Below are 92,447 nucleotides of genomic sequence, written 5' to 3'. Positions count from 1 at the left end.
AATTTAAAACTTTAAAATATAAACTATAACTTTGCTATAATTATATTTTGTATTTTAGAGGTATAAATGAATAAAATTTTATTATTAGCTGATGGAGTTTATGCGAAAGATTTTTTGAAGAAAATTCATAGTAATAAAACCTTCAAAGAATCTTTGAGTGTTGTTTATTATAATGATGAAAGTGTGGATTTAAGTTTAGAGAATGAACAAATTTCTTTTTATAAGTTCGATCCTACAAGTTTGGTTAAGTTAGAAAATTTGCTAAAGGAAAATTTCCATCAAGCTATTATTTATATGCAAGATGAGGCTGATATGCTAGCTTGCTATAAAAATTTAAGAAAATTACATTCAAGATTAAATATAGTTATTATGGATTTATGGAATAGCCATATTGATGATAATTTTTGCGAAGTGATTAACATCTATGATACTTTAAGCACAAGGCTAACAGGTTGTATGGATAATATGCCATCAACTGCTCAATTTATAGGACTTGGGCAAGGTGAGATTATGGAGGTTAGAATTCCTGCAGGATCAAGCTTTGCTTATAGACATATAAGCTCTATTAGTCAAAAGCGCTTTAAAATTGTAATGGTTTATAGAAATAATGAATTTATCCTAGCTAGACCTGGGCTTATTTTGATGCCAAATGATAGTATTTTGATCGTAGGCGATCCTAAAGTTTTGCAAAGTGTTTTTACTAATGTTAAAACAAGCTTGGGACGTTTTCCATCGCCTTTTGGAGACAATATACTTTGTATTATAGATATGAAAAAAATGAGTGAATTTGCTATAGAAAAACTTATTTTTGCAAGCTTGCTTTTGCATATAAGGATTAATAGTAAAAAGCTTTATTTTAAAGTGATTAATCCTACTTTAAATCCTATGTATTACAAGCTTAAAGCTTTGCATAAAAATAGTATTGAAGTAATATTTGATTTTATAAATACCAATATAAAAAATACTAAACCTTTTGTGGAAAATACTAGTATAGGCTTGATGATAGTTGAAGATTATCTTTTTGAAAAAGAAAAAAACTTTCTTTTTACTTTGAAAATTCCAATACTTAAAGCTGGTAGAGGTGATTTTGCAGATTTAAAATCTTCGGTAGTTTTAAGTTCAAATTTTGAAGATGTGGAAGGTATTGCATCAATTATGCTTGATTTTAATAAACAAATTCAATTAGGACTTTCTTTATACTATTATGCTTTAAAATTAAATAAAGCAGAAATTTTTGAATATCGCCAATACTTCGAAAGTCTTTCAAAACTTCATGATGAAAAATTACTTTTAATAGAAGAAAATGAACATAATCCTATTAATAACTTTTCTTATAAGCAAAATATATTGCATTTTGTACCATTTAATGAAAAAATTTTAGGTAGTAATTTCAATAAAATTTTAAAAACAGATTTAAATACGATATATTATAAGATGAATAAAAATTATCAATTATTTATACCATCACTGTGAGAAAATAATGCAAGTTAAGGTAAATTTAGATAAAAATACGAGTTATAATGTCTATATAAATGAGTTAGAAAAGTTGAATTTTGATACTAAAGTAGTGATTTTGACTAATGAATTAGTAGCAAAATTACATTTAGGTATGCTTTTAGAAAAAATTAAAGCTAAAGAACTTTTTATCATAAAAATTAAAGATGGTGAAGAGTATAAAAATTTACAAACTATAGAATATATCTTAGATCAGATGTGTGCATATAAACTAGATAGAAAAAGCTTGCTTATAAGCTTTGGTGGAGGGGTGATCTCTGATATGGGTGGTTTTGTAGCAAGCATATACCAAAGAGGGATAGAATTTATCAATATCCCTACAACTTTACTAGCTTGCGTGGATGCAAGTGTGGGTGGTAAAACCGGAGTGAATAATAAATTTGGCAAAAACTTAATAGGTACTTTTTATCAACCAAAAGCAGTGTATTGCGAGAGTAAGTTTTTAAAAACTTTACCTTCGAGAGAACTAGCTGCGGGTATGGCTGAATTTATTAAAATGGCTGTGGTTTTTGATAAGGAAATTTTACCTTTTTTGGAAAGTTTAGACGAGGATAAATTTTTAAATACTAAATTAGATGATATTATTTTAGCTCAAATCATCCAAAAAAGTATAGAACTTAAAGCTAATGTGGTTTCACAAGATGAAAAAGAAAGTGGTTTAAGAATGCTTTTGAACTATGGTCATACTTTTGCTCATGTTATAGAAAATCAAACAGGATATAAAAAGTACTTACATGGTGAAGCTGTGGCTATAGGTATGAACATGGCAAATATTTTAGCATTAAATTTGGGGTTATTAAGTGAGCAAGAATGCCAAAGAGTGCAAAATTTACTTATGAAATTTAAATTACCTATATCTTATAAAATTCCAAATATAGAAGAATTTTATAATGCCTTTTTTTTAGATAAAAAAACACATTTTGAAAAGATTAATTTCATTTTAGCTTGTGGTCTGGGAAAAGCTTGTATAAAAAACGATATAATCAAAGAAGATATTTTACGCACTTTAGAGGTGTTTGCATGAAAAAGATTTTTTTGCTTTTATTTTTATCTTTTATAGTGCTTTTAGCACAAGATGATGTAAAACATTTAGAGCAAAAATTAAATGAATTGCATAATAATTTAGCATACAATACCTGGGTGATTAAATATAATAATTTTAATATTTATAAAAAAACCCAAGATGAAATTTTAGCTTTAGAAAAAGAAAGTTTAAAGGCTAATGAGCGCAATAAAAGTATTATAGAAAGACAAATTTTGATTTTAAAAGAAAGATTAGAGCTTTTAAGTGAGTATAAGAGTGCTAATTTTTCTAAAATGGTTTTAGCGCCTGAAGAAGTTGACAAAATAGATAAACTTACCAATCCTTTAGCTATCATTTCAGCGTATTCACATATAAAAAAACTAAGACGTGACAAGGAAGAATATATCAATATTTTAAATAGTTTCAAGCAAACTTTAGATGAGCTTATAAAAGAAAATGTTTTGGTAACTGAGATAGCTAAATTAGCTCCTAGTAAAGAATATGATGAGTACTTAAAAGCTTCTAATCAAATGGTAAGGGATTTTTCACAGACCTTGCGTTTTGGAGAAATTTCTTATTCTGTATATGAGAAAAAAATTCAAGAAGAAATTGAAAAAACAACTGCTTCTATTAAAATTCAAGGCGTGAGAGCTTTTAATATAGTTTTGGCTATTATTATAGTTATAGCTATAGCGTTTTTACTTAAATTTATAGCTAGAAAATATATAGGTGATAATGATCGCTTTTATACGGCAAATAAAATTATCAATTTTATTAATATTAATGTAATTGTTTTAATTTTGCTTTTTGGATATATTGAAAATATTAGTTATTTAGTGACCGTGCTTGGTTTTGCTTCTGCTGGTTTGGCTATTGCTATGAAAGATATGTTTATGTCTATGCTTGGTTGGTGCGTGATAGTTTTTGGTGGGAGTTTTAGAGTAGGTGATAGAGTTAGAGTTTTTCAAAATAACACGCATTATATTGGTGATATAATTGATATTTCATTTTTAAGAATAACTTTATATGAAGATATTTCTTTGCTAACTTATACAGATAATAGAAGAAGTGGTAGAATAATTTTTATCCCAAATAATTTCATTTTTACTAATCTTATATCAAATTATACTCATCATGGTATGAAGACAGTTTGGGATGGACTTGATATTACTTTGACTTTTGATTCAAACCACCAAAAAGCTTTAGAGATAGTAGAAGAAATTATCACAAAAGCTTCTAAAGGCTATACAAAATTAGCAAAAGAATCTATGAGTAAATTAAGAAATGAATATAGTATTAGAAATCCTAAGGTTGAGCCTAGGTTTTTTACATTTTTAGAAGGTTATGGTATGAGAATTTCTGCTTGGTATATGACAAATTCTTATGCGGCCTTGGTTTTAAGAAGTAATATAAGTAAAGAGATTATCAATGAATTTAACAAACATGATGATATAAAAATAGCTTATCCATCGCAAAATTTATATATGGCAAAACATGAATTTATAGAAAACAAGGAAGATGTTTGAAAAAAAAGGTATATTTTAAAACTTTTGGTTGTAGAACTAATATTTATGATACGCAATTATTAAAAACTTATATTAAAGACCATGATATTACACAAAACGAGCAAGAAGCTGATGTAATAGTGATAAATTCTTGTACGGTTACAAATGGTGCTGATAGTGGGCTTAGAAGTTATATTAATGGTGTAAAAAAAAATGGAGTTAAGGTTATACTTACAGGTTGTGGTGCTGTGAGTAAGGGAAAGGATTTTTTTGATAAGAAAGAAATTTTTGGAGTTTTAGGAGCTTCTAATAAAGATAAAATTAATGAGTTAATCTCGCAAGATAAAGCTTTTTATGAGCTTGGAAATTTGCACTTTATCGATACAAAAATCGTAAGTAATTATGAAAATCACACTAAAGCTTTTGTGAAAATTCAAGAAGGATGTGACTTTGCTTGTAGTTATTGTATAATCCCAAGTGTTAGGGGTAAATCAAGAAGCGTGCTAAGTGAGGAAATAATAAAACAAATCAAACTTTTGGCTCAAAATGGCTATAGTGAAGTAGTTTTAACGGGTACTAATATAGGAAGTTATGGTTTAAAAGATAAAACTACGCTTGGAAAATTATTACAAGAAATAGGTAAGATTAGTGGTATAAAAAGAGTAAGGCTTGGGAGTTTGGAGCCTGCTCAAATTGATGAGAGTTTTAAAGAAATTTTAGATGAACCTTGGCTTGAAAAGCATTTGCATATTGCCCTGCAGCACACTCATGAAAAAATGCTACGCATAATGCGTAGAAGATCACATACACAAAATGATTTAGCATTGTTTAATGAGTTAAGTCAAAAAGGTTTTGCTTTAGGGACAGACTTTATCGTAGCACACCCTGGAGAAAGTGAGTTAATATGGCAAGAAGCTTTAGAAAATTTCAAACAGTTTAAACTTACGCATATTCATGCTTTTATTTTCTCACCACGTGATGGAACACATTCTGCTTCTATGAGTGAGCGAATTAATGGTGAAATAGCCAAAGAAAGATTAAATATTTTAAAAGATATAGTCGCACAAAATAATTATGAGTTTAGAAAAAATCAAAAAGATACTTTAGAAATTTTAGTAGAAAGTAAAAAAGATGGTTTTTATGAAGGCTATGATCAATTTTTTAATAAAATCAAAATTACAAGCAAAGAAGATATTGCTAAACAATGGATAAGCATTGAAAAGTATGAATGCAAAGAAGATTGTAACTATGTAAGGTTAGAGAATGAAAAATAAAAAGATTATCTTAGCTTCATTTTTATTGCTTTGTGTTTTTGTAGTAGTTGCATTTATAAAAAATCAACCTGATTATATTAGCAAGGCTGCTTATGAAGAGCTTTTAGAACAAAATTTAATCCAAAAAGCTATAATAGAAAATAATGAAATATTATTAAAAAGCAAAGAAGGAAATTTTTTAATCGCTAAAGATGTAGTGGATTTAAATGCTTTGTGGCAAAAAATTCCTTTAGAATATGCTAAAGATTATAATTTAAGCGAGTTTTTTTTGATATTTATTTTACTTGCTTTTCTTATAAGTTTTTTACTCTTTCTTAATAAAAAAAACAAAGATAGACAAAATTTATTTTCTTTAGAAAAAAATATTTTAGAAAAAAATGAACAAAATAACACCATACAAGATGTAGTAAGTGAAGTTAAATTTAAAGATGTAGCAGGGGTTGATGAGGCTAAGGTAGAGCTTTTGGAAATCGTTGATTTTTTAAAAAATCCACAAAAATATAAAGATTTTGGTGTGAAAATGCCAAAAGGGGTTTTACTGGTAGGTCCTCCTGGAGTGGGTAAAACTTTGATAGCAAAAGCTGTAGCAGGCGAGGCTGGGGTACCATTTTTTTATCAAAGCGGGGCTAGCTTTGTAGAAATTTATGTAGGTATGGGTGCAAAAAGAGTTAGAGAACTTTTTTTAAAAGCTAAATCAAAAGCTCCAAGTATTATTTTTATAGATGAAATTGATGCAGTTGGTAAAAGCAGGGGGGATTTTTCTAATGTAGAAAGAGATAATACTCTAAATCAGCTTTTAACTCAAATGGATGGATTTGAAGATAATAGCGGTGTTATAGTAATGGCTGCTACAAATAAAATCGATCTTATGGATAACGCACTATTAAGATCGGGGCGTTTTGATAGAAGAATTTTTATATCATTACCTGATTTTAAAGATAGAATGTATATTTTACAAAATTATATGAAAGAAAAAAAATCTAGTGTAGATTTAGAAAAAATCGCAAAAGCTAGCGTGGGTTTTAGCGGAGCAGCCTTAGAAACTTTGGTTAACGAGGCGGCCATTAATGCCATAAGAAGAAAATCAGATTTAATAGAAGAAAATGATTTTTTTGCGGTATTGAATAAAGTTTTAATGGGTAAAAAAAAGATTTTCTCATTGAGTGATAAGGAAAGAAAAATTCAAGCCACATATCAAGCAGCTAAAGCTTTGTGTGCTTTTTATTTTGACGTTAAATTTGAAAAAATTACCCTAATAGAAGATAGATTTAAAGAGTATGAAAATACCATCAAATCAAAATCAGAATTATTGAACAAAATAAAAGTTTTTTTAGCAGGTTCGGTTGCTATGGAGCTTATTTTTAATGAAAGTTACACTAATGCACAAAGCGATCTTTTAAAAGTTAAAGAATTACTCGCTTTTATGGAAACTTTTGCTATGGCAAATGAGGGTTTATTGCAAGAGCAAAAGCATGAAGTGAAAGAATTTTTAGAATTAATGAAAGAAAAAGTAGTGAGATTAGCTAGTATTCTTTTGGAAAATGAAAAAATAGAAAAACAAGATGTAGAAAAAATCATAATGGAGTTAAAATGGTAAAAATAGGAATTTTAGTGCTTTCAGATAGAGCAAGTAGTGGAGTTTATGAAGATAAATCTGGAGTAGAGATAGAAAAAATTTTAGATTCTTATATAAAAAATGAAAAAAGCTTTTATTATGAGCTAATTCCTGATGAGTATGATTTAATCATAGAAAAATTAGCTTATTTAGCTGATGAAGTAAAATGTGATTTGATTTTTACTACAGGAGGTACAGGGCCTGCTTTGCGTGATGTGACACCAGAAGCAACACAAGCAGTGTGTGATAAAATGCTTCCAGGTTTTGGAGAGCTAATGCGTGCAAAAAGCTTAGAATATGTGCCAACGGCTATACTTTCAAGACAAAGCGCAGGTATAAAAGGAAAATCATTGATTATTAACTTACCGGGTAATCCAAAAGCTATAAGAGAATGTATTGAACCTATATTTCCTGCTATACCTTATTGTGTGGATTTAATAGGCGGAGCTTATATTGAAAATAATGAAGAAGTAATTTCTGTATTTAGACCAAAGAAAAAGTAAGTCTAGTTAGACTTACTTTGAGGTTTCATAGCCTTGTGATAAAAGTGCGTTCATACCGCCTTTTAAATTAGTAACTTCTATACCATTTTGATCTAATAAAGCAGAAGCTTTAGCACTTCTTGCTCCACTTCTACAAACTATAGCAATAGGTTTTTTACTTGAAATCTTTTTAATTTCCTCGACGAAATTTTTATTAATACCGCCATCTTCATTATAAAAGCTAATTTTAATGGCATTTTTTATTATGCCAGTTTGTGCCCATTCGCTAGGTTTTCTTACATCAATTACTTGATAATTTTCCAAAATATCCGCATTAATATCGATATTTTTAACTTCTGCTAAAACAAAACTAACACAAAGTGCTAAAGATAAAAATATTTTTTTCATAATCAACCTTCTTTTTTTGTAGCTTCATAACCTTGCGATAAAAGTGCTACCATGCCACCGTCTAGATTAGTGCATTCTATACCTAGGGTATCTTCTATCATCATAGCAGTATGTTTGCTTCTTGAGCCTGTAGCACATACAAAGGCTATGTTTTTATTTTGATAATCTGCTTTTTCTTTAAACTCTTGGATGAAATTTTCATTCATAAAGCCATTATCATCGCAAAGTGCGATGAGTATAGCTTCTTTTATAACCCCGCTTTTCCATTCGCTTGGGGTTCTTACATCTATAATGCAAAACTCGTGCAAAATATCTTTAGAAATAGCTATATTTTTCATTTTTCTAAAGCCTTGGAAACGATTTTGCTTAAGGCATTGTTGAATTCGCTAGGGTTGTCTATACCCATACCTTCGCTAAGTTTAGCCATATTTAAAAGAATATGTGCCATTTCATTAGCTAAGGTATCATTCTCTTTTAAGGCTTTTAAAATTTCATGATTAGGATTGATTTCAAGTATAGGTTTAACTTGCTGTTCTTGCCCCATTTGTTTAAGAATTTGTTGCATAGCAAAATCAGGTTTATTTTGATCATAAACAATACAACTTGGACTATTTGAAAGTCTTTGGCTAAGTTTTACCTCTTCAACTTCATCTTTTAAAACTTCTTTTATTTTGATGAGTAAGCTTGCAAATTCAGCCTTTTGTTCTTCGCTAGTTTCTTCGCTAGCTAGATGGTTAATAGCACTAAATTTTAAGCCTTCAAATTCATTCATCATAGGCATAACTATGGTATCAATTTCCTCATCAAGTAATAAAACATTGATATTTTTTTGTTTATAGCTTTCAAGAAGTGGAGAATTTCTTAATAATTTTTCATTTTTTCCACTAATATAAAAAATTTCATTTTGACCTTCAGCTAGGTTTTGTTTATACTCTTCAAGATCAATTAATTCTTCTTTATTTGAGTTTTTAAAGTATAAAAGCTTAGCTATAGCGTCTTTATTTTCGCCAAAACCATATAAACCTTCTTTTAAAACTTTTCCAAAATTCTCATGAAATTTAAGATAGTTTTCTTTATCTTTTTCTTTGAATTTTTTAAGTTCTGCTAGGATTTTTTTAACACTTGCTTCTTGAACGCTTTTTAAGATTTTATTTTCTTGTAAGATTTCACGACTTACATTAAGCGGTAAATCTTCTACATCAATAATCCCGCGTACAAATCTTAAATAAGTTGGTAATAATTCTTTATCATCATCACTTATAAAAACTCTTTTTACATAAAGTTTTAAACCACTTTTATAATCTACTCTATATAAATCAAATGGAGCTTGTGCGGGTATAAAGAATAAAGAATTATACTCTATAGAACCTTCAGCTTTTGTGTGGATATAAAGCATAGGTTTATTTGAGTCATGAAAGTTTTGCTCATAAAATCTTTCATAATCTTCAGCTTTTAAACTTGCTTTATTTTGTCTCCATAAAGCACTTGCTGTATTAATTTGAGTATTTTTTAATTCTCTTTTAGGTTCTTTTTCGCCTTCTTCTAATGGTAAATATTCTTCTTTTTCCATAAAAATAGGAAATTGTATGTGATTTGAGTATTTTTCTACTATGCTTTCAATACGGTATGAGTTTAAAAATTCTTCATCTTTTAAATGCAAGGTTATACAAGTGCCTTGCTCATCTTTATTTGCATCTTCTATTTCATAACCACTAGCATCAGAAGTCCAAAGATAAGCTTTATTATCTAATGCTTTTTTGCTTAATACTTCTATTTTAGAAGCTACCATAAAAGCAGAGTAAAAGCCTACACCAAATTGTCCTATAAGCTGAGAGTCTTTTTTAGCATCTCCGCTTAAATTTTCTAAAAAGCTTTTTGTACCGCTTTTAGCAATGGTTCCAAGGTGATTGATTAAATCTTCTTTATTCATACCTATACCATTATCGCTTATGGTTAGGGTTTTTGCTTCTTGATTGAAGTTGATTTGAATTTTTGGTTCAAATTTTAGATTTTTATAAGCATCATCACTCACGCTTAAATAACTAAGTTTATCAAGTGCGTCGCTTGCATTAGAAATAAGCTCTCTTAAAAAAATTTCTTTGTTTGAATACAAAGAATGAATCATAAGTTGTAAAAGTTGATTAACTTCAGTTTGAAATTGCATTTATATCTCCTTTATTTAAAAATTAAAAAACCAATCCATACTGCCAAAAGACAAAGGATAACATTTAAAATAATATTTAGAAAAAAGTGAAAATAATCACCACTTTGCAAAAATAGCAAATTTTCATAAGAAAAAGTTGAAAAAGTCGTAAAAGCACTTAAAAAACCCGTGCTAATTAAACTTTTAGTAAAAATATGCACACCTTTAAAGTTTGCATAAGAAAAAAACAAGCCCATTAAAAAAGATCCTATGATATTAACAAGTAAAGTACCATAAGGAAAATCATGTGGAATGATTTTATTAAAAAAGCTACTAGTAAGCATTCTAGATATAGCTCCTAAAAAGCCACCAAAACCTACAGCTAAAATCGTACTAATCAAGCTTGTGCCCTTTCGCTATCTAAGATTGTTTGCATTTTTTCTCTAGTTTGCTCAAGCCAATCATTTTTACTTGTATCAACAAGATCAAGAAATATTACTTTTAAAACACCGCTATTTGCACTAAATTTCTGGGTGTCTAAAATTTTAGCTGAATCAACAATTACCACAGGTTGGACTTTTAGCTTAAGTTTCTCACTTAAAATTTTAGCTCCGACTTTAAATTTTAAAAGTTTTTGTGTTTTAGATCTTGTACCTTCTGGAAAAATAGCTAAGACTCTATCTTCTTTTAGTCTTTCTTTAGCTTCTTTTAAAAGTTTTACTAGACCTTTTGGGCTTCTATCTATACAAATAATTTTAGGTTTTTTAATCAAAGTTTTAAAAACGGGGAGTTCGCCAAGTTCTTTTTTGGCTATCCAAGATATATTTTTTGGGCATAAATCTTCCAAAACAACTATGTCTAATAAACTTTGATGGTTAATTAAAAGTAAATTAGCTTGAGGATGTATAGAGCCCTGAGTTTGAATTTTATAATTTATTACATATTTTTGTAATTTTGACCATACTTTCCTGATTTTCCAAATTTTTTCTTGTGATTGTAATAATAAAAAGGCAATACATAAAAATATAATAGATAAAATAAATTCAATCCAAAATATTAAAGCTTTAAATCTTTGATAAATCTTCACTTTTCACCCAGCCTATTTTTCCATTACTAAATAAAATCTTTCTATATTCTTCTCTTGAATCTAACACTTCTACTTCTTGTTTGTATTTTCCAGAATAAAAATGAGTTGAGTTTAGAGTTGGTAAAATTTGCACTTTACTTTCAGCTTTTAATATAGCTTTATATATGTTGTTTTGAGCTAAAAAACTTGCTATTAGAGCCAAAATTGCTAAACCTAAAGCTACATAGCTTTTTTTAAATACAAACCATAAAGCAAAAATACCACACAAGCTCCATAAAAATACTTGTTTGTAAAAATTAAAATCATTAGTCTTTGGATTTAAATCACTTTGTGTGCTTATACTATCTTCTTTAAGTTCTATTTTTAAGGAAAAATCTTTTAGTTCTTTAGAATTTAAATTAAAATAAGAAAAATCAAAACGTGTTTTGCTTTTATCTAAAATAGCATAATAAAATCCACTTTGTTTTTCAAAATCGCCTTTAATAGCTTCTACACCTTGTTTTTGAATATCTTTTATGTTAAAACTTGCTAGGTTTGTGTTTTCTCCTGCAAGTTCTATAAATAAAATCATATTATCATTATCAAAATGACTTGCCTTTACTTGTTTAACCTCTAAATTACTTGCAACTATGTGTGAGTATTTATTAGAAGGAGCGTCGATTTTTTTAAGTCTAATAGGTTTTATAATTAGTGATGAGCTTTGAAAAATATGATCATTTCTGCTTAATGAAACGATGATTTTGTTTAAATTGGCATTTAAACTTTTAGCTTCAAACCATAATTTTGTATGATATGAATTAGCCTTTTGCTCCCAAATAGGATTAGGATTGATCCAAAGCATATCATCATTTTTTTCAAAACTCACATTTAAATCAAAACTTACATTAGTTGTGGTGATAACCTCAAGATCTATAGCAAAAGCTTCATCTATGTAAGCTTCATCAGTGTATTCTTTTGCATTTAATACCAAAGAACTTTGAGGAATAAAATTTTCATCATTGATTTTACTTTCATAATTACTCTCATCGCTTGGGGCGATAGTTTGATAAATTTGCTTAGCTTGATCGTCTAATTGATTGTAATTTTTTTCTAAGGTGTTGTAATCTTCAAAAACACTGTTTTCTTGAGCATATAAATTAAGTGCTAGTAAAAAAATACAAAAAACTTTGAAGGTTTTTAGCAATTTAAAAATCCTTCAAACATTTTAAGTCCTACTTTTGATCCAAGTATATCATCACACATTCTTTCAGGGTGAGGCATAAGTCCAAAAACTTTTTTATTTTCATCACAAATTCCAGCTATATCGTTTAAAGAGCCATTTGGATTATTGATATATCTTAACAAGATCATATCTTTATCTTCTAGTATTTTAATACCATCTTCGCTATTGAAATAATTTCCCTCTCCATGAGCAATAGGTAATTCTATAATGTCATTTTTATGAAAATTTTTCAAAAAAACATTATTGTTTGATACTACTTGTAATGCTTGCATTTTAGAAATAAAACTTAAGCTATTATTGTGTTTCATAGCTCCCTTTAAAAGACCAAGTTCTAATAAAATTTGGAAACCATTGCAAATACCTAGGACATATCCACCTTTTTGCGCATGTTCTTTAAGTGTTTTCATAGCAGGAGCAAGTTTTGCAATAGCTGCACATCTTAAATAATCTCCATAAGAAAAACCACCTGGTAAAACGATTAAATCTGCACTAAAATCTTGTCTTTCATGCCAAATGATTTCAGTTTTTACGCCTAGTTTTTCAAAAGCATAAGCTGTATCAAACTCACAGTTAGTTCCAGGAAAACGAATAATAGCTACTTTCATAATATTATCTCATAATCTTCTATCACAGTATTTGCAAGTAATTCTTTACACATTAAATCAACTTGTTTTAAAGCTTCTTCTTTATCATCGCAAGCTATATCAAAACTAATTTGTTTTGAGGTTTTAACATTTGCTATGTTATTAAAATCTAAAGAATGCAAAGCTTTTTCTATGGCTTTGCCTTGAGGATCTAAAACTCCATTTTTGAGTGTGATATTTACAGTTACTTTCATTATTTTTCCTAACTTAAAATTCTTTTTAATACTTCTTCATAGGCCATTTTTACATTACCTAAGTCTTGTCTAAAGCGGTCTTTGTCTAATTTTTCATTAGTTTTGCTATCCCAAAATCTACAACTATCAGGGCTAATTTCATCAGCTAGTATCATATTTCCTTCACTATCAATACCAAATTCTAATTTAAAATCAATCAGTCTCAATCCTTTAGATTCAAAGAATTTAACTAAGATAGAATTAATATGTCTTGCAGTTTTTTTGATTAGCTCTAAATCTTTTTCACTTTTTACTAAATTTAAAACCAAACAATGTTCATCGTTGATGATAGGATCACCCAAATCATCATTTTTATAACAAAACTCAACTACAGCAAAAGGTAAAATCGTGCCTTCTTTAATGCCTAATCTTTTTGTTAAAGATCCTGTAGCTACATTTCTAGTAATAACTTCAATAGGTATAATATTGCATTTTTTAACAATTTGCTCTTTATCGCTGATGGTTTCTATTAAATGTGTTTTAATACCTTCTTTTTCTAAAAGATGAAAAATTTCAGTACTAATTTTGCAGTTTAATGCACCTTTTCCTGCTTCGTTACCTTTTTTTTCTGCATTAAAAGCAGTTAAATCATCTTTAAATTCTGTGATGAGTAAATTCTCATCATCAGTTTTAAACATTTTTTTACCTTTTCCCTCGTATAAAAGATCTAGTTTTGTTGCCATTTTACTCTCCTTTTGTGATGTTTAAAATTTTGATTGCATCAATTGCTGTTTTTAACTGTATATCATTATCAATTTGTTCTTTGGTGATGATATTTTTATCTTCTTTATTATCTTTTTTCTTTTCTTGATGTCCGATTTTGTCAAGTTCAGCTTGTAAGTGTTTTTTTAGGTCACTTTCTTTGATTTCAAAGCCATGGTTTTCTTCTTTACTTACTTTTCCTGGGAATACTTCTATATCAGGACTAACCCCGACAGCTTGTATGGTTCTACCACTTGGTAAATAATATTTTGCTATAGTAAGTCTTAAGCCTTCTTTACCTTTTTCATCCATAGGTAATATAAGTTGTACACTACCCTTTCCAAAAGTTTTTTCACCTATGATAATAGCACGTTTAAAATCTTGCAAAGCTCCACTTACAATCTCACTTGCACTCGCGCTGCCACCATTTACAAGTACTACTAAAGGTGCGTTTGTGATTTTTTTACTAGGATTTGCTTTAAATTCTACATTCTCACTCTCTATTTTACCTTTTTGTGAAACAATGACTCCTTTGTCTACAAAAAGATTTACTAAGCCTACGGCTTGATTTAAAATGCCACCTGGGTTAGTTCTAAGATCTAGTATAATCCCTTTTACATCGGAATGTTTTTTGATCGCTTTACTAGCCTCATCTACAACATTTTTATCAAAATTAGTTACTCTTAAATAAAGTAAATTTTCATTTTTAATTAACTTAGCGTAAACACTATCTACTTTGATAATATCTCTTTTTAGATTAACATCAAATGGTTTTGCATCACCTTTCCTATAGATAGTTAGAGTGACCTTTGTCTTAGGTTCTCCGCGCATTTTAGAAACAGCTTCATTTAAAGTCATACCTAAGGTTGATTCGTTATTAATTCTTAAGATAATATCATCGGTTTTAATACCTGCTTTATCTGCTGGACTTCCTTCTATAGGAGCTACAACGCTAATTGCTCCATCTTTTTGCGTAATAGTAAAGCCAAGTCCACCAAATTCTCCATTAGTTTGCTCTTTAAGTTCTTTATAACCTTTTTCATCTAAGAAAGAAGAGTGAGCATCTAAATTTGTTAGCAAACCTGCTATGGATTTATCAACTAAATCTGTATAATTAACATCATCAACATAATATTGTTCTATAATGGACATTGTTCTTGTGAGTTTAGATAAAGCTTCTATTTTCTTTTCTGCTTCACTAGGAGCGGGATTTTTAGCTTGTAAATTAGTAAAAATAAAAGAAGCGGTTACTAAACTACAAATGCTAGCTGCGATAATAAGATTTCTTTTTGTCTTCAAAGGAAAAACTCCAAAATAAATATGAATTCATAAAATAATTATCTAATTTTAGTTATTTTTGCTTAAAAAATCGTAAATAAAGTAAATATTTTTATGATATTAGTGTGTATATATAAAAAATTATTTATAAATATAACTAAATAAACTTGACAATAATAGACTAAAGTTATATAATACATCTCATATAAAAGTAAAAAAGGAGTAAAAATGGCAAATATACAAGATTTTTTAACAGACTCTATGCTTTCAAATATAGAAAGTGCGATTTCTTTGGCCATTCATTCTAAAAATAGTGAAATAAAACCTTTGCATTTATTATGGGCTTTAAGTGTTGATAGTTCAAGTTTGCTTAATCAAGTTTTTAATAAATTAAATGTTTCTAAAGAGGCATTTGAATTAGAAGTAAAAAGTAAAATTTCATCTTTTCCTACTAGCTCAAATGTAAATAAAGATAATATTAAATTTTCAAATGAATTTATTAATTCTTTAGAAAAAGCAAAAGGCTTAGCTTTAGAAAATAAAGATAGTTATTTAGCTGTGGATATATGGCTTGTTTCAGAAAGTACGAGCGGGGTTATTAAAGAACTTTTATCTAAATTTGTAGATTTAAATGAGTTTAAAAAAGAATTAGAATTCATTAGAGCAGGAGTTAAAATAGAAACTAAAACAAGCGATGAAACACTTGATTCTTTGTCTAAATTTGGTATTGATTTGACTATGAAAGCCAAAAACAATGAACTTGATCCTGTTATAGGTAGGGAGGAAGAAATTCAAAGATTAATGCAAATTTTAATCAGAAAAACTAAAAATAATCCTATTTTATTAGGCGAGCCAGGGGTAGGAAAAACTGCTGTAGTAGAAGCCTTAGCACAAAGAATAGTAAAAAAAGATGTTCCTACTTCATTGCAAAATAAAAAAGTCATAGCTTTGGATATGAGTGCTTTAATAGCAGGGGCAAAATACAGAGGTGAATTTGAAGATAGATTAAAAGCTGTTGTAAATGAAGTAATAAAACATAAAAATATAATTTTATTTATAGATGAAATTCACACCATTGTAGGTGCGGGTGCAAATGAAGGGAGTATGGATGCAGCAAATATTTTAAAACCTGCTTTAGCAAGAGGTGAACTTCATACTATAGGTGCTACAACCTTAAAAGAATATAGAAAATATTTTGAAAAAGACGCGGCCTTGCAAAGAAGATTTCAACCTGTAAATGTAGCTGAACCTAGTGTAAATGAAGCTTTAGCAATGCTAAGAGGTATAAAAGAAAAATTAGAAATTCATCATAATGTAACTATTAATGATAGTGCCTTAGTAGCAGCTGCAAAACTATCTAAGCGTTATATAGCTAATAGATTTTTACCTGATAAGGCGATTGATTTAATTGATGAGGCTGCAGCAGAATTAAAAATGCAAATAGAAAGTGAGCCAAATTCTTTAAGAAAGGTTAGAAAACAAATTGAAAGCTTGGAAGTGGAAAATGAAGCTTTAAAAATGGAAGAAAATGAAGCTAATGAAAAAAGATTGGAAGAGATTAAAAAAGAATTAGCAAATTTAAAAGAAGAGCAAATCAAACTTAATGCTAAATTTGAAAATGAAAAAGCAGTATTTAATGGTATAAGTGCAAAGAAAAAAGAAATTGATACTTTAAAAAATGAAGCTATTTTAGCTAAAAATAAAGGAGATTTCCAAAAGGCTGCTGAAATAGAATATGGCAAAATTTTAGAGTGCGAAAAAGAGGTATTAAAATTAGAAGAAAAATGGAAACAAATGACCCAAGAAGGAGTTTTGCTTAAAAACCAAGTAGATGAGGATTTAGTAGCTGGTATTTTAAGTAAATGGACAGGTATTAGCGTGCAAAAAATGCTTACTTCTGAAAAGCAAAAATATTTACACATTCAAGAGTATTTACAAGAAAGCGTCGTAGGACAAGATGAGGCTTTGAGTGCTTTGGCTAAAGCTATTAAGCGTAATAAAGCAGGGCTTAATCAAGCAACCAAGCCTATAGGAAGCTTTTTGTTTTTAGGGCCAACTGGAGTAGGTAAGACAGAAAGTGCTAAGGTTTTGGCTAAATTTTTATTTGATGATGAAAAAGCTATGGTGCGTTTTGACATGAGTGAATTTATGGAAAAACACAGTGTATCAAGACTTTTAGGCGCACCTCCAGGATATATAGGGCATGAAGAAGGTGGGGAATTAACTGAAGCTGTTAGAAGAAAGCCTTATAGTGTGATTTTATTTGATGAAGTAGAAAAAGCCCATAAAGATGTATTTAATATACTTTTGGGAATTTTAGATGATGGTAGAGCTACAGATAGTAAAGGTGTAACGGTTGATTTTACTAATACTATCATTATCTTAACTTCTAATATAGGTGCAAATTTTATTATGGAGTTAAAGGGCGAAGAAAAAGAAAAGGCTATTAAAGAAGCTCTTAGAAACTTTTTTAGACCTGAGTTTTTAAATCGTTTAGATGATATTATTACTTTTAATCCTTTAGGAGAAAGTGAAGCTGAAAAAATAGTTAAATTACTTTTTAATGCCTTGCAAAAAAGTCTTCAAAATAGGGGTATTAAAGCAAGTTTAAGTGATAATGCTACAAGTTTAATAGCAAAGGTTGGTTTTGATGTGGATTTTGGCGCAAGACCATTAAAAAGAGCTTTGTATGACATGGTAGAAGATAAATTAAGTGATATGATATTATCTGATGAATTAAATGAAAATGATGAAATTATTATAGATTCTAAAGATGGTGAGATTATCATTATTAAACAATAAGCAAGTGTAATACTTGCTTATTTTAGAGTAAAATTATCCTATTAACATTAAATTGTAAATACTTCGTATATTTGTTTAAAAAATTATTATTTTTTTATCTATTCTTAACAATAAATATTTTAAAATCTTTAATGATATTTCTATATTTAAGGAACAACAAATGAGTGATTTAGATATTTTTAATCGCCGTTTAGACGCATTAGAAAAACTTCCTCTTTTGAAAAATGAGATTTCCATCTCTAAAGCCTTGGAGCAATCAGGTTTTTCAAGAAGAGATTTTATGAAATGGGCTAGTGCAATGACTGCATTTTTAGCACTACCTGCTAGCTTTACTCCAGTAGTTGCAAGAGCTGCTGAGCTTAGTGATAGACTTCCAGTGATTTGGCTTCATATGGCTGAATGTACAGGATGTTCTGAGAGTTTATTAAGAAGTGATGCTCCTACTATAGATAGTTTAATTTTTGATCATATTTCTTTAGAATATCATGAAACTATAATGGGTGCAGCAGGTTGGCAAGCTGAGCATAATCTTGAAGCTGCTATGGAAAAATACAAAGGTAGATATATTTTAATGGTAGAAGGTGGTATACCAACAGGTGTCACAGAAAACTTTTTAACTATAGGACCACACGGTAAAACAGGTAAGCAAATAGCAGTTCAAGCTTGTGATAATGCTTTGGCTATTTTTGCTATAGGTACCTGTTCAGCTTTTGGTGGTATTCAAGCTGCTAGACCTAATCCAAGTAATGCTGTGAGTTTAAGTAAAGTTACAAATAAAACAGTTATTAATGTTCCAGGTTGTCCTCCAAGTGAGAAAAACATTATAGGTAATGTGATTCATTATATATTGTATCAAACATTACCAGCGCTTGATGCTTATAACAGACCAAAATGGGCTTATGCTTTAAGAATTCATGATCTTTGTGAAAGAAGAGGACGCTTTGATGCGGGTGAGTTTGTACAACAATTTGGTGATGAAGGGGCAAAAAAAGGATATTGTCTTTATAAAGTAGGTTGTAAAGGACCTTATACTTTTAATAACTGCTCAAAAGAAAGATTTAATCAACATACTTCATGGCCGGTACAAGCTGGACATGGTTGTATAGGTTGTTCTGAGCCTGATTTTTGGGATACTATGGGGCCTTTTGAAGAAGTGATGGCAGGAAGATTATTTGATACTGTTTATGGCTTGGGTGCTGATAGCATTTCAGATAAAATCGGTATAGGCGTGCTTTGTGTAACAGGTGTTGCTGTTGCTGCACATGCTGTGATTGCTTCATTAGAAAAGAATAAGGATTAAGAATGTCAAAAAGAATTATTATAGATCCACTTACTAGAATAGAAGGACACTTAAGAGTTGAAGTGGTGGTTGATGAAAACAATGTTATCAAAGAAGCATATTCAGGATCAACTCTATGGAGAGGTTTAGAAACTATTGTAAAAGGCCGTGATCCAAGAGATGCAGGCTTTTTAACTCAAAGAATTTGTGGTGTTTGTACTTTTTCGCATTATAGAGCAGGAATTATTGCAGTGGAAAATGCTTTAGGTATCACTCCACCATTAAACGCAGTTTTAACTAGAACTTTAATGAATGCAGCTTTATATATGCATGATCATCCTGTGCATTTTTATCAACTTCATGGACTTGATTTTGTTGATGTTGTAAGTGCTTTAAGTGCTGATGTAAAAAAAGCAAGCGATGAAGCATTTAAATATACTGATATGCCTTATGCAACAGGTGCAGATAAACTTTTAGAAGTTCAGCAAAGACTAAAAACCTTTGTAGATAAAGGAAATCTTGGACCGTTTGCAAATGCTTATTATGGACATGCGACTTATCGCTTTACTCCTGAGCAAAACCTTATTGCACTTTCACATTATTTAGAATGTTTAAGAATTCAAAGAACAATAGCTCAAGCTATGGCGATTTTTGGTGCTAAAAATCCTCATCCACAAAGTTTAACTGTAGGTGGTGTAACTTGTGTTATGGATCTTTTAAACCCATCAAGAATGGCTGAATATATGACTAAATTCCAAGAAGTTGCTGATTTTATTAATCGTGCTTATTATCCGGATTTAATCATGGCTGCAAAAGCTTATTCTAAAGAAGCAAGCGTGTTAAACGATGTAGGGGTAAATAATTTCTATACCGAGAGAGAATTCCAAGTTTCAAGTGATGAATGGTTGTTTGAAGGTGGTATTATTAGAAATGGTGATTTGAGTAAAGTTGAAGAAGTAGATGAAGCTAAAATCACCGAGGAAGCTACAAGAGCTTGGTATGCAGATAATGAAGCTTTACACCCTTATGATGGTAAAACTAATCCAAACTATACAGGCTTAATTGATGGCGAAAGTATTGATGATAAAGGTAATATGGTTCATAGTAAGGTATTTGATACCAAAGGCAAATACAGCTGGATTAAAGCTCCAAGATATGAAAATTTACCTATGCAAGTTGGACCATTAGCAAATATTTTAGTTAATTATGCTAAGGGTAATAAAATCGTAGTAGAAGCGGTTGATTCATTCTTAAAAGCTACGAATTTACCAGTTAAAGCACTTATGAGTACTTTAGGAAGAACGGGTGCTAGAGCAATTGAAGCTAAAATCATTGCTGATCATGGCTTGAAAGCATTTAATTCTTTGGTTGAAAATTTAAAAACAGATGAAAGTACTTGTGCTACTTATGTAATCGATAAAAACAAAGAGTACAAAGGTAGATTTATGGGAAGTGCGCCTCGTGGTGCGTTGAGTCATTGGTGTAGAATTAAAAATGGTGTAATTGAAAATTGGCAAGCAGTAGTACCTTCTACTTGGAATGCAAGTCCAAAAGATGCAAATGGAGTAGGTGGTAGCTATGAGCAATGTCTTATCGGTATGAAACTAGCTGATGTTAAACAGCCTTTAGAAGTAATAAGAGCTATTCACTCTTATGATCCTTGTATAGCATGTGCTGTGCATGTAATGGATACTAAAGGTAATAATCTTAGCGAGTATAAAGTAAATGTAAATTTATAAGGAAAGGACTTTAGTATGGATTCTAAACATTCCTTAAAATCAAACAGAAAGGCTGAATACGAATTTAGTATCGGCCTTCGTTTTACACATTGGTTAAGAGCGGTTGCAATCGTGATTTTAGTGGGAACTGGATATTATATTTCTTATGTATTTCAATCTCCTTCTGTTTCATCTGAACCGACTTTATTTATGCAGGCAAAATACCGCATGGTGCACCAAATTTTTGGTTTTATTATGATAGCTTGTGTGCTTTTTAAAACATATTTGTTCTTTTTTGATCCAAAAAGTGCAAACGAAAGAAGAAGTATTAAAGATATTTTTAATGTAAAATTATGGATAGAGCAGATTAAATTTTACATTTTCCTAGGAAAACACCCGCATTTACAAGGTGTGTATAATCCTTTGCAATTTGCAACTTATTTTTTCTTTTATCTTGTTATGTTTGGGCTTATTTTAACAGGTCTAATCCTTTATATGCATGTATATCATGAAGGCTTGGGTGGATTTTTATACAATATCTTAAGACCTATTGAGGTAATGCTAGGTGGATTGGCTGATGTTAGAACTTACCATAGAATTTTAATGTGGGTTGTGTTGATTTTTGTTCCAGTGCATATTTATATGGCTGTGTTTAACTCAGTTAAAGGTAAAGATGGTGCTTTAGATGCTATCTTTAGTGGTTATAAATTTGTAAGAGAAAATCATTGAAACTTCTAATCTTAGGTATTGGTAATATTATGTTTGCAGATGAGGGCTTAGGCGTTCATCTTTGCAAACTTTTAGAAAAAAATTATAAGTTTTATCATGAAAAAGACTCAGTGAGTTTTGTAGATGGTGGAACTTTGGCTTTACAACTTAGCTATATTATAGCTGAATATGATGAAATGATTGTGATTGATTGTATTGCAGCAGATGATGCTAAGATCGGAGATATTTTTTTCTTTCCTTATGATGCAATGCCAAAAAAAGTTAACTGGAGTGGTAGTGCGCATGAGGTTGAAATGCTTCAAACTTTACAATACATGGAGCTTATGGGAGATTTACCTAAAACTCAAATTTTAGCTTGTGTGCCAAAACGCATAGAACCATTGAGTTTTAAACTTTCAAAAGAAGTCTTGAATGCTTTAGAAAAAATGGAGAAAATTTTACTTGATTTTTTAGAGAAAAAAGGCTTTACTTATGAGAGAGTTGCTAATTATAATATACAAGAGCTTGCTCTAAATTCTTACAAAAGCTAAGCAAAAAGCTTAGCTTAATTTTTAATCATCAAATTTTTGTCCTAAGAAATTTCCATTTACATCAGTATAAATTTCCATCATATTATTTAGTTTAAATTTATAACCTTGAATTTCTTTTTCAACTTTAATTATGCTTGCATTTGGGTGCATTTTTTTAATTGTTGCCAAAACATTTGGACTTAAAAAAGAAGTATCAATCGGTCTGTATTTTGCATCAATTTCTTTCCAATCTCCATTGATGAAAAACTCAAGTTCAGTTCCATTGTCTAAATAAACATCAAAGCTATCAATGTCTTGTTTAACTAAAGCTATGTTTGAGCCTGTAAAGTGTTTTTGTATAAAATTTTTAGAATTTGCTGGTAAAGCATTTACACCTACAACCATATCTTTAGCAAAAACACAACTTGCTAGAGCTAATGCCATTAAAGCTATTTTTAATTTCATTTTTTATCCTTTGAATTGAATTATTTGTAAAATCATATAAATATTGAGTGAATTTTGTGTGAACTTTGTTTTTTTTTAAAATAAATAGCAAGTATTTAATTGTATAATGATAAAAAAGTTTTAAAAGGATAGATAATGTATAGGTTTGCACCATCGCCTACTGGAGATATGCATATTGGAAATTTAAGAGCAGCTTTGTTTAATTATATTAAAGCAAGACAAGAAAATACAGATTTTATTTTGCGTATTGAAGATACGGATAATGCTAGAAATATTGCTGGAAAAGAAGAAGAAATAAAAGCTATTTTAAAAGAATTTGGTATAACTTGGCAGCATTATTATGTGCAAAGTGAGAATTTGAAATTTCATCGTCAAATGGCTTTAAAGTTAGTAAGTGAAAAAAAAGCTTTTGCTTGTTTTTGTACTGAGGATGAATTAGCTCATAAAAAAGAATTAGCTAAAAGTAAAAATCAAGCATACAGATACGATGGTACTTGTGAAAAATTAGCAGATATTGATGTATTAAATTGTGAAAAACCTTTCGTAATTCGTCTTAAAAAACCTCAATCGCAAATGCAATTTACTGATTTTATTAAAGGTGAAATTAGTTTTAATCCTGAAGATATTGATAGTTTTGTGATTATGAGAGCGGATAAAACCCCAACTTATAATTTTGCTTGTGCGGTTGATGATATGCTAGAAGGTGTTACTTGTATTATAAGGGGTGAAGATCATGTCTCAAATACTCCTAAGCAAGAGCATATTAGAGCTAGTTTGGGTTATGATAAAAGCATGACTTATGCACATTTGCCTATCATTTTAAATGAAGAAGGTGTTAAAATGAGCAAAAGAGAGGCTCATTCTAGCGTGAAATGGATGCTTGATAATGGATATTTAGCAAGTGCTATTGCAAATTATTTAATCCTTTTGGGTAATAAAACCCCAAAAGAGATTTTTACTTTAGAAGAAGCTATAGAATGGTTTGACTTGAAAAAAGTTTCAAAATCTCCAGCAAGATTTGACACTAAGCGTTTAATGCAAATTAACCGCGAGCATATAAAAATACTTGATAATGATAAATTAAATTCTTTGTTAAATTTAGGCAAAGATGTAGCGAAGCTTGCAAAATTTTACACTCAAGAAGCTAGCACGCTAAATGAGATAAGAGAAAAAATACAAGCCATTTTTGCAGTTAAAAATTATAATGAATTTGAAAATGAATGTAAGTTGATTAAAGAAGTTTTAAAAGATTTGGATTTACCTCAAGAATATGATGAGTTCAAAAAGATTTTAATAGAAAAAACAAATTTAAAAGGAAAAAATTTCTTTATGCCTTTGCGTTTAGTATTAACAGGGGCTACTCACGGGCCTGAAATGAGTGAAATTTATACTCTAATCAAGCCTTTTATCAAAGAAATTATAAAGGAGTAAAATGGGAGTTGGAACAAGTTTGATTGTGTCTTTGGTACAAATTTTTTCTTTAGTGATTGAAATTTATGTTTGGATTATAATCATTGCTGCATTGATTTCTTGGGTAAGGCCTGATCCGTACAATCCTATAGTGCAAATTTTATATCGTTTAACTAATCCTGCTTATGCTTTTGTAAGAAGATTTATTCCTACTACTATAGGAAGCATTGATTTAGCACCTTTGATTATTATTTTAGGATTAAAATTTATTCAAATATTTTTATCAAATTTAATTTTAGGAAGTTTATAAGTGTTGAAAAAAAGTGTAGTATTACTTTTGGCTGGAGTAGTTTTTGCAAATAGTGCTATGTATTCTTATAAAGAATTAGAGCAAAAACCAAATTCTTTGGCTAAGGATTATTATTTATATCGTTTATTAGAAAAAAATGAATTTAAAAAAGAAGAAGTCGAAGGTTTAAAAGAACATATTTATCGTTATGCAGGGCGTATTAAAAATGCCATTGAAGCTATTATTCCACCTTTGGGATATAATAAAGAATATGAAGCTTGTTATAAATTTAACACGCAAAATATCTTAGATGCTAATGCTACTTGTCAGCTTATAAGATTGAACAGTTTAACTTTTATACAAGATCTTAATGCTTCAGTGCGTAATGAGATGAAAAAAAATATCCCACAGGATAATCCAAATTTAGTAAAGCTTTTAGAAGCTTTTAACGCTAAAGATCCTTTAAGTTATGCAGTTTTAAATTATGATAGTGCAAATTTTTATAAAATTTATGGCTTTTTAAAAGATAAAAAGGATTTTTTCCTAGAAAAAGATTTTGTTGATGAATTAGCAAAAGAAAAAGAATTTACAAATTTTGTAAAAGAAATTATCATTAAGAAAAAAAGTCCATTGATAAGAAAATCTTTGGTCAATGTGGATGCAAATTTAACTTTTCAAGATAATGCATTTTACTTAGGTGTGAATGCTATTTTAGAAAATGACGATAAAAAAGCATTGGAATTTTTCCAAGTAGCAAAAGATACCTTTAAAAGCAAGCCTTTAGCAGATAATGCAAATTTTTGGATTTATTTAATCACTCAAGATAAAAAGTATCTTGATGAGCTTGCTCAAAGTGATTCTTTAAATATTTATAGTCTTTATGCAAGAGAGTTAAAGGGCTTGCCTTTGCCTAAAATAGAAGAATTAAAGCCAAAAAAACAAAAAAATGATTTTGATATGAAGGATCCTTTTGCTTGGCAAAAACTTGCAAAAGAAATTGCAAAAGGCACTCCTAATGAGTTAGAAAAGCTTGCCAAAGATTTTTATACTAAAGAAAACATCGCTATTTATGCTTATATTAAAGAAAGAGCTGAGGGTTTTAAAAAGCATTATTTTATAATGCCTTATTTTGAATATTTAAAGGATTATTCTACGCAAAGAAAGGCTATGATTTTAGCTTTAGCTAGACAAGAAAGTCGCTTTATACCAACAGCCATTTCAACTTCTTATGCTTTGGGTATTATGCAATTTATTCCATTTTTAGCTAATCATATAGGTAATAAAGAGTTACAAATTCCAAATTTTGACCAAGATATGCTTTTTGATCCAAAAACAGCTTATACTTTTGCAAATCATCATTTAGATTATTTAGAATCTAAACTTAATTCTCCGGTTTTTGTTGCATATGCTTATAATGGAGGTATAGGGTTTACCACTAGAATGCTTAAAAGAGAAGATATGTTTAGAGTAGGAAAGTACGAGCCATTTTTATCTATGGAACTAGTTCCTTATGCAGAAAGTAGGGTGTATGCTAAGAAAGTTTTAGCTAATTATATTGTGTATTTACATCTTCTGAACGATAATACACCGATTTCGAAATTTTTTGAAACTTTAACTCAAAACACTGATTCTCAAAACACAAATCAAGTTGCAAAATAGGTTTTTGCACTAATTCATCAAGGGTGATTTTGTAATAACTTGCATAATCACTTTTGACGATATATTTAAACAACTCATCATTTTGATCTAAGACTTTTAAGTTAGTTTTTTCTCCATTTATGAGTATTGAAATTTGCTCTTGATTGATGTTGATATTTGGTAAAAAACTAAGCACAAAAACTTCTTGTTGACTTTTTTCATCTAATACAGGATTTAGATAGCTTAATAAAGCAACTACTCTATTATCTTTATAATTAAAATTGATTTTTTGTGCATACATAAGAGTTTGGCTTTTTAAATTGATTTCGCTTTGTTTTTGAGTTTTATTTGAGCATGCAGTAAAAATAAGTGTTAAGAAAATAATCATATAAATTTTTTTCATATTTTATTCCTAATTTTTTTATAATTATAAGCTTTTAACTTTTAAAAAGATATAATTTTGTTTATTTTCTTTGATTTAAGGAAGTTATGAAAAGATTAGCAATGGCTTTTAGTGGGCCTTCCAATTCAGGTAAAACAACTTTAATTACTCAAGTAGCTAAGTATTTTATGGAGCAAAATTATAAAGTATGCATTATAAAACATGATCCAAAAGATAAAGCAAGCTTTGATATAGCAAAAAAAGATAGTTTTAAATTTTTTCAAAGTGGTGCTGATGTAATGGTTTTAAGCCCTACAAGGACAACTTTATTTACACATTCTCCAAGTACTTTAGATGAAGCTATTTCTAAATTAGGGGAATTTGATTTTTTATTTATAGAGGGCTTAAAAACCTTAGATATGCCAAGAATTAGTGTTTTTTGCAAAGAAGTAGATGAGAGCTATTTTGCTTATTCTAAGGCTATTGCAAGCTATGGGAAAATCGAAAATAAAAATTTAACTTGGCTTTATTTGGATGATTTAGAAAGTATTTGTGATTTTATATTAAAAAATTCAAAAAAAGTATAGGGGTAAAATATGCAAGAATTAATTAACGATATACAAAAAGCAGTGATTGAAATTTCAAAAGAACTTAGATATTTAAAAGATTTTGATTATACTACTTCTCAAAATGCAACCGGAGATAATCAATTAAAACTTGATGTAAAAAGCGATGAGATTATCACTAGAATTTTAAAGCAAAGCAAAGGTATAAAAAGCTTAATTAGCGAGGAAAAGCAAGAGCAATTATTAATCAATGAAAATGAAAAATACATTGTTGCTTATGATCCTTTAGATGGTTCATCTTTGGTAGATGTGAATTTTGCTATAGGTTCTATTTTTGCTATTTATGAGCAAAAGGCTAGTGCAAAAAATCTAAAAGCAGCAGTTTATGCTATTTATGGTGTGCGTTTAGAGTTTATAGTGTGCATAGACACTCCTAAGCTTTATAGGTTAAATGAAAAAGATGAATTTGTTTTTGTTAAGGATTTAAAATTAAATGAAAAAGGTAAATTAAATGCAAGCGGTGGAACACAAAAAAATTGGTCAAATACTCATAGAGCTTTTATAAAAGTTTTATTTGATGAAGGATATCGCTTAAGATATTCAGGTGCCATGGTAAGCGATTTACACCAAATTTTACTCAAAGGTGGAGGATTATTTTCATATCCTGCAACAAGTGATGCGCCAAATGGAAAATTAAGAGCATATTTTGAGGTATTTCCTTTTGCTTTTATTTTTGAAAAAGCAGGAGGGCTTTCTACTAATGGAGAAAATGATTCTTTGCTTGATTTAGAATTTGAGAAAATCCATGCAAGTACGCCATGCTTTTTGGGTTCAAAATATGAAATTGAAAAACTAAAACAAGCTTATAAAGGGCTTTAATGGCTGAAGTTAAAGATGAATTTGAACTAGCTTTGGAAGTTAAAAAAAACGAACTTCAAGCTTGTCAAAACGATAAAAACTTAAAATCTTGTTTACCTTGCTCTTTGATTTTTGAATGCTCTTTAAGAAAAGAGTATATTGATGCAGTTTATAAGAGTATGTCTAAAGGTAAAGAAGGTGGATTTGATTTTTAATTAAAGGTTGAAAATGCGTTATATTACTACTCCGATATATTATGTAAATGATGTGGCACACATAGGACATGCTTACACTACGATTATAGCAGATACTTTGGCTAGATTTTATCGCTTGCAAGGAGAAAAAACATTCTTTTTAACAGGTACAGATGAACATGGTCAAAAGATAGAGCAAGCTGCTAATGCTAGAAATTTTACCCCTAAAGAATATGCAGATGAAATCAGTTCTAAGTTTAAAAAACTTTGGGATGAGTTTGAGATTTCTTATGATTATTTTATTAGAACTACAGATGAAAACCACAAATTAAGTGTACAAAAAGCATTTAAAAAAATGTTTGATAAAGGTGATATTTATAAAGGAACTTATGAAGGCTTTTATTGTGTTTCTTGTGAGAGTTATTTTACCCAAACTCAGCTTGTAAATGAGTGTCATTGTCCAGATTGTGGTAAAAAAACACAGCTTTTAAAAGAAGAAAGTTATTTTTTCAAGCTTTCTAAATATCAAGATCAAATTCTTAAATGGTATAAAGAAAAAGAGCCGATTTTGCCTAAAAATAAGGCTAATGAATTAATCCACTTTGTAGAAGGCGGTTTAAAAGATCTTTCTATTACAAGAACGAGTTTTGAATGGGGTATAAAGCTTCCAAAAGAATTAAATGATGAAAAACATGTGGTGTATGTTTGGCTTGATGCTTTGATGAATTATGTAAGTGCTTTGGGTTATGGACTTGATGATAAAAATATGGATCTTTGGCCTGCTCATATTCATTTTGTAGGTAAAGATATCTTACGTTTTCATGCAGTGTATTGGCCTGCGTTTTTGATGAGTTTAGAGCTTCCTTTGCCTAAATTTGTAGCAGCACATGGTTGGTGGACTAAAGATGGTGAAAAAATGAGCAAATCTAAAGGTAATGTAGTAGCACCTAAAGAAGTGGCAGATACTTTTGGTTTAGAAGCTTTTAGATATTTTTTACTCAGAGAAGTTCCTTTTGGCAATGATGGGGATTTTTCACAAAAAGCACTAATCACTAGAATCAATGCAGAGTTAAGCAATGAGCTTGGAAATTTATTAAATAGAATTATTGGTATGAGTGCTAAGTATTCTCAAAATATTATTGAATGCAAAAATGTGAATTTGCATTTTAATCAAGAATTAAATGAATGTAAAGAGTATTTAGATAATGCAATTAATGCTTTAGAAAATATCCAACCAAATCGTTATTTAGAAGAGCTTTTCAAGGCTTTATCTTTAGCAAATTTAAGTATTAGCAAATATGAACCTTGGAATTTAATTAAAAATGATCAAATGCAAAAAGCTAATGCCTTAGTGGCTTTGTGTGCTAATATTTTAACAAAAGTTACTATTTTACTTTCAGCTGCTATGCCAAAAACAGCTTTAAAAATTGCCAAAGCTTTAAATTTTGAAATTTCAAATGAAAATTACCAAAAATTAATCTTAAACAATCAATTATGTGATTTAAAATCAAGTGCATGTGAAGCTTTATTTCCAAAAGTTGAATTAACCCAAGAAAGCAAAAAAGAAGAAAAAGCAGAAGAAAAGCCAAGTTTGCCTCAAATTAAAATAGATGATTTTAAAAAAATCGAAATTAAAGTAGCATTAGTAAAAGATTGTCAGAATATAGAGGGTAGCGAAAAGCTTTTAAAATTTCAACTTGAACTTGAAAATGGTGAGTTAAGACAAGTACTTTCGGGTATTGCTAAATTTTATAAAGCTAGTGAATTAATAGGCAAGCAAGTTTGTGTGATTACAAATTTAAAAAAAGCTAAAATTTTTGGCCATGAAAGCCAAGGTATGATTTTAAGTGCTCAAAAAGATGAAAAATTAGTTTTAATTAGCCCACAAAGCTTTATTGAAAATGGAGCTTTAATAGGCTAAATGAATATTTCTAATTTTGTTGAGCTTGTTAATGCCCAAGTTTTAAACCATGGAGCAACTTCTAGTGTTTATGATTTTAGTATAGATTTAAATAAAGTCAAACAGGCAAGTGTTTTTTTTGCTAAAAATAACGAACAAGCAAGTTTTGCTATAAAACTTGGTGCCTATGTTATAGTAAGCGAAAAAAAATTAAATTTTGAAGATAAAGATGTGTTTTATCTTCAAGTTGATGATCTTGAAAAAGCTATTTTTAGACTTTTTAGATTTTTATGTGAAGAAAAATCTTATGAATTTCTATACTGTAATCATACAGAATTAAAATTTGCAAAGGCATTTAATTTTAAAGTCTTAAACTCAAATATTTTATTAGATTTTGATCTTTTAAAAAATTCAAAAGAAAAAACTTTCTTTTGTTCTGATGATGAAAAATTTATTTTAAAATTAAAATCAAAATTTCATACCTTAAAAGCTTGTAAATATGAAATTTTAGGTTCTAAGTCTTTATTTCAAACGAGTTTGCTTTGTAAAAATTTGTATTTTAAAGATTTAAAGTTTGCATTTTTTTATGCAGATGTTTTTGCTAGTTTTATTGAATTTATAGAAAGTCAAAAATTATCTTTTTGTTTTAATGATAAAAAATTAGAACTTTTTAAAGCCTATTTTTTGAACTCAAAAAATGAAATTTGTGCTTTTGGGGGTAGTTCTAGAGTAGTTTTACTTGTAGAAAATGAAAAAGATTTTGATTTTATAGCACAAAATTTTCAAGGCGTTAAAGATTTTAAAATAGCATTAAAAAATTCACTATTTTGTGATTTTTCTTATGCAAATTTAAATGAATTAAAGAAATTTTTTGATTTTAAATATTGTCTGATCAAAGAAAGCGAAGAAGAGTTTTTGGAGTATTTTTTAGCACGAGAGAAAAAAATTAGTTTATTTGATTAAAAAAATATCAACTTTAAAAAGATATATTTCTAATTTTATTTTATTAATTTAAAGGAAAAAATATGAAAAAATTTTTATTTTTAAGTTTATTTGCTGCAGCTGCATTGAATGCTGAAATTTTAGTTTATGGTCCAGGTGGTCCAGCTCCTGTTTTAAAAGAACTTGCAAAACAGTTTGAAGAAAAACATGGTGAAAAAGTTATTATTAATGCAGGACCAACGCCTAAATGGATTAAACAAGCAAAAATGGATGCTGATATTATTTATTCTGGCAATACATCTATGATGGATGGATTTATTAAAGCAATGCCAAAACAAATTAAAATACAAGATGTTCAAGTTTTAAATGCTAGGGGCTCGGGCATGATTGTAAGAGCAAATAATCCAAAAAAAATTAAAAAATTTGAAGATCTTTTAAAAGATGGTGTTAATGTTATGGTAGTTGATGGAGCGGGGCAGGTTGGCTTGTATGAGGATATGACTTTGAAAACAGGAAAAATTGAAAATCTAGAAAAACTTAGAAAAAACATCAAAGTATATGCTAAAAATTCAAAAGCTGCAGTTGATGAGTGGAAAAATAATCCAAATATTGACGCTTTAATTATTTGGACACATTGGATTAAAGCAGTTGGTGAGAAAGAAAATAAATTTATTAAAGCAGATAAAAACTCAATTATTTATAGAGCCGCTGAAATAGTACCAACACAAAAAGGTCTAAAAAATCCAAAAGTAGCTGAATTCATAGAATTTACACAAAGTAAAGAAGCGCAAAAAGTATGGGAAAAAGAAGGTTGGTTAGCTAAATAAATTAAAAGCATTTTACTTTAATGTAAAATGCTTTTTTTGAATTATTTTTCGTTAATTTCTGCTTCGATGTTGATTTGTACTTCATCACTAAGTGTTAAACTAGAAGTATCTGGAGCAAATTTAAAATCGCTTCTTTTGATTTGTCCTTGCAAAGTAAATCCTGCCTTTTCTTTGCCACTATCTGTTTTGATAACCCCACCAATTTCAGTATCTAAAACGATATCTTTGCTTATACCAGCAATATTTAATGAGCCATACATTTTACCTTTTTCGTTAGAAATTTTTTCATATTTACTCATGGTAAAAGTGATGTTTGGATGAGTTTTTGCTTTGAAAAAATCATCTTGTTGTAAATGAGCATCTCTTGCTTTATTTTCAGTATTTATAGAAGCAACTTTTACATTTGCTTGAAGTTTGTTAAATTCAAATTTAGCACTATCAAAATCAATCACCGCATCATAGTCTTTAAAATTTCCATTTACATTACTAATTTGTAAATGTTTGATTTTAAAAGCTACATTTGTATGAGCTTTATCTAGAATAAATTCTTTACTTAAAGCATTGCTTGCTAAAATAGAAGCAGCTAAAAAAGAACCAAGTAGTAATTTTTTCATGTTTTCTCCTTAATATTTAAAAATGCAAATTATACAAATGAAAATAAAATGAAAATAAATTTTTAAATATATTCTATAAAATCTTTCACATTAGCTTCTTTAAAGCCTTTTAATCTTAATAAACAACTATCACATTTACCACAAGCCTTATCTTCTCTTTCGTAGCAAGACCAAGTATGCTCTAAGGCTACCTTTTCTTTTAAGGCTAAATCAACTATTTGTCCTTTACTTAGATGAACTAATGGGGTTTTAATTGCAACATTATAAGTTTTTGTTGTGCCTTCATTGATAAACTCACTTGCTTTTTGTATGAAATTAGCACTACAATCAGGATAACCACTGCTATCTTCTTGCACTACTCCTATGAAAATACTTTCACAATTTTCTTTTTCAGCTATAGCCCCTGCAATAGATAAAAAAATGCCATTTCTAAAAGGAACATAAGTGTTTGGAACTTCTTTTTCATGTAGTTTTTCTTTGGGGATTTCTAAATTTAAATTTGTTAAAGAGTTACCACCGATATTTGCTATAAATGAAACATCTAAAATATATTTTGTTTTTATACTAAGTTTTTCACAAATTTTATTAAAACATTCTCTTTCTTTAAACATGGTGCGCTGGTTATAGTCAAAATGTAAAGCAATGATTTCATATCCTTCTTTTTTGGCTAAATATGCACATAAAGTACTATCCATACCGCCACTTATAATACAAAGAGCTTTTTTCATACTTTTCCTTAATTTTGATATAATTTGAAATTATAAAATTAAAAGGATAATAATGATTTTTTGCGAAGAAGAAATGGATATTTCTTTTCTTGAAAAAATTGCTAAAAAAATGAGTGATCAAAATATAGAACTTGTTTTGGTAGATGAAAAAACCATGCATGAAATTAATCTTAATCAAAGGGGAGTAGATAAAACTACAGATGTTTTGTCTTTTCCCTTAGTACAAAATTGTGAAAATTTACTTGGCAGTATAGTGATAAATTTAGATGAAGTAAGTAAAAAGGCTATGGAATATAAACATAGCGAAAAAGAGGAAATAGCACTGCTTTTTATACACGCTATGCTTCATTTGCAAGGATATGATCATGAGATAGATCAAGGACAGATGAGGCAAAAAGAACAAGAATGGATTGAATATTTTAAATTACCAAAAAGTTTGATTGTAAGAGTGCAAGGGGATTAAATGTTTAAAAAGATTGCTTCTAGCTTAAGTTTATGTGTGAGTTTGTATGCTTATAATGAAAATACATTTACTTTAAATATTTTAGAAGGAAAGGAATTTGATATTTATCTATATAGCTCTAGTAAAAGTAACACTAGCTATGGATTTGTCCAAACAAAACAAAAACAATACAGTTTTTGGGGTAGTGCTAAAAATGATGAGTATTATATAGATATAGCAGATTTTGGAACTTGCATTTTAAAAGATATATATAAAAATAAATTTGAAGCTCTATGTAAAATAGATGGTATAAAAAAAGAATTTAACTTTTTAGCTGATAAATCTAATGCGAGTGTTTATCAATTATCACTTAAAGAACAAAAACAAGTAGAAGACAATAAGAATATTGAGTTTGATTTTAGTGAAGATATATTAAAATTATCAAGCCAAAATAAAAATTTAGAAAAAATTATTGATGATTTTAATGAGAATTTAGATAAAAATTCATTAAAACAAAAAGCAAAAGAAAGTTTTGATAAATGGAATAAAGAAGATATTTCTAATAATGAGTTTTTTTCTCAAGCTTATATATTTTATCAAGATGAGTATATTATCTCTTTGGGAAAAAATATTTATGAGTATAAAGGTGGTGCTCATGGTATGACTAATTTTTTAAGAAAAACTTATAGCATTGATGATATGAAACTTCTTAGATTGAAAAATGAGTTAAAAATAGAAAATGAAGATTTTCAGAATATGATTAAGCAAAAGATTTTAAGTTTATATAATGAAAATGAGTTATTTGATATTAAAGAGCTTAAAATAAGTGAAATTTTCGAAGTGAGAAAAAATGGATTGACTTTGATATGGGAACCTTATGATATAGCTCCTTATTCAACAGGAGTAATTGAAATTTTTATAAGTTATGATGAGTTAAAACCTTTTTGGAAAAATAATTCAAAACTTGCTTATTTGAGTAAAATCAAATAAGCTTTTAATCATCAAATTTTTGTCTTAAAATTGTCCCATTATCATCTATGTAAAGTTTCATTTGATTATTAAGTTTGATTTTATAATAAGAAATTTTTCTTTCTATCTCTATGATTGCTGTATTAGGGTAGATATTTTTAATGGTATTTTGTATTGCTAGGGGTAAAATCGCATAATTTAGCGATCTAAAATTTTCAGCCTCTTTAAATTCTCCATTAAGTGAAAACTCAATCTCGCTTCCATCGCTTAAATAAATTTCATAAGAATAACCATCTTGTTCTACCAGACCTATTTCTGCATTGAAATAATCTTTAATAAATTGTTTGATATTTACCGGTAAAGAATCAGGTGCTATGACTATACCTGCATTAAGAGTATTTAAACTAATCAAAAAAGCTAAAGCTAGTTTTTTCATTTTTAACCTTATTTTATTTTTTGACGATATTGTATCTTATTAGTGTGAATTTTATGTGTAAGCTAGAATTTAAATAGCTTTTTGTTATAATTATTAAAAATACAAAGTAGGGCAATGGTAGCTTCTTTTTTAATCGCTTTAAATATTGTGATATTTGTCTTTGTGAATTATCTTTATTTTGGATCTTTAAATTTAGATGCTATTTTGGGTTTAAATTTATTTTTTTTTCAAGGATTTTACTGGCAAATTCTAAGCTCAATGTTTATGCATGGAAATTGGCCTCATTTGATTTTAAATATGATAGTGCTTTTTCAATTTGGTTCTATGCTTGAAAAGTATTTAAAAAGTTTTAAATTTGCTTTGCTTTATTTAATTGGCGGAATTCTTTGCTCTTTACTTAGTGCTTTTTATGTGTATTTAAGCTTTGATGGTAGTTTTGTAAATGTAGTGGGTGCAAGTGGTGCTATATGTGTTTTAATGGGATATTATGCATATTTGGATAAAACTACCACTAAAGGACTTATCGTAGCTATATTACTAATGAGTTTTGTACCTATTTTTATGGGTGTAAATATAGCTTGGTATGCGCATATTTTTGGCTTTATATGCGGATATGTTTTGGGTAAATTTAAGGTTATAAAATGAAATATATCTATTTTATCCGTCATGCCAAGGCTCAAAAAGAAAATTATGATCAAGATTTGCAACGAGAGCTTAGTTCTAGTGGAAAAGATGATCTAAAAACTATGATTTATAGGATTAAAGATTTAGAATTTAAAGCTCAAAGCATTATCTCAAGTCCTGCTAGGCGTTGTATAAAAACAGCGCAAAAACTTTGCAAAAGCTTTTCTTTAAAAGAAAAAGATATTAAGATAGAAAAAAGCTTTTATGATGGTAATTTAGAGGATGTATTAAATTTTATAAAAGAATTAAAAGAGAGTAGGGTAGTGCTAATTATGCACAATCCTTTATTACAAGAACTTTGTGAGTATTTAGCTCATATAGATTTAGAAAACTTTCCAACTTCTGCTATTTTATGTATGCAATTTGATATAAAAGAATTTAAAGATATAAAAGAATACAGCGGGGAAGTTGTGTTTTTTGATTATCCTAAAAGTCAAGAAAATAGCTAATCTACATTTTTAACTTCAATTTTATTTAAGCAAAAATATAAACTAAAATTTATCTGAAATAAAAAATATACATCTTTAGTCTTTCATAACTGCATAAAATAACTTATAATATTTTTCAAAAAATTATACTTATTTTTTTATGGATAAATTATTTTAATTCAAAAATTAAAATGCTTTAAATTACTATATTATAGGTATTTAAAAATACATTCCATCTATGAAAGAACAGATAAATATAAAAGTTTGAAAATTATAGTTTTCAATACAAAATATATATAATTTCAAGATTTTACTATTTATCATATAATTTTACATATATATTAAGTTTAAATTAAAATATTTTTATAGACTAAAAAAGCTAAAATGATGAGTAAAAAGGAAAATAAATATAAAAGTTTAGCTTGTATGGAATTTTTGGTTTTATTTGGATTTTTGGATTAGTCTTGAAAGTTGTCTTGCTAAAAGTTTAGCACTATTTTCATCTTTACTAAGTTTTTTCATATTTTCTCTAAATTCATAAAGTCTTTTTTCTTGTGTAAAGTCATTATTTAAAGTATTATCTTGTTTTAAAATATTGTTTTGTTTTACTTGCTTTTGCACGATTTTTTTCTTAAAAAACATATCATTGTCCTATTTTGTTTTTATAATTATAGCTTGATATTTTTTAAGTAAGATTTTTTTATAATTTTTATATTAGTTTTAAAAGGAAAAAAAGTTTGAAAACCATAGGTTTAATAGGTGGAATGAGTTATGAAAGCACACTTAGTTATTATGAAATTATCAATAAATTAACAAATGAAAAATTAGGAAAATTACATAGTGCCAAGATAGTTTTAACTAGTGTTGATTTTGAAGAGATAGAAGAATGTCAACGTAAGAATGATTGGCAAAAAGCAAGTGAAATTTTAACCCAACATGCCCTACTTTTGCAAAAATGTGGAGTTGATTTTATATTAATTTGTACTAATACTATGCATAAATGTTATGAAAATATACAAAAAAACATTCAAATTCCTATCTTACATATAGCTAAAGCTATGCTTTTAGAACTTCAAGAGCAAAACATCGATAAAGTATTATTGTTAGGGACAAAATACACTATGCAAGAAGATTTTTATAAACAACTTTTAATTAACTCAAAGATCGAAGTTTTTATTCCCAAAAATGATGATATTTTAAAACTTAATGATATCATTTTTAATGAGCTTTGTAAGGGTATTATAAATAAAGACTCAAAAAAATATTTAGATGATGTGATTGCTCAATTTCCGCAAGTTCAAGGAGTTATATTGGGTTGTACTGAACTTGGTTTAATTGTAAAAGAAAGCTCTAAAAAGCTATTTGATAGTGCATATATTCATGCTAAAATGGCTACTTTGATAGCCTTGGAGAATGAGCGATGAAATATCCTCTAGATTGTGAAGAAAATTTTGAAAAGTCATTTTTGTTTTGGCTTTGTAGATATGTGAAATTTAAACTAAATTCTTTATCAAATAAAGAATTAAAAGACCCTCAAACTTTGGCTGTAGTAAATTTAGCCTTAAGTAAGGGTGTTAAAAATATACAAGAGCTTGATGCTTATGTAAAAAAAGCAAGAAATGCAGGACTTAGTGGTGTAAATACGTATTTTAATCCTTTGAAAAAACTTTATGAGTATTTGTTATTTTACAAGCTTTATTCACTAAAACAAATCGATGAAGAGCTTTTGGTGGAAATTTTAGCAAGTATTAGTGCTTCTTTATCTGATGCGAGTAAGAAAAATTATCGTATAGCTGTGATTAATTTTTTTGCATTTTTAGATAAACAAAATGAAGAAGATCAAAAGGCACATATTTTTGATATTAATCTTAAAAATTGGGCAGGTATAAGTGGCTCTAAAGGAGTTAAATTACCTGAATATATGAGCGAAGATGAAGTGAGTAAATTTTTAGATGCTATTGATAATACAGATTTTAAAAACAACACTATACGCAATCGCTTGATTATTAAAATCATCATTTTTACAGGAATTAGGGTTAGCGAGGCTATTAATATAAAATTAAAAGATATTAGTGAAGAAAATGATCTTTATATTATACGCATTAGAGCTAAAGGCAATAAATACCGCGTTGTGATGATTAAAAAAGAGCTTATAGAACATCTTTTAAAAGATGTAAGAGTAAATTATCTTTCTTGTGATGGACTTTTATTTGTCAATCGCAATGGCAAGGCCCTAACCCAAGCTTATGTTTCGCGCATAGTAGAACAAATTTTATTTAAAGCAGGAATTCGCAAGCAAAAAAATGGAGCCCATATGCTAAGACATACTTTTGCTACCCTACTTTATAAAGAGCAAAAAGATTTAGTTTTAGTCCAAGAAGCACTAGGCCATGCAAGCTTAAATACTTCAAGAATTTATACACACTTTGATAATGAAAAGCTAAAATTGGCCGCAGAAGTAGCAAAAAAACTTCACGATAGAAATTAATTTTTTATAAAAAAATCCGATATATCCTTTAAAAGAAAGGATATATCATGCAAATAAATAATTATGCTAGTAAAATCAATCCTTATGTTTTAAACACTCAAAAAGAAGAAAAAGAAAGTAAAGAGAGCAAGAATTTTATAGAGTTTAAATTTACTCAAGGTATAAAAGAGCTTGAAAAAAGTGTTAAAGAAAGTCAAAATGGAGAAAAATCAGAAGATGAGTTAAGTAAACTGTATAAAGAATTTTCTAAAATACAAGCTAAAATAACAGAATTAAATGCAAAATTACAGTCAAGCCAAGATCCACAAAAAGCTCAAATGATCAATTCTCAAATTCAAAGTTTAAATTCGCAAATGCAAAGTATTTATGCAAGAATAATGCAAATGTTATCTCAAGCCATGCAAGCTATGCAATGATTTTAATGTTTTTTAGCATTTAAAAACACACTAAGAATGATCAAAGCAAAAGCAAAAAGATCAATTACGCTATAAATAGTTCCTAAAAATAAAAAACTCATAAAAGCAGCAGCCACAGGTTCTATACAAGCTATCATACTAGCTTTAAAAGCTCCTATTAATTCAACTCCTTTTAAATATAAACAAAAAGCCCCTATTGTGCCTATAAGTATAATTCCACTCATAGCCAAAAAGGAATTTAAAGAAAAATCATGTTTTGGGATATTTCCTTGTAATAATACAAAAAGCAAAAAGGAAGCAAATAAACTAGCCAAACCCATGATTAAAAATAAGCCATATTTTGCTATAATAAGCCTAGCACTCAAAGAATAAAACGCTACTCCAAGAGCTCCAAAAAAAGCCCAAATAACACCTCTTATATCAAGTTTTAAGTTGTTAATATCCCCATTTGTTATAAGTAAAAATAAAGCAAAAAGTATTAAAAATAAAGCGATTAGTTCTACTTTTTTAGGAAAAATTTTATTTTTAAAACACATAAAAAGCATTATGATTAATGGTGCGTTGTATTGTATCATCGTGGCAGTTCCTGCATCGGTATAATAAATAGCTTTAAAATAACCATATTGAGTTATCAATAAACCAAAGATAGAAAAAATTAAAAGAGAGCTAAGTTCTTGTTTTTGCTTTAGTAATTTTAATTTGAAATTTTTTACACCCAAAATTATTAAAATAACGCCGGTAAAAAGCAAACGATAAAAACTTACCCATTCAGCAGAATAATGATTTTTAAACAAATACTCAGCCAAAACCCCACTTATAGCCCAAAATATTCCACCAAGTATGACTAGAAAAACTCCCAAAAAACACCTTTAATCTTATTAATTTATATAATATTTGTAGTAAAATATTATTATATCATTATGTATATATTTTAAGGAAAATTAATGACTTATTTAGAGATTGATGGTGTTGAAAAGTTAAATGGAGAAGTGATAATAAGCGGTGCAAAAAACGCTGCACTTCCTTTGATAGCTTCAAGTATTTTAGCTAAAAATGAAGTTCAAATTTCAAATTTACCAAATGTAGCAGATATTTGTACCCTACTTTCTTTGCTTGAAAACTTAGGAGCAAATTATACTTTTAAAGACAATTTTGCGAAAATAAATACAAAACATCTAAATAAAACCATAGCAAAATACGACATCGTGCGTAAAATGCGTGCCTCTATACTTACCTTAGGGCCTTTACTAGCTAGATTTGGAAATTGTGAAGTTTCTTTACCAGGAGGTTGTGCTATAGGCCAACGCCCTATTGATTTACACCTTTTAGCTTTAGAAAAAATGGGAGCTAATATTGAGATCAAACAAGGTTATGTAGTAGCTAGTGGAGGGCTTAAAGGTGCTGATGTGATGTTTGATAAAATCACTGTTACAGGTAGTGAAAATATCATCATGGCAGCAGCCCTAGCTCATGGTAAAACTAGACTTTTAAATGTTGCTAAAGAGCCTGAAGTAGTGCAACTTTGTGAGGTTTTAGCTAGAGCTGGGCTTGATATACAAGGCATAGGATCTTCTGAGCTTGAAATTTATGGCACAAGTGGAGAACTTTTAGAATTTAAACCTTTTGAAATCATTCCCGATCGTATTGAAGCAGGAACTTATCTGTGTGCAGGAGCTATCACTAACTCAAAAATCACTCTAAAAAAAGTCAATGCAAGCCATCTTAGCGCAGTTTTAGCAAAGCTAGAGCAAATGGGCTTTAGTTTTGATATTAATGAAGATAGTATTAGTATAAATCCTGCTAAAGAAATCAAACCAGTTGAAATTTTAACTAGCGAATATCCAGGCTTTCCAACAGATATGCAAGCACAATTTATGGCTTTAGCTTTAAAAGCAAATGGCACAAGTATTATTGATGAGAGGTTATTTGAAAATCGTTTTATGCATGTAAGTGAGCTTTTAAGAATGGGAGCTGATATAAGATTAAATGGGCATATTGCTACTATAAATGGCACTAAAGAGCTTTTGGGGGCCGATGTTATGGCTACTGATTTGCGTGCGTCTTCTGCTTTGATTTTAGCAGCTTTAGCAGCTAAAGGCACAAGTAAAATTCATAGAATTTATCATCTTGATAGAGGATATGAAAATTTAGAAGAAAAATTTAAAAAACTAGGTGCAAGTATAAGAAGGCTTGAAGAATGAGAGATATTTTTGCAACTTTAGATTTTTTAAAAGAACAAATCAAAGCAAAAAATGAATTTCAAAGAGTAAAATTGACACAGGCTTTGGGGTGTATTTTATATGAAGATGTTTTTGTGAAAAAAAACCTACCCGCTTTTGATAATTCTGCCCTAGATGGCTATGCATTAAATTATACACATAAGAATGAATTGCTAGAAATAAAAGGAAGCATTTTAGCAGGCGATAAAAATGATTATATTATAGAAAAAAATGAATGCTATAAAATCATGACAGGGGCTAAAATTCCTCAAAATGCAAATACTATTTTAATGTTTGAAGAAGCTTTGCTTGAAGATGAAAAGCTCAACGCTAAAAACGCTAAAGAAAACAATGCCATCCGTTTTAAAGGCGAGGAAGCAAAGCTTGGAGAGCTTTTGTTTAAAAAGGGGCAAAAAATCACCTCAGGTATGGTAGCTATGCTTGCTGCTCAAGGAATTTATGAGTTAAAAGTAGTTAAGAAAATGCGTATTGGAATTTTTTCAAGTGGAGATGAGCTTGTAGAACCTTGGGAAAATGCTGATGAATATAGCATATATAATGCAAATGCTTTTGGAATTTATGCTATTTTGCAAGATTATGCTGATGTTGAGTATTTAGGACTTATAAAAGATGATTTAAATGCATATAAAAAGCTTTTAAAAAATAAAGAATTTGATATGCTTATAAGCAGTGGTGGAGCTAGCGTGGGTGAGGCTGATTTTATCAAACAAGCTTTGCTTGAGTGTGATTTTAGCCCTATTTTTGAAAAAGTCAATGCTAAACTTTGTAAGCATGTAAAACTTTTTAGCAAAAGCAATATGCTTTTTCTAGCCCTACCAGGAAATCCTTTGGCCTCTTTAGTTTCAACGCATATTTTTGCAAAAAATATACTCAATTTACTTTATGGTAAAGAACTTTTGGAATTTGATAAAGCAAGATTGACTAAAGATTTAAATTTCAAAGGTCAAAGAAATGATTTTGCTTTTGGAAAATTAGTCGATGGGTATTTTAAATCAAGTGAAGCTAAATTTGGCTCAGGTATGCTAAAACCTTTATGTGAAAACACACATATTTTAATCACGCAAATTGATGATACAAAATTAGTAAAAGATCAAGAAGTTAAAGTTTTAAAAATTTAAGCATTATGTATTGGAGCTGAAAACACATTAAAAGCTTTTTCTTCTTTTTGATTTTGTTTTTCTTTAAACTGCCAAAAGCTTGTGCTGTGTTTTAAGTTATCATAACCTGAGCCTTGTACAGTGTTTAAATTTTCTGTTTTTGATGTTATTTTGTTATTTAATTGTTGATTAACTTTTTCTTTGGTTTGTTCTTCGAGTTTGATTTTAATTTGTTCTTTATAGCTTTGCTCATCTAAAACCATTTTCTTTTCATATTGTTTTGTTTCTTCATTAAAAACTAATTCTTCTTTGTATTTTTTCATTTTATCTTCGGCAAGTTTTTTATTTTGCTTTATTAGATAATCAAAAGGTAAATCATAAAGAGATGTTTTTTTGTCTTGACTTTTGTGATTATGTGAAAATAATTGTTGAAAATTATTAGAAATATTCATTTTTTTCTCAATTTAAATTTTTAAAAGACTGTTTAGAATTTTTTCTTCATTTTTTTGGTATTTGCTTTGGCGTAATTTCTCCCAAGCATATACGCTATAATCTTTAGAAATCGAACCTATATTTAAATCTGTATTACTAAAAGCATTGTTGCTATCTTTTTTATACTCTTTTTCCTCTTTGTCTTTAAGTGCATTAAGTGTAGCTTGAAATTCATCTGAAGATGTGTTTTTTTCTTTGATTTTTGTCATATTGTTTAGGGCTAGCGGACTATTTTTATCATTTACTTGCATGAGTTGCTCCTTTTAAAATTTAATAATCACAAGCAAAAAACATTCCTTAATTTTAAAAACTTGACAATAAAATAAAGTTTTGATAAAATCACACTCTACTTTCAAAATGCGGGAATAGCTCAGGGGTAGAGCACAACCTTGCCAAGGTTGGGGTCGCGAGTTCGAATCTCGTTTCCCGCTCCACTTCTTTTAACTAAAATCAAACTTTTTTAATGTATTATACGATTAATATATTTTTATAAAAGGTCGCTGTATTGTTTTTTAAACAAATCATTCTAGTTTTATTTTTCTATACTTTTAGTTTTGCTTCGAATTTTGATGAAGTAAAATTAGCTTTGATTAAAGAATTTAAGACAAATTATCCGCAACTAGAAATCATTTCTTTAGATCTTAACACTCAATCAAGCTTGCCTGCTGATTTTAATCAATACGTTTTTTTAAAATTAGGTAATCATAATTTTGATAGAGCAGATGGTTTTATAAAGGCTGAATTTAAAACTCCAGAGCAGTTTAAAAAAAATATATTTTTTAAGTATTTTTTAAAGGCAAAATTAGAAGTTTTACAAACCACGCGTCCTATTGCACGCAATGAAAATTTAAGTCCTGCTAGTTTTAAAATTTTAAAAATTCCTTTTGATAAAGCTCCTCAAGGTGTATTAAAAAAAGATGAAATCGCAAATTTAATAGCCAAAAGCAATATAAGAGAAAATATGATTTTAAAATATAATATGTTTAAAACCAAAACCCTTATACAAAGAAATGATTCTGTTTATGGGGTTATCAAAGATGGGGATTTAAGCATGATAATAGAGTTAAAAGCCTTGCAAAGTGGAAATTTAAACCAAAGAATTCGCCTTAAAAATAAAGATGGAAAAGTCGTGCATGGTAAAGTCATTAGTAAAAATTATGTGGAGCTAAAATGAGAAAAATTTTAGTAGGTATTAGTGGGGCTAGTTCTTGTGAGCTTGGCTTTTTATTATTAAAACATTTAAAAGAAAAAGGGCAAATTTATGCCATTATAAGTAAAAATGCAAAAATAAGCTTTACAAAAGAGAATTCTCTTTTAGAAAATATAGACTTTTTGCAACACATAAAAGATAAATTTGAGCTTGAATATGTAAATTTTTTAGATAATGAAGACATTAGTCAATGCGTTGCAAGTGGATCTTTTGGCATAGAAACGACTTTTATCACACCTTGCTCTATTAACACTTTAGCAAAAATTGCTTGTGGTATAAATGATACTTTACTTACAAGGGCTGCAGGAGTGGCTTTAAAAGAACGCAAAAAACTCATACTTGGGGTAAGGGAAATGCCCTATTCTACTTTAAATTTAGAACAAATGGCTAAACTTTCTAGCTATGGAGTTATCATCGCTCCTCCTGTAATAGCAAGTTATGCTAAGGTTGATAATTTGGAAAAATTATATGAATTTATCATAGGAAAATGGCTTGATCTAGCAAATATTGAGCATAATTTATATCAAAGGTGGCAATAATGGCTAGTTGTATATACCCAGGGACATTTGATCCTATCACTAATGGACATTTAGATGTGATCATTCGAGCTAGCAAGATGTTTGAAGAAGTAATCGTTGCCATAGCTAAAAGTGAGAGTAAAAAGCCTATGTTTAGCTTAGAGCATAGAGAAAAAATGGTAAAAATTGCTACAAAAGACTTAAAAAATGTTAAAATTACAACTTTTGATAACTTACTAGTAGATCTTGCTAAAAATTTGCAAATAAATATCATTATAAGAGGCTTAAGAGCGGTGAGTGATTTTGAGTATGAATTACAACTTGGTTATGCAAATCACATGCTTTGGGAAGATTTTGAAACTATATATCTTATGCCAAATTTAAAAAATTCTTTTATTTCAAGCTCCATAGTAAGATCAATTTGTATGCATAATGGCGATGTGAGTAAGCTTGTGCCAAAAGAAATTATACCTTTATTAAAGGAGAGAGATTGTATATAGCTTTTGAAGGGGTTGATTGTGTAGGTAAAAGCACGCAAATAGAGCTTTTAAAAAAATATTTTCATAATGCATTTTTTACCAAAGAACCAGGTGGAAGTGAGCTTGGAGTGCATTTGAGAAAAATTTTATTAGAAAGTAAAATGCAATTTTCTAAAAAGGCTGAGCTTTTGCTTTTTTTAGCAGATAGAGCAAATTTAATCGACATGCATTTAGCGCATAATAAAAACAAACTTATCATTTCAGATCGTAGTTTTATTTCTAATATGGCTTATGCAAGATGTGATTTTGATCAAAATATTTTATTTGAGTTAAATTCTTTTGCCACAGGTGGACTTTTTCCACAAAAGGTTGTGTTTTTGCATGGTTCTAAAGAGCTTATTGAGCAAAGACTTTCTAAAAAAGATTTAGATAGTATTGAAAAAAGAGGGATTGAATATTTTTTAAATATACAAAAAGCTTTAGAAGAAACTTTAGAGTTTTTAAAAACTAAGATAGATATAAAAATTTTAAAATTAGATGCTTCTTTGAGTATTGAAAATTTACATGAAAAGATTAAGGAATTTATAGATGATTAATGCTTTAAAAGGAATGAAAGATTTACAAGATGATCAAGCCGTTCTTTATGAAAAAGTAGTAAAAACTTGTGAAGAAGTGGCTAAAAACTATGGTTTTACTTTTATTAATTGTCCGCATTTAGAACTTACTAAGCTTTTTAAAAGAAGTGTTGGGGAAAGCTCTGATATAGTTGGTAAAGAAATGTATGAATTTGTTGATAAAGCAGGCAATGATGTGTGCTTAAGGCCTGAAGGGACAGCTGGGGTGGTAAGATCATACATAGAAGCTAAAATGGATAAGGCTCAAAGTGTTAAAAGATGGTTTTACCATGGCTCTATGTTTCGCTATGAAAGGCCACAAAAAGGAAGATTGCGTGAATTTCATCAATTTGGTGTAGAAAGCTTTGGTATAGCAAGTGTATATGAGGATGCGAGCATTATTTTAATGCTAAATGAAATTTTTAAACGTTTAGAAATTCATACAAGTTTGAAAATTAATTCTTTAGGCTGTAAAGAATGTATGGGTGTATATAAAGAAAAACTCATAGCTTTTTTAAATTCTAAAGAAGGTTTTTGTGAAGATTGCTTAAGAAGAAAAGACTTAAACCCTATTAGAGTGCTTGATTGTAAAAATGATCATTGTCAAAGTTTAATCGAAAATGCGCCAAAACTAAGTGAAAATTTATGCCCATGTTGTAAAAAAGATTATGAAAAATTACAAAAACTTTTAAAGGAAAATAATGTTGAGTTTGAATGTGATGAGAAATTAGTACGCGGGCTTGATTATTATTCTAAAAGTGCATTTGAGTTTGTTAGCGATGAAATCGGTGCAAAGGCTGCTGTGGCAGGTGGTGGAAGATATGATAGATTGATTGAATACTTAGATGGTAAAAGTGGCTATGGCGTGGGTTTTGCTATGGGTATAGAAAGGATTATGGCTATTTTAGAGCAAAAACAAAGCGTAAAATCAAGAGAAGGAATTTATCTTTGTGCTATGGATGAAGCTTATATAGATACTATTTTTAAATTAGCAAATACTTTAAGAAAAAAACATAAAGTATATTTAAGCTATGAAGCAAAAAAACTTGCAAAGCATTTAAATCAAGCAGATAATGCTAATGCTAAAATCTTTTTGTGTATAGGTGAAGATGAAATGCAAAAAGAAGAGATTTTTTATAAAAATTTAGAAAATAAAGATACTAAAAATATAAAATTAACAAATTTGGAGAATGAGTTATGATTGATTATGGTATTAATATTTGGGGTGCAAATAATTTTATCATCGAAAATGGCAAAGTATGTGTAAATCATGGTAAAAAACCTGCCATTATAGATATAGTAAATACTTTGCGTGATGATGGCTATAAGGGGCCATTATTGCTTCGTTTTCCTCATTTAATCCATAAGCAAATTGAGCAAATTTATGATAAATTTGCTAAAGCAAAAAAAGAATTTAACTACAAAGGTTCTTTTAACGCTGTATATCCTTTAAAAGTTAATCAATATCCAGGTTTTGTAAAAAATTTAGTTAATCTAGGCAAAGAATACAACTATGGCTTAGAAGCAGGAAGCAAGGCTGAGCTTTTACTAGCTATGGCTTATAACAATGAAGGCGCTCCTATAACGGTTAATGGCTTTAAAGACAAAGAACTTATAAATATGGGCTTTATAGCGTGTGAAATGGGTCATAATATCACTTTAACTATGGAAGGACTTAATGAGCTTGAAGCGATGATTGAAATTGCTAAAAATCGTTTTAAGCCAAAGCCAAATATAGGCTTAAGGGTGCGTTTGCATTCAGCTGGGGTAGGAATTTGGGCAAAAAGTGGTGGTATAAATTCAAAATTTGGTTTAACTTCTACTGAGCTTATTGAAGCGGTAAATCTTTTAAAAGCTAATAAACTTTTAGATCAATTTACTATGATACATTTTCATTTAGGCTCACAAATTACTGAAATTCATCCTTTAAAAAAAGCCTTAAATGAAGCGGGTAATATCTACACTGAGCTTAGAAAAATGGGGGCAAAAAATTTAAAAGCCATTAATCTTGGCGGGGGTTTAGCAGTAGAATACTCTCAGTTTAAAAATGAAACAAGTAGAAATTACACCTTAAGTGAGTATGCAAACGATGTTGTGTTTATTTTAAAAAGCATAGCAGAACAAAAAAAAGATTTAGAGCCTGATATTTTTATAGAAAGTGGGCGTTTTGTAGCGGCTAATCATGCTGTTTTAGTAGCGCCTGTTTTAGAGCTTTTTTCTCAAGAATACACAGAAAGCAAACTTTTATTGAAAGATAAAAACCCAAAACTTATTGATGAACTTTATGATTTGTATAAAAACATTAAAGCCTCTAATGCGCTTGAGTATTTACATGATAGCATTGATCATATGGAGAGTATTTTAACCTTGTTTGATTTGGGTTATGTAGATTTACAAGATCGCTCTAATAGTGAAATTTTATTGCATTTGATTATGAGAAAAGCAATTTCTTTAGTGGGCGATCAAGCTGATTTATCGAGTTTACAAAATGAAGTACAAGAAAAATATTTAGTGAATTTTTCAGTATTTCAGTCTTTACCTGATTTTTGGGGTTTGGAGCAAAATTTCCCTATCATGCCACTTGATAGACTCAATAAAAAACCTACAAGAAGCGCAAGTATATGGGATATAACTTGTGATAGCGATGGGGAAATTTCTTATTCTAAAGATAATCCTTTGTTTTTACATGATATTGATGTAGAAGCTGAAGATTATTTTTTAGGATTTTTCCTAGTGGGAGCTTATCAAGAAGTCCTTGGTATGAAGCACAATCTTTTTACACATCCAACCGAAGCTTGTATAAGTATTAATGAAAAGGGTTTTGAAGTAGAAAGCGTACTAGAGGCTCAATCTATTTTAGATACTTTAGAAGATCTTGACTATGATATTCATGCAATTATGGATAATATTAATGAAAAAATTTATGCTTCAAAACTTGTTAATGAAAATCAAAAAAAGCATATTTTGGGTGAAATTTATTTATTCTTAAATGATAATGGATATTTAAAAAGCATAGGTTCTAAATGAGTATTTTTAAACTAATCAAAGAAGATTTTTCTATGCCAAAACAAAAAGATCCTGCATATAGATCTTGGGTGGAATTAGTTTTTAACTATCCTGGTGTTTGGGCTGTGGTGAATTATCGTTTTGCGCATTTTTTTTACCAAAAAGGTTTTAAAAAAATAGCAAGGATTATTAGTGGAATTTCGCAGTTTTTTACTGGAGTTGATTTACACCCTGGAGCTACGCTAGGTAGAAGGATATTTATAGATCATGCAAGTGGGGTTGTGATTGGTGAGACTTCTATTATAGGTAATGATGTTTTGATTTATCAAGGTGTTACTTTGGGTGGAACGAGTTTAGATAAAAATACCAAAAGACACCCCACTATAGAAGATGGCGTAGTAATAGGTTCTGGTGCTAAAATTTTAGGCAATATTACCATAGGTAAAAACGCCAAAATAGGCTCAAACGCAGTTGTATTAAAAGATGTTGGATCAAATTTAACAGCTATTGGTATACCCGCTTATATTAAAGAACATGGCAAGATTGATTATGAAGAAAAAATCGCTAAATTAGAAGCAAGACTTGCTATTTTGGAAGAAAAGCTAAATAAAGAGGATAAATGATAGCAATTACAGGTGGAGGCACAGGAGGACATTTGGCTATAGCTAGATGTTTATTGCATAGTGCAAGAAAACAAGGCATAGAATGTATTTACATAGGAAGTGAAAATGGCCAAGATAGACTTTGGTTTGAAAATGAAAATGGTTTTTATAAAAAATACTTTCTAAGCTCTCAAGGTGTTGTTAATAAAAAAGGCTTAGCTAAAGTTCAATCATTTTTGCATATTATAAAACTTGCAAGAAAAACAAAACAAATTTTAAAAGAACATAATATTAAAGCAGTTTTTAGTGTGGGTGGATATAGCAGTGCCCCAGGTGCTTTTGGTGCTTTAATGGCAAATATCCCACTTTTAATCCATGAGCAAAATTCAAAAATGGGAAGTTTAAATTCACTTTTAAAACCTTTTTCTAAAGCTTTTTTTACTGCTTTTGATGATCAAATTAATAAAGCAAATACTTTCTTTTGTCCTTACCCTATTAGCGAGACTTTTTCTCAAAAAGCAAGAGTGAGAAAAGAATTAAAAAATATTATTTTTCTTGGTGGCTCTCAAGGGGCTAAATTTATTAACGATCTTGCTTTAGAAAATGCTTTATACTTTAAAGAAAAAGGCATAAATATCATTCACCAATGTGGTAAGAATGATTATGAAAGATGTAAAAAAGCTTATGAGGATTTAAATGTCAACGTAGAGCTTTTTGACTTTGATAAAAACATTATAGATAAAATTTCTAAAGCAGATTTAGCTATATCAAGATCAGGTGCAAGTAGTCTTTTTGAGCTTAGTGCAAATTTACTTCCTTGTATTTTCATTCCTTATCCATATGCAGCTAAAAATCATCAGTATTTTAATGCTTTGTATTTAAAAGAGCGTAATTTATGTGAAATTTTAAATCAAGAAGAAAAACATAAATTTTTAAACTTAGTGGAAAATTTCTCACTAGAAGCAAAATCTATAGCCTTGCAAGAATTAAAAAGTGAAAATGGCGCAGATTTTATGATAGAAAAAGCAAAACAAATGGGGTTTATTTAAATAAAATACTTCCCAAACGCACCATATTTGAGCCACATTTTATAGCTAGCTCAAAATCCCCACTCATGCCCATGGAACAAATTTTTGCCCCGTGTTTTTGTAAATTTTCATAGATTTTAAAAGTTTGCTCAAAACTTTCTTGAACTTTTTCCTCATCCATAGAGCCTATACACATAATGCCTACTAGATTTAAATTTTTACACTCTTCTTGTATTTGCAAATACTCTTCTATAGCCTTATTTTGCTCTATGCCACTTTTAGAACTTTCATTAGCAGTGTTAATTTCTAATAAAGTATCTAATTTATAATCAAGTCTTTTATCTACAGCTTTGGCACTTTTTAAGCCATTGCAAGATTGCCAAAGTAATGGGTTTTGTTTGATTAAAAGATTGATTTTATTACTTTGAAGATTACCTATAAAATGCCATTTGATTTTTAAGTCTTGAAGTTTTTCTTTTTTTAAAGCTAAAGCTTGGACTTGATTTTCTCCAAACTCTACAACACCTTGCTTAAAAAGCTCTCGAATTTGTTCATCTTGAACATACTTGCTAGCTGCTACTAAACGCACATTTTGTTTTATGGTTTTTTCAAAAATACTTTCTAAATTCATTTTTTCCTACATTAATTCATATAATTTTTTACGTTCACTTGAGCTTCCTATGCCAAGTTGCATACGATATTTAGTGATAGTTCTACGCCCTAGTTGTACACTTGGGAATTCTTTTTGAGTGAGTTCAAGAATTTTCAAATCACTCAAAGGTTTTTTAGGATTTTCTTTTTTAATTAAATTACTAAGAAAATCTTTAATAGTTGCATTAGAAGTTTCACCATCATCAACTGCAGTGGTAAAGAAAGACTTTAAAGGTATTAAGCCTCTGTCACAACTTAAGTATTTATTTGCAATTGCCCTTGAAATGGTAGAAGCATTTCTTTCAAGATCTTGTGCTAGGTCTTTAAGTTGCATAGGTTTAATATCCCCGCCCATGAAAAAATCATATTGATATTCTATAATCATAAGCCCTAGTTTATAAAGGGTAGCTTTACGCATAGCTAGTGCATCGATTAAATTTTTAGCATCTTTTAAATAAGCACTTAAAAACTCATGATTTAAACCATCTGCTTCAAAAGCAATTTCAGGGTAATAATCATCATTGATTTTAATTTTAATTTCACCATTTTCTTGATAAATAAATATATCAGGAATGATTTCCATGCTCTCTTCAAAATACTCTAAAAAAGGCGGAATGGAGATTTTTTTAATTATCGCTATAGCTTTTTTATACAAAGGATCTTTGATAAAATCTTTTGCATTTTCTAAATTTAAAATTAGCATTTTACAAAACTCATAAAGCTCATCATCTAAGTCAAAATGCTCTAATGCAAAAATAAAAGCTTCTTGATTATCTTTTGCCCCTACTCCAATAGGATCAAGGTATTTAAATCTTTGTCTGATTTTTTCTACTTCTAAAGGATTAAATTCACCTAAAATTTCCTCATCATACTCAAAATAACCTTCATGATTTAAACATTCTATGATTTTTTCAGCAATGGTTTGGGATTTTTTAGTAGGAAAAAATGGTGGTATGATTTGCTCGCTTAAAAGTTCATACACATTTTTTACTTCTAAGCTTTTTGCATCAATCATTTGTGTGGTGGTATTTTTACTAAAATATTCTTGATAATATTTGTTTTGATTATTTGTAATGCTTGAGTTTTCTTTAATTTCTATAAAAGGATTTTCTTTAGCAAATTCATCTAAACTTTCTTTTAGATCTTCAATGTTAGCTTGCAATATAGGAAGCCAAGATCTTAAGGTTTGTGATAGTTTTACTTTTTGCGTTATAGAGGTTTTTTGTTTAAGCATTATTCAAGTCTAAACTCACTTCCAAGATAGTATTTTTTAACATCTTCATTATGTGCAATTTCATTAGCATTGCCACTAGCTAGCAACCTTCCGCTTCTAATCACATAAGCTCTATCGCAAATTGCTAAAGTTTCTCTTACATTATGATCAGTGATTAAAACACCTATATTCATAGCTTTTAAATCATTAATCAAGCTTTGAATTTCACTCACTGCTATAGGATCAACCCCAGCAAATGGTTCATCTAAAAGTAAAAATTTAGGATCACACATAAGCGATCTTGCGATTTCACAACGCCTTCTTTCGCCCCCGCTTAAACTCATACCTTTTCTATGCCTAATAGGTTCTATACTAAGTAATTCTAGCATTTGTTCTATCTTTTGCTCTAATAAATTTTTATCCTTATAAATTACTTGGGCGGCTAAAAGTAAATTTTCTTCTACGCTTAAGTCTTTAAAAACACTACTTTCTTGAGGTAAATACCCAATGCCAAGCTTTGCTCTTTTATTAAGTGGTTCTTTTGTAATATCTTGTGAGTCTAAAAACACCTGCCCACTTGTTGGCAAAATAAGTCCACATATCATATAAAAACTCGTAGTTTTTCCTGCTCCATTAGGCCCTAAAAGTCCTACTACTTCCCCGCTTTGTACTTCTAGTGAAACATCATGTATGATTTTAGTTTTTTTAATGATTTTTTCTAAATTTCTAGCTTCCAGCTTACTCATGTATTATATACTTTCTTTTATTTTCATAAGGAATGATTTGTAAAATTATATTAAAAATTTGATATTTATCTAAGTATTTTTTTAATTTTTCATCACCCCACTCTACCAAATGCAAACCCTCTTCAAAAAAATTTTCAATCAAGCCATTTTTTAAAAGTCCATCAAAACCTTCTTGATAAATATCATAATGATACATTTTACCTTGTTGAAAATCATACTCTTGCATGATAGAAAATGTAGGAGAATTAAGCGTTTTTTCTACTCCAAGAAATTGAGCATAATTTTGCACTAAAGTAGTTTTACCGCTTGCTAAATCCCCTTGAAGTAAAATAACTCCGTTTTTAGGTAAAATTTCACAAAGCTTATAAAGCTCATTTTGGCTTAAAATTATTTCTTTCATTGGATTTTTACCACATATTTTTCTTGCATAGCTTTTGGTATGCTTTTGGTTGTTGGTATGTCTAAGACTTTATAGATATTAGTATATTCTATAAATTTAATGCTTATTTCATCGCCAATTTTTACTTCTTTACTAGCTTTAACTACTTGATTGTTTATACTTACTACGCCACTTTTACACATATCTTCTGAAATAGCACGGCGCTTAGTGATATTAACTACATTTAAAAACTTATCTATTCTCATAAAAATATTTTATCAAAAAATACAAGAAAATGTTATAAAATGTCTGAATATTTTACATTATATTAAGCTAAATTCGTTAAATTTTACAATCATTTTTTTACAAAGAGGAAAGACAATGAAAAAAGATATTAAAAAAGTAGTTTTAGCATATTCTGGTGGACTTGATACAAGTATAATTTTAAAATGGCTACAAGATGAGTATAAATGTGAAGTAGTAACTTTCACAGCAGATATTGGACAAGGTGAAGAGCTTGAGCCTGCTAGAAAAAAAGCGCTTTCTTTGGGTGTAAAAGAAGAAAATATTTTTATTCAAGATCTAAAAGATGAATTTGTAAAAGATTATGTATTTCCTATGTTTAGAGCAAATGCTATTTATGAGGGAGAATATTTACTAGGTACAAGTATAGCAAGACCTTTAATAACAAAAGCTTTGGTAGAAATAGCAAATAAAACTAATGCAGATGCTATTAGTCATGGAGCAACTGGTAAGGGAAATGATCAGGTACGTTTTGAATTAGGTGCTTTGGCACTAAATCCAAATTTAGCCATTATTGCTCCTTGGAGAGAATGGGATTTAAATAGCCGTGAAAAACTTTTAGCTTATGCGCAAAAACATGGTATTGATATAGCTAAAAAGCCAGGTAAGTCACCTTATTCTATGGATGCAAATTTATTGCATATTTCTTATGAGGGTTTAGTACTTGAAGATCCTGCTGCTAAACCTGAAGCGGATATGTGGCGTTGGGTGAAAGATTTAAAAGAAACTCCAAATGAAAGCGAAGTGATAGATCTTGAGTTTAGTAAAGGCGATTTATGTGCTATTAATGGAGAAAAAATGTCTCCTGCGCAGCTTTTGGCAAAACTTAATGAGCTTGGTGCAAAACATGGTATAGGTCGTCTTGATATTGTCGAAAATCGCTATGTGGGTATGAAAAGTAGAGGTTGTTATGAAACCCCAGGTGGAAGCATACTTTTAAAAGCACACCGTGCTATAGAAAGTATCACTCTTGATAGAGAAGCAGCACATTTAAAAGATGAATTAATGCCAAAATATGCAAGTTTAATTTATAATGGCTATTGGTTCTCGCCTGAAAGATTAATGCTTCAAGCCTTAATTGATGAGTCACAAAAATATGTAAATGGTAAAGTTAAACTTGAATTATATAAAGGTAATGTAATGGTAATAGGCAGAGAAAGTGCAAATGATAGCTTATTTAGCGAGGCTTATTGTACTTTTGAAGAAGATGCTGTGTATGATCAAAAAGATGCAGCAGGCTTTATAAGATTAAATGCTTTGAGATTTATCATCGCAGGTAAAAATGGAAGAAAATTTTAAAAAGGAAAACAATGAAAGTATTATTGATTAAAGATGTAAAAAGCTTAGGAAAAGCAGGAGAGGTTAAAGAAGTAAAAGATGGATATGGACAAAATTTTTTAATTGCTAAAGGCTTTGCTAAAGCTGCTACGCATGAGGTTTTAAAACAGTATGAAGCAGAACAAAAGAAAAAGGCAGAAAATTTAAGATTTGAGCTTGCAAATTTGGAAAAATTGAAAGAAGAATTATCTAAAATCACTATTTGCATAGCTAAGCCTGTGGGAGCTAATGGAAGCTTGTTTGGCGGGGTTACTAAAGATGAAATCGCTCATGCGTTAAAGGATCAAAAAGGTATAGAGCTTGATAAAAAAAGCTTAGAATGTGATACCATAAAAGAACTTGGCGTGCATGAAATTTCAGCAAAATTAGGCCATGCAATTCATGCTGTATTTAAGCTAGAAGTTAAAGGAGAATAATGTTTCACGCAACTACAATTTTAGCTTATAAAGGCAAAAATAAGTCTGTAATTGGTGGAGATGGACAAGTAAGTTTTGGAAATACTGTTTTAAAAAATAATGCAGTTAAAATTAGAAAATTAAACAATGGAAAAGTATTAGCAGGTTTTGCAGGAAGCACTGCTGATGCTTTTAATCTTTTTGATATGTTTGAGAAATTACTTTCTAGTTCTAAGGGTGATTTGTTAAAAGCTGCGATAGATTTTTCAAAAGAATGGCGTAAGGATAAATACCTAAGAAAACTTGAAGCAATGATGCTAGTATTAGATAGAGATCATATATTTTTACTTTCAGGAACTGGAGATGTAGTTGAGCCTGAAGATGGTGCTATAGCTGCTATTGGTAGTGGGGGTAATTATGCACTTTCTGCAGCAAGAGCTTTGGCCAAACATTCAAATTTAGATGAAGAAGAATTAGTCAAAGAAAGCTTGCAAATAGCTGGTGAAATTTGCATTTATACAAATACAAATATTAAAACTTATATAATTGAGGATGATAAATGAATTTAACTCCAAAAGAGATTGTGAAATTTTTAGATGATTATGTAATTGGACAAAAAAACGCCAAAAAAATCATAGCAATTGCTTTAAGAAATCGTTATAGAAGAATGCAGCTTAGCCCTGAACTTCAAGATGATATCATGCCAAAAAATATTTTAATGATAGGATCAACTGGGGTTGGTAAAACAGAGATTGCAAGACGCCTTGCTAAGATGATGGGACTTCCTTTTGTAAAAGTTGAAGCAAGTAAATATACTGAAGTTGGTTTTGTTGGGCGTGATGTAGAAAGCATGGTTAGAGATTTAGCTAATGCTGCTTTAAATTTAGTAAAAAACGAAGAAAAAGAAAAAAATAAAGACAAAATTAATGAATTTATAGAAAATAAAATTTTAGAAAAACTTTTACCGCCTTTACCAAAGGGTGTTAGTGAAGAAAAACAAGAAGAATATCAAAATTCTTTAGAAAAAATGCGCGTGAAATTAAAAGCTGGTGATTTAGATGATAGCATAATAGAAGTTGAAATTTCACAAAGTGTGTTTGATACTAATCCAAATTTACCGCCTGAAATGGGTGCTATGCAAGATATAGTAAAAGTTATTGGTGTGGGTAATAAAAAAGTTAAAAAAGAAATGAAAGTAAAAGATGCAAGAATAGCTCTAGCTCAAGAAGCAAGTGAGAAAATTCTTGATATGGAAAGTATTAAAGGCGAGGCTTTAAGAAGAGCAGAAAATGAAGGGATTATTTTTATCGATGAGATAGATAAAGTAGCAGTTTCAAGCTCCAATTCAAACCGCCAAGATCCAAGCAAAGAAGGGGTGCAAAGAGATTTGCTTCCTATAGTTGAAGGTAGTACCATACAAACTAAATTTGGACCTTTAAAAACTGATCATATTTTATTTATCGCAGCAGGTGCTTTTCATCTAAGTAAGCCAAGTGATTTAATCCCTGAACTTCAAGGGCGCTTTCCTTTAAGAGTTGAGCTTGATTCGCTAGATGAGGATGCTTTATATGCTATTTTAACAAGACCTAAAAATTCATTACTAACACAATACATTGAGCTTTTAAAAACTGAAAATGTAGAGCTTGTTTTTGAAGATGATGCTATTAGAGAAATAGCAAAAATAGCAAGCAAGGCCAATAAAGAAATGCAAGATATTGGTGCAAGACGCTTACATACAGTAGTGGAAAAACTTTTGGAAGATATTAGTTTTGAAGCAGATGAATATGCAGGTAAAGTATATAAAATAGATGATTTTAAAGTGCAAGTTAAACTTGGAGATATCATAGAAAATAAAGATTTAGCTAGGTATATCTTGTGAAAAGCGGCTTTATAAGCATAGTGGGTAGAACTAATGCGGGAAAAAGTTCTATCCTAAATTCTTTATTAGAAGAAAAAGTTGCTATGGTTTCTCATAAGCAAAATGCTACAAGAAGAAAGATTAATGCAATTATAATGCATGAAAATCATCAGCTTATTTTTATAGATACACCAGGTTTGCATGCAAGCTCTAAAGCCATGAATCAGCTTATGATTGATCTTGCGATTAAAAGCATTGCTGATTGTGATGTGATTTTATTTGTAGCTAGTATTTATGATGATATTAAAGATTATGAAAATTTTTTAAGTTTAAACCCTAAAGTGCCACATATTGTATTAATCAATAAGGTTGATTTGGTAAAAAAAGAAGTTTTGCTTAAAAAATTAAGTGAGTATTCTCAGTTTAGCTCGCATTTTAGTGCTATTATCCCCTATTCTGCTAAGCAAAAATTTTATAAAAAAATTCTTTTAGATGAGATGATTAAGTATTTGCCTGAACATCCGTATTATTTTAATCCTGAGTTTATTACTACTACAAATGAAAAGGATATTTATAGAGATTTTATCTTAGAAGCTATATATGAAAATTTAAGTGATGAAATTCCTTATAGCACTGAAGTAAAAATAGAAAAAATCAAAGAACTAGAGCAAATTTATTATATCAATGCTATTATCATTACAGATAGTAATTCTCATAAAGGAATGATATTAGGTAAAGATGGAGCTACAATTAAGCGTATAGGTAAAGAAGCTAGAGTTAAAATAGAAAAATTAGCACAAAAAAAAGTAATGCTAAAATTGTTCGTTCAACTTGAGAAAAATTGGCATAAAAACGAACAAAATCTCAAAAAAATCCTTTATGATGAGTAAAAAAGTCATCAAAAAAGATTTTCTAGCCTATGAAAAGCTTTTATATGTAAAACTTACAAATCCTATTAGCGAAGATGAAATTTTAAAAAAGAGTTTTGAAGAGCTTGGTCTTAAAGATGATTTTTCTTATAAGCTAAAGTATTTTCAAGATAAATCTTTTACTCATGTATTTTTGTGTAGATATGAAGATATTTTAGATATTGATTATGTAATCCCTGAACCCCTGCTCTTTGAAGTGTATTTTAAGAATGATACAAATAGCAAAAATCTTGCATTATTATTTAAGAAAAAATACATAGTTTTAGTGGAGTATTTAGGATGTAATTTTCAAAATTGTAAAGTTATGCCATTAAATAGTTATAATAAAATATATGATGAAAAATTAAAAAATACATATAAAAACATTATAAGTATAGATGATACTCAAAATTTTAGTAGTTTTGCTAAATTTCATAGTAATATTTTTTATCAAAAATTGTTAAAAAATTGTGATCAAATTAAGATTAATTTTACCAATAAAGAAAAAATAAATCATTTAAAATCTTTTAGTTTTAAGATTTTATTGGCTTTTATTTATGGAGTTTTATTAGCTTTAGTTTATCCCTTGTATTTATATACACAAAGATCATTTTATGAAAATGAGAAAACAAAATATGAAAATTTAATAAAAAAGCAAGATGATATTTTAGAACAGGTAAAAATAAATCAAAAGCAAAATCAAGAGTTTAAAAAACTACAAGAAGAAAATGAGTTAAAGGTTGATTTGTTACAAAAATTTTATGCGAATGCACTTTGTTATAAAGATTTTTATGATTTTTTAAGAGTTTTAAATTCTCATCAAGCCTATATAGAGGCTTTACATGTTAAAAATAATGATTTTATTATAGAGCTTAAAAATGACTATGAATTTTATGAAGATTTTAAAAAACATCATTTTGTTTTAAAAAATAAAGAAATTAATCATGGAAAAATCACTCTTGTTTTTGAAAAATCTTTATAAAAATTTAGAAAATATCTTTGCTAAGTTATCTGAGCGTGAATTTGCATTAGCTTTGATGGTTGCTTTTGTTTTTGGTTTTTTCATGATTTATATGAGTGTTTTTGATTATTTTGAAAAGCAAATGAGGTTGTCAAAAGATGAGTTATATATTTTACAAGTAAAATACAAGCAAAAACAAGAAATGATTTCTGATTTAAAAAAAGATGAAAATATATCTTATAATGAGCCGTCATTCTTGAGTTTAGATAAAGATTATCAAAGCATTTTAAAAGATATTGAAAAAAATCTTACTAAAGTAAGGTCTTTGCAAATTCAAAGTTATAAAAGTCAAGATGAATATTTTGCTTATTATGAATTAAAATTGAGTTTTATTAGTGATTTTTATTTCTTAATGCAATTTTTACAAGAACTAGATCCTTATATAAAAGTTAAAAATTTAGAGCTTACAAAATATGAAAATGAATTAAAAATTACATTAAATCTTATCTTTACTCTAGTATAAAAATGATTTTTTTGATAAAATTTATCTAAACATGGCAAGCGATCGCTTCTTTTGAAGAGGAAAGTCCGAGCTGCAATAAGACAAGGATTCCATCTAATGGATGGCTAGGGTAACCTAAGGGAAAGTGCAACAGAAAGAAAACTACCATATTTTATATGGAAAAGGTGAAACGGTAGAGTAAGAGCCTACCAGTAGCTTTGGTAACAAAGCTAGCTATGTAAACCCAATCTGCAGCAAGAAGGGGTGGTTTTAGTCTTATAATATAACCCTTCGCTTGAACTTGTTTGCAAAAACAAGTCTAGATAAATGATCGCTCTTGACAGAACTCGGCTTATCGCCATGTTTTACTTCATATAAGCAGAAGCTTTTTTGAGTTTTTGCAAGTTAATAGCTATTTTATCTTGTTTTTTTTTCATAAAAGCTATTGCTTCATTAGTAAGTGCTAAAGCCTCATTAGGACAATCTTTAAAATCAGGTTTTTCGATGAGTTTAATTATTTTTTCAATATCTTCAGTATATACAGCTAGTTTAAACTCATCTATCCATTTTTTTTCACTCATTTTTGATGTACTTCCCTCCAAGCTTCTAATAAGCCTTTTACTACATTTATTACTTCATCTACTCTAGCTTCATTGTTTTCTATATTAGCTAAAGAAAGAAGTTGTAATTCTCTAGTGTATAAACCACTTAGATAATGTGCCACATCTCCACCTTTTTCATAGTCAAGACAATTAATAAGCTCAACAAAAATAGCACTAGCTCTTTTTACATAATACACTCTTTCTTCTATATTTTCATTTTGTATGGCTATTTTTATTCTACTAGCAAAGCGTAGAATCCCTCCGTATAGCATCTCTATAAGTTTTTCTTGAGATTCTACGCCTGCTTGACTTTGTGAATATGCATTATAAACTGCACTATTTACCATTTAAATCCTTTCTTATTTTAAGAATTTTGATTATTTGCTGCATTAATCATATTAGCAATAACGCTTGCTTGATTATTTAATTTAGAAATAATACTATCATATGCTGCCCATGTTGACCACATTGTGTCATATTTTGCATCAATGGAGTTTTTTGTATTTTCTATGGTTTCATTTAAATTCTTTGATTCTTTTGTTAAGGAAGCTTTATACCCACCAAAAGAACCTTCCGAACTCATCATTTCCCTCATAGTGTTTTTTAATATCCCAAAAGTTCCAGTTTCTTCTTTCCAATTTGAATACATAGTTTTAGGACTTAAGCCAAATTGTTTTAAAAAGTCTTCTTTACCTTGAATTTCTAAATCACTTCCTGAAGTTCCTTTGATTTTAAATTGAATTTTTTGATCAGGACTTCCTTGGTTGATAATTTCAAAACTAGCTTCTAAGCCTTCTAGGCCAAAGCTATTAATATGATCAACTAAATTCTGAGCCATTTCTTCATCTGTACTCCCTTTTAATATAAAAGGATCACCATTTTTTGTTTTGGTTAAATCTATGGTTTCTTCATTATAAATAATTTTAAATTCTGAATCAGTAAAATCAATGCCTTCTGGATTGTCTTTTGCAAACCCTCCAACTTTTTCTCCACTTAAATTGATATCTTCAAAACCATTACTTCCTACGAAAAACCTTTCAGCCATTTCCGGATCTTCATTAAATTTGGTGTTAAATTTAGAAGAATCAAAAGTCATGGTTCCATTAGATATAGTAAGTCCATAATCAGCCAAAGATAAACTAACTTTAGATGATATTTTTGTCCCTTCTGAAGTTTCACTATCTCCAACTGTAATTGTTCCATCAACTGTGATAGTTTGAAGTAAAATATTATTAATTTGAGATTTTATATTTGAGATTGCATTAACACCTACAAAATTTCCTTTTGTTCCTGCATCAGGATCATATTTTGTAGCTGCTGTAAGATTTAGCATTAAATCATTATAAGCAGTTGCCAAACTTTCTAAAGATTCAGCTATGGCAGCTGTATCTTGAGTCACATTAAAGCTTATTTCACCTTTTTGTTTAAGCTCTAAGGTGGTATCTGGACTTATATCTGTGATAGTGTTGGTTGGTCTAGTCATTTGAACACCATCTACACTAAAAATAGCATCCATGCCTTTTTGGATGTGATTTTCATTATCTGCTTTTACATTATAACCTTGTGGTGTACTGGTATCTAATTCAATACCAAATTTATCTTTCAATAATGAGGTAGCTTTATCATCTCTAGTATAATTTGCCTTGTCGATGTTACCATCTTCATCTACAGCATAACCTCCATCAAAAATACCAAGTTCAGCTCCATTAGTTGTTTTGAAAGTTGCTCCTGTATCTGTTAGTTCTAAATTAACCTTACCATTAGTTTTTTTACTAATTTGTTCAGCTAAGCTATCATATGTAGTATTTTCATCAATATCTATAGTATATCTATCATAAGTATCACCATTTTTAACTACAAAAGTTAAAGAGGTTTTGCCATCTCCAGGATTTAATAAATTATCGCTTCCATTTGGTTTAGAAGAAAGCGTTCCGTTAATTTGAGTTTTATCAGTATTTCCATTTTCTCTAAAACCAAACAAACCACCAGCGCTAATACTATTTTTATCAAGTTCCCATCCCATACCTTTTAAGAGATCTTCATCTCCTGAAAAAGAGATATTGTTTTGCGTTCCAGTATCTTTACTTTGTACTACCAAGCGATACGGGTTTTCTTTATCTCCAGTATTGACTATTTTAGCTTCTACTTTGCCGCCTGTAGCAGAGTTGATTTTTTCAGCAAGTTGAGCTACGGTAGTGCTTTGATCAATTTCTATTTTATATTCTTTTCCATCTTGCGTGATTGTAAAAGACTTAGTGCCACTTAGACCTAAATTTTGTAGTACTGATGAAGTTTTATCTTTAAAACCATTACTTTGATATACATCTTTTTGAGCAAGTTGATCCACAATAACTTTCATGTTTGTAAGACTGGATAAAGATCCTACGGTTAAACTAGCAGCAGCACTATCTCCACTTACACTAGGAGATACTTTTTTTTGATTAAACTGTGAAGCATCTCCTAAACTATTTACAGCTGTTTGAAATGCAAGTAGTTTAGCTTCAAGCTCTGCTAAATCTTTCTGTCTTGAACTGTTGGTTTCAAGTTGCGAATTATAAAATTTCAAATTTGCATGCATTTCTGCTTCTTTAAGTTTATTAAGCGTATCGCTTGTTAAAACTCCTGAACCTATCCCTAAACTTCCTAAACTACCTACCGCCATGATTAACTCTCCTTATCAAAAATAGTACCAATAACACCTTTAAAATGTTCTATTAATTTCATTGCTTCTTCACTAGGAATTTTACGTATAAGTTTTCCTGTATCTTTTTCGGTTACATTTATATACATTTCATTAATTTTATCATTAAATGCAAAACGCACATTTGTTCCTAGTGTTTCCATTTGACTATTAAGCTTTTCTGTCGCGTTTCTTAGTTTTTCATTTAAATTCTCATCTTGATCGTTTAAATTAACTTGTTGTTGCTTATTCTCTTGAGGTGCCTTTTCAATGCTTTTTGTGTTAAAATGAGCTACATTTGCATCTCTTTGAATATTGTTACTAATGTCCATTTTAAACTCCTTTTTAAAAGACTTTAAAATACTCTATCGACATAATTTTAAAAAACTTAATATTTAGATTAAAAATCTATATTTTCTTACAAGCAAAAAGTGTTCTCAAAAAATTTAAAATTAAAAAATTTCAAACTTTTTGAATAATTTTTCATCATTTGGAAGTAAATTTCTTGCAATAAGTCTCTCTATAACTTCTTTAGAACAATTTGTCATTAAAGGCCATTCTTTATGATAATCTTCTAATGATCCTTTATTTGTCGCATCAATCGCAACACAATCTTTTTTGATAAATATATCTCTTTTTGCATCTATATTATTTACCACGCGCCAAACTAGCATATAAGGATTTTCCAAAATAACATCTGTATCTAAGAAAACTAAAATTCTAAAATGCTTTTTATAAGTTTGTAGTTTTTCAAAAATTTGAGCAATTTTTTCTTTTTTATCAATCAAAATCACACAAATTGGAGCAAAGGTTTGGGTGTAAAATTGCTTTAATTTTAAAATACTTTGATCTTTTTCTTTAAAAAGTGAAAGTAAAGCTTTATCGCTTAAAATTTCAAGTTCAACTTTTTTCTCATCACCACACGCATCAAGTCCTGCTTTACCACCATAGCAATAAGTGCTTGAAGCATGATCAAGCTGATCGCAAATTCCTTCACTAATAAGCAATTTTTCTTCATCAAAACGATTAAGTATATAAGGTATGAGTTTGTCATAATCTTGCAAGCAAGGTGCATTTTCATCAACAAAAATAGCATGTTTTACAAAACTCATTTGTCCTACACCCCAAAAAGTATGCATGACTTGTTTTGCATGAGCTGGATATTTTGCTTCTATTTTGGCTAAGATTAAATTATGAAAAACTCCATTTTCAGGCATGTTATAATCTATCAAATCAGGAGCATTTGTTTGAAGTAAAGGTAAAAAAACTCTTTCTGTGCCAAGCCCCATGTATTTATCTTCTAAAGGTGGTTTTCCTACAACAGTAGCTTGATAAATCGCATTTTTTTTAGCAAAGATTTTTTCTACTTTTAAAATAGGACAAAGTTCAACAGGGGTATAAAAACCTGTATGATCTCCAAAAGGACCCTCGGGTGCAAATTCATTTGGATCTACAAAACCCTCAATTACAAAATCACTATCATAAGGCACATAAAGATGATTGCTTTTGCATTTTGCCAAAATGGCAGGTTTTTTCTTGATAAAACCATAAAGTAAAAGTTCGAAAATTCCTTTTGGTAAAGGTGCTTGAGCACACCAAATATATAAAGGATCTCCACCTATGGCTATACTTACTGGCATTTTTTGATTTGCTTTTTTATACTCATGGAAAAAATGGCTTGCATCTTTATGAATTTGCCAATGCATAAGTAAGGTTTTTTCATTAACTACTTGCAAACGATACATTCCAAGATTATTTTGTTTTCCATCTATGCTTTGAGTATAAACTTGCCCCATGGTAATAAAAGGCGCAGCGTCTTTTTCCCAAGTTTTTAAAATAGGCATATCATATAAAGAATTTAAGCTTTTGTAATTAAATTCTCCATCTTTTTTAATGCGTTTTGGTGGGATATTTTTTAAATCAAGTAAGGTTTTGAAAAAATTTAATTTTGCACCAAAGCTTTGTGGTATATGCATTTTAAGCAAAGAGCTAATTTCTTTAGCCACATCTTCATAATCTTTTTCAAATGTTAAATTTAAAGCTTTTTCATTACAAAAAGTATTTAAAAGAACAGGATAATCGTATTTTTTACCATTTTTTACTGCATTAGTAAAAAGCAAGGCTTTTGAGTCTTCTTTTTTAACTTCTATATAAGCTAAATGTGCCATTTCAAGATCAACATCAACAGGCTCATGAATGGTTTTTAATAAATTATTTTTTTCTAAAAGCTCTATGAATTTTTGCATTTATATCATACTCTCTGCTTCTTTTAAAATTTCTTTTGCACCTTTTGCTATCATTTCTTTAGCTAAAAGCTCGCCCGCTTTTGCGTAATCTTGCTTATCAATTACTCTTTTTTCTTTGAGAATTTTACTTGCATCAGGTAAGCCTACTATGGCGTGAATTTCTATTTTTTCATCAATGATTTTTGCATTAATACCTATAGGTACTTGACAACCACCTTCTAGAGTTTTTATAAAATCTCTTTCTATATGGGTTTCTATAAAGGCATTTTCATCATTTAAGCATTCAAGGTATTTTAAAATTTGTTTATCATCAATGCTTTCTATACCTAAAGCTCCTTGGGAAGCTGCGGGTATCATCTCATCAAGTTCAAAAGCCCTAATGTATTTTATTTCTTTATCTAAACCTAAGCGTTTAATGCCAGCTAGAGCTAAAATAATAGCATCAAATTCCTTGGCTTTAAGTTTTTCTAAGCGCGAGTTGATATTACCTCTTAGAGAAATGATGTTTAAATCAGGCCTTAACGCTAAAAGTTGCATTCTTCTTCTAAGACTTGTTGTACCTACTTTTGCACCTTTTGGGAGAGCATTTAAGCTCTCATAATACTCACTTAAAAAAGCATCATTTACCACTTCTCTTTTTGAAATAGCAGCTAAAACTAAACCTTTTGGGAAAAAACTAGGCACATCTTTTAAGCTATGCACAGCTAAATGCGAATCGCCTCTTAACATACTTTCTTCAAGTTCTTTTGTGAAAAGTCCTTTTCCACCTATTTTAGCCAAAGGCGAATCAAGTAAAACATCACCTTTTGTTTTAAAACCCTCTAAAGAAATTTCTAATTCAGAATGCGTTTGCGATAATTTATTTTTTATATACTCACTTTGCCATAATGCAAGTTGGCTTTTTCTTGTTGCGATGATTAATTGCATTTTTTATGCTCCTGTATGATTTCTACATCGATGATTTCTTCTTCATTATTTGTTTGATGATGGTATTTTCTTTTTTGTTTTGTAAAAAGTTTTAGCACCATCATAAAAAATAAAAGCAAAATTCCTAAAAATGTACTTAAAATTCCTGGTATTAAAAGTAAAATTCCTACTATAGTTAAGGAAAATAATTTAATCATACCAAATAAATTCGTGTTGGTATTTTGCATAGTGATGAGATTTGTCCAAGTCTTTGCTAAAAACATTGCCCCTAAAAACATACTTACAAAAACTATCATAAAAAAATTTAAAAAACCAAAAAAGGTTATAAATAAAATACTAGCAATTAATTCTAAAATCAAAAATGCGCTTATATTTATTCTTGCTATCATAGAATTTTCTCTAAGTATGAAATTACTTCTTGGGTTTTTAAAACTTGTTTTTCTAAGGTATTTCTATGGATTAATTCTACTTCATCATTTTCTAAGCCTTTGCCTATAACTAAAGCATAAGGAAAGCCCATTAATTCAAAATCATTAATCTTTACACCAAAACGCTCATTTCTATCATCAAATAAAATTTCTTTATCTTTAAAATGAGTATAAATTTGCTCAGCAAATTCCATGGCTTTTGTATCTTTTATATTAGAAACGATGATATCTAAAACAAAAGGAGCTAAAGTTTTATTCCAAATACAACCTTTTTCATCATGGCTTGCTTCTATGGCAACTGCAACCAAACGGCTCACTCCCATACCATAACAACCCATAGTGAAAAATTGAGCTTTACCATTTTCATCTAAATAGCTTGCATTCATTGCTTTTGAGTATTTATTTCCAAGTTTAAAAATATGCCCTACTTCAATACCTTTGCTTTGCTTAAGCTTGTGTTGGCATTTTGGACAAAGATCATGCTCTTTAACTGCCGCAAGATCTTTAAAGCGTTCTTTATTTAAATTTACAACATTAATTCCAACTAAATGATAATCTTTTTTATTTGCTCCAATAATCATATTTGTTTCATTTTCAAGCTCATGATCAATATAAAAATCAACTCCATTTAATCCTATAAAGCCGATAAATCCTGGCACTAAACCTACTTTTTCTAATTCTTCTTCACTTACATCAACTAATTCTAGTGCATTTGCTGCATTTAGCGCTTTAACTTCTTGCAGTTCATCATCACCGCGTATAAAAAATACTACAATTTTTTCTTCATTTTCATAAATAGCTTTTTTAGCAATAGCTTTGATAGTATAGTAAGGGTTAATTTTAAAAAATTCCGCTAATTCTTCTATAGTTTTTACATTTGGAGTGTGAAATTGCGTGGCAAAATCAGCCTCTGGCCTTTCATCTTCACAACTTTTTTTAGCTCTTTTTGCTGCTTCAATATTTGCAGCATAATCACAATGCTCACATAATAATATATCATCCTCACCATTTTTAGCCAAAACCATAAATTCTTTTGAACCGCTTCCACCAATAGCCCCACTATCAGCTTCAACAGCTCTAAATTCAAGCCCTAATCTTGTAAGAATTTTACTATAAGTTTCATACATAAGATTAAATTCTTTATCTAAATCAGCTTCATTAGCATGAAAACTATAGCCATCTTTCATTAAAAATTCTCTACATCTTAAAAGTCCAAATCTAGGTCTAGCCTCATCTCTAAATTTAAGTCCTATTTGATATAAATGCAATGGAAGTTGCTTGTAAGAGTTTATTTTATTTCTTACTAAAGCCACCATAGCTTCTTCATGAGTTGGCCCTAAGACAAAATCATTTTCTTTTCTATCTTTAAAGCGTAAAAGCTCTTTACCAAAAACATTAAATCTCCCACTTTCCTTCCAAAGTTCTGCTGGAGTATTAAAACTTAAATTTACTTCTAAAGCCCCTGCTTTATCCATTTCTTCTTTGATGATATTTTTAATCTTATCTAAAACTCTTTTTCCTAAAGGTAAAAAATTATACAGACCACTTCCAATTTGTTCTACAAAGGCACCTTTAACTAAAAATATATGACTTGGTAAAGTAGCGTCTTTTGGATTTTCTTTTGTACTTATGGCATAAAATTTACTAAATTTCATGATTATTCTCCAAATTAAATTCACATTTATAAAGGTTTAAACCTTCCATGTTTTCATTTTTTAAATCAAACACATAACGCATAGCATTAACGACTGAATCATTTTGCATAGTTCCACTTAGTTTTTTTAAATTTACACTAGGATGATGTAAAAATGCATTCATTACTTGTCTTATAAGCTTTCTTGCTTCTTCATGGTTTGAGTGTTTTAAATATCCTTTATCTATAGCCTTTTGTAGTTGTTCTTTAGCGATTTCATCAGCTTGCAAGCGTAGTTGTTTCACTAAAGGTAAGGTTGCTAGTTTGCTTAGGTGTTGGAAAAACTCATTTGTCATAGTGCCTACTATAGAATAAGCAACTTGTGCTTGGTGTTCTCTTAGAGTTAAATTTTTTCTTACGACTTCTTCTAAATCATCAACAGCGTAGACTATATTTTTTTCATTTGCTTTTATATCAATATCCCTAGGTACTGCTATATCAAAAAAATATCTTTTATAATCTTTTTCTTCTAATAAATCATTAGTTATAATAGCATGTGGAGCATTTGTGGCACTAAAAAATATCTTATATTGATTTAATGCTTCTTTTAAATTTGCAATACTTTCATAACTTGCATTTTCACCTAAATCCTCACAAAGCTTTTGGGCATTTTGTATGTCTCTATTTAATATCAATACTTTAGCCTTAGCATTTAATAAATGCTTACAGGCTAGCTCGCTCATTTCCCCTGCACCTACTACAACTACAGTTTTATTTTCTAAATTTACAAGTTCTTTAGCTTTTGCTACTGCTACTGAAGCAACTGAGATAGGATTTTTAGAAATTTCAGTTTGATTTCTAACATTTGCCGCACATTTAAAAGCATAATGTACTGCTCTAGTTAAATGCACACCACATCTTTGTTCTTGCAGGGCAAATTTATAAGCATCTTTTAATTGTCCAGCAATTTGTGTTTCACCAATAACTAAACTATCAAGCGAACTTGCTACAGAAAATAAATGATGAATAGCTCCGCTATCTTCGTAAAAATCAGCCTTAGTGCTTAAATTTTCCCTATCAACCCCACAAAGTAAACTAAGTGTTTTTAAAATATGCTCATTAATGCTTTCAACATCCCCAACAAAAAGAAAAATTTCAACCCTATTACAAGTACTAAGTACTAAGCTTTCTAAAATTTTATTATTAGCATGGATTAGCTTTAGTAATTCTCTTTTTTTGTCTTCATTAGAAAAGGAAAGTTTTTCTCTAGTAGCAATATCTGTATTTTTATGTGTAAAACTGATGCAATAATAATGCATTAAAATTCCCTTTCTATCATACTTTTAATAATATCTTCTAAATCTTTTATATTATATTTTTCTATGGTTTTTAAAGCATTATTTGCATAAGTGTTTAATTCTCGGCCAACTTGATTAAAAATTCCATATTCTTGCATTTTATTTTTAATCCAAGCAATCTCATCTATACTTAAATCTTTCTTGTAATAAGACTTAAGCATTTCTTGATCTTGTGAATTTAATTTTTCATATAAATACATATAAGCAAGAGTAGTTTTACCTTCTTTAAAATCATTCATGGCGGGTTTACCTAAGGTTTGTTCATCACCTTTGATATCTAAAATATCATCTACAATTTGAAAAGCTAAACCTAAATTTTTACCATATTCTGCAAAATCATCTTCATTTAAATCAGCAAGTATTGCCCCACATCTTGCACTAGCTTCGATTAAAACGGCTGTTTTGTTATATATCATTTGTAAATAAGCGTTTTTATCACTATTGAAAGTTTCGCTTAAATTTACATCCATTAATTCACCAACAGAAAGCATAACAACAGCATTAGAAATGATTTTTGCTAATTTTAAATCAATCAAAGAAAGTTCATAAAAGGCTTTTGAGTATAAAATATCTCCAAGCATGATAGCATTTTTAGCTCCAAATTGTGCATTGATAGACTTTACACCTCTTCTTAATTTTGCCTCATCAATCACATCATCGTGCAATAAACTTGCAGCATGAATTAACTCTATAATGGCACAGATTTTATAGCTAATATCGCTTTCCCCAGCTATTTTTAAAAGTAGTTTTGAGCGTAATTTTTTACCACCTTGAAGTTTTGAACTCATGGTTAAAATAGGCTTATAATTTAATTCAGATAAAAATTCATGCATATATTGATCGATCTTTTGCACTATGCTTTCCTTAGTTTTCTTATAATTGTATTTTATTAAATTTTACTTTAGTTTTGGTTAAGACTAGCTTTTCTAGGGTCTAAAAATTCTACTTCTAATCTTTTATCTCTATCTTCAATATACACAGTAAAAATAGCTTCGCCTTTTTTAAAATCACTAAATTCAAGTATTAATCTTGCTCTATCTATATGAGGATTTTTATAATCAGGTACTAAGGTTTGATCTACCCAGTTTAAATTTCTTCTTAAAGACATCACAAATTGTCTAGGGTATTTTTTATATCTTGAATGAACAATGATATTAGTTTGATCAAATAAAGTCCATGAAAAGTCAAAATAATAAATCTCATCAGGATAATCAATTTCTTTTATTTTTACACTTGCTTTTTCATCTTTATTTAAGGTAAATTTATAAGTATAATCAAAAAATACTTCAGCCCTTAAAAAATTAAGTATCAAAAATAAAGATAAAAATAAACGCAAAATCAACCCTCATGTCCTAAAATTTCAGCACTTAAGCCTATATAAAAATCATTTTTTCTCTCATCTATTAAGAGTGAATTTTCCATTTGAAATTGTGCTACATCAGTTTCATTTAAATTATTTTTTTCTAAAAGCTCTATCATAGCGATATGATCGGCTAATAATTTTTCTAAAACATTTTCTAATGCACCTAAATTTGCATATTTTATTGTTTCGATAAATTTTTCTTTAGGGCTTTTTGCAAACATTTCATCAAATATATCCATTTTTAACCTTTTATGTAAGTTTGAATTTTTTCTATTAAAGTAGCTTTATCGTTAGCTTCATCTAAGTCTTTAATTTCTTTTCGCCAAGAAATATGTATATAATCCATCTTAGCATTTTTAGCACAAAGTCTGTCTTTTAAGCTATCGCCTATGAAAATACTTTTTTCATATTTTGCTTCATCTGCGATTAATCTTAGCATCATAGGATCAGGCTTAGCTTCTATACTATAACTAACACCTAATATTTTATCAAAATATGAAAGAATGTTTTGTTTTTTTAAAATAGGCACCAAACTTTCTTGAGGTGCATTAGTAGCTATAGCTAAATAACAATCATTTTTTTTACAAAATTCCAAAACTTCAAGCACACCATCAAAAAGCACCACACTTTGATCATAATGCTTGATAAAATACTTCTCATAACCTTCTTTAAAGCTAGTATGTGAGTAAGTATCAACCCCATAAAAAATCTTAGCATAATTTTGCCCAGGAGTATTGATAGTATCTAAAATAAACTCTCTTTTTAAAGGTTCTAAATTTAAATCCGCTCTTATTTCATTTACCGCACATACTATAGCATTAGCACTATCTATAAGTGTGCCATCCATGTCAAAAATTACATTTATCAATATTCATCCTTAAATTTAATTTTATGTTTGTCTTTTTTATAACTTTGATTATTTTTTAGCTTATATAAGGCATTGGCTTTTGAAGCTAAGGTTTTTTGGTCTAAACTTTCATCTAAACACTCATTTACAAAAAGCTCCAAAGCCTTAGTGTAAGTAGAATCCAAAAATACCGCTTGAACTTTTTCAAAGATTTTAGCATTTTTTTGCATTCTTTCCCTAAAAAGAGTTAAATCAAAATCTTCCCTTTTTAAAGCACTTACAGCAGAGTTGGCAAATTTTTCTAAAGCTCTTACGTATTTAACTCTCAAAGCTTTTTCATCATTTTTCATTCTGCTGCACTTGTATTAATTCTACATTGCAATGCTTCTTGAACTAAATTTCTAGCTATTGAAGCTTCAGCATCTACAATGTGTAAATGTTTATCGGTGTGTGGGAAAATGATTTTAGCACCTGTACCACTTGTTTTTAAAACCGTTTGTATAGGTTTGTTAAAACTAGAAAGCACTTGATAGAGCATATCAAGTTTAGCTTCATTGCTTATAGTTATAATAGCAACTGAGCATTCTTCTATATTAGCTACTTTTAATGTTTCTACTTGCGCTACACTAGCAAAAAAAACATTCTCATTTCTGCTACGCCCAAGCTCAACCAAATTTAAATCACTTTCTAAAACTAGATATGGAATACCTGTTTTTTTAATCTTTTGCACCACTTCTTGACCTAATCTTGCATAACCAAAAATGATAAAATGATCTTTCATTTTTTGATCACATAGATAAAATTTAGCCATATCGTTTTGCTCACCTTCGGCTGCGTTGGCTATTTTTCTAAGATTATTTAAAATAAAAGGTGTTGCAACCATAGTGATGATGGAAACTATAATGAAAATTTGTGCTGTTTTTTCATCTATAAGTGAATTTACTTGCATTAGCGAAAATACCGCTAGCGCAAATTCTCCAATTTGAGAAATACTCAAAGCAGTTTTTAACGCTACTCTTTTTCTTGTATAAAGGATTAAAAGACCATAGATTACTACAAATTTTATTAACAATACCAAGCTTACAAAAACAAAAATCAAAAACCAATTTTCAAAAACTATATGAAAATCAATTTGTAAGCCAACACTGATAAAGAAAAACCCTAAAAGTAAATCCCTAAAAGGAACCAAGTCTGCTTCTATTTTATGTTTATATTTAGTTTCTGCTATCAAAGCTCCAGCTATAAAAGCTCCGAGTGAATATGAAAAACCAAAAGAATGTGCTAAAAAGCTTGCTCCTATTACAGTAAAAAGTATAGTAGCAATGAAAATTTCATTTGCATTAGTCTTAATGATAAATTTTAAAACATAAGTAAAAAGGTATTTACCTATAAAATAAAGCAAAACAAGCAAAATCACAGCACTGACTAAGGTTGTAAGTAAAAGCTTTGAAATATCAGCATTTTGAGAACTAAATATATCAATCATTAGTAGCAGTGGTATCACAGCAATATCTTGAAAAAGCAAAATTCCTAAAGCTTTTCTGCCATATTCTTCGTTGATATCGCCACTATCATTAAGTATTTTTAAAACTATAGCGGTGGAGGATAAGGCTAGAGCAAAACCTGCTATCATTGCTATATGATTTGCTATACCTAAAATATAAGTTACAAGTAAAGTACAAACCAAGCCACAAGTTAGCATTTGCAAACTTCCATTTAAAAACACTTCTTTTTTCATTGCTAAAAGATGTTTAAATGAAAATTCAAGCCCTATGGTAAACATTAAAAAAACTATACCAAACTCAGCCACATGGATAATGATTTCATTAGTACTAAAACCATAAAATTCACGCACAAATAAACCTGTAGCTATATAGCCTATAATAGTTGGAATACCAAATTTTTTTAAAATTACATTTAAAATTACAGCAAAAGCAACTGCAACTAAAAAGACATTTAAAAACTCTTCCACTAATTAGCCTTTTTTATTTTATTATTTTATTTTTTCTAAAAAAATTAAGTCAAAATTGCTTCTGTGTTTGACTACTGCTCTTGATTTTGAAGGATTGTCTCTTCTATCAAGTTCTAATCTTAATTCTTCAATAGTATTTTCAAACTCATCAATTTTTGTTTTTAGCTTTAAAATCACATCAACACCGGCTAAATTAACCCCAAGATCTCTTGTTAAGCGTAAAATCATTTTGATTCTATCTATATCTTTTTGAGAATAAAGTCTCATTTTACCATCAGTTCTACTTGGTTCAACTAAACCTTCTTTTTCGTATTGTCTTAGAGTTTGTGGGTGTATGCTTAAAACCTTTGCAACAACACTTATAAGATACACCGGTTCATCATAACTATGCTCCATTGTTTACTCCTTTTAAGGTAATTTTTCTTCTAAAATTTTTACAAATTCAGGATCAAGGCTATTAATATCAGGTATTTTTACATTTAAAATTAAATACATATCCCCATAAAGATCTGTTTTTCTATTTTGCACTCCATAACCTTTAAGTCTGATTTTTTGATTATTTTTAGAATTTGGTGGTATGGTGATTTTTACTTCTTTTCTTGGAGTATGTACGCTGATTTTATCTCCAAAAAATGCTGTTTTTAAGCTAATTTCAACCTTTTTGTATAAATCATCATCCTCTCTTTCATATTCATCACTTTTTTCAAGTTCAACTTTTAAAATCAAATCTCCTCTTTGTCCTTGAAAGCTTTTTCCTTTGTCTCTTATACGTAATTTTTCACCATCTTTTATGCCGTGTGGAATTTTGATTTTAACTTGTTCATTATTGATGTTTATAGTATGCTCGCCACCTAAAATTCCTTTTTCAAAAGGAATTTTAACACTTGCTTGTAAGTCTAAATCCTCTTCAAACCCGCCAAAGCCTCCAAAACCGCTTCTAAAATTATTACTAGAGCTAAAACCTCTGCCAAAGCCTCCAAAGCCTCCGCCAAAAATATTATTCAAAATATCGTTAATATCAGCTCCACCTGCATTTTTTGAAAAATCATGGAAACTTTGCCCACCAAACATAGAATCGCCATATCTATCATATTGAGCTCTTTTTTTCTCATCACTTAAAATTTCATAAGCTGCGTTGATTTCTTTAAATTTTTCCTCAGCACCTGCTTCTTTATTGATATCTGGGTGATATTGTCTTGCTAATTTTCTATAAGCTTTTTTTATTTCATCTGCGCTAGCATTTTGCGAAACACCTAGTGTTTCATATAAACTATTATTCATTTTATTATTCCTTAATTTTTTATAAGATTATACCATAAACTTTAGTCTTAGTCAATCAACTTTTATAAGTTTTAATACTAAAGGTTTTGTTTACAATTGTGTAAAAATAAAATTTTATACTTGTATAAAATGATTTTACAAAGGATAATACATGAAAAAAACTATGATTCTTTCTTTGGCATTAGCAACTACTATTTTTAGTGCTAGTATTGATTTTAAACAAACAGATGATAATGTAAAAAGATCTTTACCAACCGATAACCAAAACACTATACTTTCTTATCATAATTCTATACAAAAAGTTAAAAATTCAGTAGTTAATATTTCAACTTCTAAAACCGTTCAAAGCAATTCCTTTGGGATTGATGATTTTTTCAATGATCCTTATTTTAAACAATTTTTTGGTTTTGATTTCCCACAAGCTCCAAAAAGTAAAAAGAATAAAAAAGAAGTAGTAAGTTCACTTGGTTCAGGTGTGATTATCTCAAGCGATGGTTATATTATAACAAATAATCACGTTATAGAAGGTGCAGAAAAAATCACTGTAAATTTACCTGATTCAAGCACTGAATATAAAGCCAAATTAATTGGCGCTGATCCTAAAACAGATTTGGCAGTGATAAAAATAGAAGCAAAAAATTTACCTGCTGTGGTTTTTGCTGATTCAGATAAATTATTAGAAGGTGATGTAGTATTTGCTCTAGGTAATCCTTTTGGCGTTGGAAGTAGTGTTACAAGCGGGATTATATCAGCTTTAAATAAAAATAATATAGGTTTAAATCAGTATGAAAATTTTATTCAAACTGATGCTTCAATTAATCCTGGAAATTCAGGTGGAGCTTTAGTAGATAGTAGAGGGGCTTTAGTTGGGATAAATTCAGCCATACTTTCAAGAAGTGGTGGAAATAATGGCATAGGCTTTGCAATCCCTTCTAATATGGCAAAATCTATTGCACAAAAACTCATTGAACATGGAAAAATTGAAAGAGGATATTTAGGCGTAGTCATAGGAGCTTTAACTCAAGATATTAAAAAAGCTTATACTAATCAAGAAGGAGCTTTAATAACAGAAGTTCAAAAAGACTCAGCAGCTTATAATGCAGGATTAAAAAGAGGTGATTTGATTATAAAAGTAGATAAAACTGTGATTAAAAGCCCTATGGATTTAAAAAATTATATAGGAAGTATTGATCCAAAACAAGCTATAGAGGTAACTTATGAAAGAGATAATAAAGTCAAAACAGCTAAATTTATGCTAAAAACAGATGAAAAATCGCTACAATATGAAAAAGGTTATATTGATGGTTTAAAATTAGTAGAACTTGATTCTAAAAATAAACAACAATACCGCATACCTGAAAATATTAGCGGTATTTTAATCACTGAAGTTACTCCAAAATCAAAAGCAGAAAAAATAGGTTTTGAGCAAGGTGATATTATCATAGGTATTAATCAATACGAAGTTTCAAATTTTAAAGAATTATCTAAGGCTTTAGAATTAAATAAAGGCAAAGAATATGTTAAAATTTGGATTAATAGAGGCGGTATGGTTAGAGCTTTACTTTTTTAAGAAAGGAAAAAAATGACAAATATTTTAATGATAGAAGATGATTTAGAATTAGCAGAGATTATAGCTGAATATTTAGAGCAATTTGATATGAAAGTAGATATTGCTCATGAGCCTTATATAGGTCTTTCAAGACTTGCTTTAAATCCTTATGATTTAATCATTTTGGATTTAAGCTTACCTGGACTTGATGGACTTGAAGTATGCGAGGAAATTCGTAAAAAATATGATACGCCTATTATCATTTCAAGTGCAAGACATGATATTAGCGATAAGGTTGCTGCGCTTGATTTGGGTGCAGATGATTATTTACCAAAACCATATAATCCTCAAGAGCTTCAAGCAAGAATAAAAAGTCATTTAAGAAGAATTTCAAACACCAAAACTGCTCAAACTCAAGTTAAAAAAGATCTTGTATATGATAAATATAAACATACTATCACTATGAAAGATCAAGAAATTAGCTTTACTAATGCTGAATTTGATATTTTAAGTTATTTAATTAAAAAAGAAGGTGGAGTGGTAAGTCGTGAAGAGCTTGTGTATAATTGCAGCTCTATTAGTGAAGACTCTAGCAATAAAAGTATAGATGTAATTATTAGTAGAATCAGACAAAAAATCGGTGATGATCCTAAAACTCCAAAATATATTCATTCAATCAGAGGTATAGGATATAAATTAACCCAATGAATAAATCATCGATTTTTTATACTATAACCTTTGTTTTTTTACTTGCTAGTGTTAGTGTGATTTTGGCGTTTTTATGGCTTATAAAATATGATCAACAAAATTACACTAATGAGCTTAATGCAAAATATTCTTTTATAGCTAATGCAAGATTATTATATTTTAATCATGTAATTAGCGAAAAAGAATTTTATGAGCAAACAAAAAATTACAAAATGATAGAACTAACTACACCATCTTCTATAAGAAAAATCATCTATAAAGCTGAAACCATAGCACGCGCTCAAACTAGCACAGGTGTAGTTGAAATCATTACTTTAGAAGATAATGTGTATTTAAAAATCATCTTTGATGGTAAGCTTTATTTGTATAAAGATTTAGAATATCAAGGTTATCGTTATTTTGTGATTAAGCTTATTGCTAGTATAGTAGTAATGGTTTTATTGATTTTATATATTTTTATTATTAGAAAATTAAAACCACTTAGAGCTTTAAAAAGACAAATTGATAAATTTGGCGAAAATAAACTCAATGAAATTCAAAATGTTAGCAAGGGAAATGATGAAATTTCTCAAGTAGCAACAGCCTTTTATGAATCTATTTTAAGAATTCAAAAACTAAACACTTCAAGACAGTTTTTTTTAAGAAATATCATGCATGAGCTAAAAACCCCTATTACCAAAGGTTTAATTACTTTAGAAATGCTTGAAGATAGCAAATATAAAGAAAGATTAGTAGGCGCTTTTAATCGTTTAGAGATTTTGATTAATGAATTTGCAGCCATTGAACAAATTACTTCAGGTGCTGGTTTGATTAATTTAAAAAAATACAATATCTTAGATCTTTTAGATGAAGCTAAAGATATAGCTATGAGTGATGATGAAAAGGTAAAAATTAGTATAAAAGAAAGTTTTAGTGTTAATGTGGATTTTAAACTTTTTACCACCGCGATGAAAAATATGATAGACAATGCGACAAAATATTCTGATGAAAACTGCGTTACCATAGAAATAACTAAAGATTATCTTTGCTTTAAAAACAAAGGAAAAGCTTTAGATAAAGACTTAAAATATTATACTCAAGCCTTTACGCAAGGCAAGAAAAATAAAGATAGTTTTGGACTTGGTTTATACATTGTTAAGACTATTTTAGATTCTCATAAACTTACACTTTATTATGAATATAAAGATGGTACCAATCATTTTTATTTTAATGATATGCAAAATATAATTTTAAACTAGGAAGCTCATGCCCTTATCACGTTTAAATGAAGAACAATACAAAGCTGCTAGTGCTCCTTTTGGACACAATCTAATCATAGCAAGTGCAGGCACAGGTAAAACTTCAACCATCGTTGCAAGAATAGCCTTTTTACTTCAAAATGGTATAAAGCCTGAAAAAATTATGCTTTTAACCTTTACAAACAAAGCTAGTAAGGAAATGATAGAAAGACTTAGTAGGTATTTTGATAAAAGCATTACTTCAAAAATCACAGCAGGAACATTCCATAGCACTGCCTATTCTCTACTTAAAGAGTTAAATCATGATATTATTTTAAAGCCTGCAAGTGAGCTTAAAATTCTTTTACGTTCTATTTTTGAAAAACGCACTTTTCATCATTTAAGTGACACTAAACCTTATATGCCAAGCTATTTGTATGATGTGTATTCTTTATTTCAAAATACTAATGCAAATTTAGATGAATTTTATAATTGGTTTTGTCAAAACTATGATGAACAGGCTGTTTATGCTGAAATTTATGAAGATATTTTAAAAGAATATGAAGAAGAAAAAGCACGTTTTAACTATGTGGATTTTAATGATTTATTAATCAAATTAAAACATGTTTTAGCTTCACATCATTTTGAATTTGATGAGATTTTAGTAGATGAGTATCAAGATACTAATACTTTACAAGGCTCATTAATTGATGCTTTTAAAAGTAAAAGTTTATTTTGTGTGGGGGATTATGATCAAAGTATCTATGCTTTTAATGGGGCTGATATTTCTATTATAGGAAGTTTTAAAGATAGATTTATCGATGCAAATATTTTTACTTTGAATAAAAATTATCGTTCTAGTAAAAATATACTTGCGCTAGCTAATAAGGTTATTTTAAACAATGAAAGATTATATCCTAAAGAATTAATTGTAACTAGGGAAGGAGATTTTAAAGCTCCAAGTTTGCTAACTTTTAATGAATTATTTGATCAATACTCTACCATAGCAAAAATAATCCTACAAAGCGGTGTTAATCTTGATGAAATTGCTGTGATTTTTAGAAACAATTCTAGTGCAGATGGAGTAGAAGTTGCCTTAAGAGAACTTGGCATAGCAAGTAAAAGAAAAGGTGGGGGAAGCTTTTTTGAAAGCTTGGAAGTTAAAAACTTTTGCTCTATGCTTGCAATCGTGCTTAATCCAAAAGATATCATGGCTTTTATACACTTGCTTGAATACACCAAAGGAGTTGGCGGGGTTTTAGCAAAAGATATTTTTGATGCTTTATTAAAACTGGGACATTCTAGTTTGATTAAAGGCTTTTTAAATCCTGATACTAGTATAAGTTTAAAAAAATACAAAAAACAAAGTTATCAACTAGGACTTTTTGATGATATTGAAGAGCTAGCCTCGCCTTCAAGATTTAACCTAGAAAGTGAGTTTAACACTCACCCTATTTTAAGCTTACCCAAAATCAACGAGCTTTGTGCGAAAAATCTTGAAAAAATTTATCTTTTTATTAAAAAAGCAAGTGAGTGTAAGGTTTCAACCCAGCTTGTTAATTTGATTTTAGAAAATGATTATTTTAAAGAAATTTGTGATATTTTAGCAACTAAAAGAGCGACTAATAAAAACTCTAATGTTGATTTAAATAAAAAAAATGAAATTTTAGAAAAAATCAATGCAAAAATGTTTGTATTAAAAGAACTTGCTAAAAATTATAGTGATAATTACAAATACTATAATTTTCTTACTCTTGGTGCTAGTGAAATGAGTAGTGGTAGTGGGGTTAATCTTTTAAGTATACATGCTAGTAAGGGACTTGAGTTTGAACTTGTATTTGTAATTGATCTTGCACAAGGAAGATTTCCTAATCAAAAACTCATGAGTATGGGTGGGAGTTTAGAAGAAGAAAGAAGGCTTTTTTATGTAGCAGTAACTAGAGCTAAGGACACTTTATACTTAAGCTATGCAAAATATGATAAGATTAAAAAAAGCAATTATCAACCTTCGTGTTTTCTAATCGAAGCAGGTATGTGTAAAGAAGAATAAAAATAAGACTTTATTAATCTTTTTATATTATGATTAATAAAAATCATTCAAGGAGAAAAAATGAATAGTGTATTATTCAAAGGAAATAAAGTAAATTTAAAAGGAAATAATATTCAAGTTGGCGATATGGCTCCAAATATCACTTTAAAAGCTAAAGATCTTTCAGGTGTTGAAATTGCTCCAAAAGGTAAAACTCAAATTATTATTAGCGTGCCAAGTCTTGATACTCCAGTATGTGCAACCGAAGCTAGAGAATTTAATAAAAAGGCAGCAGCAAGCGGTGTGGAAGTAATCGTAGTTAGTATGGACTTACCATTTGCTATGGGTCGTTTTTGCTCAACTGAGGGTATAGATAATTTAACTGTTGCAAGTGATTTTGTTTCTAAAGAATTTGGTGAAAAATATGGTGTTTTAATGGCTGATGGTCCACTTGAGGGAATTTTAGCTAGAGCGGTGTTTGTAGTTAAAGATGGTGTGGTTGCTTATAAAGAATTAGTAAATGAAGTAACAGAGCTTCCAAATATGCAAGCTCTAGAAAGCTTCTTTGGCCAAAGTTGTGGATGTGGTGGTTGTGGTTGCCACTAAAATTTAAAAGCCTTTTATAGGCTTTTAAAACTTAAAAATATGGAAAATTTTCTTTCTCGTTTTGAAATAGAAAAACAAGATCTCAAACTCATACAAGAACACTTACAAATAATAAACATTGAAAAAGATTTTAAGGTTAATGATAAATGTTTAGGATTTATAAAAATTTTAAAAGGTGAACTCAGAGCTTTTATTCTAACTCCAAATGCAAAAGAAATAACACTTTTTCACCTTAAAGAAAATGATGAATGCGTTATTTGCTCTGAGTGTAATATGGATGGCATATCTTATGATGTTTTTATACAAAGTACTCAAAATACAAGTATAGCCATCATCCCCTCATCGATTTTTCAAATTTTAAAAGATAAATACCCAAAAATTAATAATTATGTTTTAAGTTTAATCACCAAGCGTTTTAATACCTTAATCAAAGTTTTAGAACAAGCTTTATTTATGCCTTTATCTTCTAGAATTTGTGATTTTTTAAAAGAAAATGCTAGTAATAATACTTTAAAAATTACTCATGAAGCTTTAGCTAATCACTTAGGAAGCGCTAGAGAAGCTGTTTCAAGAATTTTAAAAGAGTTAGAAAATGAAGGTAAAATCAAACTTGAAAGATCCAAAATAATACTAATTTCTTTGTAACTTTATCACAGAAATACTTTTAAAATTTATTTATAATATCAACAAAAAGGAGAAATTATGAGTAAATTAGAAAGAGTGCTAAGAATAGCTTTAGCCATAGTGGCGTTTTCTTTAGGAGTTTATTTTTCAACTTGGTGGGGATTATTGGGTTTAATTCCTTTATTAACAGGTATTTTTGCTGTTTGTCCTATAAGAGTGCTTAGTGGAAAACAAGCTTGTCCTCTTGGGGTTTGCCCTATTTCTAAAAAGAAAAATTAGGAATGATTTACTAGTTTTTCTAGCTTTGGTGCGATGATAAATCTACAATAAGCTTGGCTGGGATTATTTTTAAAATATTTTTGATGATAATCCTCAGCCTTATAAAATTTTTCTAATTTTAAAACTTGCGTAACTATAGCTTTAGCGTAATATTTTTGTACTTTTTGTAAAAAGTCGCTAATGATTTTCAACTCCTCATTAGTTTGATAAAAAATAACCGATCTATATTGTATCCCCTCATCAGCACCTTGTTTATCTAAGCTTGTTGGATCATGCATTTTGAGAAAAATTTCTAAGATTTTTTCTAATGAAATTTGTTTTTCATCATAAATTATCTTAGCTACTTCTATATTTCCATCGCCATTTATCACGCTTTGATAACTTGGATTTAGCTTGCCACCGCTATAACCTACTTCTGTATAAACTACGCCTTTAATTTCATCAAACACAGCTTGAGTACACCAAAAACAACCCGCACCTAAGATGATTTCTTTATTTGTCATTATTTTCCAAATCCTCATTTTCTTTTAAAACAAGTTGCATAAGATAAAGTTCTTCTCCATCTATGATTTTTAAATCTTTATCTTCGCATTTTGGACACCAAAAGATATTATTTTCAAGTGCTCCACTAAAATGGCATTTTTGACACTCAACTACTACTTCTTGAATATGCATAATAAATTTAGCATTCTTACACAAAGGACTATTTTCTTTAAAAGTTTCAAAGCTTCTTTGCAAAAGTGGAGGCTCAACCCCACTTAAGCGCCCTATTTTAACATGCACTTCTTCAATAACTTTTTCTTGAGCATATTCTTCGCAAAGCTCTAGCAAAGATTCTGTAATACTTAACTCATGCATTAGCAAATTCTTGGTAAAAGTTCGCCTTTTGGAGCTTCTAAAATACGTTTTGCTCCATAAGCATTTTCTAAAACCACTCTTGTTTTTTCATTAGCTGTGATTTCACCTATAATGGCTGCATTAGCATTAAATTGTTTTAAAATTTCTAATGCTTTTTGCTCATCTTTTTTATCTACACAAATAATAAAAGTTCCTTCATTTGCAAGCTCATAAGGCTCATACCCAAAAAGCTCACAAACCCCTAAAACTTCATCGCAAACTGGGATTTTTTCTTCATATATTAAAAGCTCTAAATTACTTAATTTGGACCATTCATTTAAAACCGCACTAAGCCCACCACGCGTAGCATCGCGCATTGCTTTTATAGAAATATCTGCATTTAAAAGTGTTAAAACTTCATCTTTTAAGCTTTTGCAATCACTTTGGATATTTGCCTCTAAATTATTTCTTTCAACCAAAACCGCACAACCATGAGCTCCAATATCCCTTGAAACTAAGATACTACAACCACTTTTTAAGTCTTTGGTATTGATTTTTTGTATATTTTTACCTATACATGAAGTGTTAATATATATTTTATCGCCTTTATTTTTAGGAACAACTTTAGTATCCCCGCAAACTAGTTTTACTCCCGCTTTATCGCATTCTTCTTTTATAGATTTTAGTATTATTTTTAATTTTTCTATCTCAAAACCCTCTTCTAAAATCAAAGCTAACGATAAATATAGCGGTTTTGCTCCTACCATTAATACATCATTTACGCTACCACAAACTGCTAATTTTCCTATATTTATATCTTTTAAAAAGATAGGATTTAGCACAAAAGAATCAGTGCTAAAAGCCAAATCATCTAAAATAGCAGCATCATTTGCTTCTTTTAAAATATCGTTTTCAAAAATAGAAAAAATTTCACTTATCAAAGCATTCATTTCTTCGCCACCACCACCGTGGGCTAGAGTAATTTGTTTCATTTTATGCCTTATCTTGATAGTATTTATAATAAGCCGCACAAGCTCCTTCACTAGAAACCATACAGCTACCTATGGGATTTTTTGGAGTGCAAGCTTTTGCAAATACCTTGCAATCATAAGGCTTAGCTAAGCCTCTTAAAATTTGACCACAAATGCAAGCCTTGCTTTCATCTTTACTTTGTACTTTACAATCAAACACTTTGCTAGCATCTAAGTGTGCAAATTCATCTTTTAAACAAAGCCCACCATTTACAATCACCCCAAGACCTCTAAATTCAAAATCACAAGGTTTAAAGTATTTTTCTACTAAAGCTTTGGCTTTTAAATTTCCCTCTTTACTAACTACTCTGTGATATTCATTATAAACCTCAAAAGTATTTGCATTCATTTGCTCTACTATATTTAACACACTAAGCATTATATCAACTGGCTCAAAACCACTCACTGCTATAGGGGTTTTATATTTTTTTGCAATAGGTTGATAAATGTTTGATCCTGTGATAACGCTTACGTGAGAAGGTCCTAAAAAGGCGTCAATTTTTACATTTTTATCTTGCATGATAGCTTCTACTGCAGGTGGAACTAATACATGATTGATATGAAAAAATAAATTTTTTAAATTTAAGGCCATGCTTTTTTCTATAATCACCCCACTCATAGGTGTAGTTGTCTCAAAACCTATAGCAAAAAAGATTATATTTTTTTCAGGGTTTTTTAAAGCTATATCTATCACATCCAAAGGTGTATAAAGCGCTCTAACATCAGCTCCTTTAGCTCTAAGATCAATTAAGCTTTCATAACTTCCTGGCACTTTAAGCATGTCACCTAATACACAAAAGATAGTATTTGGCATACTTGCAAGCTTTAAAGCTACATCAATACGCTCTCTTGGCATAACACATACAGGACAACCTGGACCATGCACAAAATTAATTTCTTTGGGTAATAAATCAGGCAAACCAAATTTCATAATACTATGCGTATGTCCACCACAAATTTCCATGATATTAATAGGCTTAGTAATTTTAGAAGCAATAAGTTCTTTTAGGGCTAAAATTCTTTCTTTATCTCTAAAATCATTAATTAAATCCATTTTTTAGCCCCATATCACCTTCATTTTCATCAATTTGTCCATTTTGCATTTTCTCTGCTATATCTGTATAAATTTTTAAACTCTCTTGTGCAGCTTGAGTGTCGATTTTTTCCATAGCAAAACCTACATGTATAAGCACATAATCGCCTACTTTTAAAGGCTCACTTATTAAATCTAAACTCACTCTTCTTTTAACCCCTAAAGTTTCTACTATGGCTGAATTTAGCTCATCAATTTCTAAAATTTTAGAAGGTATAGAAAGACACATTAGTTAAGCTCCTTTTTCATTTTTAGATAATTTATCCAAAGATCAAATCCTGTTTTTGTTTTGCTATCTAAAATCATAATATCTATTTTAGGATTCAGCCTTTTAGCAGCCATAGAAGCCGCTTTAAAATCAAAGTCAAAATGCTGAGCTAAATCAGCTTTAGTAATGACTAATAAATCAGCCTTTCTAAACATCACTGGATATTTTTCTACCTTATCACTACCTTCTGTTACTGAGAGTAAAACTACATTTAAATGCTCGCCCAAATCATAACTTGCAGGACATACTAAATTTCCCACATTTTCAACAAAAACTATATCAAGTTCGCTAAGTTTAAAATGATGTAAAGCTTCATGCACCATAAAAGCATCTAAATGGCAAGTTTGTCCTGTGGTGATTTGATGAGCTAAGCCTCCTGCTTTGATAATGCGATTTGCATCATTGTTAGTTTCTAAATCTCCTTCAACTACAGCTATTTTTAAATCATCTTTTAAAGTTTTTATAGTTTCTTCCAAAAGCGTTGTTTTACCACTTCCTGGGGAACTCATTAGATTAATACAAAGAGTATTATACTCATTAAAATGCTCTCTATTATGAGCTGCTTGATGATCATTTTTTGATAAAATTTTACTAATAACATTAATAGTTTTTTCATCTTTTAAAGCCGGATTTTCATGATGGTGATCATGATGATGTTCATGTCCATTAATAGAACAGCCGCAATCTTTGCACATAATCTTTCCTTTATCTTTTTATTTTATTGTATATAAAAAAGTATTAAAAAAATATGAGTTTTATTAAGTTTTTAAAGATAAATAATGCACAAGTTGTCCAAGTGCAATAGAACTATCATTACAAGGAAATTGCAAAGAAGTTTTATAAGCGAATTTTTTTCGATCTAAAATTTCAAGTAAGGTTTTATTTTGAAATACTCCGCCACATAAAAGCACTTCTTCTTTAAAATCTTTTGAATATTCTATAATTAAATCTGTAATGCCATTAAGCAAACCTGTGCTAATTTTAACTTTATCTTTATCTTCTAAGGCTTGCAAAAAAGCATTTTTAAAGCAAATTTCTTTTTCTTTGATGTCAAATTTGTAACTATAATCAAGATTTTTATCATAATATTTTTCCATCAAAAGTCCAATTTGTGCTTCATAATCAAGCTTTTGTATATCAAAAGCAAAAGCGCCAAAAGCATCGATAATCCTACCAAGAGAACTCGTATATAAAGAGCTTTGAGTATGAATTTTTTTAAGATTATTTAATTTTACTTGAGAAAATTTAGCTAAAAACTCGCTAGCTTTACTTTCTAAATTAAAATCAAAAATCAAAGCCAAAGCTAAATTTGCGATATTTTTAATATCTGCATTAATTAGCTTGAAATTTTTAAAATGATTTAGCCTTTCATAGCTTTTTAAATTCGCTCTAAAAATCTCCCCACCCCAAATTTTTCCATCATCTCCATAACCTGTTCCATCAAAAATAAAGGCTAAAACATCATTTTTGTAAATTTTGTGTTCAAATAAACAAGCGCACAAATGCGCATAGTGATGTTGCACGCGAAAATTTTTATAATCTTTAAATTCTTTTACATAGTTAAATTGTGGGTGTTTATCGCTTAAAATATGATCAAAATTTAACCTATAAGAGTTTTGAAAGAAAGTTAAAATTTTAAAAAATCTCTCTTGTATGTCTAAACTTTTCATATCACCTATATAAGGAGAAATAAAAATTTGATTTTTAAAAAAACATGCAAATTCGTTTTTTAACTCACTTCCTAGAGCGAGAATATTTTCTTTTACATTAAAAATATCTGCTGTGTTAATATAAAGTGGGTTAAGCCCCCTTGAAGTCCTTAAAAACATTACCTCTTTACCAATAACTTGAGCAATGCTATCATCACTTGAATTATGTATTGCTCTATCATAATCAAGATAAAAATCAAACACATCACTAAGTTGCTCTAAAAGTTTTGTTTCTTCATAAATAATGCTTAGTGAACTTAAATTAGCACTAGTTGCAATAATTGGCTTTTTAAAATGTTCAAAAAGCATTAAATGTGTTCCCATATAAGCTAACATAATGCCTATTTTATTAGTATCTGGTGCTAAGCTTTTATGGATATTTTTGCTATTTAAAATAACTATGGGTTTTAAATTTGAAGTTAAAAGTTTTGCCTCAGCTTCATTAATAAAAGCTAATTCTTGAGCCATTTTAAGATCTTTTACCATAATAGCAAAAGGCTTTTTAGGGCGATTTTTACGTATTCTAAGTTCATTTATAGCATTTTCATTTGTGCTATCACAAATTAAATGAAACCCACCCATACCTTTAAAAGCTATGATTTGACCTTCTTCTAAAAGCTTTGCAAGCAAGATAAAAGCTTTTTCATCTTTGGCTAAAATATTTTGATTTTTATCCTTTAAAAAGATAGTAATTTTACATTTTGGACATGAGAGTGGTTGGGCATGAAAGCGACGATTGGTAGGATCTTCATACTCGCTTTGACAAAAAGAACACATTTTAAACTCATCCATAGTGGTATTAACTCTATCATATGGAAGTTTTTTTATAATAGAAAATCTTGGCCCGCAATTTGTGCAAGTGATGAAAGGGTATTTAAAACGCGGATTTTTCTCATCATAAAATTCATTATAGCAATCCTCACAAAGAGCAAAATCACTCAAAATCGGGCTAAATTTTTCACTATCTTGTGAAGTACTTATGCTAAAATCATTATAAGTTTTTTGAAGTTTTTTATAAGAAAAATTAAAATCATCTATCCTAGCTAAAGGCGGTAAATTAGCAAAAAGTTTTTCTTTAAAAATTTCTAATTCATCATTACTACACTCAAGGATTATAACAACTCCTAAGCTATTATTATAAACTTCACCTTTTAAATTAAGCTCTTTAGCTATATTAAAAACAAAAGGACGAAAGCCAACGCCTTGCACTAGCCCTTTAATATGAATTTCATATCCAAAGTGGGACATCACTTAACTTAAAAAATGGTATGTGTTTAAATACATTTTTACTAAGGCTTTTGTGTTCAAACAAGCTCCCACTAAGCACGGCACAATCAACTTGTTCTTTGGCTTTTAAATCATCAAATAAATCTCTTAAAAAATACGCCAAGCTCTCAACAACACCTAAGGCTATGATTTGATTTTCTACTCCAGCAAGCTTAAAACTCATCACGCTTCTTAAGGTCTTAGTATAATCAAATTCTTTTTGCTCATTAAGCTTAAAATCTATCCTAACGCCTTTTGCCATTTTACTCTCATCTGCTAAGGCCAAAAGCGCTAATGCGGCACTTTGTATATCTTCATCAAGTTCTAAAATCATCCCTATCATACCAAAAAGATTAAAAAAATTATTAGCCATGTTAAGTTCTTTTCGCACTAGGGTAAATTCTTTTTCATAATTAGCTAATAATCTCTTAGCAACATCATCTTGACTTATAGTTTCATAAAACTCATCAAAGCTTTTTGGTAAGCAAAGTTTTAAAAGATTTAGCTCTTTATCAAGTAAGATAATGTCATCATTTCTTTTACTAAGTTCTAAAAGCAAAGGCTTTTTGTCTTTAAAATCAGACAATACGCAAGAGATCCTTGCAAAATTTTTATCTTCTTTTTGAAAAATCAAATTTTTAAACTCAGGTAAAATATAATCATAACCCCTGCAAACTACTAGTTCATTTTCTATTAAAGCCACTTCAAAATCATCTTCAAAATGTTCTAACTTTTTAAAATTTAAAAACTTAATTCCTTCTTTTTCAAGCTCAAAACACAAGGCAAACAAGAAAAGATTATCATATATTTTTATTTTAAAATACTCATGATTTAATTGATGATTTTGTCTAAAAATAGCATTAAATTTAAGCTTCACTAGAGGCTTTTCAACCCCTGCTAAGATTTTAAATTGCTCGTTATTACAGGAAAAAAATGCATTGATATGCTTTGGGTCACTTGGCATTAAAAAATCATCTAATACTTCATTAAAAATTTCAAAAGCATATACTCCTTTTGGACTTTTAAAATACATTTTTTCTTTATTTTTTAATTTTTCTAAGGCTTTTTTTAAATTATCACAGAAATTTTCTTTAGTGATTTTTATAAAATCTTCTTCTATCTTAAACTCTTCTTCTACAAAAACACCCCATTCATTTTCTAAAAGCTCGCCATTAGTATAAGCATTTGCATTGAGTCTTGTTAAAAAATTTCTTTTAGTGAAAGTTTTTTCTTTTTTTATAGGTGTAAAATCTTCTTCTATAACTTTTAAGTCAAATTTGTTTAAAAAAACACTGTGGCTGATATTTTCTAAATTAGAACAAAAGGCTTGAATCTCATCTTTTTCACCCTTAACTTTAATGATGATTTTTTCATCTTTTTGCTCATAATCATACGCATAATCTTTAGCATAATAAGCTAACAAATACTCAAAAATATCATTTTTAGATTTATAATCAAAAGTAATTTCTAAAAGCAAGTTTAAAACCTTAAAATTAAAATTTGTAAAGTATAAATATAACAATTTTAATTCTAAGGAAAGCTTAAACAAGCTATCTAAAATTTAGATAGCTTGTTATTTTAGTAGTTAAATTCAGAACCGATAGCGATTTTTTGAATTTCTTTTTTATTTTCAAGTTTTAAAAGTGGCGCATTTTTATCTACACCTAAAACTTTTGCTTTTTTGCCATCAAGTAATAATGCAACACCTTCTGGTAAAGCATAAACAACTACTTTAGGATTAACAATCAAAAACTCTTCAAGTCTTTCTTCACGGCTTTCACCATTATGTCCTACTGGCTTGCCTGAGATAAAATGCGGGTTGATTTGATGAGGGAAAATATTGAAAGTATTGAATGATTTTGGTTCAACTATAGGCATATCATTAGTTGTCATCATAGTTGCACCCGCTACATTTGAGCCTGCTGACCAACCAACATAAGGCACGCCCTCGCTTACTCTTTTTGCAATGAGTTCTACTAGGTTATTATTATAAAGTTGATTTACAAGTTCAAAAGTATTTCCACCCCCTACAAAAATCGCATCAGCACTTTTAACAATATCAACAGCATTGCCTCTATGCACACTAATTATTTGAAGTCCTAAGCTTTCTAAGGCTTTAGCAACTTGTGCTTCATATTGCTCATAAGTTTTTCTAACACCCGCATAAGGTATGAATGCTACTTTTTTGCCTTTTAAGTTATTTTTTTCAACAAATTCTTTAAGCCAAGGTAAAGCATGGTTTAAATATCCAGTGTCTTTATAACCTGAACTTGAGAGCAATAAAGCTTTTTGCTTATCTTTTGGAAAATTAACCACATCATTAGCATTTAAAGCCACTCCACTAAAAAGCATAGCAGCTAAACCAAGAGCACCTACTTTTAACAAATTTCTTCTTTTCATTATTTTTCCTTTAAAAGATATTTAAAAACTATTTATTTTAATAAATAATTTTTTAAATTAAAATAAATTTTTGTTAAAAAATAAGACTTTTTAGAAAAACTTCTCTTGCCTTGTAATCAGGCATTAATTTATATAAAAAATCATAAAATTCTTTTTGATGATGTGGGTAGATTAAATGTGTAAGTTCATGTAAAATCACATATTCTATAGCTTTTATAGGTTTTTGTATGAGTTTTAAATTTAAGTTTATATATGCTTTTTGATGATTGCAAGAACCCCATCTTGAGATCATTTCTTTAATACAAATTCTTTGCACTTTTCTCCTGCAGGTAAATTGCCATTTTTTTATAAAATACTCAAAAATCACTCTAGCACTACGTCTTAAGAAAAGATCTAAATCTTTTTCATTTTTTGCAAAAATTTTATCTTTTTTTATGAGAACTTTTTTATGATTTTCGTTAAAAACTAGCTTGTATTTTTTACCTAAAAAATACAACTCATCACTTGCTAAAACTACTCTTTTTAAAGAAAGTTCTTTTTCTTTGGCTCTAATCCAACTTTCATTTTTTTCTAAAAATCTTAAAACATCTCTTTGCTCATAATATAGCGGTATGCTAAGCTTGAAATTTAAATCCCTATCTATCCTAAGTCTTAAGTATTTAAGTCTTTTCTTTTCAAAAGCAAAACGAAATTCTTTAAAATCTAAAATTCCTTTTATACTAGTGCTTTGCCTTGCCATTTTTTACTTTTCCATCTATATGAATTTACTATGCCACGCAAAAACTCATCTGCACAAAAACCTATCCAAACTCCTAAAATTCCAAGTCCAGCATAAAAACAAAGCACATAGCCAACTGGTAAAGAAACCCCAAGCATAAACACCACTCCACTTAAAAACGGAAATCTCGCATCACCACTTGCTCTTAGTGAATTTACCATGACTATATTGAAAGTTCTTGAGATTTCTAAGAAAATAGAAAGAGTAAAAAGTGGTATCATAAGTTCTTTTAAGCTTTCTTCAAGCTTTACTACACCCATGGTAAAATCTTGCAAAACAAAATTAAGCAAAGCTACAAAAGCACTTGCAACCACGCTAAAATACAAAGCTATCCAAGTATGTTTATAGGCTACATTTAAGTATTTTGCACCGACTAACTTACCTATGATAATTTCATTTGCCACGCTTATAGCTTGTCCTACTAGCATGATAAGCAAAGAAATTTGAAAATAAATCGTTTGAACGCTTAAATTTTCTTTACCCAAACTTGCTACAAAAGCAAAAGCTATGGTGTATTGTATAAACCATATTAAATTTTCACCAGCAGCAAATCCACCGATATTTAAAATCTTTTTAAGTACAGCTTTTTCAAGGCTTATCATCTCTTTAATTTTAAGATAAATTTTAAGTTTAAAACTAAGTATTACCACTAGCATACCAAAAGCTACTAAACGTCCTAATATATTGCTAAGCCCTACTCCAAAAAGCTCTAATTTGGTAAAATGTAATACATAAAAATTTCCTATAAATATTACAACATTCATCAATAAGGTTGTAAACATAACCCAATAAGCCATATTATACACCCTAATAATAGCAGCCAAAACTATACCCATGGCATCAAAAAATAAACAAATTCCAAGCATATGTAAGTAAATCGCACTATCTTTTAAAAGTTCATTTGGAATTTGTAAAAGATAAAGTAAAAACTCTCCATGCCATAAAATCAAACTTCCACATACAAGTCCGATTAAGCCATTTAAAAATAAACTTTGATGGATTACTTTTCTAGCTAAAGTATAATTTTTAGCTCCTAAAGCTTGAGCGATCACTACACTACAACCCACACTTAAAAAACTAAAAATAATGATAAATAAATCTGCTACTTGATTGCCCGCACCCATAGCCCCAACTAAAAAATTAGAATACTGCGAAACCATCACGGTGTTGATAATCAAAGAAAAATATCTTAAAAACATTTCAAGCAATATAGGCATACTAAGATGTTTGAGTGAAAGTTGTTTGCTGGCCATAAATACTCTTTTTGATAATAATCTTTTGAAAGTAAAAAGTAATTTTACTTAAAAATTACTTTTTATAAGCTTTATAAT

General features: G+C 29.2%; 103 protein-coding genes, 1 tRNA gene and 1 other RNA gene. 53 read left to right on the top strand and 52 right to left on the bottom strand.

What is annotated here, in order from left to right:
- The first annotated feature begins 66 nt into the window (after window positions 1-66).
- From CAMP5053_RS04045 to mog, 6 genes are read left to right on the top strand one after another with little or no spacing between them, the layout of a single operon-like run.
- Window positions 67-1,473 (top strand): COG3400 family protein, encoded by a 1,407-nt coding sequence (locus tag CAMP5053_RS04045; RefSeq protein ID WP_087699528.1) that lies wholly within the window; start codon window positions 67-69, stop codon window positions 1,471-1,473.
- 7 nt (window positions 1,474-1,480) lie between these two features.
- The gene (gene aroB, locus CAMP5053_RS04040) at window positions 1,481-2,539 is read left to right on the top strand and encodes a 3-dehydroquinate synthase (protein ID WP_337217323.1); all 1,059 of its coding nucleotides are present in this window, start codon (window positions 1,481-1,483) and stop codon (window positions 2,537-2,539) included.
- Window positions 2,536-4,065 carry a mechanosensitive ion channel domain-containing protein gene (locus CAMP5053_RS04035; RefSeq protein WP_214100601.1) on the top strand — a complete coding sequence of 510 codons (1,530 nt, stop codon included), beginning with the start codon at window positions 2,536-2,538 and terminating at the stop codon, window positions 4,063-4,065. Before aroB ends, CAMP5053_RS04035 begins: the two co-directional genes overlap by 4 nt.
- Window positions 4,062-5,318: a tRNA (N(6)-L-threonylcarbamoyladenosine(37)-C(2))-methylthiotransferase MtaB gene (gene mtaB, locus CAMP5053_RS04030; protein WP_337217322.1), complete on the top strand. Its 1,257-nt coding sequence runs from the start codon at window positions 4,062-4,064 to the stop codon at window positions 5,316-5,318. The genes CAMP5053_RS04035 and mtaB overlap by 4 nt, the downstream gene beginning before the upstream one ends.
- Window positions 5,308-6,915: an AAA family ATPase gene (locus tag CAMP5053_RS04025; RefSeq protein ID WP_337217321.1), complete on the top strand. Its 1,608-nt coding sequence runs from the start codon at window positions 5,308-5,310 to the stop codon at window positions 6,913-6,915. Before mtaB ends, CAMP5053_RS04025 begins: the two co-directional genes overlap by 11 nt.
- Window positions 6,909-7,436, top strand: coding sequence for a molybdopterin adenylyltransferase (gene mog, locus CAMP5053_RS04020; RefSeq protein ID WP_039618174.1), 528 nt, complete (start codon window positions 6,909-6,911; stop codon window positions 7,434-7,436). Before CAMP5053_RS04025 ends, mog begins: the two co-directional genes overlap by 7 nt.
- Before the next feature lie 12 nt (window positions 7,437-7,448).
- Here the strand turns inward: mog and CAMP5053_RS04015 are convergent, their stop codons facing one another.
- From CAMP5053_RS04015 to CAMP5053_RS03970, 10 genes are read right to left on the bottom strand one after another with little or no spacing between them, the layout of a single operon-like run.
- The gene (locus tag CAMP5053_RS04015) at window positions 7,449-7,823 is read right to left on the bottom strand and encodes a rhodanese-like domain-containing protein (protein WP_214100598.1); all 375 of its coding nucleotides are present in this window, start codon (window positions 7,821-7,823) and stop codon (window positions 7,449-7,451) included.
- 2 nt (window positions 7,824-7,825) lie between these two features.
- A complete protein-coding gene (locus tag CAMP5053_RS04010) occupies window positions 7,826-8,161 on the bottom strand; it encodes a rhodanese-like domain-containing protein (RefSeq protein ID WP_214100597.1) in 336 nt (111 codons plus the stop codon).
- Window positions 8,158-9,987, bottom strand: a complete 1,830-nt coding sequence (gene htpG / locus CAMP5053_RS04005) for a molecular chaperone HtpG (RefSeq protein WP_087699542.1) — start codon at window positions 9,985-9,987, stop codon at window positions 8,158-8,160. The genes CAMP5053_RS04010 and htpG overlap by 4 nt, the downstream gene beginning before the upstream one ends.
- A gap of 11 nt (window positions 9,988-9,998) precedes the next feature.
- Window positions 9,999-10,367, bottom strand: a complete 369-nt coding sequence (gene crcB / locus CAMP5053_RS04000; protein ID WP_087699545.1) for a fluoride efflux transporter CrcB — start codon at window positions 10,365-10,367, stop codon at window positions 9,999-10,001.
- A complete protein-coding gene (locus CAMP5053_RS03995) occupies window positions 10,364-11,053 on the bottom strand; it encodes a lysophospholipid acyltransferase family protein (RefSeq protein WP_087699547.1) in 690 nt (229 codons plus the stop codon). Before CAMP5053_RS03995 ends, crcB begins: the two co-directional genes overlap by 4 nt.
- Window positions 11,031-12,236, bottom strand: a complete 1,206-nt coding sequence (locus CAMP5053_RS03990) for a hypothetical protein (protein WP_337217320.1) — start codon at window positions 12,234-12,236, stop codon at window positions 11,031-11,033. The genes CAMP5053_RS03995 and CAMP5053_RS03990 overlap by 23 nt, the downstream gene beginning before the upstream one ends.
- Entirely contained in the window at window positions 12,230-12,880 is a 651-nt protein-coding gene (gene purQ, locus CAMP5053_RS03985; RefSeq protein ID WP_337217319.1) for a phosphoribosylformylglycinamidine synthase subunit PurQ, read from the bottom strand. The genes CAMP5053_RS03990 and purQ overlap by 7 nt, the downstream gene beginning before the upstream one ends.
- Complete coding sequence (gene purS / locus CAMP5053_RS03980; protein WP_039618190.1) at window positions 12,877-13,113, bottom strand: phosphoribosylformylglycinamidine synthase subunit PurS; 237 nt, start codon at window positions 13,111-13,113, stop codon at window positions 12,877-12,879. The genes purQ and purS overlap by 4 nt, the downstream gene beginning before the upstream one ends.
- 8 nt (window positions 13,114-13,121) lie before the next feature.
- Window positions 13,122-13,835, bottom strand: coding sequence for a phosphoribosylaminoimidazolesuccinocarboxamide synthase (gene purC, locus CAMP5053_RS03975; protein WP_337217318.1), 714 nt, complete (start codon window positions 13,833-13,835; stop codon window positions 13,122-13,124).
- A gap of 1 nt (window position 13,836) precedes the next feature.
- Window positions 13,837-15,153: a S41 family peptidase gene (locus CAMP5053_RS03970; protein ID WP_337217317.1), complete on the bottom strand. Its 1,317-nt coding sequence runs from the start codon at window positions 15,151-15,153 to the stop codon at window positions 13,837-13,839.
- Window positions 15,154-15,360: 207 nt separating this feature from the next.
- On the opposite strand from CAMP5053_RS03970, the gene CAMP5053_RS03965 reads away from it, so the two are divergent.
- From CAMP5053_RS03965 to CAMP5053_RS03945, 5 genes are all read left to right on the top strand, one after another.
- A complete protein-coding gene (locus CAMP5053_RS03965; protein WP_337217316.1) occupies window positions 15,361-17,934 on the top strand; it encodes an ATP-dependent Clp protease ATP-binding subunit in 2,574 nt (857 codons plus the stop codon).
- Between the two features lie 160 nt (window positions 17,935-18,094).
- A complete protein-coding gene (locus CAMP5053_RS03960; RefSeq protein ID WP_337217315.1) occupies window positions 18,095-19,234 on the top strand; it encodes a hydrogenase small subunit in 1,140 nt (379 codons plus the stop codon).
- Between the two features lie 2 nt (window positions 19,235-19,236).
- On the top strand, window positions 19,237-20,952 hold the full coding sequence (locus tag CAMP5053_RS03955; protein WP_039618199.1) for a nickel-dependent hydrogenase large subunit: 1,716 nt from the start codon (window positions 19,237-19,239) through the stop codon (window positions 20,950-20,952).
- A gap of 15 nt (window positions 20,953-20,967) precedes the next feature.
- Entirely contained in the window at window positions 20,968-21,660 is a 693-nt protein-coding gene (gene cybH / locus CAMP5053_RS03950; RefSeq protein ID WP_039618201.1) for a Ni/Fe-hydrogenase, b-type cytochrome subunit, read from the top strand.
- On the top strand, window positions 21,657-22,190 hold the full coding sequence (locus CAMP5053_RS03945; protein WP_087699560.1) for a HyaD/HybD family hydrogenase maturation endopeptidase: 534 nt from the start codon (window positions 21,657-21,659) through the stop codon (window positions 22,188-22,190). The genes cybH and CAMP5053_RS03945 overlap by 4 nt, the downstream gene beginning before the upstream one ends.
- Window positions 22,191-22,211: 21 nt before the next feature.
- Here CAMP5053_RS03945 and CAMP5053_RS03940 read toward each other — a convergent pair whose 3' ends face one another.
- Window positions 22,212-22,634 carry a PepSY-like domain-containing protein gene (locus CAMP5053_RS03940; protein ID WP_087699562.1) on the bottom strand — a complete coding sequence of 141 codons (423 nt, stop codon included), beginning with the start codon at window positions 22,632-22,634 and terminating at the stop codon, window positions 22,212-22,214.
- Between the two features lie 135 nt (window positions 22,635-22,769).
- Between CAMP5053_RS03940 and gltX the strand changes: the two genes are divergently transcribed.
- From gltX to CAMP5053_RS03925, 3 genes are read left to right on the top strand one after another with little or no spacing between them, the layout of a single operon-like run.
- Entirely contained in the window at window positions 22,770-24,065 is a 1,296-nt protein-coding gene (gltX, locus tag CAMP5053_RS03935) for a glutamate--tRNA ligase (RefSeq protein ID WP_087699564.1), read from the top strand.
- Between the two features lies 1 nt (window position 24,066).
- Window positions 24,067-24,354: a YggT family protein gene (locus CAMP5053_RS03930; protein ID WP_012661430.1), complete on the top strand. Its 288-nt coding sequence runs from the start codon at window positions 24,067-24,069 to the stop codon at window positions 24,352-24,354.
- Window positions 24,355-25,992 (top strand): lytic transglycosylase domain-containing protein, encoded by a 1,638-nt coding sequence (locus tag CAMP5053_RS03925; RefSeq protein WP_337217314.1) that lies wholly within the window; start codon window positions 24,355-24,357, stop codon window positions 25,990-25,992.
- Here the strand turns inward: CAMP5053_RS03925 and CAMP5053_RS03920 are convergent.
- Window positions 25,880-26,374, bottom strand: coding sequence for a hypothetical protein (locus CAMP5053_RS03920; protein ID WP_214100587.1), 495 nt, complete (start codon window positions 26,372-26,374; stop codon window positions 25,880-25,882). The two genes, CAMP5053_RS03925 and CAMP5053_RS03920, sit on opposite strands and share 113 nt — an antisense overlap.
- Window positions 26,375-26,460: 86 nt before the next feature.
- On the opposite strand from CAMP5053_RS03920, the gene mobB reads away from it, so the two are divergent.
- From mobB to CAMP5053_RS03890, 6 genes are all read left to right on the top strand, one after another.
- Entirely contained in the window at window positions 26,461-26,940 is a 480-nt protein-coding gene (gene mobB / locus CAMP5053_RS03915) for a molybdopterin-guanine dinucleotide biosynthesis protein B (RefSeq protein ID WP_087699568.1), read from the top strand.
- A gap of 9 nt (window positions 26,941-26,949) precedes the next feature.
- Complete coding sequence (locus tag CAMP5053_RS03910) at window positions 26,950-27,798, top strand: class 1 fructose-bisphosphatase (RefSeq protein ID WP_337217313.1); 849 nt, start codon at window positions 26,950-26,952, stop codon at window positions 27,796-27,798.
- On the top strand, window positions 27,798-27,992 hold the full coding sequence (locus tag CAMP5053_RS03905) for a hypothetical protein (RefSeq protein WP_087699572.1): 195 nt from the start codon (window positions 27,798-27,800) through the stop codon (window positions 27,990-27,992). The genes CAMP5053_RS03910 and CAMP5053_RS03905 overlap by 1 nt, the downstream gene beginning before the upstream one ends.
- A gap of 13 nt (window positions 27,993-28,005) precedes the next feature.
- Window positions 28,006-29,892 (top strand): methionine--tRNA ligase, encoded by a 1,887-nt coding sequence (metG, locus tag CAMP5053_RS03900; protein WP_214126443.1) that lies wholly within the window; start codon window positions 28,006-28,008, stop codon window positions 29,890-29,892.
- Window positions 29,893-30,834 carry a hypothetical protein gene (locus CAMP5053_RS03895; RefSeq protein ID WP_337217312.1) on the top strand — a complete coding sequence of 314 codons (942 nt, stop codon included), beginning with the start codon at window positions 29,893-29,895 and terminating at the stop codon, window positions 30,832-30,834.
- 62 nt (window positions 30,835-30,896) lie between these two features.
- Window positions 30,897-31,640 (top strand): substrate-binding domain-containing protein, encoded by a 744-nt coding sequence (locus CAMP5053_RS03890; RefSeq protein WP_337217311.1) that lies wholly within the window; start codon window positions 30,897-30,899, stop codon window positions 31,638-31,640.
- Window positions 31,641-31,681: 41 nt separating this feature from the next.
- On the opposite strand, the gene CAMP5053_RS03885 is transcribed toward CAMP5053_RS03890, so the two are convergent.
- Both CAMP5053_RS03885 and queC read right to left on the bottom strand, forming a co-directional pair.
- Window positions 31,682-32,254 (bottom strand): YceI family protein, encoded by a 573-nt coding sequence (locus CAMP5053_RS03885; RefSeq protein ID WP_337217310.1) that lies wholly within the window; start codon window positions 32,252-32,254, stop codon window positions 31,682-31,684.
- A gap of 62 nt (window positions 32,255-32,316) precedes the next feature.
- Complete coding sequence (gene queC, locus CAMP5053_RS03880) at window positions 32,317-32,982, bottom strand: 7-cyano-7-deazaguanine synthase QueC (protein ID WP_337217309.1); 666 nt, start codon at window positions 32,980-32,982, stop codon at window positions 32,317-32,319.
- A 52-nt stretch (window positions 32,983-33,034) separates the two neighbouring features.
- On the opposite strand from queC, the gene ybeY reads away from it, so the two are divergent.
- A complete protein-coding gene (ybeY, locus tag CAMP5053_RS03875; protein WP_337217308.1) occupies window positions 33,035-33,445 on the top strand; it encodes an rRNA maturation RNase YbeY in 411 nt (136 codons plus the stop codon).
- Entirely contained in the window at window positions 33,446-34,414 is a 969-nt protein-coding gene (locus tag CAMP5053_RS03870; RefSeq protein WP_337217307.1) for a DUF3298 and DUF4163 domain-containing protein, read from the top strand. It begins immediately after the preceding gene.
- A 4-nt stretch (window positions 34,415-34,418) separates the two neighbouring features.
- Here the strand turns inward: CAMP5053_RS03870 and CAMP5053_RS03865 are convergent, their stop codons facing one another.
- Window positions 34,419-34,829 carry a PepSY-like domain-containing protein gene (locus CAMP5053_RS03865; RefSeq protein WP_214100842.1) on the bottom strand — a complete coding sequence of 137 codons (411 nt, stop codon included), beginning with the start codon at window positions 34,827-34,829 and terminating at the stop codon, window positions 34,419-34,421.
- Window positions 34,830-34,943: 114 nt separating this feature from the next.
- Here CAMP5053_RS03865 and CAMP5053_RS03860 point away from each other — a divergent pair, with 114 nt between their 5' ends.
- Window positions 34,944-35,474, top strand: a complete 531-nt coding sequence (locus tag CAMP5053_RS03860) for a rhomboid family intramembrane serine protease (RefSeq protein WP_337217306.1) — start codon at window positions 34,944-34,946, stop codon at window positions 35,472-35,474.
- The gene (locus CAMP5053_RS03855; protein WP_087699589.1) at window positions 35,471-35,962 is read left to right on the top strand and encodes a SixA phosphatase family protein; all 492 of its coding nucleotides are present in this window, start codon (window positions 35,471-35,473) and stop codon (window positions 35,960-35,962) included. Before CAMP5053_RS03860 ends, CAMP5053_RS03855 begins: the two co-directional genes overlap by 4 nt.
- Before the next feature lie 420 nt (window positions 35,963-36,382).
- Here CAMP5053_RS03855 and CAMP5053_RS03850 read toward each other — a convergent pair whose 3' ends face one another.
- Window positions 36,383-36,583 (bottom strand): molybdenum cofactor biosynthesis protein, encoded by a 201-nt coding sequence (locus CAMP5053_RS03850; protein WP_214100634.1) that lies wholly within the window; start codon window positions 36,581-36,583, stop codon window positions 36,383-36,385.
- Window positions 36,584-36,678: 95 nt separating this feature from the next.
- Between CAMP5053_RS03850 and CAMP5053_RS03845 the strand changes: the two genes are divergently transcribed.
- From CAMP5053_RS03845 to CAMP5053_RS03835, 3 genes are read left to right on the top strand one after another with little or no spacing between them, the layout of a single operon-like run.
- Complete coding sequence (locus CAMP5053_RS03845; protein WP_337217305.1) at window positions 36,679-37,365, top strand: aspartate/glutamate racemase family protein; 687 nt, start codon at window positions 36,679-36,681, stop codon at window positions 37,363-37,365.
- Complete coding sequence (locus tag CAMP5053_RS03840) at window positions 37,362-38,429, top strand: tyrosine-type recombinase/integrase (protein WP_337217304.1); 1,068 nt, start codon at window positions 37,362-37,364, stop codon at window positions 38,427-38,429. Before CAMP5053_RS03845 ends, CAMP5053_RS03840 begins: the two co-directional genes overlap by 4 nt.
- A 47-nt stretch (window positions 38,430-38,476) precedes the next feature.
- The gene (locus CAMP5053_RS03835; RefSeq protein WP_337217303.1) at window positions 38,477-38,845 is read left to right on the top strand and encodes a hypothetical protein; all 369 of its coding nucleotides are present in this window, start codon (window positions 38,477-38,479) and stop codon (window positions 38,843-38,845) included.
- 2 nt (window positions 38,846-38,847) lie between these two features.
- Here the strand turns inward: CAMP5053_RS03835 and CAMP5053_RS03830 are convergent, their stop codons facing one another.
- Window positions 38,848-39,705: a DMT family transporter gene (locus tag CAMP5053_RS03830; protein ID WP_214126480.1), complete on the bottom strand. Its 858-nt coding sequence runs from the start codon at window positions 39,703-39,705 to the stop codon at window positions 38,848-38,850.
- 84 nt (window positions 39,706-39,789) lie between these two features.
- Here CAMP5053_RS03830 and murA point away from each other — a divergent pair, with 84 nt between their 5' ends.
- Window positions 39,790-41,046 carry a UDP-N-acetylglucosamine 1-carboxyvinyltransferase gene (murA, locus tag CAMP5053_RS03825; protein ID WP_047208267.1) on the top strand — a complete coding sequence of 419 codons (1,257 nt, stop codon included), beginning with the start codon at window positions 39,790-39,792 and terminating at the stop codon, window positions 41,044-41,046.
- Complete coding sequence (locus tag CAMP5053_RS03820) at window positions 41,043-42,203, top strand: molybdopterin molybdotransferase MoeA (protein ID WP_337217302.1); 1,161 nt, start codon at window positions 41,043-41,045, stop codon at window positions 42,201-42,203. Before murA ends, CAMP5053_RS03820 begins: the two co-directional genes overlap by 4 nt.
- Here CAMP5053_RS03820 and CAMP5053_RS03815 read toward each other — a convergent pair.
- Both CAMP5053_RS03815 and CAMP5053_RS03810 read right to left on the bottom strand, forming a co-directional pair.
- Window positions 42,200-42,634, bottom strand: a complete 435-nt coding sequence (locus CAMP5053_RS03815; RefSeq protein ID WP_214100641.1) for a hypothetical protein — start codon at window positions 42,632-42,634, stop codon at window positions 42,200-42,202. The genes CAMP5053_RS03820 and CAMP5053_RS03815 overlap by 4 nt on opposite strands.
- 12 nt (window positions 42,635-42,646) lie before the next feature.
- Window positions 42,647-42,925 (bottom strand): hypothetical protein, encoded by a 279-nt coding sequence (locus CAMP5053_RS03810; protein WP_214135981.1) that lies wholly within the window; start codon window positions 42,923-42,925, stop codon window positions 42,647-42,649.
- A 108-nt stretch (window positions 42,926-43,033) separates the two neighbouring features.
- On the opposite strand from CAMP5053_RS03810, the gene CAMP5053_RS03805 reads away from it, so the two are divergent.
- The 9 genes from CAMP5053_RS03805 to murG all read left to right on the top strand — a co-directional run bounded on the left by CAMP5053_RS03805 (window position 43,034) and on the right by murG (window position 50,152).
- A tRNA-Gly gene (locus tag CAMP5053_RS03805) sits at window positions 43,034-43,108 on the top strand.
- Window positions 43,109-43,179: 71 nt separating this feature from the next.
- Window positions 43,180-43,848 (top strand): flagellar basal body P-ring formation chaperone FlgA, encoded by a 669-nt coding sequence (flgA, locus tag CAMP5053_RS03800; protein ID WP_261545198.1) that lies wholly within the window; start codon window positions 43,180-43,182, stop codon window positions 43,846-43,848.
- Window positions 43,845-44,423: a UbiX family flavin prenyltransferase gene (locus tag CAMP5053_RS03795; protein ID WP_337217301.1), complete on the top strand. Its 579-nt coding sequence runs from the start codon at window positions 43,845-43,847 to the stop codon at window positions 44,421-44,423. Before flgA ends, CAMP5053_RS03795 begins: the two co-directional genes overlap by 4 nt.
- Complete coding sequence (gene coaD, locus CAMP5053_RS03790) at window positions 44,423-44,902, top strand: pantetheine-phosphate adenylyltransferase (protein ID WP_261545200.1); 480 nt, start codon at window positions 44,423-44,425, stop codon at window positions 44,900-44,902. Before CAMP5053_RS03795 ends, coaD begins: the two co-directional genes overlap by 1 nt.
- Complete coding sequence (gene tmk, locus CAMP5053_RS03785) at window positions 44,893-45,477, top strand: dTMP kinase (protein WP_261545201.1); 585 nt, start codon at window positions 44,893-44,895, stop codon at window positions 45,475-45,477. The genes coaD and tmk overlap by 10 nt, the downstream gene beginning before the upstream one ends.
- Entirely contained in the window at window positions 45,470-46,696 is a 1,227-nt protein-coding gene (gene hisS / locus CAMP5053_RS03780; protein ID WP_261530125.1) for a histidine--tRNA ligase, read from the top strand. The genes tmk and hisS overlap by 8 nt, the downstream gene beginning before the upstream one ends.
- Window positions 46,693-48,522 (top strand): biosynthetic arginine decarboxylase, encoded by a 1,830-nt coding sequence (gene speA / locus CAMP5053_RS03775; RefSeq protein WP_214126476.1) that lies wholly within the window; start codon window positions 46,693-46,695, stop codon window positions 48,520-48,522. Before hisS ends, speA begins: the two co-directional genes overlap by 4 nt.
- The gene (gene cysE / locus CAMP5053_RS03770) at window positions 48,519-49,124 is read left to right on the top strand and encodes a serine O-acetyltransferase (protein ID WP_337217300.1); all 606 of its coding nucleotides are present in this window, start codon (window positions 48,519-48,521) and stop codon (window positions 49,122-49,124) included. Before speA ends, cysE begins: the two co-directional genes overlap by 4 nt.
- Complete coding sequence (gene murG, locus CAMP5053_RS03765; RefSeq protein ID WP_337217299.1) at window positions 49,121-50,152, top strand: undecaprenyldiphospho-muramoylpentapeptide beta-N-acetylglucosaminyltransferase; 1,032 nt, start codon at window positions 49,121-49,123, stop codon at window positions 50,150-50,152. The genes cysE and murG overlap by 4 nt, the downstream gene beginning before the upstream one ends.
- Here murG and CAMP5053_RS03760 read toward each other — a convergent pair.
- From CAMP5053_RS03760 to CAMP5053_RS03740, 5 genes are read right to left on the bottom strand one after another with little or no spacing between them, the layout of a single operon-like run.
- Window positions 50,145-50,762: a YggS family pyridoxal phosphate-dependent enzyme gene (locus CAMP5053_RS03760; protein ID WP_257929594.1), complete on the bottom strand. Its 618-nt coding sequence runs from the start codon at window positions 50,760-50,762 to the stop codon at window positions 50,145-50,147. The two genes, murG and CAMP5053_RS03760, sit on opposite strands and share 8 nt — an antisense overlap.
- Before the next feature lie 6 nt (window positions 50,763-50,768).
- On the bottom strand, window positions 50,769-52,016 hold the full coding sequence (locus tag CAMP5053_RS03755; RefSeq protein ID WP_337217298.1) for an RNA polymerase factor sigma-54: 1,248 nt from the start codon (window positions 52,014-52,016) through the stop codon (window positions 50,769-50,771).
- The gene (lptB, locus tag CAMP5053_RS03750; RefSeq protein WP_039618272.1) at window positions 52,016-52,741 is read right to left on the bottom strand and encodes an LPS export ABC transporter ATP-binding protein; all 726 of its coding nucleotides are present in this window, start codon (window positions 52,739-52,741) and stop codon (window positions 52,016-52,018) included. Before lptB ends, CAMP5053_RS03755 begins: the two co-directional genes overlap by 1 nt.
- Window positions 52,734-53,141: a tRNA (adenosine(37)-N6)-threonylcarbamoyltransferase complex ATPase subunit type 1 TsaE gene (gene tsaE / locus CAMP5053_RS03745; RefSeq protein WP_214126471.1), complete on the bottom strand. Its 408-nt coding sequence runs from the start codon at window positions 53,139-53,141 to the stop codon at window positions 52,734-52,736. The genes lptB and tsaE overlap by 8 nt, the downstream gene beginning before the upstream one ends.
- Window positions 53,138-53,386: an RNA-binding S4 domain-containing protein gene (locus CAMP5053_RS03740; RefSeq protein WP_039618276.1), complete on the bottom strand. Its 249-nt coding sequence runs from the start codon at window positions 53,384-53,386 to the stop codon at window positions 53,138-53,140. Before CAMP5053_RS03740 ends, tsaE begins: the two co-directional genes overlap by 4 nt.
- A 115-nt stretch (window positions 53,387-53,501) precedes the next feature.
- On the opposite strand from CAMP5053_RS03740, the gene CAMP5053_RS03735 reads away from it, so the two are divergent.
- The 8 genes from CAMP5053_RS03735 (at window position 53,502) to rnpB (ending at window position 59,756) form a co-directional block, all read left to right on the top strand.
- A complete protein-coding gene (locus tag CAMP5053_RS03735; RefSeq protein ID WP_337217297.1) occupies window positions 53,502-54,722 on the top strand; it encodes an argininosuccinate synthase in 1,221 nt (406 codons plus the stop codon).
- Window positions 54,723-54,733: 11 nt separating this feature from the next.
- Window positions 54,734-55,177 (top strand): 50S ribosomal protein L9, encoded by a 444-nt coding sequence (rplI, locus tag CAMP5053_RS03730; protein WP_039618280.1) that lies wholly within the window; start codon window positions 54,734-54,736, stop codon window positions 55,175-55,177.
- Window positions 55,177-55,719, top strand: a complete 543-nt coding sequence (gene hslV, locus CAMP5053_RS03725; RefSeq protein ID WP_337217296.1) for an ATP-dependent protease subunit HslV — start codon at window positions 55,177-55,179, stop codon at window positions 55,717-55,719. The genes rplI and hslV overlap by 1 nt, the downstream gene beginning before the upstream one ends.
- Window positions 55,716-57,035 (top strand): ATP-dependent protease ATPase subunit HslU, encoded by a 1,320-nt coding sequence (hslU, locus tag CAMP5053_RS03720; RefSeq protein ID WP_337217295.1) that lies wholly within the window; start codon window positions 55,716-55,718, stop codon window positions 57,033-57,035. Before hslV ends, hslU begins: the two co-directional genes overlap by 4 nt.
- On the top strand, window positions 57,032-57,904 hold the full coding sequence (gene era / locus CAMP5053_RS03715) for a GTPase Era (protein ID WP_261530102.1): 873 nt from the start codon (window positions 57,032-57,034) through the stop codon (window positions 57,902-57,904). Before hslU ends, era begins: the two co-directional genes overlap by 4 nt.
- Window positions 57,894-58,904: a hypothetical protein gene (locus CAMP5053_RS03710; RefSeq protein ID WP_337217294.1), complete on the top strand. Its 1,011-nt coding sequence runs from the start codon at window positions 57,894-57,896 to the stop codon at window positions 58,902-58,904. The genes era and CAMP5053_RS03710 overlap by 11 nt, the downstream gene beginning before the upstream one ends.
- Window positions 58,867-59,406: a hypothetical protein gene (locus CAMP5053_RS03705; protein WP_337217293.1), complete on the top strand. Its 540-nt coding sequence runs from the start codon at window positions 58,867-58,869 to the stop codon at window positions 59,404-59,406. The genes CAMP5053_RS03710 and CAMP5053_RS03705 overlap by 38 nt, the downstream gene beginning before the upstream one ends.
- Before the next feature lie 26 nt (window positions 59,407-59,432).
- Window positions 59,433-59,756: RNase P RNA component class A (rnpB, locus tag CAMP5053_RS03700), an RNA gene on the top strand.
- On the opposite strand, the gene CAMP5053_RS03695 is transcribed toward rnpB, so the two are convergent.
- The 17 genes from CAMP5053_RS03695 to CAMP5053_RS03615 all read right to left on the bottom strand — a co-directional run bounded on the left by CAMP5053_RS03695 (window position 59,751) and on the right by CAMP5053_RS03615 (window position 74,722).
- Complete coding sequence (locus CAMP5053_RS03695; RefSeq protein ID WP_214100783.1) at window positions 59,751-59,966, bottom strand: hypothetical protein; 216 nt, start codon at window positions 59,964-59,966, stop codon at window positions 59,751-59,753. The genes rnpB and CAMP5053_RS03695 overlap by 6 nt on opposite strands.
- The gene (gene fliS, locus CAMP5053_RS03690; RefSeq protein WP_039618295.1) at window positions 59,963-60,334 is read right to left on the bottom strand and encodes a flagellar export chaperone FliS; all 372 of its coding nucleotides are present in this window, start codon (window positions 60,332-60,334) and stop codon (window positions 59,963-59,965) included. Before fliS ends, CAMP5053_RS03695 begins: the two co-directional genes overlap by 4 nt.
- 17 nt (window positions 60,335-60,351) lie before the next feature.
- Window positions 60,352-62,649, bottom strand: a complete 2,298-nt coding sequence (fliD, locus tag CAMP5053_RS03685; RefSeq protein ID WP_337217292.1) for a flagellar filament capping protein FliD — start codon at window positions 62,647-62,649, stop codon at window positions 60,352-60,354.
- A 2-nt stretch (window positions 62,650-62,651) separates the two neighbouring features.
- Window positions 62,652-62,999, bottom strand: coding sequence for a FlaG family protein (locus CAMP5053_RS03680; RefSeq protein WP_337217291.1), 348 nt, complete (start codon window positions 62,997-62,999; stop codon window positions 62,652-62,654).
- Between the two features lie 120 nt (window positions 63,000-63,119).
- On the bottom strand, window positions 63,120-64,913 hold the full coding sequence (locus tag CAMP5053_RS03675; RefSeq protein ID WP_337217290.1) for a menaquinone biosynthesis decarboxylase: 1,794 nt from the start codon (window positions 64,911-64,913) through the stop codon (window positions 63,120-63,122).
- Window positions 64,914-65,840: a hydroxymethylbilane synthase gene (gene hemC, locus CAMP5053_RS03670; RefSeq protein WP_087700589.1), complete on the bottom strand. Its 927-nt coding sequence runs from the start codon at window positions 65,838-65,840 to the stop codon at window positions 64,914-64,916.
- Entirely contained in the window at window positions 65,831-66,229 is a 399-nt protein-coding gene (locus CAMP5053_RS03665; RefSeq protein ID WP_337217289.1) for an FxsA family protein, read from the bottom strand. Before CAMP5053_RS03665 ends, hemC begins: the two co-directional genes overlap by 10 nt.
- The gene (locus tag CAMP5053_RS03660) at window positions 66,226-67,926 is read right to left on the bottom strand and encodes a proline--tRNA ligase (protein WP_337217324.1); all 1,701 of its coding nucleotides are present in this window, start codon (window positions 67,924-67,926) and stop codon (window positions 66,226-66,228) included. Before CAMP5053_RS03660 ends, CAMP5053_RS03665 begins: the two co-directional genes overlap by 4 nt.
- On the bottom strand, window positions 67,913-69,220 hold the full coding sequence (gene hemA / locus CAMP5053_RS03655) for a glutamyl-tRNA reductase (RefSeq protein WP_337217288.1): 1,308 nt from the start codon (window positions 69,218-69,220) through the stop codon (window positions 67,913-67,915). The genes CAMP5053_RS03660 and hemA overlap by 14 nt, the downstream gene beginning before the upstream one ends.
- Entirely contained in the window at window positions 69,220-70,113 is an 894-nt protein-coding gene (locus tag CAMP5053_RS03650) for a polyprenyl synthetase family protein (RefSeq protein WP_087700586.1), read from the bottom strand. The genes hemA and CAMP5053_RS03650 overlap by 1 nt, the downstream gene beginning before the upstream one ends.
- Before the next feature lie 47 nt (window positions 70,114-70,160).
- Window positions 70,161-70,595, bottom strand: a complete 435-nt coding sequence (locus CAMP5053_RS03645; RefSeq protein ID WP_087700603.1) for an exporting protein — start codon at window positions 70,593-70,595, stop codon at window positions 70,161-70,163.
- A 2-nt stretch (window positions 70,596-70,597) separates the two neighbouring features.
- Window positions 70,598-70,861, bottom strand: a complete 264-nt coding sequence (locus CAMP5053_RS03640) for a DUF2018 family protein (protein ID WP_087700585.1) — start codon at window positions 70,859-70,861, stop codon at window positions 70,598-70,600.
- A 2-nt stretch (window positions 70,862-70,863) separates the two neighbouring features.
- Complete coding sequence (locus tag CAMP5053_RS03635) at window positions 70,864-71,490, bottom strand: HAD family hydrolase (protein ID WP_337217287.1); 627 nt, start codon at window positions 71,488-71,490, stop codon at window positions 70,864-70,866.
- A complete protein-coding gene (locus CAMP5053_RS03630; RefSeq protein WP_087700583.1) occupies window positions 71,487-71,819 on the bottom strand; it encodes a hypothetical protein in 333 nt (110 codons plus the stop codon). Before CAMP5053_RS03630 ends, CAMP5053_RS03635 begins: the two co-directional genes overlap by 4 nt.
- Window positions 71,816-73,441, bottom strand: a complete 1,626-nt coding sequence (locus tag CAMP5053_RS03625) for a cation:proton antiporter domain-containing protein (RefSeq protein ID WP_214100466.1) — start codon at window positions 73,439-73,441, stop codon at window positions 71,816-71,818. The genes CAMP5053_RS03630 and CAMP5053_RS03625 overlap by 4 nt, the downstream gene beginning before the upstream one ends.
- A 21-nt stretch (window positions 73,442-73,462) precedes the next feature.
- Window positions 73,463-73,837, bottom strand: coding sequence for a heat shock protein transcriptional repressor HspR (locus tag CAMP5053_RS03620; protein ID WP_039668403.1), 375 nt, complete (start codon window positions 73,835-73,837; stop codon window positions 73,463-73,465).
- Between the two features lie 12 nt (window positions 73,838-73,849).
- The gene (locus CAMP5053_RS03615; RefSeq protein WP_337217286.1) at window positions 73,850-74,722 is read right to left on the bottom strand and encodes a J domain-containing protein; all 873 of its coding nucleotides are present in this window, start codon (window positions 74,720-74,722) and stop codon (window positions 73,850-73,852) included.
- A 151-nt stretch (window positions 74,723-74,873) separates the two neighbouring features.
- On the opposite strand from CAMP5053_RS03615, the gene CAMP5053_RS03610 reads away from it, so the two are divergent.
- From CAMP5053_RS03610 to CAMP5053_RS03580, 7 genes are read left to right on the top strand one after another with little or no spacing between them, the layout of a single operon-like run.
- Window positions 74,874-76,292: a DegQ family serine endoprotease gene (locus CAMP5053_RS03610; protein ID WP_337217285.1), complete on the top strand. Its 1,419-nt coding sequence runs from the start codon at window positions 74,874-74,876 to the stop codon at window positions 76,290-76,292.
- Window positions 76,293-76,304: 12 nt separating this feature from the next.
- Complete coding sequence (locus CAMP5053_RS03605) at window positions 76,305-76,979, top strand: response regulator transcription factor (RefSeq protein WP_039618324.1); 675 nt, start codon at window positions 76,305-76,307, stop codon at window positions 76,977-76,979.
- Window positions 76,976-78,217, top strand: coding sequence for an ArsS family sensor histidine kinase (locus tag CAMP5053_RS03600; RefSeq protein ID WP_337217284.1), 1,242 nt, complete (start codon window positions 76,976-76,978; stop codon window positions 78,215-78,217). The genes CAMP5053_RS03605 and CAMP5053_RS03600 overlap by 4 nt, the downstream gene beginning before the upstream one ends.
- 7 nt (window positions 78,218-78,224) lie before the next feature.
- Window positions 78,225-80,246, top strand: coding sequence for an ATP-dependent helicase (locus CAMP5053_RS03595; protein ID WP_337217283.1), 2,022 nt, complete (start codon window positions 78,225-78,227; stop codon window positions 80,244-80,246).
- Window positions 80,247-80,306: 60 nt separating this feature from the next.
- Window positions 80,307-80,831 (top strand): thiol peroxidase, encoded by a 525-nt coding sequence (gene tpx / locus CAMP5053_RS03590; protein ID WP_012661493.1) that lies wholly within the window; start codon window positions 80,307-80,309, stop codon window positions 80,829-80,831.
- A gap of 39 nt (window positions 80,832-80,870) precedes the next feature.
- Window positions 80,871-81,476 carry a Crp/Fnr family transcriptional regulator gene (locus CAMP5053_RS03585; RefSeq protein WP_214100471.1) on the top strand — a complete coding sequence of 202 codons (606 nt, stop codon included), beginning with the start codon at window positions 80,871-80,873 and terminating at the stop codon, window positions 81,474-81,476.
- 57 nt (window positions 81,477-81,533) lie between these two features.
- Window positions 81,534-81,734, top strand: a complete 201-nt coding sequence (locus tag CAMP5053_RS03580) for a YgaP family membrane protein (protein ID WP_012661495.1) — start codon at window positions 81,534-81,536, stop codon at window positions 81,732-81,734.
- Here CAMP5053_RS03580 and msrA read toward each other — a convergent pair.
- The 11 genes from msrA to CAMP5053_RS03525 form a co-directional block, all read right to left on the bottom strand.
- On the bottom strand, window positions 81,731-82,237 hold the full coding sequence (gene msrA, locus CAMP5053_RS03575; RefSeq protein ID WP_337217282.1) for a peptide-methionine (S)-S-oxide reductase MsrA: 507 nt from the start codon (window positions 82,235-82,237) through the stop codon (window positions 81,731-81,733). The genes CAMP5053_RS03580 and msrA overlap by 4 nt on opposite strands.
- Window positions 82,227-82,592 carry a hydrogenase maturation nickel metallochaperone HypA/HybF gene (locus CAMP5053_RS03570; RefSeq protein WP_337217281.1) on the bottom strand — a complete coding sequence of 122 codons (366 nt, stop codon included), beginning with the start codon at window positions 82,590-82,592 and terminating at the stop codon, window positions 82,227-82,229. Before CAMP5053_RS03570 ends, msrA begins: the two co-directional genes overlap by 11 nt.
- Window positions 82,592-83,563 carry a hydrogenase expression/formation protein HypE gene (gene hypE, locus CAMP5053_RS03565; RefSeq protein ID WP_337217280.1) on the bottom strand — a complete coding sequence of 324 codons (972 nt, stop codon included), beginning with the start codon at window positions 83,561-83,563 and terminating at the stop codon, window positions 82,592-82,594. Before hypE ends, CAMP5053_RS03570 begins: the two co-directional genes overlap by 1 nt.
- 1 nt (window position 83,564) lies before the next feature.
- Complete coding sequence (gene hypD, locus CAMP5053_RS03560) at window positions 83,565-84,656, bottom strand: hydrogenase formation protein HypD (protein WP_337217279.1); 1,092 nt, start codon at window positions 84,654-84,656, stop codon at window positions 83,565-83,567.
- Window positions 84,643-84,924: a HypC/HybG/HupF family hydrogenase formation chaperone gene (locus CAMP5053_RS03555; RefSeq protein WP_039618343.1), complete on the bottom strand. Its 282-nt coding sequence runs from the start codon at window positions 84,922-84,924 to the stop codon at window positions 84,643-84,645. The genes hypD and CAMP5053_RS03555 overlap by 14 nt, the downstream gene beginning before the upstream one ends.
- Window positions 84,924-85,658, bottom strand: coding sequence for a hydrogenase nickel incorporation protein HypB (hypB, locus tag CAMP5053_RS03550; RefSeq protein WP_039628341.1), 735 nt, complete (start codon window positions 85,656-85,658; stop codon window positions 84,924-84,926). The genes CAMP5053_RS03555 and hypB overlap by 1 nt, the downstream gene beginning before the upstream one ends.
- Window positions 85,659-85,721: 63 nt before the next feature.
- Entirely contained in the window at window positions 85,722-87,920 is a 2,199-nt protein-coding gene (gene hypF / locus CAMP5053_RS03545; RefSeq protein WP_337217278.1) for a carbamoyltransferase HypF, read from the bottom strand.
- The gene (locus CAMP5053_RS03540) at window positions 87,901-89,415 is read right to left on the bottom strand and encodes a hypothetical protein (RefSeq protein ID WP_337217277.1); all 1,515 of its coding nucleotides are present in this window, start codon (window positions 89,413-89,415) and stop codon (window positions 87,901-87,903) included. The genes hypF and CAMP5053_RS03540 overlap by 20 nt, the downstream gene beginning before the upstream one ends.
- Window positions 89,416-89,516: 101 nt before the next feature.
- Complete coding sequence (gene pepE / locus CAMP5053_RS03535) at window positions 89,517-90,338, bottom strand: dipeptidase PepE (RefSeq protein ID WP_087700569.1); 822 nt, start codon at window positions 90,336-90,338, stop codon at window positions 89,517-89,519.
- Window positions 90,339-90,411: 73 nt separating this feature from the next.
- Complete coding sequence (locus tag CAMP5053_RS03530) at window positions 90,412-91,077, bottom strand: M48 family metallopeptidase (protein WP_337217276.1); 666 nt, start codon at window positions 91,075-91,077, stop codon at window positions 90,412-90,414.
- On the bottom strand, window positions 91,053-92,369 hold the full coding sequence (locus CAMP5053_RS03525) for an MATE family efflux transporter (protein ID WP_337217275.1): 1,317 nt from the start codon (window positions 92,367-92,369) through the stop codon (window positions 91,053-91,055). The genes CAMP5053_RS03530 and CAMP5053_RS03525 overlap by 25 nt, the downstream gene beginning before the upstream one ends.
- Window positions 92,370-92,447: the final 78 nt, after the last annotated feature.

Origin of the sequence: Campylobacter sp. S4:11 (genome assembly GCF_024723695.1) — a bacterium.
GTDB lineage: Bacteria > Campylobacterota > Campylobacteria > Campylobacterales > Campylobacteraceae > Campylobacter_D > Campylobacter_D jejuni_C.
The sequence above is the reverse complement of the archived record's forward strand: the minus strand, read 5'-3'. Positions and strand labels throughout refer to the sequence as shown.

What these genes read in the sequence shown, in the direction of transcription:
- CAMP5053_RS03695 (WP_214100783.1), bottom strand. Translation starts at nt 59,966, where the DNA reads ATGAGTGAAAAAAAATGGATAGATGAGTTTAAACTAGCTGTATATACT.
- cysE (WP_337217300.1), top strand. Translation starts at nt 48,519, where the DNA reads ATGAGTATTTTTAAACTAATCAAAGAAGATTTTTCTATGCCAAAACAA.
- CAMP5053_RS03840 (WP_337217304.1), top strand. Translation starts at nt 37,362, where the DNA reads ATGAAATATCCTCTAGATTGTGAAGAAAATTTTGAAAAGTCATTTTTG.
- CAMP5053_RS03940 (WP_087699562.1), bottom strand. Translation starts at nt 22,634, where the DNA reads ATGAAATTAAAAATAGCTTTAATGGCATTAGCTCTAGCAAGTTGTGTT.
- purC (WP_337217318.1), bottom strand. Translation starts at nt 13,835, where the DNA reads ATGGCAACAAAACTAGATCTTTTATACGAGGGAAAAGGTAAAAAAATG.
- lptB (WP_039618272.1), bottom strand. Translation starts at nt 52,741, where the DNA reads ATGAGTAAGCTGGAAGCTAGAAATTTAGAAAAAATCATTAAAAAAACT.
- hslU (WP_337217295.1), top strand. Translation starts at nt 55,716, where the DNA reads ATGAATTTAACTCCAAAAGAGATTGTGAAATTTTTAGATGATTATGTA.
- CAMP5053_RS03855 (WP_087699589.1), top strand. Translation starts at nt 35,471, where the DNA reads ATGAAATATATCTATTTTATCCGTCATGCCAAGGCTCAAAAAGAAAAT.
- CAMP5053_RS03705 (WP_337217293.1), top strand. Translation starts at nt 58,867, where the DNA reads ATGGAAAAATCACTCTTGTTTTTGAAAAATCTTTATAAAAATTTAGAA.
- CAMP5053_RS03885 (WP_337217310.1), bottom strand. Translation starts at nt 32,254, where the DNA reads ATGAAAAAATTACTACTTGGTTCTTTTTTAGCTGCTTCTATTTTAGCA.
- gltX (WP_087699564.1), top strand. Translation starts at nt 22,770, where the DNA reads ATGTATAGGTTTGCACCATCGCCTACTGGAGATATGCATATTGGAAAT.
- pepE (WP_087700569.1), bottom strand. Translation starts at nt 90,338, where the DNA reads ATGAAAAGAAGAAATTTGTTAAAAGTAGGTGCTCTTGGTTTAGCTGCT.
- CAMP5053_RS03640 (WP_087700585.1), bottom strand. Translation starts at nt 70,861, where the DNA reads ATGGATATATTTGATGAAATGTTTGCAAAAAGCCCTAAAGAAAAATTT.
- hslV (WP_337217296.1), top strand. Translation starts at nt 55,177, where the DNA reads ATGTTTCACGCAACTACAATTTTAGCTTATAAAGGCAAAAATAAGTCT.
- CAMP5053_RS03955 (WP_039618199.1), top strand. Translation starts at nt 19,237, where the DNA reads ATGTCAAAAAGAATTATTATAGATCCACTTACTAGAATAGAAGGACAC.
- CAMP5053_RS03605 (WP_039618324.1), top strand. Translation starts at nt 76,305, where the DNA reads ATGACAAATATTTTAATGATAGAAGATGATTTAGAATTAGCAGAGATT.
- hypE (WP_337217280.1), bottom strand. Translation starts at nt 83,563, where the DNA reads ATGAAACAAATTACTCTAGCCCACGGTGGTGGTGGCGAAGAAATGAAT.
- CAMP5053_RS04010 (WP_214100597.1), bottom strand. Translation starts at nt 8,161, where the DNA reads ATGAAAAATATAGCTATTTCTAAAGATATTTTGCACGAGTTTTGCATT.
- purQ (WP_337217319.1), bottom strand. Translation starts at nt 12,880, where the DNA reads ATGAAAGTAGCTATTATTCGTTTTCCTGGAACTAACTGTGAGTTTGAT.
- metG (WP_214126443.1), top strand. Translation starts at nt 28,006, where the DNA reads ATGCGTTATATTACTACTCCGATATATTATGTAAATGATGTGGCACAC.
- CAMP5053_RS03920 (WP_214100587.1), bottom strand. Translation starts at nt 26,374, where the DNA reads ATGAAAAAAATTTATATGATTATTTTCTTAACACTTATTTTTACTGCA.
- CAMP5053_RS03610 (WP_337217285.1), top strand. Translation starts at nt 74,874, where the DNA reads ATGAAAAAAACTATGATTCTTTCTTTGGCATTAGCAACTACTATTTTT.
- CAMP5053_RS03850 (WP_214100634.1), bottom strand. Translation starts at nt 36,583, where the DNA reads ATGTTTTTTAAGAAAAAAATCGTGCAAAAGCAAGTAAAACAAAACAAT.
- CAMP5053_RS03595 (WP_337217283.1), top strand. Translation starts at nt 78,225, where the DNA reads ATGCCCTTATCACGTTTAAATGAAGAACAATACAAAGCTGCTAGTGCT.
- ybeY (WP_337217308.1), top strand. Translation starts at nt 33,035, where the DNA reads ATGATTTTTTGCGAAGAAGAAATGGATATTTCTTTTCTTGAAAAAATT.
- CAMP5053_RS03930 (WP_012661430.1), top strand. Translation starts at nt 24,067, where the DNA reads ATGGGAGTTGGAACAAGTTTGATTGTGTCTTTGGTACAAATTTTTTCT.
- hemA (WP_337217288.1), bottom strand. Translation starts at nt 69,220, where the DNA reads ATGCATTATTATTGCATCAGTTTTACACATAAAAATACAGATATTGCT.
- CAMP5053_RS03835 (WP_337217303.1), top strand. Translation starts at nt 38,477, where the DNA reads ATGCAAATAAATAATTATGCTAGTAAAATCAATCCTTATGTTTTAAAC.
- hemC (WP_087700589.1), bottom strand. Translation starts at nt 65,840, where the DNA reads ATGCAATTAATCATCGCAACAAGAAAAAGCCAACTTGCATTATGGCAA.
- CAMP5053_RS03675 (WP_337217290.1), bottom strand. Translation starts at nt 64,913, where the DNA reads ATGCAAAAATTCATAGAGCTTTTAGAAAAAAATAATTTATTAAAAACC.
- mobB (WP_087699568.1), top strand. Translation starts at nt 26,461, where the DNA reads ATGAAAAGATTAGCAATGGCTTTTAGTGGGCCTTCCAATTCAGGTAAA.
- CAMP5053_RS03615 (WP_337217286.1), bottom strand. Translation starts at nt 74,722, where the DNA reads ATGAATAATAGTTTATATGAAACACTAGGTGTTTCGCAAAATGCTAGC.
- hypF (WP_337217278.1), bottom strand. Translation starts at nt 87,920, where the DNA reads ATGTCCCACTTTGGATATGAAATTCATATTAAAGGGCTAGTGCAAGGC.
- CAMP5053_RS03600 (WP_337217284.1), top strand. Translation starts at nt 76,976, where the DNA reads ATGAATAAATCATCGATTTTTTATACTATAACCTTTGTTTTTTTACTT.
- cybH (WP_039618201.1), top strand. Translation starts at nt 20,968, where the DNA reads ATGGATTCTAAACATTCCTTAAAATCAAACAGAAAGGCTGAATACGAA.
- CAMP5053_RS04035 (WP_214100601.1), top strand. Translation starts at nt 2,536, where the DNA reads ATGAAAAAGATTTTTTTGCTTTTATTTTTATCTTTTATAGTGCTTTTA.
- CAMP5053_RS03820 (WP_337217302.1), top strand. Translation starts at nt 41,043, where the DNA reads ATGAGAGATATTTTTGCAACTTTAGATTTTTTAAAAGAACAAATCAAA.
- CAMP5053_RS03760 (WP_257929594.1), bottom strand. Translation starts at nt 50,762, where the DNA reads ATGAATTTAGAAAGTATTTTTGAAAAAACCATAAAACAAAATGTGCGT.
- CAMP5053_RS03530 (WP_337217276.1), bottom strand. Translation starts at nt 91,077, where the DNA reads ATGGCAAGGCAAAGCACTAGTATAAAAGGAATTTTAGATTTTAAAGAA.
- CAMP5053_RS03580 (WP_012661495.1), top strand. Translation starts at nt 81,534, where the DNA reads ATGAGTAAATTAGAAAGAGTGCTAAGAATAGCTTTAGCCATAGTGGCG.
- CAMP5053_RS03710 (WP_337217294.1), top strand. Translation starts at nt 57,894, where the DNA reads ATGATGAGTAAAAAAGTCATCAAAAAAGATTTTCTAGCCTATGAAAAG.
- CAMP5053_RS03960 (WP_337217315.1), top strand. Translation starts at nt 18,095, where the DNA reads ATGAGTGATTTAGATATTTTTAATCGCCGTTTAGACGCATTAGAAAAA.
- msrA (WP_337217282.1), bottom strand. Translation starts at nt 82,237, where the DNA reads ATGACAAATAAAGAAATCATCTTAGGTGCGGGTTGTTTTTGGTGTACT.
- murA (WP_047208267.1), top strand. Translation starts at nt 39,790, where the DNA reads ATGACTTATTTAGAGATTGATGGTGTTGAAAAGTTAAATGGAGAAGTG.
- hypD (WP_337217279.1), bottom strand. Translation starts at nt 84,656, where the DNA reads ATGGATTTAATTAATGATTTTAGAGATAAAGAAAGAATTTTAGCCCTA.
- hisS (WP_261530125.1), top strand. Translation starts at nt 45,470, where the DNA reads ATGATTAATGCTTTAAAAGGAATGAAAGATTTACAAGATGATCAAGCC.
- htpG (WP_087699542.1), bottom strand. Translation starts at nt 9,987, where the DNA reads ATGCAATTTCAAACTGAAGTTAATCAACTTTTACAACTTATGATTCAT.
- CAMP5053_RS03865 (WP_214100842.1), bottom strand. Translation starts at nt 34,829, where the DNA reads ATGAAAAAACTAGCTTTAGCTTTTTTGATTAGTTTAAATACTCTTAAT.
- coaD (WP_261545200.1), top strand. Translation starts at nt 44,423, where the DNA reads ATGGCTAGTTGTATATACCCAGGGACATTTGATCCTATCACTAATGGA.
- CAMP5053_RS04025 (WP_337217321.1), top strand. Translation starts at nt 5,308, where the DNA reads ATGAAAAATAAAAAGATTATCTTAGCTTCATTTTTATTGCTTTGTGTT.
- speA (WP_214126476.1), top strand. Translation starts at nt 46,693, where the DNA reads ATGATTGATTATGGTATTAATATTTGGGGTGCAAATAATTTTATCATC.
- murG (WP_337217299.1), top strand. Translation starts at nt 49,121, where the DNA reads ATGATAGCAATTACAGGTGGAGGCACAGGAGGACATTTGGCTATAGCT.
- fliS (WP_039618295.1), bottom strand. Translation starts at nt 60,334, where the DNA reads ATGGTAAATAGTGCAGTTTATAATGCATATTCACAAAGTCAAGCAGGC.
- tpx (WP_012661493.1), top strand. Translation starts at nt 80,307, where the DNA reads ATGAATAGTGTATTATTCAAAGGAAATAAAGTAAATTTAAAAGGAAAT.
- CAMP5053_RS03620 (WP_039668403.1), bottom strand. Translation starts at nt 73,837, where the DNA reads ATGGAGCATAGTTATGATGAACCGGTGTATCTTATAAGTGTTGTTGCA.
- hypB (WP_039628341.1), bottom strand. Translation starts at nt 85,658, where the DNA reads ATGTGCAAAGATTGCGGCTGTTCTATTAATGGACATGAACATCATCAT.
- CAMP5053_RS03735 (WP_337217297.1), top strand. Translation starts at nt 53,502, where the DNA reads ATGAAAAAAGATATTAAAAAAGTAGTTTTAGCATATTCTGGTGGACTT.
- CAMP5053_RS04015 (WP_214100598.1), bottom strand. Translation starts at nt 7,823, where the DNA reads ATGAAAAAAATATTTTTATCTTTAGCACTTTGTGTTAGTTTTGTTTTA.
- CAMP5053_RS03570 (WP_337217281.1), bottom strand. Translation starts at nt 82,592, where the DNA reads ATGCATGAGTTAAGTATTACAGAATCTTTGCTAGAGCTTTGCGAAGAA.
- queC (WP_337217309.1), bottom strand. Translation starts at nt 32,982, where the DNA reads ATGAAAAAAGCTCTTTGTATTATAAGTGGCGGTATGGATAGTACTTTA.
- CAMP5053_RS03585 (WP_214100471.1), top strand. Translation starts at nt 80,871, where the DNA reads ATGGAAAATTTTCTTTCTCGTTTTGAAATAGAAAAACAAGATCTCAAA.
- CAMP5053_RS03740 (WP_039618276.1), bottom strand. Translation starts at nt 53,386, where the DNA reads ATGAGAATAGATAAGTTTTTAAATGTAGTTAATATCACTAAGCGCCGT.
- CAMP5053_RS03755 (WP_337217298.1), bottom strand. Translation starts at nt 52,016, where the DNA reads ATGCTTAAACAAAAAACCTCTATAACGCAAAAAGTAAAACTATCACAA.
- CAMP5053_RS04045 (WP_087699528.1), top strand. Translation starts at nt 67, where the DNA reads ATGAATAAAATTTTATTATTAGCTGATGGAGTTTATGCGAAAGATTTT.
- CAMP5053_RS03890 (WP_337217311.1), top strand. Translation starts at nt 30,897, where the DNA reads ATGAAAAAATTTTTATTTTTAAGTTTATTTGCTGCAGCTGCATTGAAT.
- CAMP5053_RS03870 (WP_337217307.1), top strand. Translation starts at nt 33,446, where the DNA reads ATGTTTAAAAAGATTGCTTCTAGCTTAAGTTTATGTGTGAGTTTGTAT.
- aroB (WP_337217323.1), top strand. Translation starts at nt 1,481, where the DNA reads ATGCAAGTTAAGGTAAATTTAGATAAAAATACGAGTTATAATGTCTAT.
- fliD (WP_337217292.1), bottom strand. Translation starts at nt 62,649, where the DNA reads ATGGCGGTAGGTAGTTTAGGAAGTTTAGGGATAGGTTCAGGAGTTTTA.
- CAMP5053_RS03630 (WP_087700583.1), bottom strand. Translation starts at nt 71,819, where the DNA reads ATGAAAAATGATGAAAAAGCTTTGAGAGTTAAATACGTAAGAGCTTTA.
- mog (WP_039618174.1), top strand. Translation starts at nt 6,909, where the DNA reads ATGGTAAAAATAGGAATTTTAGTGCTTTCAGATAGAGCAAGTAGTGGA.
- CAMP5053_RS03860 (WP_337217306.1), top strand. Translation starts at nt 34,944, where the DNA reads ATGGTAGCTTCTTTTTTAATCGCTTTAAATATTGTGATATTTGTCTTT.
- CAMP5053_RS03895 (WP_337217312.1), top strand. Translation starts at nt 29,893, where the DNA reads ATGAATATTTCTAATTTTGTTGAGCTTGTTAATGCCCAAGTTTTAAAC.
- CAMP5053_RS03680 (WP_337217291.1), bottom strand. Translation starts at nt 62,999, where the DNA reads ATGGACATTAGTAACAATATTCAAAGAGATGCAAATGTAGCTCATTTT.
- CAMP5053_RS03905 (WP_087699572.1), top strand. Translation starts at nt 27,798, where the DNA reads ATGGCTGAAGTTAAAGATGAATTTGAACTAGCTTTGGAAGTTAAAAAA.
- CAMP5053_RS03525 (WP_337217275.1), bottom strand. Translation starts at nt 92,369, where the DNA reads ATGGCCAGCAAACAACTTTCACTCAAACATCTTAGTATGCCTATATTG.
- CAMP5053_RS03965 (WP_337217316.1), top strand. Translation starts at nt 15,361, where the DNA reads ATGGCAAATATACAAGATTTTTTAACAGACTCTATGCTTTCAAATATA.
- CAMP5053_RS03815 (WP_214100641.1), bottom strand. Translation starts at nt 42,634, where the DNA reads ATGAATATTTCTAATAATTTTCAACAATTATTTTCACATAATCACAAA.
- CAMP5053_RS03795 (WP_337217301.1), top strand. Translation starts at nt 43,845, where the DNA reads ATGAGAAAAATTTTAGTAGGTATTAGTGGGGCTAGTTCTTGTGAGCTT.
- CAMP5053_RS03665 (WP_337217289.1), bottom strand. Translation starts at nt 66,229, where the DNA reads ATGATAGCAAGAATAAATATAAGCGCATTTTTGATTTTAGAATTAATT.
- purS (WP_039618190.1), bottom strand. Translation starts at nt 13,113, where the DNA reads ATGAAAGTAACTGTAAATATCACACTCAAAAATGGAGTTTTAGATCCT.
- CAMP5053_RS03555 (WP_039618343.1), bottom strand. Translation starts at nt 84,924, where the DNA reads ATGTGTCTTTCTATACCTTCTAAAATTTTAGAAATTGATGAGCTAAAT.
- CAMP5053_RS03810 (WP_214135981.1), bottom strand. Translation starts at nt 42,925, where the DNA reads ATGCAAGTAAATGATAAAAATAGTCCGCTAGCCCTAAACAATATGACA.
- tsaE (WP_214126471.1), bottom strand. Translation starts at nt 53,141, where the DNA reads ATGAAAGAAATAATTTTAAGCCAAAATGAGCTTTATAAGCTTTGTGAA.
- CAMP5053_RS03910 (WP_337217313.1), top strand. Translation starts at nt 26,950, where the DNA reads ATGCAAGAATTAATTAACGATATACAAAAAGCAGTGATTGAAATTTCA.
- rplI (WP_039618280.1), top strand. Translation starts at nt 54,734, where the DNA reads ATGAAAGTATTATTGATTAAAGATGTAAAAAGCTTAGGAAAAGCAGGA.